The organism is Arthrobacter sp. L77 (assembly GCF_000816565.1).
In the GTDB taxonomy this organism is placed as follows: Bacteria; Actinomycetota; Actinomycetes; order Actinomycetales; family Micrococcaceae; genus Arthrobacter_D; species Arthrobacter_D antioxidans.
Genome location: NZ_JWSU01000005.1, coordinates 1 through 114198, shown reverse-complemented (window position 1 = coordinate 114198; position 114198 = coordinate 1). Strand labels below are relative to the sequence as shown.

Below are 114198 nucleotides of genomic sequence, written 5' to 3'. Positions count from 1 at the left end.
CGGACGCTGCTGCCGTGGTCGTCGAGGGGCGGCGAGTAGATGGCGAGGCCCACCTGGCCCGGCAGGACGGCGATCGTCCCGCCCGCCACGCCGCTCTTGGCGGGCATGCCCACCGTGCTGATCCAGGATCCGGCGTCGTCGTACATGCCGCACGTGGTCATGACGGACAGCACGCGTTCCACGGAGAGCAGATCCAGGGCCTCGACGCCCGTGATCGGGTTGCGGCCCGAGTTCGCGAGCGTGGCGGCCATGACGGAGAGGTCCATGCAGTTGACCATCACCGAGCACTGCCGGAAGTAGTCCTCGATGACGGGCGTCGGATCCGACTCGATGATGTCGAAGGACCGCAGCAGGTAGGCGAGCGCGCGGTTGCGGTGGCCGTGGTCGACCTCCGAGCGGAAGATCTCCTCGTCGACGCCCAGCTGGCGGCCCGCGAACTGCGAGTAGGTGCTGAGGATGCGCTTGAAGCGCGTGTTGCCGCCGCGCGACCGGACGAGGGACGTGGCCGTGAGCGCGCCCGCGTTGATCATGGCGTTGGAGGGCCGGCCGCTCCCGGGTGCGAGGGAGATCTCGTTGAACGTGTCCCCGGAGGGCTCGACGTCGACCTTCGCGTCCACGGCCTCCATACCGAGGTCGGCCAGCGCCAGCCCGTAGGTGAAGGGCTTCGAGATGGACTGGATGGTGAATTCCTCGCGGGTGTCGCCGACCTCGTACATGTAGCCGTCCACCGTCGTCAGGCAGATCCCGAAGTTGTCGGGATCCACGTTCGCCATCGCGGGGATGGAGCTGTAGGGCTTGCCGTCCCTGAGTTCGGAGATCTCCCGGTGGATGGTCTTCAGGTAGCTCTCGATCGGCGATTCCATGCCTTCCACACTACGGGTGCGGCGACCGGCAGCCGACCGGCATCCGACCGGCATCCGACCGGTGGCGGATCAGCGGCCGGTGAGCGTGTGCCGGACCGAGAGCACGAAGAGCTGGACGACGGCGGTGGCCACGCCGAGCATCAGCAGGATCGGGGCTGCCATGCTCACGTAGCTGAACCAGGGCGCGGCGTAGGGCCCCATCTGCACGGAGGTCATCGCCTCGGCGTACTGCTCCGCGTGGATCATCGGGGCCGCGAGGAGATAGGTGCCGAGTGCGACGAGGACACCGGCGACACCCCAGACCCAGGGGTCGTACGGATTGCGGGGATGCGCCGGCCCGGTGGCCCGGACACCCGGCTCCGGCCCCACCTCCCGGATCACGGAGGTGCCGGGGCCCGGCGGTTCGGCGACGGGCGCGACGGGGGCCGGGGAGCCCGTCCCCGCGGATGCATCGGTGACACCGCCACGCTGGTAGATGCCCTCGTAGCGTGGATCGGGCGTGGACTGCGGGCCACCACCGGTCATCGGTTGTCCTCCCCCTGGATCGACGAATGCCCCCAGTAAACCATGCCCGCCGCCGCAGGCCGCGGAGTCAGCGGACCTGCCCCGGGCGGGCGGCGAGCCGCTCGAGGAGCCGTTCCTCGGCGTCGTGCCCGGGCGCGATCCCGCGGGGGATCCGCAGCAGGAAGACGAGCCCCAGGACCCACCACAGGCCGAACAGGATCCACGGCGGGGGCGTCAGTGCCGCGGGCATGCCGGGCAGGTACAGGCTGAGCAGGCCGACGCAGAGGACGACGGCGATCCAGCCGATCACCGTGCCGCCGTTACCCGCCCCGCCGATGCGCAGCGGCCGCTCCATGGCCGGTTCGCGGCGGCGCAGGATCACGAAGACGAGCGAGACCAGGATGTAGGCGAGGACGATGCTGGGGGCTCCGGAGTCGACGAGCCAGCCGAGCATCTGCGTCCCGAAGAACGGGGCCGCGAAGGACAGCGCGCCGATGAAGACCAGGGCGTTCACCGGGGTCCGGTAGCGCGGGTGCAGCACGCCGAACCAGCGGGGGAGCATACCGGAGCGGGCCATGGAGTACATGAGGCGGGACGCGCCGAGGAGCAGCGAGTTCCAGGAGGTGAGGATGCCCGCGATGCCGCCGGCGATCAGCACGGTGGCCATGAGGTCCGAGCCGAACATCGCACCCATCGCGTCGGCCGTCGCGATGTCCGCCGTGGCGAGTTCACCCGCGGGCATGGCGGACGAGGTGGTCAGGATGGTCATCACGTACCAGATGGTCGCGAGGACGACGGCGACGACGACGAGGCGGCCGATCTGCCGTGCGGGGATGTCCACCTCCTCCGCGGACTGCGGGATGACGTCGAAGCCGACGAACAGGAACGGCACCACGACGAGGACGGCGAAGAACCCGGCCGAGCCGCCCGTGAAGAAGGGCTCCATGGTGGCTGCCGATCCGCCCGTGACACTGCCGAAGACCAGGATCAGTCCGATGACGAGGAGGAACAGGACCACGAAGGTCTGCGCGGCGCCGGCGATCTTCACGCCGCGGATGTTGATGACGGTGACGACCACGGCCGCGAGTGCGCCGACGAGCGCCCAGGTCAGGTGCACCTCGTCCCCCGCGATCGTCCACAGGGGGATCCGGCCGAGGTCGGGGAAGATGTACTCGGCGGTCCGCGGAAGGGCCACGGCCTCGAAGGCGACGATCGTGACGTAGCCCCCGGTGATGGCCCAGGAGCCCACGAAGGACCAGCGGGGGCCCATGCCGCGCAGGAGGAAGTTGTGCTCGCCGCCCGCCTTCGGCATGGCCGCCGTCAGCTCGGCGTACGTCAGGCCCACGACGCCCATGATGACGCCGCCCGTCACCATCGCGAGGACGGCTCCGCCGGTGCCCGCCGAGGCGATCCAGCCGCCGGTCAGCACCACCCAGCCGAAGCCGATCATCGCCCCGAACCCCAGGGCGAGGGCGTCCCAGTTGCCGAGGACCTTCAGGAGGGACGCGTCCTGCGCACCGCTCCCGGGTGTGCGGTCGAGGGTGCTGTCGGAGGTGCTGTCGGGCATCGGCATGGCGGCTCCAGATCGTTTCGGGTGGTCCAACCCTACGGAACCGGCCGGTCCGGACGAAGTGTTGCGTCGATGATTGGATGGAGGACCGGCCGCGGCCCGACCGGTCCGGACATGATGCGACGACGAACGGATCCAGCCATGCCACCACGCCCCACGCGCGGCACGACGAACGCGCCACGCCTGTCCCTGCAGCCGCCCACGGGCCTCACGCGCGTCGAGGCGCCGGAGCTGCTGGACGGCGATCATCGGGAGGGTGAGCACTACGGGAAGCTGGTGCTCGACGGCGAGGACCTGTCCGGGATCACCCTGCAGGAGTGCCTGCTCGAGGCCGTGTCCCTGAACGACGCCGACCTGCGGGGTGCCCGCGTCCTCGGCTGCTCCTTCGAGGACCTCTTCGCGCCGGTCCTCCGCGCGCCGCGCAGCACCTGGCGTGGGACCTCGCTGCGCGGCACCCGGTGGGGATCGGCGGAGCTGTACGACACCAGGCTCGACGGCGTCCACCTCGACGGCGGGAAGCTGGACTACGTGAACCTGCGCAGCGCCCGGCTGACGGACGTCCTCGTGAGCGGATGCATCATCGGCGAGCTCGACCTCACCGGTGCGCGGGCCACCCGCCTGGCCCTGCGGGACTGCACGATCGGCACCCTCACGCTCGACGGCGCCCGGCTGACGGACGTGGATCTGCGCACCAGCAGCTTCCGAGGCATCAACGGCCTCGACGGGCTGCGGGGCGCCACCATCGACGAGCACCAGCTGCTGATGCTGGCGCCCTTCCTCGCCGAGGGCATGGGGCTGCGGGTCGAGGCCTGAGACGGGCACTGCGCCGGGGCGTCCCTAGGCGCGGGGCTGCTCCCCGCCGGGCCGTTCCCAGACGGTCCGCTCCCGCTCGACGAAGGACCGGAAGGACAGCGGCTCCTGTCCCGTGACCCGCCGTACGTCGTCCGTGAGGTGCTTCGCGACGCCCAGCCGGGCGGTGGCGTGGATGACGGTGGTGGTGACGGCCTTGGCCGTGTCCATCCCGAGATCCGCCCGGGCGTGCCGGAAATACCCGACGATGCCGGGGTCGCGGTAGGTCACGGTGCGGCCGAGGACCTCCGACAGGGTCCGGGCCACCTCCGTGTAGGTGAGCGACTCCCGGCCCGTCGGGGACCACGACCGTCCGCGGTGGAGGCCGGGGTCCCCGAGTACCGCGGCGGCGACGGACGCGACGTCGAGGGCGTCCACGAACGCCGTCCGCCCTGTTCCCGCCGGGACGAGGATGCGGTCGTGGTCGCGGATGTCCGCCGCGAACACGGTGCTGAGGTTCTGGTCGAAGTAGGACGGCCGGAGGAACGTCCACGCCATGCCCGAAGCCCGGAGCCACCGCTCCAGCCGGGCATGCGGCAGGATCGGGACCCGGTCCGCGCCCTGCACGGAGAGCAGGACTACGTGCCGCACGCCGCGGCGGCGCGCCTCCTCGAGGGACGGCACCAGGTCCCGCGCGATATTCGCCAGGTGCGGCGGCCGGACGAGGAACATCGTGGCCACGCCGTCGAAGGCCGACGGCCAGGTCTCCGGAACGCCGAAGTCGAAGGCGATTCCCCCGGGGCCCGTCCCGCGGCGGCTCGCCGGGCGGACGGGCACGCCCATGGCACGCAGGGCCGTCACCAGCGGCCGGCCCACATTGCCGGTGGCTCCGGTGACGAGGACGGGGGAGGACACATCGGGGAGCATAGCCCCTCGAGCGGGCAGTGGGCAGGGGTCAGTGGTCAGGCGTCGGGCGCGAGGGGAGGGGCGGGCCCGGGAACGGGGTCGTCGGCTCCAGCACCGGCCGCAGGGCGACGGTCCGCGTCCGGGCGACACCGCGGCGGTCCGCCAGGCGGACGATGACGACGGCGGTGACGGCCATCGTCGCGGCGGACAGGACGAGCCCGCTCAGCGACCCCTCGGTGGAGTTCACATCCACGAGGCCGAAGGCTCCGAGGACGAAGATGGTCATGTTGTTGACCGCGTGCACCGCGATCGCCGCCTCCAGGCCGCCCGTGCGCCACGTGATCCAGCCCGCGAAGATCGCGAAGATCGCCACGTCGGCCTGTCCGAGCGGGTCGTAGCCGTGGCCGAGGACGAAGAGGGGCACGGGGAGGAGGATCGCGAAGGCGGGGTGGCGGAGCCAGCTGCCGATGGCCTGCATGAGGAAGCCGCGGAACACGTACTCCTCGGCGGCGGCCTGGAACGGGACGGCGAGGACGGAGAGGGCGAGCAGGATGAGCAGGGTGGACGTCTCCGGGGGGATGGGGGCGGGTTCCGCCTCCGCAGGGAAGAGCGCGCCGACCCCGAAGGAGACCGCGAGGTTCACGAGGAACACGGCCACGGAGACGCCCGCGCAGACCGCGAGCCACCGCCACCGGATCCGGCCTGCCACGGAGGAGAGCAGTCCGATCGGCCGGGGTCCCATGATCAGGGCGGCCAGGGCGAGCGCGGGGATCATCAGGATCAGGGAGACCAGGGTGAAGGCGAACATCACCGGGTTGCTGAGGTCCAGCACCGAGAGGGCATCGAAGTAGGGTCCCACGCCGGCGGGTGTGAGGCTGGCGAGTGCGATCCCCGTGACCAGGACCATGATGATGAAGACGACGTAGAACACGCCGCCGAGCAGTGCGGTGAGGAGCGGCTTCCACCAGCGGTGCTGCTGCCACGACCGTGCCAGCCGGTGGAATGCGAACTGCTCCTCGATCTGTTCCATGCTCCTACCGTAGTGCGGCTTCCCCGACGTTCTCCGTGTGCCCGCCGGACACGTCCTGCCGGTGACGGAGGTGGCCGAGGAGGGTGACCACGGCGGAGAGGAGCGCCGACACCGCGATGCCGAGCCAGAGGTCGACCCTCAGGGTCAGGGCGCCGACCACCGCGCCGGCCATGATCAGCGCGATCGCGGAGGCGCGCCGGGCCCAGAAGGGACTCTTCCCTCCGGCGAGGCGGGAGTCCGAGGCGAGGCCCGTGATGGTGGACGTGACGACGACGGTGGTGATCTCGGCGACCTTGAGGCGCTTGGCGGTCGCGGCCTGGACGCCCATCACGGTGGCGAGCACCGACGTCGTGATGCTGCCCAGGAGTTCGTCGGCGGCGACGTCGACCAGCGCGACGTAGACGGCGAGCGCGGTCAGGCCGACGGTCACCGTGAGGAACGTGCTCGAGGTGCGGCCGGACCATCCCTCGGGTCCCTTCCGCAGCACACGGCCGGCGAGCGCGGCACCCACCATGAAGAAGACCAGGGCCAGTGCCGGCCGGAGGATCGGCAGATCGGCGCCACCCGTGAAGGCCATGCCGAGGAGCACCACGTTGCCGGTCATGTTGCCCGTGAAGACGCGATCGAGCCCCAGGTAGCCGACGGCGTCGATCACCCCGGTGGAGAAGGTCAGGATGAGCATGAGCCACAGGTGAAGGCGGTCCGTGACCACCCGGTTCTTCGTCACGACGGTGTCCTCCGGTTACGACTGTGGGCGAATGTATACGAAGCTTATCCTTGGAGTGTCGATCGTATTCAATGCGGACAGTCCCGCGACTGCGGTCGCGCCGTCGATTCCCCTCCGAAAGTGATCCGATGACGTACACACTTCCTCCCTCCTTCACCACCCGTCCCACGCTGCAGGGCACGTTCGGGATGAGCGCCTCGACGCACTGGCTGGCCACCGCCTCCGCGCAGGCCGTCCTCGAGCGCGGGGGCAACGCCTTCGACGCGGCCGTGGCCGGAGCCTTCGTCCTGCACGTCGTCGAGCCCCACCTCAACGGGCCCGGCGGAGACATGACCGGCGTCTTCGCCACCGCCCAGGCGCCGGACCGGCCGGTCGTCCTCATGGGCCAGGGCCCCGCCCCGGCCGCCGCCACCCGGGAGCACTACCTCGCCGAGGGCCTCGAGCTCGTCCCCGGCGCCGGCGCTCTCGCCGCCGCCGTGCCCGCCGCCGTCGACGCCTGGCTCCTCCTGCTGCGCGACCACGGGACGTGGGAGCTCGGGGACGTCCTCGCCTTCGCGATCGGGTACGCCCGTGACGGCCACCCCGTCCTCGGCCGCGTGGGGGCGACGATCGCCGCCGTGGCGGATCTCTTCACCGACCACTGGCCCACCTCCGCCGCCCTGTGGATGCCCGAGGGCAGGCCGCCGCGGGAGGGCGAGGTCATCCGGAACGAGGCGTACGCCCGCGTGCTCGTCTCCCTCGTCGACGCCGGGGCCGATCCCGCGGCGTCGACACGCGCCGCGCGGATCGACGCCGCCCGGCGCGAGTGGCGCACCGGGCTCGTGGCGCAGGCCTCCGCCGCGTTCGTGGCGACACCGCACCGGCACTCCTCCGGGCTCGACCACGCCGGAGTCATCACCCTCGAGGACTTCGCAGGCTTCGAAGCGGGCTACGAGGAGGCCACCACCCTCGAGTTCCGCGGGCACACCATCGCGAAGACCGGGCCGTGGGGCCAGGGCCCGGCGCTGCTGCAGACCCTCGCGATCCTCGACGGGTTCGACGACGAGCGGCTCGACCCGTCCACGGCGCTCGGTGCGCACACCATCCTCGAGGCGCAGAAACTCGCCATCGCCGACCGCGAGGCCTACTACGGGGACGCCGACGTCCCGATGGAGTACCTGCTCTCCGCGGAGTACGCCGCCGAGCGGCGCGCGCTCATCGGGGACGAGGCCTCCCACGAGTTCCGACCCGGCGCCGTGCCGGGCCGCACCCCCTTCACGCCGCCGCTGCGCACCGGCTACACGCCGCCCGCCCTGGTCGGCGGCGGCGGCTTCGCCGGTGTGGGCGAACCCACGGTGTCCCGCAGCGGCGAGACGCGCGGCGACACGTGCCACATCGACGTCGTCGACGCGGCCGGCAACATGGTCTCCGCGACGCCGAGCGGAGGCTGGCTGCAGTCCTCACCGACCATCCCCGAACTCGGGTTCTGCCTCGGGTCGAGGCTCCAGATGACGTGGCTCGAGGAGGGTGCGCCGTCCACCCTGCAGCCGGGCAAGCGCCCCCGCACCACGCTCACGCCCACGCTGATCCTCAGGGACGGCACGCCCGTCGTCGCCCTCGGTTCGCCCGGCGGCGACCAGCAGGACCAGTGGCAGCTGCTCTACATCCTGCGCACCATCGTGGGCGGGTACACGCCGCAGCAGGCCATCGACGCACCGTCCCTGCACACCACGTCGATCCCCGGCTCCTTCTGGCCGCGCACCTGGGAGCCCGGCGGCGCCGTGGTCGAGGACCGGCTGGGCGAGGACGTCGTCGCCGACCTCGAACGCCGCGGCCACGTCGTCACGCAGGCGGGGGACTGGTCGCTCGGCCGGCTCTCCGCCGTCACCCGGGACCCCGGCACCGGCGTGCTCTCCGCCGCCGCCAACCCGCGGGGAGCGCAGGGCTATGCCGCGGGACGCTGAGGCCGTCCCGGACAGCACGCCGCAGGGTGGACCCGGTGCGGCCTGACCAGGATTCCGGGGCCCCGCAGCGCGTCCTCGACGCGGTCCGCCACGACATCATCTTCGGGGTGCTGGCACCCGGCACCCGTGTCACAGAGGCGGCGCTCGCCGCACGGTACGGCGTCTCCCGCGTGCCCGTGCGGGAGGCGCTGCGCGCGCTCGAGGCGGAGGGGTTCGTCGAGTCCCGCCCCTACGCCGGCTCCACGGTGGCGGCGATCCCGCTCGACGACGCGGAGGAGCTGTTCGCAGTGCGCGGGGTCATCGAGGCCACGATCGCGCGGCGCGCGGCCCGCCTGGCCGCCGCCCAGTTCGGCGCCGACGCGCCGGACGCCGCGTGGTGGGCCGCGCGGCGGGCGCTCACGGACATCCTCGACGACGGCGACCGCGCCGTGGCGGCGGACGCCCTCGCGGAGCTGCCGGAGCTGAACATCCGCTTCCACCTCGGGGTGGCGGAGCTCAGCGGCAGCATGTCCCTGGCCGCACTGCTCCGGCAGATCTCCGGCAAGATCGAGTGGCTGTACGCGGCGGACGTCGACCACCGGGGGAAGCAGTCCTGGGGCGAGCACCGCCTGATCATCGCGGCGATCGACGCCGGCAACGAGGCCGAGGCCGGGCGCCTGATGGCCGGCCACGTGGACTCCTCGCAGCGCGGCTACATGGAGCGCTTCGCGGGGCCCGGGCAGGCCCCGGGGCGGCCCGGGACGGGCCCCGGAGAGCCGTCCGGCGTCACAGGAACGGACGGAGCGGAGCGAGGATGATCTCGCTCGCACGGGCCACCAGATGGCGGCTGTCCCACTCCTCGCGGGTCAGTTCGCGGCTGTTGGAGGAGTCCACGGCGAAGATCTCCTCCATGGTCGCCGCGAGGTCGCGGTCGAAGATCTCGAGGTTGATCTCGTAGTTGCCCGTCAGGCTCAGGCGGTCGATGTTGGCCGTGCCGACCGTGCTCCACTCGCCGTCCACCGTGGCCGTCTTCGCGTGGATCATGGAGTTCTGGTAGAGCAGGATCCGCACGCCGGCGCTGATGAGGGAGGAGTAGAACCCGCGGGACAGCCAGTCGGAGATCACGTGGTTGGAGTCCTCGGGGAGGATCACCCGGACGTCCACGCCGCGGCGGCTCGCGCGCAGCAGCGCGTCGAGGATCTGCCGGTCGGGGATGAAGTACGCGGTGGTGATGAAGATGTGCTTGTGGGCGCGGTTGATCGCATCGAGGTAGACGCCGCGGATGGGGTACACCAGCAGGGCCGGGACGTTGTTGACGGCGCGGATCCGCGGTTCCCAGTAGGTGGCGCTGAGGTCCGGCAGCTCGGGGCGCCGGGGGTTGGCCCGGAGGTTCCAGAAGCTGACGAACGCCTCGCGGAGCTCCCACACGGCCGGGCCGCGGATCTCCAGGTGCGTGTCACGCCACTTCGTGGCGTACAGCGTCCCGATGTTGTAGCCGCCCACGAACCCCACCGCGCCGTCGACCACGAGGACCTTGCGGTGGTCCAGGCCCGTGCCCCGGATGTTCGTGAAGAAGATCGAGGGGCGGATGACGGGGAAGCGGTAGGCGTTGACGGCGGGGTGGAAGTCGTAGAAGAACGGGTTGACCACCAGGTTGGCGAAGCCGTCGTAGATGACGAAGACGTCCACGCCGCGATCCGCGGCCCGGTTCACGGCGTCCCGGAACCGCGCGCCGACCTCGTCGCCCTTCCAGATGTAGGTCTCCAGGAGCACCTGCTCCTTCGCGTCGTCGATCGCGGCGATCATCGCGTCGAAGAGGTCCTCGCCGTAGGTGAAGACGGTGGTCCCGGTCCCGGCGATCGTGGTGTGGAACGTGCCCGGCTGCGGGAATCCCGGGCGCTTGGTGCGCCGGCTCCTCTGGTACACGTCCACGGCGACGACCCCCACGATGACCACCGCCTGCGCCGTGATCATGGCGAGCACGCCGCGCTTCACCGTGCCGCGGGCGAAGCCCACCATCGTCTGACGCCTCAACCAGCCCATGCGGTCAGCGTATCGCGTCGCCCGGCCCGGCCCGGCGATCGCGGCCGGCCCGGGCTCAGTGTCCGCCGACCTCGAGTGCCTGCGCGACCGCCGACTCCACGCCCGCACCCCAGGGGAACCCGTGGCCCGGCAGCACCGTCCTCGCGGCCGTGGAGCGCAGCGCCTCGAGGGACCGCAGCGCCATCCCCATGTCGGCGGTGGCGGCGCGCGCGACGACCTGCGGGCCGGGGCGGCCGGTGTAGGGGTCGAGCGTCACGAGGGCGTCGCCGCTGATGACGGCGTCTCGGTCCGGGAGGTGCAGCGCGCAGTGGCCCTTCGTGTGCCCGGGCGTGGGGACCAGGAGGGGCGAGCCGGGCAGGGCCGCGGCGGCCTCGGGGGTGAGCGGCAGGGTGTCCTGCACGCCCCTGACCGCGACGGCGCCCGCGGCGGTCATGCGCAGCAGCCCCGGCACGGCCCGCGGGTAGCGCAGCGGGTACAGGAACGGAGACCGTTCCCTGTCGTAGCTGTAGGGGTGGGCGGCGATCCGCGCGTCGTCGGGGTGGCAGTAGACCGGGATGCCGTACCGCGAGCGGAGGTGCTCGGCGGTCCCCACGTGGTCGAAGTGCCCGTGGGTGAGCACGATGCCCCGGATGTCCTGCACGGTGCGCCCGATCCGGGCCAGTGCCGCCAGGAGGACGTTCTTCGAGCGGGGCAGCCCCGTATCGACCAGGAGGAGGCCGTCGTCGTCCTCCACGAGGTAGACGTTGGTCCTGGCATGCTCGAGGTAGTGGATCCCCGGGGCGATGTCCGTCCTGATCATGCGCCTGTTCCGTCCGTCGTCATCCTCCGACCCTAGGGGTTCGGCGGCGGCTCGGGGAGGGGCTCGATGAGGTCGGGCCCGTTGTTGCGTACCGAGCCCACACGCTGTCCGACCGGGCGCGGCACCAGGTGGGGGTCCGGGATGGCGTCCAGCAGTTCCTGCACCGCGGGCCGTGAGTCGTTGCGCGGATCCAGCCAGTCGCCGCGCAGCTCCGGGGGCAGGATCACCGGCGTGCGGTCGTGGATCTCGCCGAGGGCGTCGCTCGCCGGCCGGGTGATGATGGTGCAGCTGACCACCCATCCCCCCTGCGGGTGTTCGGGGGACGCGGTCGCCGGGTCCCGCCAGAACTCGTAGAGCCCGGCGAAGCCCAGGAGCGAGCCGTCCGGTCCGTGCAGGTAGATCGGGGTCTTGGAGCCGTCGCCGTTCTTCCGCCACTCGTAGTACCCGTCCGCGGGGACGATGGCCCGGCGCTTGAGCGCGGCGGCCCGGAAGGAGGGCTTCTCCAGGAGGGTCTCGCTGCGGGCGTTGATCATCCGCGATCCCACGGATGCCGATGTCGCCCACGAGGGGATGAGGCCCCAGCGTGCCGGTTCGAGCCGGCGCGTCAGCTCGCCCGTGTGCGGGTCCAGCCGCTCGACGACGAGCCGCACGGTGTCGGTCGGCGCCACGTTCCATGAGGGCCGCACCTCGTCCTCGGCGGCCTCGTCCACGTCGAAGGCGTCGATGAGGTCGGCCCTGGTGCCCGCGATGACGAAGCGTCCGCACATGCCCCGGTCTCCTGTCCTCGTGCGTCGTCGAGACTGCCGGGCTACTTCTTCCGGCGGTCCAGGATGAGGGCCAGGGCGATGCCCGCCATCCAGCTGTCCTTCGCGAGGGCCACGCCGTCCGGGCTCGGACGGACGCCGTCCTCCATCGTCATCTCGGGGGTCCTGAAGTACATGGTCAGCATCCCGGCCGAGAAGGCCAGCAGCGCCAGCCCGGCCAGCCTGCTGGGGATGAAGGGCGCCAGGAGCGCGGAGCCGATCGTGATCTCGGACGCCGCGAGGAACGTGCCGAACTGCTGCGCCTCGAACTGGCTGACCTGGGGGAAGGCCTTCGACGCCGCGGACTGCAGATACGCGGCGGTGCCCTCGTCCAGCGACGTCTTCCCGAGGCCCGCGTTGAGGATGAAGGCGCCCGTCGCGAGGCGGAGGGGGATGTGGGTGATGCGGATGCCCATGGTGGTGCCCTTCTGCGCGGATGATCGGTCGCCTGTGAGCCTACGGCGCGCGGTGCCGCCCCGCCAGTCTCCCGGGGCGGCGTCGGCGTCTGCGCGGCAGGTCCGCCCCGACGGCACATGTTTCCTGAATGTTTCGCGCCGAGCCGTCGGAAGTTCGCAGACAGGGGCCGGAGCTTCTGGTTGGATTGCAGACAAGCCAGCGTGCCCACCAGCTATCGGAGAAGGTCCCATGGTCCCCCGGACAGCAGAACATCCCCGGCCCCAGCACTTCGTCCTGCACATGAGCGACACCCACCTGCTCGGCGGGGACGCCCCGCTGTACGGGGCCGTGGACAGCGAGCGGAGGCTGCGGGAGGTGTTCGAGGACCTCGAGGCGTCCGGCGCGCGGCCGCACGCCATCGTCTTCACCGGTGACCTCGCGGACAAGGGGGAGCCGGGCGCCTACGCGAAGCTCCGCGCCATCGTGGACCCCGCGGCGGAACGCCTCGGGGCCCGGGTCATCTGGGCGATGGGCAACCACGACGACCGCGCGGCCTTCCGGGCGGGCCTCCTCGATGAGGTGCCGGCCGGACGCCAGGATGCCCCGGTGGACGCCGTGCACTTCGTCGACGGCCTGCGCATCATCACCCTGGACTCCACCGTGCCGGGGCGCCACCACGGCGAGCTCGCCGACGGGCAGCTGCGCTGGCTGGCCGCGCAGCTCGAGGTGCCCGCACCGCACGGGACCATCCTCGCCCTGCACCACCCGCCCGTCCCCAGCGTCCAGGACCTCGCGGTGCTCGTGGAGCTGCGCGACCAGCGCTCCCTCGCCGACGTCGTCCGCGGCTCGGACGTCCGGACGATCCTCGCCGGGCACCTGCACTACTCGACGACGGCGATGTTCGCCGGCGTCCCCGTCTCGGTGGCGAGTGCCACGTGCTACACGCAGGACCTGATGTTCGACGGCGGGGGTACGCGCGGCCGGGACGGAGCGCAGTCCTACAACCTCGTCCACGTCTACGAGGAGACGATCGTCCACTCGGTGGTGCCCGCGGGACGGCACACCACGGTGGGGGAGGTGGTCCCCCGCGAGGAGACCCGGCGCCGGCTCGAGGCCCACGGGGTGGTCATCCCCGAGGGCGGCCGCACGCGGCACCTCACCTCCGCCTGAGCCCTCGCCCCGGCCGGTCGTCTCGGGATCAGGCCTGCAGCGCGTCGGGCAGGTCCACGCCGAAGAGCGTCCGCGGGTCCTGCAGCAGGGCCGGCGGGTGGATGTCGGAGCGCTCCAGCCGGCCGTCCAGCCGGACAGTACGGACCAGGCCGTCCTCGTGCATGAAGACCCTGCCCATGCGGCCGGTCCGGAAGCGCCGGCCCTCCGGGTCGGCGATCGCGACGGCGTCGCCCTCCTCCACGGACTCCTCGAACGCGTGCAGCTGCCGCTCCCACTTCGGGGCGGCGTGCCCTCCCGGTGGTACCGGCGGCATCAGCAGCACGACGTCGTCGGGGTCGTCGGTGTCGGCGGGCGGGGCGCCGGGGAGCCGGTCGGCGCGCCAGATCCACAGGCGCCGTCCCGTGGGCTCGACGGGCAGGCGCTCGCGTTCCGGTGCGGGCCAGACGTAGGGGAGGTCGCCGGGGATGCCGGGGAACCGGTCCCGGTAGATCTCCGGTGCCTTCTGGACCAGGTTGGACTGGTGGCTCACGTGCAGGGCGGGGTCCCCGAACCACGGCGGCATCGGCACGTCCGGTTGGTCCAGCACATCCGGGGCGAACTCGAGGATCTGCCGGTACGTCGAATCGGCGTGGCCGCGCGAGACCCACTCGGCCACCATGGCCAGGCCGTAGACGGTCAGCGCCGGGACGTAGCCCATCCACATGCGGATGGCCGGGTGCTGCCGCCACCCGTAGTCGGGGATGACGAGGGCACGCAGCACCTGCAGGGTCTCGACGCGCTGCTTGCCGAGCCTCGCCTGGTCGAGCACCCGGGCGCTGGCCGCGACATCGGGATACGGCAGGAAGGTCTGCATCGCGCCAGTCTTGCACGCGCCCCGACACCGCGGCGCGGGTCCTAGATCTCCCAGGGGGCCTTGACCGGGAAGTACTTCTCGAGGAAGTCCGTCACGAGGTGGGCGCGCTCCTCGGCCGGGACCTCCGGGAAGCTGCCGTCGTTGAGGCAGAAGAAGTCCTGGTTGCGCTTGTCCAGCATCTTGTTCAGGCTCTTCAGCCCGGACCGCAGCGTCGTGTCCACGTACTTCACCTTCGCCATCTCCTGCGTGACGGCGCGGCCGGTCAGCAGCGCGTAGTAGTGGTACAGCGAGTTGGTGACCGAGATGTTGTCCTTCGCACGGAAGCGCGAGGCCGCCGTCGCCGCGAACTCCGCCGCGAACTCCGCCTCCATCTCCAGCAGGACGCTCTTCCGCAGGGGAGCGGCGGTGTGCTCGAGGTGCCGCGTGGTGATGCGGCCGAAGCGCTCGTGCAGGAGGCGCCGGTTGACGCGGGCGGCGTTCTCGAAGCCGCTGCGCTCGGCGTCGTTGTCGCCCAGGCCGATCCGCGTGTCCGCCTCGATGAACTTCGTGATCCCGCCGGGGGAGAAGAACATGTCAGGGGCCACGGGGCGGCCGAAGAACATGTCGTCGTTGGAGTAGAGGAAGTACTCGGAGAGGCCCGGGATGTGCTGGAGCTGCGCCTCGACGGCCTGCGAGTTGTGCGTGGGGAGGACGGAGGGGTCCTTGAAGTGCTCCTCGGAGCGCACGAGCGTGACCGACGGGTGGTCGGCGAGCCAGTCGGGGCGGTCCGAGTCCGTCGCGATGAAGATCCGGCGGACCCACGGCGCGAACATGTAGACGGAGCGCAGGGCGTACTTGAGCTCGTCGATCTGCCGGAAGCGCGCCTCGTGGTCGTCACCCTCGCCGACCACCACTCCCTTCATGCGTGCCGCACGCGCCGCCCGGTACTCGGGGCTGCTGCCATCCACCCAGGAGAAGACGAGGTCGATGTCGAAGTCGATGTCCGTGGCGTGATCGGCGAACATGTTGTCGATGGTCGGCCAGGAGAGGCCGTGGCGTTCCACCTCGCCGCGCACCACTTCGGCGGCGGGGAGGGTACGGCGGGTGAGGGAGTTCTCCACCGGCAGTTCGATGGCGCTGTCGCCGAGCGCCCACAGCTCGATCTGCACGCCGGCGGACGGCCCGTACGCGAGCCCGCCGAGGGGCTCGATGCGCGGACGGAACAGGCGGAAGATGCGGGCCTTGCCGCTGCTCGAGAGGTGGCCGTCACTCACCAGCAGGGTGGTGCGGCGCTTCGTGTCCACGGTGCGGGAGTAGAACGGTTCGTCCCGGCAGGCCTCCACGAGCGCGGCACGCAGCCTCTCGCGGTGGTCGAGGTCCACGGCGATCACGGGCCGCTCGTCGTTGCCGCGCACCAGCAGGAAGCCGATGCCGGCGTCGTCGAGCGCCCGGCGGATGAACAGCAGGTCCTCGACCATCGCCTGGTGCGGCGTGCGGTCCTGGTTGACCAGCGTGAAGCGCCGCTTGACGGTCGTGATGTCGGTACGGCCCTCGAGCCGTGCCACCGCCGCGCGCGACGCCGACTCCAGGATCTCGGCTTCGTTCTCCGGCTCGGGCGCGCCGAAGTAGATGTCGTGTTGGGCGGCCGTGTCTGTAATCGGAACCTCCGGAGAGTGGGTGGGTTGCTCCCATGATAGGGCCTGCGCGGACGTCGCGACTGCAACCGGGCACCCTACCCCCTTCGACGGGCCGAGTCCAGCCTTCCGGGGGTGCGGATCACTCGGGCCGGAACGCCCGCCGGGCCCTGTCCGCGCGCCTGTCCGCCCCGGTAGCGGCGCGATGGACCCGCCGCTGCTGCACTGCGACGGCCTTCCCGTAGTAGGTCACGAGCTGCTCGCAGAGCACGGGCCAGGTGCGCCCCTGGACCGAGGCGTGGGCCGCCCGGCCGAATGCGCGCCGCTTGGCGTCGTCGCCGATGAGGTCGACGACGGCGGCGCGCAGCCCCTGCAGGTCGCCGGGGGTGTACGTCCAGCCCGTGCGCGACGGATCCACGAGGTCCAGCGGGCCGCCCCGGCCGACGGCGACGACCGGGACGCCGCACGCCATGGCCTCCTGGATGGTCTGGCAGAACGTCTCGGACTCGCCGGGGTGGACGAAGAGATCGAAGGACGCGAGCCGGCGGGCGAGATCCGCTCCTCCCTGGAATCCTGCGAAGCGCGCCCTCGGCAGCCGGGCCCGGAGGCTCTCCTGCTGCGGGCCCGCGCCGACGATCACGAGCCGCGTGCCGGGCAGGGAGTCCAGCACCGCGAGATCCTCGACCTGCTTCTCCGCCGCGAGCCGGCCCACGTAGCCGATGATGCGCTCGTGCGGCTGCGCGACCGTCGCCCGCCAGGCGGCGTCGTACCGGGCGGGCGAGAACCGCTCGGTGTCGACGCCGCGCCGCCACAGGTTGAGCCGCTGCACGCCCCGGGACCGCAGCTGGTCCAGGGCGAACGTGGACGGCACGAGGGTGAGGGTGGAGGCGTCGTGGATGTTCTCGACGCGCTGCCACAGGAGCGGCTCGAGCCAGGGGACGCCGTACCGGGCGGCGTAGGCGGGCACCTCGGTCTGGTAGACGGACACCGTGGGGATGCCGAGCTGCGTACACGCCTGCACGGCACGCCAGCCGAGGACGAACGGGGAGGCGATGTGGACGACGTCGGGCGCGAACGCGGCGAGGATGCGGCGGACGCGGGCGACCGTCCCGGCGGCCACCCGGACGTCGGCGTACCCCGACAGGGCGACGGACGGGAGGACGTGGACGGGGAAGCCCTCCACCCGGGACGGCGCCGGCTCGTCGAGCCAGGACGATGCCGGCGCGATCACCAGCACGTCGTCGCCGCGCGCCCGCAGGTGGGCGAGCACCTTGAGCAGCGAGTGGGTGACCCCGTTCATGTGGGGCAGGAACGATTCTGCGACGATGGCTATCCTCACACCCCCACGGTCGCCCGCCCAGGCGGAGGGCGGGCCGCCGCAGGGTGACCCCGGGGTGAACGTCGGACGAAATGGGGCATCGTCCGGTGCCCGGGCTCAGTACTCCCGGTAGAGCTCGCCCACGGGGGCGTCGTCCACGAGCCGGTTGTCCGGGCCGGGCAGGGGGCACGCCCACGCCTCGTCGTAGGCGCAGGACGGGTTGTAGGCGAAGTTGAGGTCCACCACGAGGCGCCCGGGCCGCCCCTCGCCCAGGTGGGCGCCCTTGACGGTGTCCAGGACGTAGCGGCCTCCGCCGTACGTGCCGCCGGGCCTGCCCGACGTGCCGTCGCGCAGGGGCAGGAACAGCCCGCCGCCGTAGGAGCCGAGCTTCCACAGGGCGAGCTTCCCGAGCCCGGGCAGCACCACGCTGCCGAGGCGGCGGAACGGCACCACGCCGTCCGTACCGGTCGCGACGTCCATCGCCTGCCCCGCCCCGTCGTCGTCCACTTCCGCCTCGAACCGGAAGGCCGGGTCGTAGGGCGCCACCGCGAGCCCGGTGAAGGACTCCCGCGCGCCCTCCCGGAGGGCCGACGCCGGGTGGGTGCGGAACAGCGCGTCGCGGCCCTCCCGCCACGTGGCGTGGGCGGCCTCGGGCGATGCCGAGACGGCGCGCTCGCGGACGTCGTCGTAGAGGCGGAAGACGCGCCGGCGCCAGTCCGCGGTGGCCAGTGCGGTGGTGAGGGCCGTCATGGGCCCAGCGTACCGCCGGGGAACCCCGTCACGGAGGGCGGACTGATGGTTGCCTGGGCGTACTGTGGCTGGGTGACTCTCGGCATCTTCTGCATCGTGCTGGCCTCGATCCTCGTGGGGGCCATCGCCCAACGCATCGCCGGCCTGGGCTTCGCCCTGCTGATCGCCCCGTTCCTCGTGATCATCCTCGGGCCGCACGAGGGCGTGCTCCTCGTGAACCTCTGCGGCGTGGTGTCCTCGGCCATCATCGTGGGCCGGGTCTGGAAGGACATCGACTGGAGCATGTTCCGCTGGCTCGTCGTCCCCTCCCTGTTCGGCTCCATCCCGGGGTCGTTCCTCGCGGTGGCCCTCCCGTCCGCACCGCTGTCGGTCACGGTCGGCGCCGTGGTCCTCGTGGCGCTGACCGTCTCCCTGGTGCTCCAGCGGTCCGACGTCGTGGTGCGCGGCAACACGCCGAAGGCGGTGGCGGGCTTCGCCGCCGGCGTCACCAACTCGATGGCCGGGGTCGGGGGCCCGGCCGTCAGTGCGTACGCCCTCCTCGCGCGCTGGCCCCAGCGTCCCTTCGCCGCGACGCTCCAGCCCTTCTTCGTCTGCATCGGGTCGGTCACCCTCGTCACGAAGCTGCTCATCGACCCGGACCAGGCGCCCGTCCTCGCGCCGTGGATGTGGCTCGCGATCGGGCTGGCCATCGTGGCCGGCATCTTCGCCGGGGAGAAGCTCGGCCGCTTCGTCCGCGACGACCAGGCCCGCCTGTTCGTCATCGTGATCGCGTTCATCGGCGCGGGCCTCGCCGTCGTCAAGGGCCTCCTCGACATCTTCGGGTGACCGCGCGCCCCGTCCGCACGCCCGGTCCATCCCGCGTCGGTGGGTGGCGGGAGCCGACGGCGGTGGCACCATGGGAGGGATGAAAATCCCCACCAAGCCCCGTGCCCTTCCCATGCCCCTGTGGCTCCAGGGGGTGCTCGAACTCGGCCAGGCCGCCGTGATCTCGGCCCTGCTCGTGGTGCTCCCCGTCGCCGCCGTGTGGTTCACCGGGGGCTTCGCGGACCGGACGGCGGAGTCCGCCGCGCGCCTCGCGGGCCAGGGCTGGCTGGTCATGCACGGGGTGCCCCTCGTGCTGCACTTCCCCCCGGGGGTGGCCGGGGCCGAGGCGGTGTCGGGGCTGCTGCACGTGGTTCCCCTCGGCCTGATCCTCGTACCGCTTCTCCTCGCCTGGCGGGCGGGACGCCGGCTGGCCCGGGCGTCCTACACGGACCAGCTCTGGCAGGCGCTGCTCGGCGCCCTCCTCACCTATGCGGCGATCGGCGCGGGCATCGCGTACGTATCGGGCACCCCGGAGGCCTCCGTCCCGCTCGTGGCCGGCGCCCTGATCCCTCCCGTGTCCGCCGGGGTCGGGCTGATCACCGGCGCCTACCGTGAGGCGGGTGCCTGGAGCCGCCTGGTGGGCGTGGACTTCGCGGCCTGGGTGGGCCGCGCCAGTCAGCACTCCCGCTGGGCGGGGTCCTACGCCTGGTCGATCGTCCGCTCGGGGGTCATCGCCGTGCTGGTCGCCGCGTGCCTCTCGGCAGCCCTGCTCGCCGTCGCGATCGGGCTGAACTGGGCCGGCATCGCCGCGATCTACGAGCGCATCGACGGCGGCATCGCCGGAGCGTCGGTCATCACCCTGCTCCAGCTCGGGCTCCTGCCCAACCTCGCCCTCTGGACGATGTCCTGGTCCACGGGCGCCGGCTTCGCCCTCGGCACGGGCAGTTCCCTGACGCCGCTGGCCAGCACGGTCGGACCCCTGCCCGCCCTGCCCATCCTCGGCGCGCTCCCCGCGGGCACGCTCGAGTACGGGTACGCGGCGCTCGCCATCCCGGTGCTCGCCGGGCTCCTCGCGGGCTGGTGGTTCTTCCGTGAGGGCGAGAACCACTTCGACGAGTGGCTCGTGCTGCGCAGCAGCAGGCGGTGGCTTACCTCGACGGCGTCGACCCTCGCGCTCGCCGGACTCATCGGCGTCACCGCGGGACTGGGCGGCGCCGCCGTCGCCCTGCTCTCGCGCGCCTCGCTCGGCCTGGGCCGCTTCACCGACCTGGGGCCGGACCCGCTGGCGGTCGGCCTGTGGCTCGGCCTGGAGGTGGCCGTCGGCGCCCTGCTCGGGCATGCCCTCGGGCCGCTGCTGGAACGGGAGCCGCGGCGGCGCTGAGCCGCACGCACCCCGCCGGACCCCGGGCCCTGGGACCTACGAGCCGCCGAAACCGTCGAGGCTCCTCAGTCCGTCCTCGCAGTCGCCCTGCGCCTGCAGGGTCAGTGCGCGGGACATGCAGTCCTCGTACGTCTGCGTGATGGGCCAGAGGAGGATCGACGCGGCGGTGCCCGCCGTGAGGAACAGTGCGGCGGCCAGGCCCACGGACGTCGCGAGCACGACGAAGCGGGGGAGTTTCGCGCCGAGGGCCTTCACGAGGCCGACGACGCCGGCGGCGAGGGCGAACAGCGCCAGGGCGAGCGCGAGCACCTTCCACGGCAGCACCAGGCCACTGGTCAGCGACGCACCGAGGAGGGCCAGGAAGAACAGCCGCAGCCAGAACCTGGCGGACGAGGCGCGCGCGGTCGCGGGGTCGTCCGGTGCCGTCGGCCCGGTCCCGGGACCCCGCGGTCCGGCCTGGTCGGTGTCCTGCTGCCTGGTGGTTCCTCGCCTCGCCATGGTTCAACCCTAGGCGAGGCGAGACCCTAAGGTTGAGTCATGCGCATCGTTGTCCTCGTCTCCGGCTCCGGATCGAACCTCCAGGCCGTGATCGACGCCGTCGCGGAGGGCCGTCTGCCCGTGACCATCGCCGCCGTCGGGGCCGACCGTCCGGGCACCGGGGGCGTCCGGCGCGCGGCCCTGGCCGGGATCCCGACGTTCGAGGTGGACTTCCGGCAGTACGGGGAGCGGGCGGACTGGAACCGCGCCCTCACCGGGGCCGTCGCCGCGCACGCGCCCGACTACGTGGTGTCCTCGGGGTTCATGCGGATCGTCGACCAGCACTTCCTCGACGCGTTCCCGGACCGCTACCTCAATACCCACCCGGCACTCCTGCCGAGCTTCCCCGGCGCCCACGGCGTCCGCGACGCCCTGGCCTACGGCGTGAAGGTGACGGGCTGCACCGTCATGATCGCCGACGCGGGCGTGGACACGGGCCCCATCCTCGCCCAGGCCGCCGTCGCCGTCCTGCCCGGGGACACCGAGGAGACCCTCCACGAGCGGATCAAGGTGGAGGAGCGCCGGCTCCTGATCGAGACCCTCGCCGGGCTGGCCGGTGCTCCCGCGGGCTCCGACCGGGCCGGGGCCTGAGATGCCGCTGGTCGCGAACGCCGTCTACGTCGGCGGGAAGAAGCGCATCCACCCCGAGACCCTGGACCAGACGTTCGAGCTCATGCGGGACAGCGGCGGCATGGGGTGGATCGGCCTCTACCGCCCCGAGCGCGAGGAGATCCAGGCGGTCGAGGCCGAGTTCGGGCTGCACAACCTCGCCGTCGAGGACGCCACCAACGGACACCAGCGCGCCAAGCTCGAGCGCTACGGGGACACCCTGTTCGTGGTGCTGCGGCCCGCCCGCTACCTCGACGCCGAGGAGAAGGTGGAATTCGGCGAACTGCACATCTTCATCGGCGAGGACTTCGTGGTAACCGTCCGGCACGCCGAATCACCGGACCTCGGGATCGTGCGGCGCAGGCTCGAGGCCGACCCGGAGCTGCTCGGCACGGGCCCGCAGGCCGTCCTGTACGCGATGCTCGACCAAGTGGTGGACGAGTACGGACCCGTGGTGCAGGGACTCGAGAACGACATCGACGAGATCGAGAACGAACTGTTCGGGGGAGCGCCGGACGTCTCGCGGAGGATCTACGAACTGCACCGCGAGGTCATTGAGTTCCAGCGCGCCGCCCAGCCCCTGGAGGCCATGATGGACGCCCTGCTCCGGGGCTCCGAGAAGTACCGGATGGACGACGAGCTCGCGCGGAACCTCCGCGACGTGCAGGACCACGTGATCCGCATCGTCGAGCGCATCAACACGTTCCGCACGCTGCTGCAGAACGCCCTGACGGTCCACGCCACCCTCGTGGCCCAGCGGCAGAACGAGGAGATGACGCGCATGACGGAGACGTCGCTGCGGCAGGGCGAGGAGGTCAAGCGCATCTCGTCCTGGGCGGCGATCCTCTTCGCACCCACCCTGATCGCCTCGATCTACGGCATGAACTTCGATGTCATCCCCGAACTGCACTGGGGGCTCGGCTACCCGTTCGCGCTGCTGCTCATGGTCGCGATGGGCGGCGGCCTGTACTGGGCGTTCAAGCGCAACGACTGGCTCTAGCGAACCCCTCCACAGCCGGACATGACGACGGCCGGGACCTGGCGGTCCCGGCCGTCGGTGCGTGCTCCCGGAGAAGCTAGCGCGTGGTGATCACGTGCGTGCGGTGGTCGTACACGAAGGTCACGGGACCGCCCGCGTGCTGGAGCACGATGTTGCTGCCGTCACGGCCGCCGCCGGCACCGTAGTTCTCGGTCCAGCTGCGGTCGAGGGCCGCCTTGTACTCGTAGCTGCCGGCGGGCAGGTCCGCGACCTCGAGGACCCAGGTCCGCGAGGCGGCGTCGAAGGTCATCTGCGCCTGGTCGCACGCCGGGTCCCAGTCACCGCCGCAGCCCAGCTCGGAATCGAGGCTCCCGGCCACGGCCACGGTGCCCGGCTGCTCGATCACCGAGCCGGCCGTCACCGTCCTGATGTCGCTCACCGATGTCCCGAGCACGGCCCGGTACCGGACCTGGGTGCCTTCGGCGAGGTCGAGCGCCGCGAGATCGTCGACGGCGGTGTAGGTCGGCGACGAGTCGTCCGTGCCGATGGCCGTCCACGCCCCTCCGGCGATGCTGCGCTCGAGGGTCACGGCGTGCTCGGAGTCCTCCGGGCTCGCCGTGGCGGTGACCTCGACGTCACCCTGGACCTGCGTGCCCTCGGCGGGAAGGCCCATGGTCAGCCGCGGCTGCGGCACGGAGGCCGGTACCGCCGCGGACGTCCGCGTGTGGCGGGCGTTGTCGAGGACCACGGCGCGGTACTCGACGGCCGTTCCTGCGGGCAGGGCGCTCGTGTCGTGGTAGACGCTGAACGGTGCGTTGTCGTCCGTGCCGATGCTCGTCCACGGCGAGCCCGGGGTACGGGCCTCGAAGGTGACCTCGTAGAACGAGGAGCCCGCGACATCGGCGGCCACCCTCATGCGGCCGTTGTCCTCCGCGGCGGGTTTCGGCTGCTGCAGGCTGATCGCCGGCGCGGCCTTGGAGTGCGGGATCTTCCCCGACAGTTCGTAGACCACGGTGGACAGCGCGGGGACGGTGACGGTGAGGGTGCCGTCGGCTGCCGACTTCGCGCGCTTCGGGGCGTCACCGTGGACGAGGCCGAAGCTGCGCTTGCCGGCGTAGGTGGGGACGGCCGCGGTCTGCGGTTCGGTGCTGTTGTTCAGCGCCACCACGTACTCGCGCTGGTCCTTCGCATCGGTCCGTGAGAAGGCGTAGATGCCCTGGCCGTCCGCGGCGTACCGGTGCTGGTGGGCGCCGTTGCGCAGGGCGGGGTGCTCCGCGGTGACGTCGGCGAGTGTCCTGATGCCCTGGTACAGCGGGTGGGTGGTGTCGAACGTGTCCGTGGCGTGGGTCGCGTCGGTGCCCAGCAGGTCGTCGTCGAGGTACTCGGGGACCTGGCTCGCGAACAGCGTCTGCCGCGCGTCCTGGTCGCCGCCGGGACCCGTGAACCCCTGCTCGTCGCCGTAGTAGACCACCGGGTTGCCGCGCGAGAAGTACATCAGTTCGTGCGCGAGGGTGTCCCGTGCCACCAGTTCGTCGTCGGCCGCTCCGGGGTTGTCGGTCGCGATGAAGCCGCCGATCCGGCCCATGTCGTGGTTCCCCAGGAAGGTCGGCAGGCTGTAGGCGTTGGAATCCGCGTCCGTGTACCAGTCGTCGCCGGCGAAGAAGCGCTCGAGGTCCGTGGCCGGCGCGCCCTGCGAGGCGTAGCCGCGGGCGGCGGCCTGGAACGGGAAGTCGAGGACCGACTGCATGCGGTTGCGCGTGGTGAACTGCGAGGTGAAGGACTTCGTGGTGTCGAAGACCTCGCCGAACATGAAGAACTCGTCCTTGCCCTGCTCCTGCGCGTAGGAGAGCACCTCGGGGCCGAACTCCTGCCAGAACTCGTCGTCGACGTGCTTCATGGTGTCGATCCTGAAGCCGTCCACGCCGAAGTCGGCGATCCACGTCTTGTAGATGTCGATCATGCCGTCCACCACCACCGGGTGCTCGGTGGAGAGGTCGTCGAGGCCGAAGAAGTCCCCGTAGAAGGAGTCCTCCCCGGCGAAGGTCGCGTCGCCGCGGTTGTGGTAGAGCGTGGGATCGTTCAGCCACTCCGGGACCTTCAGGTCCCTGTCGGCCTCCGGCACCACCGGGACGTACGGGAAGGAGGTCTCGGCGTCGAGCTCGGGGAACGTGCCCGTGCCCGCGTAGTCGCGGTCGTCGAACGCGGTGCCTGCGGCGTCGCGGTAGGGCTCCTCGTCCTTGGAGATGTAGGGGGCGCGCTCCCCGGCGTCGTAGCCGATCACGTCCGCGGTGTGGTTGGTGATGATGTCGAAGTAGACCTTCATCCCCCGCGCGTGCGCGGCGTCGATGAGCGTCCTGAGGTCCTCGTTGGTGCCGAGGTGCGGGTCGATCTGCGTGAAGTCGGTGATCCAGTAGCCGTGGTAGCCGGCCGAGTTGTCCTCCGGCTGCACGGCACGGTTCTTGAAGCTCGGGGTGAGCCAGATGGAGGTGGTGCCCATGCCCTGGATGTAGTCGAGCTCCTGGAGCAGGCCCTCGAGGTCGCCGCCGTTGTAGTAGCCCTTCCGGGTGGGGTCGAAACCGGACACCGACGGATCGGGGCCGAGCCCGCCGTCGTCGTTGGCCGTGCTGCCGTTCTGGAAGCGGTCGGCCATGACGAAGTAGAAGTTCTCGTCCGTGACCGCGGAGCGCAGCGAGTGCTGGGCCGAGGCGGCGGAGGAGCCTCCGGGGTTCTTCGGGGCGGCGAGAGCGGGCGGTGCGGCGACGGAACCGGCCACAAGGGCGGTCAGCACGACGACGGTGGCGTGGCGTGGTTTCACGAGGTCTCCTTCGGGGGTCAGCCACCAGCGTGTCCGACGTCACACGGGGAGTCAATCCTCCGCGCGCAATTTACGCGAAAACTATTCCATCCGCGGTTAGGGTGGTAGTGGCCTCAGGCCACTACCGATCCGTCGAGCACCGTTGGGACCACCATGACCTTCCCCCGCCGCGCGGCCACCGCCGCCCTCACCCTGCTGGCCCTCACGGCCTGCGCCGGCACCTCCGCGACGGCGCCGGCCACCCCGGCCGACGCCTCGCCGTCGCCCGCCAGTTCCTCGGCCGCCGCCGTGGGCATCGAGGAGCCCGCCACCAACGAGCTGGTGGGGGAGGCGAGCGCCGACGGCGCACGGGCGTTCCTCTACTACTACTTCGACGTCAAGGCGTACGTCCTCCAGACCGGGGACGACGCCGCGCTGCTCGAGCACGTGGACGGGGCCGCGGGCGAGCAGGCGGAGGCGGAACGGCTGCATGCCGTCTACGAGGACGGCGGCTGGGTGCTGGGCGGACAGCCCAAGGTGGAGAACGTGTACCTCACCACGCCCGAGGAGGACGTCACGGAGGGCGCCGACGTCACCGCCCTGGTCCCCGTCAACCCTGACGCGTACACCGAGTTCGCGGACGACGGCTCGATTCTCACGCAGCGCCCGTTCTCCCCCGAGGGCACGGTCTACAGCGCGACCATCCGCTGCGCGGACGGCGCCTGGAAGGTCGTCTCCCTCGAGGAGACCCCTGACGCGGAGCTGCCCGAGTCCTAGCACGGGCTGTTCAGCGCAGCCGGGCGGCCTTCGTCTCCGGCGCGTTGAACGCCATGAACACGACGGCGAGGACCACGAGGCCGCCGATGAGCGCGAACGTCAGCGGCAGGCCGAGGACGGGCCACAGCAGGGTGCCGAAGATCAGCGGCACGAGGCCCGCGCCGATGCGGGAGATGGTCGACGCCCAGCCGAACCCGCTGCCCCGCAGTTCCGTGGGGTAGAGCTCGGAGACATAGGTGTACAGCACGGGGATCGCCACCTGCACCACGAAGCCGAAGGCCAGCAGCCAGGCCGTGGCGACGGCGGGCAGGTCGAGGGTCAGCGCGAAGACCACGAGGAGCGCGGCCGATCCCGGTCCGGTGATCGCCAGCAGCCATTTGCGGCCCACGCGTTCCACCAGCAGGGCCGCGGCGATCACGCCGAGGAAACCGACGCCGGTCATGAACGTGGTGGTGATGAAGGCGACGGACTGCGCGTAGCCGGAACTGATGAGGATGCGCGGCATCCACGTCAGAGCACCGTAGTAGACGAGCAGGATGGTCAGGAACAGGCTCCAGGCCGTCAGGGTGATGCGCCAGTCGTAGCGCCAGAGGCCCGTGAGCTGCCCGGAGATGCTGCCTAGCGAGAGCCGGGGCGTGTCCTCGGGCTCCGGTAGGCGCCACGGGCGCTGCTCGGCGCCGGTCCTCACCACGAGGTCGTCGATCACGGCCCGGGCCTCGTCGACCCTGCCGCGCTGCACGAGGTACAGCGGGGACTCGGGCACGCCGCGGCGCACCCAGAACACGAGGAGCGCCGGCAGCACCATGACCAGCATCGCGTGCCGCCAGTCGCCGGTCTGCGCCACGATCGCCGTCGTCACCACGCCGCAGAGGAACGCGCCGATCGGCCACCACGCGTCCATCGCCGTCAGGACCCGGCCGCGCTGGCGGCGCGGCGTGAACTCGCCGACGAGCGCGTAGTCCACGGGGATGCAGCCGCCGAGGCCGAAACCGGCCAGGAACCGGAACACGCAGAACCAGACGATGTCCGGGGAGAACGCCCCGAGCACCGTGAACAGGGCGAAGACGAGCAGGGTGAGGGTGAACGCCTTCTTGCGGCCGATGATGTCCGCGACGGATCCCCACGCGAAGGCGCCGACGGCCATGCCGATCAGGTTCGACGTCGCGATCCACGCGGCCTGGCCCGAGGTGAGCCCCCAGTCGCCGATCAGCAGCGGGATCAGGTAGGCGTTGAGGGTCACGTCCCAGGCGTCGAACATGAAGCCGAGGCCGCCGATGAGGAAGATCTTCCCCTGGACCTTCCAGCGCCACGGGAGGTCCTGTACCACCTGGTCGCCGGTGGGGAGTCGCGTATCGATGCTCATGGTGCCTTCGGGGAGGGTGCGGGTACTGCGAGAACTGTACGCCAGGGGCCGTCCCTGCCCGCTCGGCACCGTCCGTCATCCGGGGTGCCGCGGAAGGCGCCCCTATAGACTGGAGGGCGACCCAGCGAAGCGACCTACGGAGATCTGCGTGAGCCTGCCCCCCCTTGACCGTGTCCCCATCCGCCGAGCACTCATCTCGGTGTTCGACAAGACCGGCCTGGAGGAGCTGGCGCAGGGCCTGCACCGCGCGGGCGTCTCCATCGTCTCCACCGGCTCGACCGCGCAGCGCATCGCCGCCGCGGGCGTGCCCGTCACGGAGGTCTCCGAGGTGACCGGGTTCCAGGAGACCCTCGACGGCCGCGTGAAGACCCTCCACCCCAAGGTCCACGCCGGCATCCTCGCAGACCGCCGCCGCCAGGAGCACATCGACCAGCTCGCCGAGCTCGACATCGAGGCGTTCGACCTCGTGGTCGTGAACCTCTACCCCTTCGTGGAGACCGTGCGCTCGGGCGCGGAGCCCGACGCCGTCGTCGAGCAGATCGACATCGGCGGACCGGCGATGGTGCGGTCCGCGGCGAAGAACCACCCGTCGGTCGCCGTCGTCGTCGATCCCGCACGCTACGGCGACGTGGTCGCCGCCGCCGCGGAAGGCGGCTTCGACCTCCAGGCACGACGCCGGCTGGCCGCGCTCGCCTTCGCACACACCGCCGCGTACGACACCGCCGTCGCCTCCTGGACCGCGGAGCAGTTCGAGATCGACGACGAGGTCAGCTGGCCCGGCTACGCGGGCCTCGCCCTCGAGCGGTCCGAGGTGCTGCGCTACGGCGAGAACCCGCACCAGCAGGCCGCGCTGTACGTCGAGAAGGGTGCCACGCCGGGCATCGCGCAGGCGGACCAGCTGCACGGCAAGGCGATGAGCTACAACAACTTCGTCGACGCGGACGCGGCCCTGCGCGCGGCCTTCGACTTCGACGAGCCCGCCGTTGCGATCATCAAGCACGCCAATCCCTGCGGCGTCGCCGTCGGATCGGCCGAGGCGGAGGACCCGATCGCCGACGCCCATGCGAAGGCCCACGCCTGCGACCCGGTCTCCGCGTTCGGGGGCGTCATCGCCGCGAACCGCGAGGTCACCGCCGGCATGGCGAGGACCGTCAAGGAGATCTTCACGGAGGTCGTGATCGCCCCGGCGTTCTCCGCCGAGGCCGTCGAGATCCTCTCCCAGAAGAAGAACATCCGGCTGCTCACCCTGCCGGAGGGCTACGGGCGGCACCCGGTGGAGTTCCGCCAGGTCTCCGGCGGAGTGCTCATGCAGATCGCCGACACGCTCCACGCCGACGGCGACGACCCCGCGGGCTGGACCCTCGCCGCAGGTGACGCCGCCGACGACGCGACGCTCGCCGACCTCGCCTTCGTCTGGAAGGCGTGCCGCGCCGCGAAGTCGAACGCCATCCTGCTCGCCCACGAGGGCGCCTCCGTGGGCGTCGGCATGGGCCAGGTCAACCGCGTCGATTCGTGCAGGCTGGCCGTGGAACGCGCCAACACCCTCGGCGGCACCGAGCGCGCCCGCGGGTCGGTGGCGGCCTCGGACGCCTTCTTCCCGTTCGCCGACGGCCTCCAGATCCTGCTCGACGCCGGAGTCCGCGCGGTGGTGCAGCCGGGCGGGTCGGTGCGCGACCAGGAGGTCATCGACGCCGCGAACGCCGCCGGCGTCACGCTCTACCTGACCGGTGCGCGCCACTTCTTCCACTGACACCGCCTCGCATCCGCCGTTAGGCGGAGCCCGACGAAGCTCGGTAGGTTAGAGCCGATGGGCAACCCCCAACCACCCGCACAACACCTGAACACCAGGGAGACGCCAACCCATGGCCAAGATCATCTACACCCACACCGACGAAGCGCCGATGCTCGCCACCTACTCGTTCCTGCCGATCGTCGAGGCGTTCGCCTCCACGGCGGGCGTCGAGGTGGAGACCCGGGACATCTCGCTGTCGGGGCGCATCATCGCCCTCTTCGGTGACCGCCTCACCGAGGACCAGCGGATGGAGGATGCGCTCGCCGAGCTCGGCGCGCTGGCGAAGACGCCGGAAGCGAACATCATCAAGCTGCCGAACATCAGCGCGTCCGTCCCCCAGCTCAAGACGGTCATCGCCGAGCTCCAGGGCCAGGGCTACGCGCTGCCGGACTACCCCGACCACCCGTCGACGGACGAGGAGAAGGACGTCCGCGCCCGCTACGACAAGGTCAAGGGCAGCGCCGTGAACCCGGTCCTGCGCGAGGGCAACTCGGACCGGCGCGCCCCGGCGTCCGTCAAGAACTACGCCCGGCAGAACCCGCACAGCATGGGTGCCTGGACGCCGGAGTCCCGGACCAACGTGGCACACATGACGAGCGACGACTTCCGCTCCAACGAGAAGTCCGTGGTCATCCCGGCGGACGGCACCGTCTCGATCCGGCACGTCGCCGCCGACGGCACGGTCAGCGTGCTCAAGGACGCGTTCCCCGTGCTCGCCGGCGAGGTCGTGGACGGCACCGTGATGCGCGCCGCCGCCCTCAACGAGTTCCTGAAGGCGCAGGTCGCCCGGGCGAAGCAGGAGGGCGTGCTCTTCTCGGCGCACCTGAAGGCCACCATGATGAAGGTCTCCGACCCCATCATCTTCGGCCACGTGGTCCGCGCCTTCCTGCCCGAGCTCTTCGAGAAGTACGGCGCCCAGCTCACCGCCGCCGGCCTCAGCCCGAACAACGGCCTGGCCTCGATCCTCGGCGGCCTCGACAAGCTCCCTGAGGACGTCCGCGAGGGCGTCCAGCAGGCCGTCGCGCAGGGCATGGAGGACGGGCCCGCGATCGCCATGGTGGACTCGGACAAGGGCATCACCAACCTGCACGTGCCGAGCGACGTGATCGTGGACGCGTCCATGCCCGCCATGATCCGGAGCTCCGGCCACATGTGGGGGCTGGACGGCAAGGAAGCGGACACGCTCGCCGTCCTCCCGGACAGCAGCTACGCCGGCATCTACCAGGTGGTCCTCGACGACTGCCGCGCCCACGGCGCCTTCGACCCGACCACCATGGGCACCGTCCCGAACGTGGGCCTCATGGCGCAGGCCGCCGAGGAGTACGGCAGCCACGACAAGACCTTCGAGATCCAGGCCGCGGGCACGGTGCAGCTGGTCGACGGCGACGGCACGGTGCTGATCGAGCACGACGTCGAGCCCGGCGACATCTGGCGCGCCTGCCAGACCAAGGACGCCGCGATCCTCGACTGGGTGAAGCTCGCCGTGACGCGTGCGCGCGCCTCCGCGACGCCCGCCGTGTTCTGGCTCGACGAGGCCCGCGCCCACGATGCGAACCTCATCGCGAAGGTCAGGGAGTACCTGGCCGAGCACGGGACGGACGACGTCACGCTCGAGATCATGACGCCCGTCGACGCCACGGCGTTCACCCTCACGCGCATCCGCCGGGGCGAGGACACCATCTCCGTCACGGGCAACGTGCTCCGCGACTACCTGACGGACCTGTTCCCGATCCTCGAGCTGGGCACCAGCGCCAAGATGCTCTCCGTGGTCCCCCTCATGAACGGCGGCGGCCTCTTCGAGACCGGCGCCGGCGGATCGGCTCCCAAGCACGTGCAGCAGCTCGTGAAGGAGAACCACCTCCGCTGGGACAGCCTCGGCGAGTTCCTCGCCCTGGCCGTCAGCTTCGAACACCTGGCGACGACGACGGGGAACGCCCGCGCGCAGATCCTCGCCGACACGCTGGACCGGGCGACGGGCACCTTCCTGCTCGAGAACAAGTCGCCCAGCCGCCGCGTCGGCGAGATCGACAACCGCGGGAGTCACTACTTCCTCGCCCGCTACTGGGCCGAGGAGCTGGCCAGGCAGGAGCAGGACGCCGACCTCGCGGAGAGCTTCGCCCGGGTGGCCGAGGCGCTGACGGGCAACGAGGACACCATCGTGTCCGAGCTGCTCGCCGTCCAGGGCTCACCGGCGGACATCGGCGGGTACTACCACCCCGACGTCACGAAGGTGACCGAGGTGATGCGCCCGTCGGCGAAGCTGTCGGAGGTCCTGGCGATCCTCGCCCGGTAGGCACCGCCCTCGCACGGAAGCCGGTGTACCGCGGAGGCGGTCCACCGGCTTCTGCGTGTCCGGCTCGTGCGAGAACCGGTCAGGCCGCGTCGTTCGCGTAGCGGAGGCCGATCTGGGCGCGCACGCCGTCGAGCAGGCGCATCGTCCTCACGGTGTCGGTGATCGGCATCGTCGGGCTCTCCGTGAGGCCCTCCTGGATGCAGCGGGTCACCTCGCGCAGCTCGTACGTGTACCCGGCGCCGGCCTGCTCGAAATGCTCCACGCGGGCCTCGGCGTCGCCGGCCCTGATCGTCAGTTCCGTGGGGTTGTGCAGGTTCCCGCCGCCGGTCTTCAGCCAGCCCTTCGACCCGCACACGGTCGCCTGGCCGGGGCAGGAGGCGATGAACGACGACGACAGCTGGGCGTAGGCGCCGCTCCCGTAACCCAGGGTCACCGCGTTCTGCAGGTCGACGCCGTCGCTGTTCAGCGTTCCGACGGCGGACACCGAATCGGGGAAGCCGAGTGACCCCAGAGCCCAGGTGAGCGGGTAGACCGTGAGGTCCAGGAGTGCGCCGCCGCCGGCCGCCGGGTCCCAGAGCCTGCTGGCCGGGTCCTCCGGGGCGGTGAAGCCCAGGTCGGCCTGCACCCACCGGATCTCGCCCAGCTCCCCGGAGTGGATGATCTCCCAGGCGCGGTTCACGCTGGGCAGGAAACGTGTCCAGACCGCCTCCATGAGGAACAGCCCGCCCTCGGCGGCGAGGGCGGCGAGTTCCTCCGCCTCGGCGGCGTTGATGGTGAACGGCTTCTCGCACAGGACGTGCTTGCCCGCCGCGAGGGCGGCCCTGGCGACGTCGTAGTGCTGGCCGTGCGGTGTGGTGATGTAGACGACGTCGACCTCGGGGTCGTCCACGAGCCGCTGGTAGCCGGCCACGCCGCCGTCGTTGCCGTAGCTGGTGGCGAAGCCGAAGCGGTCGGCGAAGGCGGCGGCGCTGTCCGCGCTGCGGGAGCTGACCGCATGGAGCACGGCGTCCTCGAGCAGGGCGATGTCCTGCGTGACCGTGGAGGCGATACCGCCGGTGGCGATCACGCCCCACTTCAGGGGCCGACCGGTGGCGACGAGCGGGCTGGGGGCTCCTGCTTCCGCGCAGGGGGGAACATCGATGCGGTGCTGTGGGTTCATGGACCCATCCTTGCCGCTGGCCGGGGCTGCGTCCATCATCGCGCCGGAACGACGAAGCGCCCCGGCCGGAGCCGGGGCGCAACAGGTCCTGCTGCCGGAGGGGTCCGGCGGGTGCTACTGCTGGGTGAGGGGAGCCAGCGTCTCGTCGTTGGCGTACGCCTCGGCGGCGTTCTCCTTGGTGACGATCTGCGGTTCGAGGAGGTAGGCGGGAACCGTCTTCACGCCGTTGTCGTAGGAGTCGGGATCGTTGATCTCGAGCTCGTTGCCGGCCTGGAGGTCGTTGACCATCACGATGGCGTGTTCCACGAGGGCGCGGGTGTCCTTGTTGATCGTGGAGTACTGCTCGCCCGCCATGATCGACTTCACGGATTCCACCTCGGAGTCCTGGCCGGTGACCACCGGGATGGGCTTGCCGGCACCCTTGACCGAGGTCAGGATCGCACGGGCGAGTGTGTCGTTGGGGGACAGGACGCCGTCGAGCTCTTCCGAGCTGTAGCTGCCGGAGAGCAGGGTGTCCATGCGCTTCTGAGCGTTCTCCGCCTTCCAGCCCTGGGTGACGACCTGGTCGAAGGTCTCCTGGCCGGACACGACGACGAGGTTGCCGTTGTCGATCTCGGGCTGGAGGACACTCATGGCGCCGTCGAAGAAGACCTTCGCGTTGGCGTCGTCCGGCGAACCGGCGAACAGTTCGATGTTGTACGGGCCCTCGGGCTTCGCGGCCTTCATACCGTCCAGCAGGGCCTGGCCCTGGAGCTCGCCGACCTGGAAGTTGTCGTAGGCCACGTAGTAGTCCACGTTCTCCGTGTTGGTCAGGAGGCGGTCGTAGGCGATGATCGTGATGCCGGCGTCCTTGGCCTGCTGGAGCTGGGTGCCGAGCTGCGCGCCGTCGATGGCGCCGACGACCAGGACCTTCACACCGTTGGTGATCATGGAGCTGATCTGGTTCTGCTGCTCCGAGACGCCGCCGTTGGCGAACTGCACGTCGGGATCGTAGCCGGCCTCGGTCAGGCCCTCGTTGAAGAGTTCCTCGGCGAGGACCCAGTTCTCCGAGGTCTTCTGCGGGAGCGCGACCCCGATGGCCGATCCTGCCTCGAACCCTGCTGCGGCGGTCTCGCCGTCGGCGGAGGGTGCCGCTTCTTCGCGGCCGCACCCGGTCAGCGTCAGCGCTGATATGGCAGCGATCGCTGCGAGGGATTTTGCGAAAGTACGCATTCTCATTCTCTTTCTCTTGCTCTGGTGGACGGGGAAAGCTTCGGTGTCGGGAACCGGGGGAGCCGGGTCCTAGACGTCGTGGGAGATGACCTGCTTGGTTCCGACGGCCTGCTCGGTCGGGGAGGGGGTCGGAACCTCGGTGTCGACCTTCTTGCCACCGTCGCCTCCGCCGAACCGCCGGGTGATCAGGCCGATGATGGACGGCTTGCCCTGGCTCTTGCTGTAGACGTCGAAGGCGACGGCGATGAGCAGGACCAGGCCCTTGATGATCTGGGTGTCGTCGGCGCCGGCTCCGAGGAGCTGCAGCCCGTTGTTCAGGACGGCCATGACGAGGCCTCCGATGATGGATCCGACCACGGTCCCGACGCCGCCCGTGACGGCTGCGCCGCCGATGAACACGGCAGCGATCGCGTCGAGCTCCCAGCCGACGCCGTCCGACGGGCCGGAGGCGGTGGAGCGTCCGACGAAGATCATGCCCGCGAGGGCCGCGAGGATGGACATGTTCATCATGACCATGAAGTTCACGCGCTTGCCCTGCACGCCGGACAGCTCGGCCGCATGGCGGTTGCCGCCGACGGCGTACACGTGGCGGCCGGCGATCGTCTTGTTGGAGATGAACGCGTAGATGATGACGAGGACGCCGAGGATCAGGCCGGGGACCGGGAAGGACGTACCCGGGCGTCCGGTCGCGAAGAGGTAGGTCGCGTAGAGGATGACCGCGGAGAGCAGGGCCACCTTGGTGATGGGGACCCACATGGGGGGCACCTCGGCGTTGATCTTCTCCAGTTTCCGGCGGCCCCGGAACTCGTTGTAGATCACGAAGGCCACGAGGCCGAGGCCCATCAGCACGGTCAGGTTGTTGTAGCCGATGTTCGGGCCGACCTCGGGCAGGTATCCCGCGCCGAGCTCACGGAAGCCCTCGGGGACCGGGACGGTGAGGGAGTTGCCCACGGACTGGTTGGCGCCGCGGAAGATGAGCATCCCGGACAGGGTGACGATGAACGCGGGGATGCCGACGTAGGCCACCCAGAAGCCCTGCCACATCCCGATGAGTGCGCCGAGCGCCAGGCCGAGCACCACACCGAGGTACCAGGGGATGCCCCAGTCGCGCATCGCGATCGCGACGACGATGCCGACGAACGCGGCGACGGAGCCGACGGAGAGGTCGATGTGCCCGGCGATGATGACCAGCACCATCCCGATCGCGAGGATGAGGATGTACGAGTTGCCGTTGAACAGGTTCATCATGTTGACGGACGTGAGCATCTTGCCGCCCGTGCGCCACTGGAAGAACAGGACGAGCGCGACCAGGGCGAAGATCATCCCGAACTGGCGGGTGTTCCCGCCGAAGATTTGTTTGAGGGAATTCATGGTGTCTTTCCTTGGGTCAACGGGTCAGGCAGATTTCCTGCTGGCGGTCATGAGTTTCATCAGGGATTCCTGGTTGGCGTTCTCGCGGTCCACTTCCCCGGTGATGGCGCCCTCGAAGATCGTGTAGATCCGGTCCGAGAGGCCGAGCAGTTCGGGCAGTTCGGAGGAGATGACGATGACGCCCTTCCCCTGGTCCGCGAGTTTCTGGATGATGCCATAGATCTCGTACTTGGCGCCCACGTCGATGCCGCGGGTGGGCTCGTCGAGGATCAGCAGTTCGGGATCGGTGAACATCCACTTGGCGAGGACCACCTTCTGCTGGTTGCCTCCCGAGAGCTTCGCGACGCCCTCGTTGACGCTCGGCGTCTTGGTGCGCAGCGACTTCCGGTACTCCTCGGCGATCCTGAACTCCTCGTCCCTGTCCACGACGAGCCCGCGCGTGATCTTCTTCAGGTTCGCGGACACGGTGGTGGTCTTGATGTCGTCCAGCAGGTTGAGGCCGAGCGACTTGCGGTCCTCGGTGACGTAGGCGAGGCCGGCGTCGATCGCCTGCGGCACCGTGCGGAGCGTGATCTCCTTGCCGTCCATGACGATCTGGCCCGATTTGAAGGTGCCGTACGAGCGGCCGAAGACCGAGCGCGCGAGTTCGGTGCGCCCGGCGCCCATCAGCCCCGCGAACCCGACGATCTCGCCGCGCCGCACCTTGAAGCTCGAGTTCTTGCACACCAGGCGGTCGGGCACGGTGGGGTGGCCGACCGTCCAGTTGCGGACCTCGAAGAAGGTCTCACCGATCGTCGGGGTGTGGTCGGGGAAGCGGGATTCGAGCGAGCGGCCCACCATCCCGCGGATGATGCGGTCCTCGTCCACGCCGTCCTCCTTGACGTGCAGCGTCTCGATGGACTTGCCGTCGCGGATGATCGTGATCGAGTCGGCGATCTGCTCGATCTCGTTGAGTTTGTGGGAGATCATGATGCAGCTGATGCCCTTGGACCGCAGGCCGGCCATCAGGTCCAGGAGGTGCTGCGAGTCGGACTCGTTCAGGGCGGCGGTGGGCTCGTCGAGGATGAGCAGCTTCACCGACTTGCTGAGCGCCTTGGCGATCTCGACGAGCTGCTGCTTGCCGACGCCGATGTCCTTGATCTTGGTGGTGGGGTCCTCGCTCAGGCCCACACGGGCCATGAGCTCCAGCGTGCTCCGGTTGACGTGGTCCCAGTCGATGACACCGAAGCGGGTGGGCTCGTTGCCCAGGAAGATGTTCTCCGCGATCGAGAGCTCCGGGATCAGCGCGAGTTCCTGGTGGATGATGACGATCCCCGCGGCCTCGCTGGAGCGGATGTCCTTGAACCGGACCTCTTCGCCCTGGAAGATGATGTCGCCCGAGTAGTCGCCATACGGGTAGAGCCCCGAGAGGACCTTCATGAGGGTCGACTTCCCGGCGCCGTTCTCACCGCAGATCGCGTGGATCTCGCCTGCGCGCACCTCGATCGAGACGTCCGCGAGGGCCTTGACGCCGGGGAACTCCTTCGTGATGGAGCGCATCTCGAGGATGATGTGGTTCTTCATGGATTCTCCCGCAGTGACGGCGTTGTCTTGGTGCAGGTCCGATCACGACCCGAAAAGAATTGAACATGCCCCGGCCCTTGCAGTCAACTGTTGAACGCATGCCCCCGGGAAAACAGAGGAAATCTTTAGGTTGAACCCACGAGTGCGGGGGAGAGCCCCGACTGGGCGAGGACGACGGCGGCGCCTCCGAGCGCCTCGGCGCGGTCACCGAGCGAGGACATGCAGACGGCGGTCGTCTCACCGATGATGGGCACTGCGTGGCGGGACAGCCCGCGCCGGATCGGCCCGAGGAGGATCTCGCCGAGGTCGGTGAGCGGGCCGCCGACGACGATGGTCTCGGGGTTGATCAGGTTGGCCATGTGGGCGAGCGCCCGGCCGATGGCGACGCCGGCGTCGTCGATCACGCGCAGCGTCGCGGTGTCACCGGTGAGCGCGCGGTCGATGATGCGCCGGGTGTCCACGGGTTCGCTGCCCCCGCGGCTGAGCAGTTCGATCATGGTGGAGGTCGAGGCGACGGTCTCGAGGCAGCCGCGGTTGCCGCACCGGCAGATCAGGCCGTGTTCGTTGATGGTGGTGTGTCCCAGTTCCCCGGTGATCCCGACGTTGCCGTAGAACAGCGCTCCGTTGAGGACGAGTCCGGAGCCGATGCCGGACCCCACCTTGATGAACATCAGGTTGTCCACCGCACTGTGCGGCCCCCAGGTCACCTGCGCCAGGGCCCCCAGATTGGCGTCGTTGTCGATGAGGACGGGCACGCCGAGCCGTTCGCTGAACGTCTCGTGGATGTTGATGCCCACCCATTCGGGCAGGATGGCCCCCTGCACCACGGTCCCGCTGCGACGGTCGATGGGGCCCGGGATGCCGATCCCGGCGCCGAGGAGCGCGCCCCGGGAGATGCCGCCGTCCTCGAGCAGGGTGTCCAGGAGGCCCGCCGCGGCGGCCAGTCCGTCCTGGGCGCTGTGGCCGAGCGGGAGGGGGACGGAGGCCTCCTGCAGGACCCGGTAGTTGGGGCTCGCGAGGACGACGCGGAGGTGGCGGCGTCCGATGTCGATGCCCGCCGCGACCTGCCCGTTGTCGTTGAGGACCACGGACAGGGCCCGGCGCCCCGAGCTGGTGGTGGGCACGGTGCTGACGATCCCGGTCACGGCCATGGACTTCACGATGTTGGAGACCGTCGCCGTCGAGAGCCCGGTCTGCCGGGCGAGTTCCGCCTGGGTCCGGGGCCCGCCGCTCATGAGGGCCGCGATCACGCGATGCTGGTTCCGCTCGCGCAGGGCGGACTGGGATCCCGGTTTCGGAGGCGGGCCGCTCGGGCTCGACCTCGCCGTCGAGGGGGATTCTGCGGGCATGGGATCAAGGCTGCCGCACCCCGTGCCTGTCGTCAAGAAGTGAACGCTTCGCGGTGCTCCTGGGCGAGAGCCTTGTAGCGGTCCGCGTTGGCCTGCACGGCCCTTACCTCGTCGTCGTCGAGCTGCCTCCGCACCTTCGCCGGGACGCCGGCCACGAGCGACCGCGGCGGGACGACCGTTCCCTCGAGCACGACGGCGCCGGCGGCGACCAGCGACCCGGCGCCGATGACGGCACCGTTCATGACCGTGGCGCTCATCCCGATGAGGCAGTCGTCCCCGATCGTGCACCCGTGCACCACGGCGCTGTGCCCCACGCTGACGCGGTCCCCGATCGTGGCAGGGAAGCCCGGGTCGGCGTGGACCACCACGTTGTCCTGGAGGTTGCTCCCGTCCCCGATCGAGATCGGGGCGGTGTCGGCGCGGACGCTGGCACCGTAGAAGACGCTGGCGAACTCGCCGAGGGTCACCTCCCCGATGAGGGATGCGGTCGGCGCCGTGAAGGCCGAATCGCTGATGACGGGGGTCCTGCCGCGGAAGGGGATGAGATGTGCCATGGCGCCAGCCTAGGCGACACCCTCCCGGCGCGGCTGCTGCGTCAGTTGAAGACGATCGTGCGGCGGCCGTCGAGGAGGACGCGGTGCTCCGCATGCCACTGGACGGCCTGCACCAGCGCGCGTCCCTCCAGCTCCCGGCCGATCGACGTCAGCTGTTCGGCCGTGCGCGCATGATCCACGCGGATGACCTCCTGCTCGATGATCGGCCCCTCGTCGAGGGCCCCGGTGACGTAGTGGGCGGTCGCGCCGATCAGCTTCACCCCGCGCGCATGGGCCTGGTGGTAGGGGCGGGCACCCTTGAAGGACGGCAGGAACGAGTGGTGGATGTTGATGGCCCGGCCGAGCAGGTCCTCGCAGAGCCGGTCGCTGAGGATCTGCATGTACCGCGCGAGGACCACGAGTTCGATCCCGTGCTCGTCCATCAGCGCGCGCAGCCTGTCCTCGGCGTCGTCCTTGGTCCCGGGCGTCACCGGGATGTGGTGGAACTCGACGCCGTAGAACGCGGCGAGGCCCTCGAGGTCGCGGTGGTTGGACACGATCACGGGGATGTCGATGGCGAGCGTGCCGGAGCGGTGCTGGAAGAGGAGGTCGTTGAGGCAGTGCGCGGCCTTGGACACCATGATGAGCGTCCGCGTGCGGCGTGCGGCCGGGGTCAGCGACCAGTCCATCCCGAACTCCCCGGCCACGGGCCCGAGCGCCGCGCGGAGGTCCTCCTCCGGGGCGACGGTGTCGAGTGCCACGCGCATGAAGAAGGTGCCCGTGTCAGGGCTCCCGTACTGCTGCGACTCGGTGATGTTGGCGCCCACGCCGACCAGGGCGCCCGAGACGCCGTGGACGATCCCGGGCCGGTCGGGGCAGGACAGCGTCAGGGAGAAGGAGCTGGGAGCAGCGGGGGAGGTCACCTACGCCAGATTACCGGCGGCCGCCGATTGTGACGCGATCCCGCGCAGCCGGGCTGCGGCGGCCGCCGCAGCCGCCCGCCCTGCCCGTGACGCGCCGAGCGTCGACGCCGAGGCACCGTAGCCGACGAGCAGGAGCCGCGGTTCCTTCAGCACATGCACACCGTCCATGACGATGCCGCCGCCGGGCTCCCGGAGGCGCAGCGGTGCGAGGTGGTCCAGGGCGGCACGGAAGCCGGTGGCCCACAGTACGGCGTCGACGGGTTCCTCGGTGCCGTCCGTGAACACCGCCGACCGCTCGCGCAGTCCGGCCAGCGGGCCGCGCGACACGAGGATCCCGGCGTCGATGCCCGCCCGGTACTCGGCCGTGAGCGGCAGGCCCGTCGCCGACACCACGCTGGCCGGTGGGAGGCCAGCACCCGTCCGCGTATCGACCGCGGCCTCGACCTCGCGGCCCCATTCGGCGTCGAACGGCCGGCGGGTGAACGACGGCGGCCGGCGGGTCGACCAGAGGGGCGTGGCCCCGGCGGCGTGGAGCTGGAGGACGAACTGGACGGCGGAGGTCCCGCCGCCCACCACGAGGACGCGCCGGCCCGTGAACTCGCCGGCCGAGCGGTAGTCGTGCGTGTGCAGTTGGCGTCCCTCGAAGACGTCCCGGCCGGGGTAGTGGGGCCAGTAGGGGCGGTCCCAGGTGCCGGTGGCGCTGATGACGACGTCGGCCAGCCAGGTGCCGTCCGGGGTGGACACGCGGAGGGGGCCGCCGTCGTCGTCGGCCTCCACGCGGAGTACCCGGACCGGCCGGAGCACGGGCAGGGCGAAGGTCCGCTCGTAGTCGCCGTAGTACCGGGTGACCACCCGGGAGGCGGGCTCCTCCGGGTCCGGCGTCCCGAGGCGCAGGCCCGGGAGGTCGTGCAGGGCGTGGGCGGCGTCGAAGGTGAGGGCGGGCCAGCGGTGCAGCCACGCGCCGCCGGGAGCGGGGTTGGCGTCGAGGACCACGACGTCCCGGTGCGGGGTGAGCCCCCGGCGTGCCAGGTGGTAGGCGCTGCTGAGGCCCGCCTGGCCGGCACCGATCACGACGACCCGGACGCGTCGGAGGGGTGCATCCACTTCCCGTGCCTGACCGTGCATGGCGACGACCTTCCCGTTGCGGCGTCGGCCACCGCCGAGCTGATGTTCCCCTGATGCGGAACCTGTCCCGCCGTCCCCGTATTCCGGCTAGCATGGGAGCGTCGCGACTGGCGTAGGGTGGGCAACCACCAGGAAGCGGCGGGAGGCCGGGATCCCCTGCGGGGCGCCCGCGCTTCCAGTGCAGACCACGGATCGCACGCCTGGGCCGCGGGTCACGTTTCATGAGCGGCCGGGGCGCGGACTGCGGTCCCGACCCCCGCCCGCGATTCACGCTGACCCCTTGCGAGACCCAGAGAAGGATCGACCGATGACCACTTCGCCCATGGCTCCCTCCCACGCCGACTCCGTCACCAACGCCCCCCTGTCCGAGGTGGATCCGGAGATCGCCGCCGTCCTCCGGGACGAGCTCGCACGGCAGCGGGACACCCTCGAGATGATCGCCTCGGAGAACTTCGCACCGCGCGCCGTCCTCGAGGCCCAGGGCAGCGTGCTCACCAACAAGTACGCGGAGGGCTACCCCGGGCGCCGCTACTACGGCGGCTGCGAGCACGTCGACGTCGCCGAGAACCTGGCGATCGAGCGGGTCAAGGCGCTGTTCGGCGCCGAGTTCGCGAACGTCCAGCCGCACTCCGGTGCGCAGGCCAACGCGGCGGCGCTCTCGGCCATGATCAAGCCCGGCGACAGGATCATGGGGCTCTCCCTCGCGCACGGCGGCCACCTCACGCACGGCATGAAGCTGAACTTCTCGGGCAAGCTGTACGAGGTCGCGGCCTACGGCGTCGAGGAGGACACCCACCGCCTGGACATGGAGCGCGTGCGCGAGCAGGCGCTCGCCGCGAAGCCCCAGGTCATCATCGCCGGCTGGTCGGCCTACCCCCGCCAGCTCGACTTCGCGGCGTTCCGCGCGATCGCCGACGAGGTCGGCGCGCTGCTGTGGACCGACATGGCGCACTTCGCGGGCCTCGTCGCCGCCGGCGTCCACCCCAGCCCCGTGCCGTACTCCGACGTCGTCACCTCCACGGTCCACAAGACCCTCGCGGGTCCCCGCTCCGGCGTGATCCTCGCCAAGCAGGAATGGGCCAAGAAGATCAACTCGAACGTCTTCCCCGGCCAGCAGGGCGGCCCGCTCATGCACGTCATCGCGGGCAAGGCCACGGCTTTCAGGATCGCCGGGTCGGCCGAGTTCAGGGAGCGCCAGGAGCGCGTCCTCGAGGGTGCGCGCATCATCGCCGAGCGCCTCACGGCGTCGGACGTCACCGAGCACGGCGTCTCGGTGCTCACGGGTGGCACGGACGTCCACCTCGTCCTCGTGGACCTGCGGCACTCCTCGCTCGACGGCCAGCAGGCCGAGGACGTGCTGCATTCGGTCGGGATCACCGTCAACCGCAACGCGGTGCCGTTCGATCCCCGTCCGCCGATGGTCACCTCGGGCCTCCGGATCGGTACCCCCGCGCTCGCGACCCGCGGTTTCGGGGCCGTCGAGTTCACCGAGGTGGGCGAGATCATCGCCGCGGCCCTCAAGCCCTCACCCGACGTCCAGGCGCTCCGCGCCCGCGTGTCCGCGCTCGCCGCCGACTTCCCGCTGTACCCGGGCCAGGAGGAGTGGTAGCCGCGGTCCCGCCCGGCGCCCTCACCTCCGAGGCCGCCGCGTCGACCGGCTACGACATCCCCGCAGGGGAATGCTGCTTCACCGGCTGCTGCGACCGCGGCAAGGCATTCCTGCTCGAGCAACTGGACACCCCGAGAAGGACGATCCGCATGACGACGACAGCACGCATCCTCGACGGCAAGGCGACCGCAGCCCGGATCAAGGAGGAACTCGCCGAGCGTGTGGCAGTCCTCCGCGAGCGCGGTGTGACACCGGGCCTCGGCACGGTGCTCGTGGGGGACGACCCCGGCAGCCACTCCTACGTGGCGGGCAAGCACCGCGACTGCGCGCAGGTGGGCATCACCTCGATACGCCGCGACCTCCCGGCCACCGTCACGCAGGAGGAACTCGAGGCGGTCCTCGACGAGCTGAACGACGACGACGCCACCACCGGCTACATCGTGCAGCTCCCGCTGCCCGCGCACCTCGACACCAATGCGATCCTCGAGCGCATCGACCCGGCGAAGGACGCCGACGGCCTGCACCCGATGAACCTCGGCAGGCTCGTCCTCAACGTCAACGCCGCGATGGACTCGCCCCTGCCGTGCACCCCGCACGGGATCGTCGAGCTCCTCCTCCGGCACGGCGTCGCCCTCGAGGGACTGAACGTGCTGGTCGTGGGACGCGGCGTCACCGTGGGGCGGCCGCTCGGGCTGCTCCTGACGCGCAAGCAGATCAATGCGACCGTCACCCTGGCCCACACCGGGACCGTCGACCTCGCCGACCATCTCGGCCGCGCCGACGTGGTCGTGGCGGCCGCCGGCATCCCGCACATGATCACGGCGGACCAGCTCAAGCCCGGCGCGATCGTCCTCGACGTGGGCGTGAGCCGCGTCGAGGACCCGGAGACCGGGAAGGCGAAGCTCACGGGCGACGTCGACCCCGCCGCGGCGTCCGTGGCCGGCTGGCTGTCGCCGAACCCCGGGGGAGTGGGGCCCATGACCCGGGCGATGCTGCTCACGAACGTCGTCGAGGCCGCCGAGCGCAGGGCCGCTTAGGCCTAGACACGCGAGGCTTCCACCGGATCCTGCCCGGGGGCATCGCCTAGGCTGGGCGGGTGCCCACCCAGCCCTCCGGACCCCCGGTCATCGCCGCGCAGCAGCTCAGCAAGCACTACGGCGGGTTCAAGGCCGTCGACGGCATCTCCTTCGAGGTGCCGGCGGGGGAGTCCTTCGGCCTGCTGGGCCCGAACGGCGCGGGGAAGTCGACCACCATGCGCATGATCGGCGGGGTCTCGCAGCGGACCTCGGGCCGGCTCACTATCATGGGCCTGGACCCCGAGGACCACGGGCCCGAGGTGCGCGCCCACCTCGGGGTGGTACCGCAGCAGGACAACCTCGACGAGGAACTGAGGGTCCGCGACAACCTCATCGTCTACGGCCGCTACTTCGGGCTCCCGATGAGCTACCTCAGGCCGAAGGCCGACGAGCTGCTGGAGTTCGCCCAGCTCACCGACAAGGCCGGCGCGAAGGTCGACGCGCTGTCGGGCGGCATGAAGCGGCGCCTGACCATCGCACGCTCCCTCATCAACGAGCCGAAGATCCTCCTGCTGGACGAACCCACCACGGGCCTCGACCCGCAGGCACGGCACATCCTCTGGGACAGGCTGTTCCGCCTCAAGGAATCCGGGGTGACCCTGATCCTCACCACGCACTACATGGACGAGGCGGAGCAGCTCTGCGACCGGCTCGTGGTCGTGGACAAGGGGCGGATCATGGCCGAGGGCTCGCCCGCCCAGCTCATCCGGGAGCACTCCACCCGCGAGGTGCTCGAACTGCGGTTCGGTTCGGCGCGCAACACCACGGTGGCGGGTGAGCTGCAGGGGATCGGGGAGCGCCTCGAGCCGCTGCCGGACCGCGTGCTGATCTACGCCCAGGACGGCGAGGCGGCCCTGGAGCAGGTCACCTCCCGGGGGCTGAAGCCCATCACCTCCCTCGTACGGCGGTCCTCCCTCGAGGACGTCTTCCTGCGCCTGACCGGGAGGAGCCTCGTTGAGTGAGAGCGAGCCCGCCGTCCGGGACTCCACCACCGGCCCGCCCTACCGCCTCCACGCCCACGCGCCGGAGGTCTCCGCGCGCCGCGCCCGGTCGTTCGGGTCCTGGTACTACGCCGAGCACGTGCTCCGCTCCATGCAGGGCTACCGCTGGACGCTGCTCGCCTCCAGCGTCGGCACCCCGGTCATGTACCTCTTCGCGATGGGCGTGGGCCTGGCCTCGCTCGTGGACGCGAACGCGGCCGCAGCCTTCGGCGGCGTCGGCTACCTGGCCTTCATCGCGCCGGCCCTGCTGGCGTCCGCGACGATCATGACGGCGGCCACGGAGTTCACCTACCCCGTCATGGACGGTTTCAAGTGGCGGCGGGTCTACTACGGCCCGCACGCCTCGCCGCTCGGCACGGGCCAGATCGTCAACGGGCACGTGCTCGCGATCACCGTCCGGCTGACCGCGACCACCATCGTCTACTTCCTCATCGTCGCCGCCTTCGGTGCGTCGCCGTCCGCCACGGGGGCGGCCGTCATCCCCGTCGCCGTCCTCAGCGGCCTGGCGTTCGGCCTCCCGCTGATGGCCTACTCGGCGAGCGTCGAGGAGGACAAGGGCCAGTTCGCGCTCGTCATGCGCTTCATCGTGACCCCGCTGTTCCTGTTCTCCGGGACGTTCTTCCCGCTCGACACCCTGCCGGTCCTCCTGCAGTGGATCGGCTGGATCTCACCGCTGTGGCACGGCACGGAACTGGGCCGGAGCCTCACCTACGGGCAGGCCATCCCGCCCTGGCTCGCCGTGGTCCATGTGCTGTACCTGGTGGTCCTCGCCGTCGTCGGCCTGCGCCTGGCGCACTCCGTCTACGCGAGGAGGCTCGGCCGGTGAGCGCCCCGCTGACCCTGCAGGACTACGCGCTGGACGGCTCGAAGCGTCCCCTCGCCGCGCTGTACTCGCGCAACGCGAAGGCCGTCATCGCGCGCGGGCTCCTGGCGACCCGCAGCAGCAACTGGCTCATCATGGTGTCCGGCTTCTTCGAGCCGGTGCTCTACCTGGTCTCCATGGGCGTGGGCCTCGGCGCCCTCGTCGGGACGGTCGAGGGGCCCGACGGCCGGCCGATCAGCTACGCCGCCTACATCGCGCCGGCCCTGCTGGCGGTCTCCGCCATGAACGGGGCCGTCTACGACAGCACGTGGAACGTCTTCTTCAAGATGAACTTCGCCAAGCTGTACCAGGGGATGCTGTACACCTCGCTCGGGCCGCTCGACGTCGCGATCGGCGAGATCTTCCTGGCCCTGCTGCGCGGGGCCCTGTACGCGACGGGTTTCACCGCGGTGATGGCGCTCATGGGGCTCATCACGACGCCGGTGGCGCTGCTCGTGATCCCGGCGTCCGTGGTCATCGCGTTCGGGTTCGCGTCCTTCGGCATGGGGATCACCAGCTTCATGAAGACGTTCCAGCAGATGGAATGGGTCAACTTCGTGATGCTGCCGATGTTCCTGTTCTCGGCGACCTTCTACCCGCTCAGCGTGTACCCGCAGGGCATCCAGTGGTTCATCCAGGCGCTGCCCCTCTGGCACGGGGTGGAACTGCTGCGCCAGATCAGCGTCGCCTCGTTCACCCCGGCGACGGTCCTCCACCTCGGCTACTTCCTGGCCATGATCGTGGTGGGCATGCTGCTGACCACCCTGCGGCTGCGGAAGCTCTTCCTGCGGTAGCGCCCGCAGACCGGGTCCTAGGGGACGAGCGTCGCGTAGACGACGTAGTTGTCGTCGAATTCGCCCGTGTCGGGGTTGTAGCCGTCGCACGTGATGAGCCGCAGCTCCGACCCCGGGGTGTTCCCGTACACCTCGAGGGTGGGGAACTCGTCCTTCCCGTAGGCCTCGCCGCGCTGGAACTCGAACACCGCCGTCGTGCCGTCCTCCCGGGTGACGCTCATGCGGTCGCCGGCGGCCAGCGCACGGAGGTCGGCGAAGACGCCCTTGCCGCCGTCGGTGGCGTTCACGTGGCCGAGCAGGACGGCCGGGCCACGATCGCCGGGCGTGGGGGACTCGTCGTACCAGCTCGCGGGAGCCCCCGGGCCGTCGGGCGGCACCTCGAGGCTCCGGTTCTCGCGCAGGCCGAGCCTCAGCAGGTCGGTCCGGACGCCGATCGACCCGATCTCCAGCGTGACGGGTGCGGAGGCCGGGAGCACGGCGGGCAGGGGGGCGGGGGCACTCGACGACGGCGCGGTCGCCGTCGCGGACGGTGCGGCTGAGGGTGCGGCAGAGGGTGGGGCGGACGCCGGGGCGGAGGGAGCCGGCGCATCCGCGCTCGAGGAGATGCCCGGGGAGACGGCGGGCGCCGGGGCGGTCTCCGGTGTGTCGGCGGCCCCGCACCCGGTGAGGAGGAAAAGGGCGGCCACCGCCGGGGCCGTGAAGCCCCAGCGGTGGCCGATCACTCTATCGATCATCGTGGATGATCTGGATCACGCGTTGTCGGCCGTACGGCGACGGACCACGTAGGTGCCACCGGCTGCTGCGGCGAGGACCAGGCCGCCACCGAGGGCGATCATGCCCGCGGTGTTGGAGGAGGACTCCGTGGCGACACCGGTGTCGGCTCCGCCGGACGGCATTTCGCCCATCTGGGCTGCCACGAGGGTGCCGCACAGTGCGGGGGAGGTGGCGCCGAGGGGGAGCTCGGGATCGAGGTCGCTCGGGGAGGAGAAGACCTCGGTGGAGACGCCGGCGGTCGCGGGATCGAGACCGTGCACGACGACGACGGCGGTGCCGGCTTCGAGGGAGGCCTTGGTCGCGGCGTCGAGGGTGATCTCGCGCTGGACGTTGTAGGTGCCGCCCTGGCCGCCGAGCGCCAGGTTCAGGCCCTCAGCCGGCGTGGTGGCGCCGGAGGTGGTCAGCGTGGTCACGATGCCGCCGTAGAGGCCGGCACCTTCGGTGACGCTGACGATCCCGTCGCCATTGGCGTCGTCGGCCGCCGTGGGGCACGCACCCTTGGCGCCACCGTGGACGTGCTGGACGTGCGGGTAGGGTCCGTCCATGAACGTCTCGGCCAGGCCCGAGACCTGCAGGTTGACCATGGCCTTGTCGCCGGTGACATCGACGGTGATGCTGCCGGTACCGGTGGTGCCGTTGAGCTGGCCGAGGGTCGACGAGTAGCTCCCGTCGGCAGCCATTGCCGGGGAGCCCGCCATGGCGACGGCGCCGAGTGCGAGGGCCGGTACTGCCAGGAGACGCATCTTCTTGTTCATGGGTGTTCCTCCATAGTACGAGTGAAGCGCACCGAGTGGGCGCGCATGGGAGTACTTCGGGGTGAGCGCCATCACGGATGGGAGAACTGGAAGGAAACTTATCGAAGCCTGACAGTTCGCCCGCGGTGGAAGCACCGGGGGCGGGGCTGCCGATGCGGGAGAATGGTGGGATGCAGTCACTAGGGAGTAATGGGAGGCCTGCGGGCCGGGGTCCGAGCATGCGCATGGGAAGTGCCGGGATGGCCGTCATGCTGATCGTGTTCCTGGTCGCCGTGGTGTTCGCGGCGAACCAGAACGACGTCGTCGGCTGGCTGGTGGTGATCGTCTCCCTCGGCTGGCTCCTCATCTTCAGCTACGTGGTCCTCAGCCTCCGGGGAGCGGCGCGGAAGGCGACGGCGCGCCTGGAGGCCCAGGGGGTCTTCGGGCCCGGCCTGTCGGGGCAGGAGCAGGTGAAGCCTGCCGCCACGGACAGGGCCCGCGACCTGAAGCTCGACCACAGCTTCAAGATCGTCCAGGTGCAGGTCGGTGTGGTCAGGGACTACCTCGGCAAGGACGAGGGGATGGTGGAGCGTGCCCTCGAGACGATCGAGATCACCTCGCACAACGCCCGCTCCATGATGAAGGGCTCCACCGACGGCCCGGTCGAGGGCACCATTGTCGACTGAGGGACCCGAACGCCGGATGAATCGGAATACCCTGCCGGGTACAGTGGATCGAGTGAGTCCGGCCTCGAATCCCCCACAGAAAACCCTGCGCATCGCCTCGGTGAACGTCAACGGAATCCGCGCCGCCTACAAGCGCGGGATGCAGGAATGGCTGGACGGGCGGGACATCGACATCCTCTGCCTGCAGGAGGTCCGCGCCCCCGACGCCGTCGTCCGGACCCTGCTGGGTGAGGACTGGCACATCCTCCACACCGAGGCCGAGGCCAAGGGACGCGCCGGTGTGGCCGTCGCCTCCCGGCAGCCGCCGACGGCGACGCGGACCGCGATCGGTGACTCCTACTTCGACACGTCCGGCCGCTGGGTGGAGGCCGACTTCGACGTGGACGGCGCGAACCTGACCGTCGTGAGCGCGTACGTCCACTCCGGCGAGGTCGGCACGCAGAAGCAGGACGACAAGTACCGCTTCCTCGACGCCATGACCACCCGGCTGCCCCAGCTGCGCGACGGCGCCGACCACGCCGTGGTCATGGGGGACCTCAACGTGGGCCACACCCAGCGGGACATCAGGAACTGGAAGGGCAACGTCAGGAACGCGGGCTTCCTGCCCGAGGAGCGGGCGTACTTCGACCGTTTCCTCTCGGACGAATGCGGCTTCGTGGACGTCGCGCGTCTCCTCGCAGGAGAGGTCGACGGCCCCTACACGTGGTGGTCCTGGCGCGGCAAGGCGTTCGACAACGACACCGGCTGGCGCATCGACTACCAGCTGGCCACCCAGGCTCTCGCCAAGAGCGCCGTGAGTTCCGACGTCGACAGGGCACCGAGCTGGGACACGAGGTTCTCGGACCACGCGCCGCTCGTCGTCGACTACCAGATCTAGATTCAGGACAGCCTCCATGACACAGCCCACGTCCGCCGCCCTCCCGGCACGGCGGCAGCGCATCCTCTCGGGCATGCAGCCCTCGGCGGGTTCCCTCCACCTCGGCAACTACCTCGGCGCGCTCGTGCAGTGGGTCCGCCTGCAGGAGACCTACGACGCCGTCTTCTTCATCCCCGACCTGCACGCGATCACCGTGCCGCAGGACCCGCAGGAACTGGCGCACCGCACCCGGCTCACCGCGGCGCAGTACATCGCCGGCGGCGTCGACCCGGACCGGGCGACGCTCTTCGTGCAGTCGCACGTCCCGGAGCACGCCCAGCTCGCCTGGGTACTGAACTGCATCACCGGGTTCGGTGAGGCCTCACGCATGACGCAGTTCAAGGACAAGGCGTCGAAGCAGGGGACGGACGCCGCGAGCGTGGGCCTGTTCACCTACCCGGTCCTCCAGGCCGCGGACATCCTCCTCTACCAGCCCGACGGCGTCCCGGTGGGGGAGGACCAGCGCCAGCACGTGGAGCTCAGCCGTGACCTCGCGCAGCGCTTCAACACGCGGTTCGGTGAGACCTTCGTGGTGCCGGAGCCCTTCATCCAGAAGGACTCCGCGAAGATCTACGACCTGCAGAATCCGACGGCGAAGATGTCGAAGTCGGCGTCGTCCCCCGGCGGCCTGGTCAACCTCCTCGACGACCCGAAGGTCACCGCCAAGCGGATCCGGTCCGCCGTCACCGACGCCGGGACGGAGATCCGCTTCGACAGGGCGGAGAAGCCCGGGATCTCCAACCTCCTCGCGATCCATGCCGGCCTGTCCGGGCGGACCGTCGCCGACCTCGAGGCCGAGTACGAGGGGCGCATGTACGGCCACCTGAAGGTGGATCTCGCGGAGCTGGTGGTGGAGTCGCTCGCGCCCATCCGCAGCCGGGCGGAGGACCTGCTGTCCGATCCCGCCGAACTCGACCGGCTCCTGGCCAAGGGCGCCGCGAAGGCACGCAGCCTCGCCGCTCCCACCCTCGCCGAGGTCTATGCGCGCGTCGGTTTCCTCCCGGCCGCGGGGTCCCTCTGACCGATGTGCGCCTCGACCATCCCATCCCGCGGGGCGGCGGACGCCGTGTCCCTCCCCAGCGTGACCGGCAGCTCCGTGGGGGTCACCATCCCGATCCCGGAGCCCCTCGCCGGCACCCTCGAGCTGTGGCGGGCATCCTTCGGTGATCCGATGGCGGCGGTCGTCCCGCCGCACATCACCCTCATCACGACGACGCCGGCCACGGACTGGGACGAGACCATCGACCACGTGCGGGCGGTGGCCCGCGACCAGGCTCCGTTCACCGTGCGGCTCCGCGGCACCGGGTCCTTCCGTCCGGTCTCCCCGGTGATCTTCCTCCGGCTCGTGGAGGGCTTCGACGCGTGCGTGGACCTCCATGCCAGGCTGCAGGCCGGGCCGCTCGAGCGTGAGCTCGCCTTCCCCTTCCACCCGCACGTCACCGTGGCCCACGACGTGTCGGACGCCGCCATGGATGCCGCCGTCGAGGAGCTGCAGACCTTCGAGGCCTCGTTCGAGGTGCGATCCATGGGACTCTATGAGCACGTGCCGTCGGGGCTCTGGAAGCTGAGGGAGGAGCTGCATTTTGGCCAGGACGTCGACGGCTCCCACACCGCCGCAGGATGAGCCGCCCTCCCCGGCCGATCTGCCGGGGCTGCACCGCAGGGTCGCCGAGGCCCGCATCCGGCTGGGTCGGCTGACCCGCTCCGGCAGTAGCGGGATGGGACTCGTCGCCGCACGGGTGGACCTCGCCCTGTCACGCATCAATACCGTCCGCGCGGTGCGGGTCTTCCAGCTGTACCTCCGGAGGCGTGGCCCGCTCATGGCTGCGGGCCTCGCCTACCGCCTCTTCTTCGCCATCGCGGCGCTGCTCGTGGTCGTGTTCGCCGCCCTGGGCATCGTCATCGCCGGGAACGAGGCCCTGCAGGACATCGCCGTGGACGTGCTCGACCAGGCCGTCCCCGGCCTGATCGACCAAGGGGAGGGGCAGGCCGGACTCGTGACGCCCGATGCCCTCTTCGAGGCCACGAGTGGTCTCGGCTGGACCATCGTCATCTCCGCGGGCGTGATGGTGGTGACCTCCCTCGGCTGGATCGGGGGCATGCGCCAGGCGATGCGGGGCATCTTCGGCCTGCGCCCGGTCGCCGTGATCCCGCTGGTGCTCTGGGCCAAGGACCTCCTCACCCTGGCCCTGCTCGGCATCGTGATGCTCGTGACGACGGCGCTCGGCGTGATCGCCACCAACACCCTGGGAGCGCTGCTCACCTTCCTCGACCTGGGCGGTGCCACGCAGGGGCTGACCCGGGCCGCGGGTTTCGCGGTCATGATCCTCCTGGACACCTTCGTGGTCGTGGTCCTGCTCCGGTCCTCCTCCGCGATCACCATGCCGAAGCCGATCCTCCTGCAGGGGGCACTCATCGCGGGCCTCGGGACCTCCGTGCTCCGCTTCTTCTCGACGCAGATCGTCGGCCTGTTCGGCAACAGCGTGGTCCTGCTGTCCGTCGCGGTGGTCGTCGCCCTGTTCGTCTGGTTCTACCTGCTCAGCCAGGTGTACCTGCTCGCGACGGCGTGGTGCGCGGTGGGGACGGCCGATGCGGCCGCGGAGTCCGCGCGCCTCCACCATGCGAAGGCCGGATCGCTGCGGCAGCGGAGCCGGCGGGGGAAGCACACCTAGCCCTGCGCCGGCGACGTCCGGCTCAGGAGCCGTGGCCACGCCGACGCAGGAAAGGGCGGTCCGTCGGGACGGACCGCCCTTCCACGGGCCCTGCAGCGCCGGATCGTATCCGGCGGCGCCGGATCAGATCTTGCGGGTCAGGATCGCCTGCTTGACCTCGGAGATGGCCTTCGTGACCTGGATGCCGCGGGGGCACGCCTCGGAGCAGTTGAAGGTGGTCCGGCAGCGCCAGACGCCTTCCTTGTCGTTGAGGATCTCCAGGCGCATGTCCCCGGCGTCGTCCCGCGAGTCGAAGATGAACCGGTGGGCGTTCACGATCGCGGCGGGGCCGAAGTACTGGCCGTCGGTCCAGAACACGGGGCACGACGACGTGCACGCGGCGCACAGGATGCACTTGGTGGTGTCGTCGTAGCGGTCGCGCTCCTCGGCGGACTGCAGGCGTTCCTTGCTGGGCTCGTGGCCCTTGCTGACCAGGAACGGCATGATCTCGCGGTAGGACTGGAAGAAGGGTTCCATGTCCACGATCAGGTCCTTCTCCACGGGGAGGCCCTTGATGGGTTCCACGAGGATGGGCTTGGAGGTGTCCAGGTCCTTCAGCAGCGTCTTGCAGGCGAGGCGGTTGCGGCCGTTGATGCGCATCGCGTCCGAGCCGCACACGCCATGGGCGCAGGAGCGGCGGAAGGACACGGAGCCGTCGTGCTCCCACTTGACCTTGTGCAGGGCGTCCAGCACGCGGTCCGTGCCGTACATGGTGAGCTGCCATTCGTCCCAGTGCGCCTCGTCGGACACCTCGGGATTGTAGCGGCGGACCTTCAGGGTGATGTCGAACGTGGGGATCTCTCCTCCACCGCCGACGCCGGGTGCCAGCTCGATCTTGGAGGCCGGCTCCTTCTCCATTGTTTCGGTGCTCATCAGTACTTACGCTCCATGGGCTGGTATCGGGTGAAGATCACCGGTTTGGTCTCAAGGCGGACGCCACTGGTCTCGGTGGCGCTGGGATCCTTGTAGGCCATGGAATGGGTCATGAAGTTCTCGTCGTCACGCTCCGGGAAATCCTCCCGGAAGTGGCCCCCGCGGGACTCCCTGCGGTGCAGGGCCGCGGCGGTCATGACCTTCGCCATGTCCAGGAGGAACCCGAGTTCCACGGCTTCCAGCAGGTCCAGGTTGAATCGCTTGCCCTTGTCCTGCACCGTGATCCGCGTGTAGCGCTCCTCCAGCGTGTCGATGACGCGCAGGGCCTCGAGGAGGGTCTCCTCGGTGCGGAACACCTGGACGTTGGCGTCCATGATGTCCTGCAGTTCCTTGCGGATCAGTGCGACGCGCTCCCCGCCCTCCGAGCTGCGCGCCCGGTTGAGGAGTTCCTCGGTCTCGGCCGTGGGGTTCTCGGGGATGTCGACGAAGTCGGCGGTGAGGGCGTACTCGGCGGCGGCCAGGCCGGCCCGCTTCCCGAACACGTTGATGTCGAGCAGCGAGTTCGTGCCGAGGCGGTTGGAGCCGTGGACGGAGACGCAGGCCACCTCGCCGGCGGCGTACAGGCCGGGCACCACGGTGTCGTTGTCCGCGAGGACCTCGGCCTTGATGTTGGTCGGGATGCCGCCCATCGCGTAGTGCGCCGTCGGGAAGACCGGGACCGGCTCCGTGTAGGGCTCCACCCCGAGGTAGGTGCGGGCGAACTCGGTGATGTCGGGCAGCTTCGCGTCGATGTGCGCCGGCTCCAGGTGCGTCAGGTCGAGCAGGACGTAGTCCTTGTTCGGACCGGCACCGCGGCCCTCGCGGACCTCGTTCGCCATGGACCGCGCCACGATGTCACGGGGCGCGAGGTCCTTGATGGTGGGTGCGTACCGTTCCATGAAGCGCTCGCCCTCCGAGTTGCGGAGGATGGCGCCCTCGCCGCGGGCGGCCTCCGAGAGGAGGATGCCCAGGCCTGCGAGGCCGGTCGGGTGGAACTGGAAGAACTCCATGTCCTCGAGGGGGATGCCGCGGCGGAACGCGATGCCCATGCCGTCACCGGTCAGGGTGTGGGCGTTCGAGGTGGTCTTGTAGACCTTGCCGACGCCGCCCGAGGCGAAGACGACGGACTTCGCCTGGAAGATGTGCAGCTCTCCCGAGGCGAGATCGTAGGAGACGACGCCGGCGACGCGCTTCTCGATGCGCGTCACGCCGTCCACCGTGACCTCCTGGTCCACCATCAGGAGGTCCAGGACGTAGTACTCGTTGTAGAACTCGACGTTGTGCTTGACGCAGTTCTGGTAGAGCGTCTGGAGGATCATGTGTCCCGTGCGGTCGGCCGCATAGCAGGATCGTCGGACGGGCGCCTTGCCGTGGTCGCGCGTGTGGCCGCCGAAGCGCCTCTGGTCGATGCGCCCCTCGGGCGTCCGGTTGAACGGCAGGCCCATTTTCTCGAGGTCGAGGACGGCCTCGATGGCCTCCTTCGCCATGACCTCGGCGGCGTCCTGGTCGACCAGGTAGTCGCCGCCCTTGACGGTGTCGAACGTGTGCCACTCCCAGTTGTCCTCTTCGACGTTGGCGAGGGCCGCACACATGCCGCCCTGCGCGGCTCCGGTGTGGGATCGGGTGGGGTAGAGCTTCGTCAGGACGGCGGTGCGGGCGCGCTGGCCGGACTCGATGGCCGCGCGCATTCCTGCGCCGCCCGCGCCGACGATGACGACGTCGTACTTGTGGACCTGCATGCTGGTCGCTCTTTCTGTTGAAACCGTTGTGGCTGCATGAGTGCGGCCCGGTGGGCCCGTCATGCGGGAGGTGCCGGCCTGCGGCAGGTGTTACGGGGCGGGGCAGTAGTCCGCGACGTGGGCGACCCCGTTGATGACGGGGCAGGGATCGAAGGTGAAGATCACGAGCGTGCCGAGGACCACGATGACGACGGTCGACGTGTACAGGACACCCTTCAGCCACATACGCGTGCTGTTCTTCTCCGCGTAGTCGTTGATGATCACCCGGATGCCGTTGGTGCCGTGGAGCATGGCCAGCCACAGCATGGTCAGGTCCCAGATCTGCCAGAGGGGGCTGGCCCACTTCCCGGCGACGAAACCGAAGTCGATGCCGCTGATGCCGTCACCCGCGACGAGGTTCACGTAGAGGTGCACGAAGATCAGCACCACCAGGATGGCCCCCGAGATGCGCATGAACAGCCAGGCGATCATCTCGAAGTTGCCGCGCGAGCCGGGGGTGCGGGAGTAGCCCGGGGACACCCGACCGGAGCGGGGGGTTTCAATGGTTGGCGTAGCCATGGGGTCCTAACCTCCGAAGACGTGCGAGAGATGGCGGATCGAGAAGGCGATCATGACGACCGCCCAGAGGCCGACGACGCTCCAGAGCATCTGGCGGTGGTACTTGGGACCCTTCTTCCAGAAGTCCACGAGGATGACGCGGATGCCGTTGAAGGCGTGGAAGACGATCGCGGCGACGAGGCCGAGCTCTCCGAGACCCATGATCGGGTTCTTGTAGGAGGCGATGACGGCGTCGTACGCCTCGGGGGAGACCCGCACGAGCGAGGTGTCCAGGACGTGGACGAGGAGGAAGAAGAAAATCACGACCCCGGTGATGCGGTGGGCCACCCAGGACCATTGGCCTTCCCGGCCACGGTAGAGGGTGCCTGTTGGTGACAGTGTCTTCGGCATTGAATTGACCTCCCTGCATCGCGAGGGCGTTAGCGCGATATACGCAGGGATTACGCCGGTGCGACAGCACTCTTCAGATAAGAATAATCTAGGCCGGTGACATTCCCGGTTCAATTTAGGGGCCCCTCACCTGTGACCTCCGTAACACCGGGGCCGGCGGGGACCCGCTGCCGGTCCCGGACGGAGGGAGCCCGGCCCGGCATGCGTCGGTTACCGTGGAACGGATGAGTACCGAGAGGGCGGTTGCCCACACCCCTGATACCGAGCCCGCGGACGATGCTCTCGCGCGCTTCCACGGCGTGATCCCCGCGGGAGGCACCGGCACGCGGCTGTGGCCGCTCTCGCGGGCGGCCGCACCCAAGTTCCTGCACGACCTCACCGGGTCCGGCAGCACGCTGATCCGTGCCACCTACGACCGCCTCCGTCCGCTCTGCGACGGGCGGATCATGGTCGTCACCGGCATCGCCCACCGGCGCGCGGTCCTCGAGCAGTTGCCGGAGATCGAGGACCTGAACCTCGTCCTCGAATCGGAGCCCAAGGATTCCGGGGCGGCGATCGGGCTCGCCGCCGCCATCCTCCACCGGAGGGACCCGCGCATCATCATGGGGTCCTTCGCCGCCGACCAGGTGATCTCGCCGGTCGACGTCTTCCAGGACGCCGTCCGCGAGGCCATCCAGACGGCCGCCCGCGGCTTCATCGTCACCATCGGCATCAAGCCGACCCACGCGTCGACAGGCTTCGGGTACATCCGCGCCGGCGAGCCCCTCGCCGTGGACGGGGCGCCGAGCGCCCACGCCGTCATCGAGTTCGTGGAGAAGCCGTCGCAGGACGTCGCCGACGGCTACATCGAGAGCGGCAACTACTCCTGGAACGCCGGCATGTTCGTGGCGCCGGTGGACCTCATGCTCAAGCACTTGTCCGCCAACGAGCCCGAGCTCTACGCAGGCCTCACCGAGATCGCGGAGGCCTGGGACACCCCCCGCCGCGTCGAGGTGGCCCGCCGTATCTGGCCGACGCTGCCGAAGATCGCCATCGACTACGCCGTCGCGGAGCCCGCCGCCGCCGCCGGCGACGTCGCCATGATCCCGGGCGAGTTCAGCTGGGACGACGTCGGCGACTTCGCGGCCATCGGCCGGCTGAACCCGGCCGAGGAGAACAGCGAGCTCACGGTGATGGGGGAGGGCGCGCGCGTCTTCTCGGAGAACGCCTCGGGCATCGTCGTCTCGGACACGAAGCGGGTCATCGCGCTCATCGGGATCGACGACGTCGTCATCGTGGACACCCCCGACGCCCTGCTCGTCACCACGAAGGAGCACGCCCAGGAGGTCAAGACCGCCGTCGAGAGGCTCCGCGCCAGCGGCGACACCGACGTGCTCTAGGAGGGCAAGCACCCGGGGGACGAGGCGCGGGAGCAATGAAATGCCGCCTGCGGGCCGCCGGTCGGTAGGCTGAGGGCGTGGAAACGTTCAGCGCCCAGAGCCCTCCTGCCTCACGGGCGGGTGCATCCCTCGCCCTGTTGCTCGATGAGCTGACCGGTATCCGGCGTGACATCCACCGCAACCCCGAGCTCTCCTTCAAGGAACACCGCACCACGGACCTGCTCGTCGCGCGGCTCCGGCAGGCGGGGCTCGTCCCGCAGCGGCTGGTGGGCACCGGCGTCTTCGTCGACGTCGGCCGGGGCCCGCTCCGCCTCGGGCTGCGGGCGGACATCGACGCCCTGCCGATCATCGAGGAGACGGGCCTGACCTACGCCTCGGCCTCCACCGGGGTGACGCATGCCTGCGGCCACGACATCCACACGACGGTGATGCTCGGCGTCGCCCTCGTCCTCGCCGACCTCGACCGCGAGGAGCCCCTGCCCGGCACTGTGCGGATCATCTTCCAGCCCGCCGAGGAGATGATGCCCGGCGGCGCCCTCGACGTCATCGACCAGGGGGTGCTCACCGGTTTGCCGCGGATCCTCGCCCTGCACTGCGACCCGAGGATCGACGTCGGCCTGGTCGGCACGCGCATCGGTGCCATCACCTCGGCGTCCGACACCATCCGCGTCGAACTCAGCGGCCGCGGCGGCCACACCTCGCGCCCGCACCTCACCGAGGACCTCGTGTTCGCGCTGGCGTCCATCGCCGTGAACGTCCCGGCCGTGCTCTCCCGCCGGATCGACGTGCGCAGCTCGGTCTCCCTCGTCTGGGGACAGATCCACGCCGGGTCCGCCCCCAACGCGATCCCGGCGCACGGCTACATGTCGGGTACGCTGCGCTGCCTCGACGCCGATGCCTGGAAGTCCGCCGGTGAGCTGCTCGACCGGGCCGTCCGCGAGGTCGCGGCGCCGTTCGGGGTGACCGTGAAGCTGGAGCACACCCGCGGCGTGCCGCCCGTGGTGAACCAGGAGGCGGAGACCGGCCTGCTCGAGGCCGCCGCCCGCGCCGAACTCGGCCCGGGCGCCGTCGTCCTGACGCCGCAGTCCATGGGCGGCGAGGACTTCGCCTGGATGACCCAGGAGGTGCCGGGTGCCATGATGCGGCTCGGGACACGCACGCCCGGCGGGGAGACCTACGACCTGCACCGCGGCGACTACAGGCCGGACGAGCGGGCTATCGGCTACGGCATCCGTGTCATGGCCGCCGCCGCCCTCCGGGCCGTGGCCGACGCCGACGCCTAGCTGTCCTGCGGGCGGCCGGGCGCTGCCGGGACGTGTGCTCAGCCCCCTGTGCATAACGAAACCCGAACGATCGGCACCCGCGGTGTGCCCATGTAGTGTTCCCCGTCACTTGGCCCTTAGGATGTTCGCATACGTGCTGCACCGACGGTGTCGCGGCGCCACGGTCTTCCAGTGACAACAGAGCCCCGGATCAATCGTGACCGGGATGGACACTCGCTGGCATTCCTTCCCGTGGCGCATTTCTCTCCTGGAGGCATTTTGAAGAACTCACTGCGCAAAATTTCGCGCGGCACCGGCCTGTCCGCGGCCGTCCTCGGCGTATCGGCCCTCGTCCTCTCCGGCTGCGGGGCACCGCCGGCCGAGGAGTCGTCGGCCGGCGGCTCGAGCGCCGAGGCGAACTCCGACTACCTCGGCTGCATCGTCTCCGACTCCGGTGGATTCGACGACCGCTCGTTCAACCAGTCCAGCTACGAGGGTCTGAAGAAGGCCGAAGCGGACCTCGGCATCCAGATCAACCAGGCGGAGTCGCAGGCGGAGACCGATTTCGGTCCCAACGTCGACAGCATGGTCCAGGCCGGCTGCAACCTCACCGTCACCGTGGGCTTCCTGCTCGCCGACACCACCAAGGCCGCCGCCGAGCAGAACACCGAGGCGAACTTCGCGATCGTCGACGACAACTCGATCGACCTGCCGAACGTCAAGCCGATCATCTACGACACGGCGCAGGCCGCGTTCCTGGCCGGCTACGCGGCGGCCGCGACGAGCGAGACCGGCAAGGTGGCCACCTTCGGCGGCATCAACATCCCGACCGTGACCATCTTCATGGACGGTTTCGCCGACGGCGTCACCTACTTCAACGAGGAGACCGGCGGCGACGTCCAGCTCCTCGGCTGGGACAAGGAGAGCCAGAACGGCACCTTCGTGGGCAACTTCGAGGACCAGGCCGCGGGCAAGACCAACACCCAGAACTTCATCAACGAAGGCGCGGACATCATCATGCCCGTCGCCGGTCCGGTCGGTTCGGGCACGCTCGACGCCGTCATCGAGGCGAACGCGGGCGGCAAGGACGTCAAGGCCATCTGGGTCGACTCCGACGGCTACGAGACCGCGGGCAAGGGCGAGGAGTTCATCCTCACCTCGGTCATGAAGCTCATGGGCGACGCCGTCGAGGACGTCATCAGCACCGACGTCGAGGGCACCTTCGACAACACCCCGTACGTGGGCACCCTGGAGAACGGTGGCGTGGCTCTGGCGCCGTTCCACGACCAGGAGGCCAACGTCCCCGCCGACCTGCAGGCGACGCTCGACGGGCTGAAGGAGCAGATCGTCTCGGGCGAGATCACGGTCGATTCGGCCGCCAGCCCGAAGTAGCACGGCAGCGCACCAGGACCGCCTTCCTCCCGCGGGTAACGCCGGGAGGAAGGCGGTTTGCGTTCGACGCCGGTCGGTGCGCCGATGCCCCGCCCGGTATCCTTCACGTGGCTTCCGCTCGATCCAGCGACGAGCCAGGACACGACAAGAGAACAGAACAGGTTGGATGAGTTGTGAAACTCGAACTGATCGGCATCACGAAGCGATTCGGATCGCTCGTCGCCAACGACTCCATCGACCTCGTCGTCGAACCGGGACAGGTGCACAGCCTGCTCGGTGAGAACGGGGCCGGGAAGTCGACGCTCATGAACGTGCTGTACGGACTGTACGACCCGTCCGAGGGCGAGATCGTCGTCGACGACGAGCCGGTGACCTTCAAGGGGCCCGGGGACGCCATGGCCGCCGGGATCGGCATGGTGCACCAGCACTTCATGCTCGTGCCGGTCTTCACCGTGGCGGAGAACGTGGCGCTCGGCAACGAGGCCACGAAGGCGGGCGGCATGCTCGACCTGCAGAAGACGCGCACGCGCATCCGGCAGATCTCCGACCAGTACGGGTTCGACGTCGATCCCGACGCCGTGGTCGAGGATCTTCCGGTCGGTGTGCAGCAGCGCGTCGAGATCATCAAGGCCCTCGTGCGCGACGCCGAAGTGCTGATCCTCGACGAGCCCACCGCCGTGCTGACGCCCAAGGAGACCGACGAGCTGCTCGGCATCATGGGCCAGCTCAAGGCCGACGGGAAGTCCATCGTCTTCATCTCGCACAAGCTCCGCGAGGTCAAGGCCGTCTCCGACGTCATCACCGTCATCCGCCGCGGCAAGGTCGTCGGCACCGCCGACCCGAGCGCGTCGACCACCGAACTCGCGTCCCTCATGGTGGGGCGATCGGTCAGCCTCACGCTCGACAAGAAGCCTGCGACCCCCGGCGAGGTGACCTTCAGGGTCCGCGACCTCACGGTCCAGGCCGCCAACGGCCAGCGCGTCGTGGACGGCCTGAGCTTCGAGGTGGCGAAGGGGGAGATCCTCGCCATCGCCGGCGTCCAGGGCAACGGGCAGACCGAACTCACCGAGGCCATCATGGGGCTCCAGCACCACGTCACGGGCTCGATCACGCTCGGCGGCGAGGAACTCCTGGGCCGCAGCGTCAAGGACGTCATCCGCGCCGGCGTCGGGTTCGTCCCCGAGGACCGCAGCGTGGACGGGCTCGTCGGCACGTTCTCGGTCGCCGAGAACCTCGTCCTCAACCGGTACGACGACGCCCCGTTCGCCCGGGGCCTGTCCATGTCACCCGCGGTCATCGAGAAGAACGCCGAGGAGAAGATCGCCGAGTACGACATCCGTACCCAGTCGGCGTCCGCCGCGGCGGGAACGCTGTCCGGCGGGAACCAGCAGAAGGTCGTCATGGCCCGGGAGTTCTCGCGGCCGCTCGAACTGTTCATCGCCTCGCAGCCCACCCGCGGCGTCGACGTCGGATCCATCGAGTTCCTGCACCGGCGCATCGTCGCGGAGCGCGACGGCGGCACCCCCGTCATCATCGTCTCGACCGAGCTCGACGAGGTCCTGGAGCTCGCCGACCGGATCGCCGTGCTGTACCGCGGACGCCTCATGGGCATCGTGCCCGGCACCGCGTCGCGCGATGTCCTCGGCCTGATGATGGCCGGCATGGCGGGCGACGAAGCACTGGCCCAGGTACACGACGTTCAAGGAGGAAACCTGTGAGCCCGCAGGACGACAGGCCGGCCACCCCGGCGACCGACGGCGACGCTCCGCTGAGCCGTCGGGAAGCGAAGGAGGCCGCGCGCAAGGACGAGGTGCGGCTCGAGAACGCGGCCGAGACGGCGGGCGGGGAACTGCCCCCGCCCGCCGTGCCCGCCACCGGTCTCGGCGGCGGACCCGCGCCGGAATCGACGCTCCTGCAGCGCATCATGACCGGGAACGCGCTCGTCGCCTTCCTGTCCGTGGTCCTCTCCCTGGTTCTCGGCGGCCTGCTCATCGCCGTCACGGACGAGAACGTGGCCCGGGCGTCGTCGTACTTCTTCAGCCGGCCCCAGGACACCCTGGCGGCGGCCTGGACGGCGGCGTCGGGCGCGTACATCGCCCTCTTCCAGGGCGCGGTGTTCAACGTCCAGGGGGAGACCTTCGCCCGGATGATCTACCCCCTGACGCAGACGCTGACGGTCGCCACGCCGCTCATCTGCGCCGGCCTGGGTGTGGCGCTCGCGTTCCGCGCGGGCCTGTTCAACATCGGCGCGCAGGGCCAGATCCTCATCGGTGCGACCTTCGCGGGCTGGGTCGGCTTCACGCTCCACCTCCCGGCCGGCATCCACCTGCTCCTCGTGGTCCTCGCCGGCATGATCGGCGGTGCGATCTGGGCGGGGATCGTCGGCGTCCTCAAGGCACGCACGGGCGCCCACGAGGTCATCCTGACCATCATGTTCAACTACATCGCCGTCAACCTGGTCCTCTACTTCCTGAGCACCCCGGCGTTCCAGCGGCCGGGCTCCACGAATCCCATCAGCCCCCAGCTGGACGCGACGGCGCTCTACCCGCCGCTGCTCGGCGCGGGATTCCGCCTGCACTGGGGCTTCGTCGTCGCCGTGCTGGCGACGTTCTTCGTGGCGTGGCTGCTCAACCGCTCGACGGTCGGCTTCGAGCTGCGCGCCATCGGGGCGAACCCCAGCGCCGCCCGCACCGCGGGCATCAGCGTCAGCAAGGGCTACATCCTGGCGATGGCCATCGCCGGAGCCCTCGCGGGACTCGCGGGCGTGGCGCAGGTGTCCGGCACCGAGAAGGTGCTGACCTCGGGCGTCGCGGCGAGCTTCGGCTTCGACGCGATCACCGTCGCCCTGCTCGGGCGTTCCACCCCGTGGGGCACCTTCGCGGCGGGCATCCTGTTCGGCGCGTTCCGCGCCGGAGGCGTGACCATGCAGGCGTCGACCGGCACCAGCATCGACATCGTCCTCGTGGTGCAGTCGCTCATCGTCCTCTTCATCGCAGCGCCGCCGCTCGTCCGCGCGCTGTTCCGCCTCCCCGCACCCGGTGCCTCCCGCACCGGCAAGGGCGGTTCCACGACCCGTACGCCAGCCTCGACCGGAGCAGCAGCATGAGCACAGCAACCACCGAAGCGCCCGCCCGCGGCGCCCGCGACGGCGGCGACGCCGGCGTGCGCAGCTGGAAGACACCGATCATCCTCGCCGTCGTCGCGCTCTTCTCCCTCCTGGTCTTCGCGATCGGGGCCCCGGACAACGACGTCACGTTCCGCCTCTCGGAGGACGGCGACGCGATCGTCCTGCCCGCGATCGTGGTGTCGGCGCCCGTCGTCGGCTGGATCACCGCCCTCGGGATGACCGCCCTCGCCGTCGTCGCGTTCCTGCGGACGCGTTCCGGCCGGACCGTGCCCGCCTGGGTGCCGGCCGTGTTCGCCGTCCTGTTCCTCATCGCCTTCCTGACGTGGGTGGTGGGCAGCGCCCGCACACCGAACGTCGCCCTCTACGGCCTGCTCGCCGGGTCGGTGACCCTCGCCGTCCCGCTCATCTTCGGTTCGCTCTCGGGCATCCTGTGCGAGCGCTCCGGCGTCGTCAACATCGCCATCGAGGGGCAGCTGCTGTTCGGCGCCTTCGCCGCGGCCGTCGCCGCGTCGCTGTCCGGGAACGCGTTCGTCGGTCTCTTCGCGGCGGCCGTCGCCGGTGTCCTCGTATCGCTCGTGCTCGCCGTCTTCAGCATCCGCTACGTCGTCAACCAGGTGATCGTCGGCGTCGTGCTCAACGTGCTGGTCTCCGGGCTCACCGGGTTCCTGTTCTCCGCCGTCCTCACCGAGGACCCGGAGCGGTGGAACTCGCCGCCGCGCCTGCCCATCGTCGAGATCCCGCTGCTCTCGGACCTGCCCGTGATCGGGCCGATCCTCTTCGAGCAGACCATCGTGGGCTACCTGATGTACGTGGCGGTGGCCGTCATCTACGTGGCACTCTTCCACTCCCGCTGGGGCCTGCGGACCCGCGCGGTCGGGGAGCACCCGAAGGCCGCCGACACCCTGGGCGTCAACGTCAACCGGATGCGCTTCACCAACGTGCTGCTCGCCGGTGTCGTCGCGGGTATCGGCGGGTCCTTCTTCACGCTCGTCGCCGTCTCGGGCTTCGGGCGCGACATGACGGCGGGCGCGGGCTACATCGCCCTGGCGGCCATGATCTTCGGCCGGTGGAACCCGATCGGAGCGTTCTTCGCGGCGCTGCTGTTCGGCTTCGCGACGAACCTGTCCAACGTGCTCAGCCTGCTCGGCACCCCGGTGCCGGACCAGTTCCTGCGCATGCTGCCCTACGTGGTGACGGTCTTCGCCGTCGCGGGCCTCGTGGGCCGCTCCAGGGCACCGGGAGCCAGCGGCATCCCGTACATCAAGGGCTAGGAGTACCCGTCATGACCGAGACCACGACCCCGGCCGGGATCCCCTGGGACACCCTCACCGCCGCCGCGACGGAGGCGATGGGGAACGCCTACGTCCCCTACTCGAAGTTCCCCGTCGGAGCGGCGGCACTCCTCGACGACGGCCGGATCATCTCCGGCTGCAACGTGGAGAACGCGTCCTACGGGCTGACCCTGTGCGCCGAATGCGCGCTCGTGAGCGCGCTGGCCATGAGCGGCGGCGGGCGCATCCGGGCCTTCAGCTGCGTGGACGGCGAGGGCAACACCCTCATGCCGTGCGGGCGCTGCCGCCAGCTGCTGTACGAGTTCCGGGCACCCGACATGGTGCTCCTGACCGTCAGCGGCATCCGCACCATGGACGAGGTCCTGCCGGACGCCTTCGGGCCCCAGCACCTCGCCTGAGCACCACCTGCCCGAGCACCACCTTGCCTGGGCACCACATCCCACCCCCGAACAGATCCGAGGATCCTCCATGACCGAAGTCTTCGACGCCGTCGACATCATCCGCATCAAGCGCGACCGCGGCACCCTCTCGCCCGCGCAGATCGACTGGACCATCGACGCCTACACGCGCGGCGCCATCGCCGACGAGCAGATGGCCGCCCTCAACATGGCGATCCTCCTCAACGGCATGGACCGCGCGGAGATCTCCCGCTGGACGGCGGCGATGATCGCCTCGGGCGAGCGCATGGACTTCTCCTCGCTCGGCCGCCCGACGAGCGACAAGCACTCCACCGGCGGCGTGGGGGACAAGATCACCCTGCCGCTCGCGCCCCTGGTCGCCGTGTTCGGCGTCGCCGTGCCGCAGCTCTCCGGCCGGGGCCTCGGCCACACCGGCGGAACCCTGGACAAGCTCGAGTCCATCCCCGGCTGGCAGGCGCGCCTCAGCAACGAGGACATGCTGCGCCAGCTCGCCGAGGTCGGCGCGGTCATCTGCGCGGCCGGTACGGGCCTGGCGCCCGCCGACAAGAAGCTGTACGCGCTCCGCGACGTGACCGGCACCGTCGAGGCCATCCCCCTGATCGCCTCCTCGATCATGAGCAAGAAGATCGCGGAGGGCACCGGCTCGCTCGTCCTCGACGTCAAGGTGGGCAGCGGCGCGTTCATGAAGGACGAGGCCCGTGCCCGCGAGCTGGCCGAGACCATGGTGGCGCTCGGCAAGGACGCCGGCGTGAACACCGTCGCGCTCCTCACCGACATGAGCACCCCGCTCGGGCTGACCGCCGGCAACGCGATCGAGGTCGAGGAGTCCGTCGAGGTCCTCGCGGGCGGGGGCCCGTCCGACGTCGTCGAACTCACCGTCCGCCTCGCCGAGGAGATGCTCGCGTGTGCCGGCGTGCACGACGCCGATCCCGCCGCCGCCCTGAAGGACGGCCGCGCCATGGACGTGTGGAACAGGATGATCGAGGCGCAGGGTGGCGATCCGCGCGCAGCACTGCCGGTCGCGAAGGAGTCCGAGGTCGTGCTCGCCCCGGCCGACGGCGTGCTCGTGGGCCTGGACGCCCTCGCGGTCGGCGTCGCCGCGTGGCGCCTCGGCGCCGGTCGCGCCCGCAAGGAGGACCAGGTGCAGGCGGGCGCCGGCGTGCGGATGCACGCCAAGCCCGGTGCCACGGTGCGTGCGGGGGAGCCGCTGATGACGCTGCTCACCGACACCCCCGAGCGGTTCGAGCGTGCACGCGAGGCGCTGGCGGACGCGGTCGTGATCGCGCCCGAGGGATCGCGCCCGGCGCAGCGGCTCATCATCGACCGCATCGCCTAGGCCCACGCCCGGCAGGGTGAACCCCGGGGGAGGGGCGGCCGGTCTCATCCGTGGGAATGAGGCCGGCCGCCGCATATCTCGCCCGGAAGGCCGACGACCCGGCCCGCGGTGCGCCGGTAGCGTCGGAGCCGGACGCGGGAACGGAGGACGCGGCCCCGGGGGTGTCCGCGGGACCGCGGTCCGTGAGGCGTCAGGTCCCCGACCGGGCCGCCCACCCGGGCGGCCCGAGGCGCGGGGGCGACGGCGACAGGAACCCACGATGGATGCGATCACCACCGCCCTGGACGGCATCAGCGACGGCGTCCTCGCGGCGGCCGGACAGCCCTGGGTGTACCTCCTCGTCCTCGCCTGCTGCCTCGTCGACGGCTTCTTCCCGCCCGTGCCCAGCGAATCCGTGGTCGTCGGCCTGGCGTCCCTGATCATCACGCAGGGTGTGCCCGATCCCTGGCTCCTGATCCTGGCCGCAGCGCTCGGAGCCTTCCTCGGCGACAACATCGCCTTCCTCCTCGGCCGATGGATCGGCACCACGCGCTTCCGGTGGATGCGGCGGCCGCGGATGCAGCGCTCCTTCACGTGGGCGGGCAGGGAGCTCGCCCGGCGCGCGGCCTCGCTCATCCTCGTGGCGCGCTTCATCCCGATCGGCCGGGTCGCGGTGAATCTCACCGCGGGTGCGACCGGCTGTTCCCGCCGCCGCTTCGTGGCCCTCACGGCCCTGTCCGGGGTGGTGTGGGCCGGGTACTCGGTCGGGATCGGCGCCGTCGCGGGCACCTGGTTCCAGCACAACCACCTGCTCGGGGTCGCCGTGGCCGTCGGGATCGCCGTCGTCATCGGTCTGGTGATGGACCGCGTGATCGCGCTCGTCCGTGGCTCCACCCCGCTGCAGGCCCCGCTCGGGGAGCCCGCCGGGGAGTCCGCCGGCGAGCGGCGGGACCAGCCCGAACCGGCCCGCGGGACGAGCCCGCGCTGATGGGCATCGCGTAGGCTGGGCAGCGTGACCCAGACCCAGAACGACGCCGTCCCCGACGCCGCCATCGACATCCGGACCCTCCCCAAGGTCTCCCTCCACGACCACCTCGACGGCGGGCTGCGGCCGGCCACCATCCTGGAGCTCGCCGCCTCGATCGGCCACGAGCTGCCGGCCTCCAACGCAGAGTCGCTCGGTGCCTGGTTCCGCGAATCCGCCGACTCGGGATCCCTCGAGCGGTACCTCGAGACGTTCGACCACACCATCGCCGTCATGCAGACCAGGGACGGGCTCATCCGGGTGGCACGCGAGTTCGTCGAGGACCTCGCGCTCGACGGCGTCGTCTACGGCGAGGTCCGCTGGGCCCCCGAACAGCACACGCAGCAGGGCCTGAGCCTGGACGAGGCCGTCGAGGCCGTGCAGGAGGGGCTCGAGGCGGGCGCCGCCGCGGCGATCGCCGCCGGCCGCGTCATCCAGGTGGGCCAGCTCATCACCGCGATGCGGCACGCCGACCGCGCCCAGGAGATCGCCGAACTCGCCCTCCGCCACCGCGACCGCGGCGCCGTCGGCTTCGACATCGCCGGTGCGGAGAACGGCTTCCCCGCCTCCCGCTTCGCCGACGCCTTCACCTTCCTCGCCTCCGAGCAGTTCCCCGTGACCGTCCACGCCGGCGAGGCAGCGGGCCTGGACAGCATCCGGGACGCGCTCGTCTCCGGCCGCGCGCTGCGCCTCGGCCACGGCGTCCGCATCGCCGAGGACATCGAGATCGAGGAATCCGCGGACGAGCAGGCCGCCGACGGCGAGGAGATCGGCATCGCGAACCTCGGTCCGATCGCGTCGTGGGTCCGGGACCGGGGGATCGCCCTCGAGCTGTGCCCGTCCTCGAACCTGCAGACCGGGGCTATCGAGGCCTTCGGCACCACGATCGACGCCCACCCCTTCGACCTCCTCTACCAGCTGGGCTTCAAGGTCACCGTCAACACCGACAACCGCCTCATGAGCGGGGTCACGCTGACCGGTGAGTTCGAGCTGCTCGTCGACACCTTCGGCTACGACCTCGGCGACCTCCTCGCCCTCACCCTGAACGCCGTCGACGCCGCGTTCCTGCCGCTCGAGGACCGCGAGGCCCTGGCCGAGTACGTCGCACAGCGGTTCGACGCCGCCGCCGGGCTGGCGTCCGCCTGAGCCACCCCGTGCAGCACGCGGCAGCACCACGCGACGCCGTGCCCGGGAACCCGCCGGGCGCGGCGGTGGAGCGCCTCGTGGAGGTGGTCGACCTGCTGCGCCGCCACTGCCCGTGGACGGCCGCCCTGGACCACGCGGCGCTGCTCGAATACCTCGTGGAGGAGACGTACGAGCTCTACGAGGCGGTCGACGACGTCGCGCGCGCCGAGGCGCCGGAGCAGGAACTCCTCGACGAGCTCCGGGGCGAGCTCGGCGACGTCCTGTTCCAGGTGGTCCTCCATGCACAGCTCCGCGCCGAGGCCGGGTCCTTCGGGTTCGCCGCGGTGGCCGAGGGGCTCACCGACAAGCTGGTGCGCCGGAACCCGCACGTGTTCGCGGCGGACGGGAGCCTGCACGCCGCGGACGGGGGGACCGGGACACCGCCGTCGGTCGACGGCATCGTCGCGACGTGGCGGGCCGTGAAGGCGCAGGAGCGGCCGGCCCGCACCTCGCCGTTCGACGGCATCCCGCACCGCCTCCCCGCGCTGGCCCTCGCGGCGAAGACCCTCGGGCGCGCCGGGGACGGGCGCGCAGGGGAGGGCCGGCAGGAGCAGGGGAGCGAGGCCGAGCTCGGGCTGGAGCTGCTCGCCGTGGTCCGCCGGGCGCTCGGTGCGGGCCTCGACCCGGAGCGCGCCCTGCGCCGCGCCGTCCTGGACTACCAGCGGGATGCCCTCGACGGGGCATGAGCCCGGCCGGGCCCGCCCGTCCATGTCACAACCGCGTGACCCACGGCACCGCCGGGACGCACGTGAACTAGGCTGGGAGCAACACCTCCGTTGCTTATGACAAAGACGTCCCAACAAGATGTTGACCCCTACACTCCAACGAAGAGGAGCTATTCCATGGCCATTATCGATGCCATCCACGCGAGGGAGATCCTCGACTCCCGCGGAAACCCCACGGTCGAGGTCGAGGTACTGCTCGACGACGACACCTTCGGCCGCGCGGCCGTCCCCTCCGGCGCGTCCACCGGTGCGTTCGAAGCGAACGAACGCCGTGACGGCGAGAAGGACCGCTACCTCGGGAAGGGCGTCCTGCAGGCCGTCGAAGCCGTGATCGAGCAGATCCAGCCGGCCCTCCTCGGGTTCGACGCCGCCGACCAGCGCGCGATCGACCAGGCGATGATCGACCTGGACGGCACCGAGAACAAGTCCAACCTGGGCGCCAACGCGATGCTCGGCGTCTCCCTCGCCATCGCCCGCGCCGCCGCGGAGTCCTCGACCCTCCCGCTGTACCGCTACCTCGGCGGCCCGAACGCGCACGTACTGCCCGTCCCCCTCATGAACATCCTCAACGGCGGATCCCACGCCGACTCCGACGTCGACATCCAGGAGTTCATGATCGTGCCGCTCGGCGCGCAGACCTACTCCGAGGGGCTCCGCTGGGGCGTCGAGGTGTACCACGAGCTCAAGTCCGTGCTGAAGGAGAAGGGCCTGGCCACGGGCCTCGGCGACGAGGGCGGCTTCGCCCCGAACCTGCCGTCCAACCGCGACGCCCTGGACCTCATCACCACCGCCATCGAGCGCGCCGGCTACACGCCCGGCACCGACATCGCCTTCGCCCTGGACGTCGCCGCGTCCGAGTTCTACAAGGACGGCGCCTACCAGTTCGAGGGCAGGTCCCTCAGCACCCAGGAGATGAGCGCCTACTACGAGGAGCTCGTCCGCGACTACCCGCTCGTCTCCATCGAGGATCCGCTCGACGAGGACGACTGGGAAGGCTGGAAGCACCTCACCGACGTGCTCGGCGACAAGGTGCAGATCGTCGGCGACGACCTCTTCGTCACGAACCCCACGCGCCTCGCCAAGGGCATCTCCACCGGGACGGCGAACTCGCTGCTGGTCAAGGTCAACCAGATCGGCACCCTGACCGAGACGCTCGACGCCATCTCGATGGCCCAGCGTGCCGGCTACACGACGATCACCTCGCACCGTTCCGGCGAGACCGAGGACACCACGATCGCCGACATCTGCGTGGCCACGAATGCCGGCCAGATCAAGACCGGCGCACCCGCCCGGAGCGAGCGGGTCGCGAAGTACAACCAGCTGCTCCGCATCGAGGAGGAGCTCGACGACGCCGCACGCTACGCCGGTCGCAGCGCCTTCCCGCGTTTCACGGCCTAGGTGATCCGCAGTTGATCGAGAGGGCGGCTACCCTCGTTAGACGGGCTCCGTGAGGAACCCGCGCGACCACACGCGACAGCATCGACGAGGAGCTCCATGACCGTCCGCCGCCCTAACGTGCCGCGAGCCGGCCGCCCGACGCCTGCGGCGGAGGAGCGGCCGGCCCCGGCGGCGTCCAAGGGCCAGCCCCCCGCCCACGGCTCCCGGTCCGCCGGGGCACCGGCACAACCCGGATCCGGTGCCGGCGCACGGGGTGCCGGCCATGCTCCGGCGCCGGCCAGGAGCNGGCCAGGGCGGCGGAACGGTCCCAGCTCGCCGGCAGCATCCGGCGCGGGCGGCTCGGCTCCAGGCGGGCGGAGTCGGTGATCGAGCCGGCCGAGGAAGCCACACCCATCCCGGCGAAGGCGTTCTCGGGGCGCCTGCTGGCCCTCGCCGTCGTCCTCGTCGCGGTGATCGTGCTGCTGGCGCCGTCGGTGAGCCGCTACCTGCAGCAGCAGACCGAACTCGACGCCCTCCGCGCGGACATCGCCGCGCAGCAGCAGCAGCAGGCCGACTACACGTCGGAACTCGCGCGCTGGGACGATCCCGCCTTCGTGAAGCAGCAGGCCCGCGAACGGATCTTCCTCGTGATGCCGGGGGAGACCCGCTACCTCGTCAAGGGCGGCGACGGCATCGAGGAGGGCACGGGCGAGGGATCGGCCGCCGAGCCCGCCGACCTGCCCTGGGTGGACTCCCTGTGGAACTCGGTCGCCCGCGCGGCGACGGACTGAGCGACGGCGCCCCGCCCCCGGGGCGAGGCCCCGTCGGATCGGGTGCTGCGGCGGACCGCACGCCCGCCGCGCACCAGGAAAGGAACAGCGTGACCCAGCACCGCCACCACGACGCCCCCGAGGACCGACGGGCGACGGATCCCAGGACCCCCAGCGCACGCGACCTCGACGTCCTCAGCCGCCAGCTGGGGCGTCCCGTCCGCGACGTCGTCGAGATCGGTGCCCGGTGCGTCTGCGGGAACCCGCTCGTCGCCACCACGGCTCCGCGCCTGTCCAACGGCATCCCCTTCCCCACCACCTACTACCTGGCGCACCCCGTCATCACGGCGGCGGTCTCCCGCCTCGAGGCCGACGGCGTGATGACCGCGATGAGCGACAGGCTCACCCGGGACCCCGACCTCGCGGACCGCTACCGGGCGGCGCACCTCGCGTACCTGGCGGCGCGCGACGCCGTCGGGGAGCGCGCCGGCACGGGCCCCGTCCCGGAGATCGACGGCGTCTCCGCCGGCGGGATGCCGACGCGCGTCAAATGCCTCCACGTGCTGGTGGGCCACTCCCTCGCGGCCGGTCCCGGCGTGAATCCGCTCGGTGACGAGGCGATCAGCGCCATCGCCCCCTGGTGGACGCCGGACCGCTGCTCCTGCGACGGAGCGTGGGACACCACGGGCCAGGCACCCCACGCGGACCTGAGCCGACACACCAGGACGCAGGGGCTCAGCCCCGAGGAGCTCGAGGCGAAGCGGGCTGCACGCCGGCGCGGCGCCGCCGGCGCGACCACCACCCCACCCCCGCGAGGAGACGCCATGCGCACCGCTGCCATCGACTGCGGCACCAACTCGATCCGCCTGCTCATCGCCGACATCCAGGACGACGTCCTGACCGACGTCGTGCGCCTCATGCGCGTGGTGCGCCTCGGTGAGGGCGTCGACGCGACCGGGCGCCTGTCCGAGGCCGCCCTCGCGCGCACCTTCGCCGCGACCGAGGAGTACGCGGCGCTGATCGCGCAGCACGGGAACCCGCCGGTGCGCTTCGTGGCGACGTCGGCATCGAGGGACGCCGAGAACCGGCAGGACTTCGTGGACGGCATCCGGGCACGCCTCGGCGTCGAGCCCGAGGTCGTCTCCGGCGACGAGGAGGCGCGGCTGTCCTTCGACGGCGCCGTCAGCGTGCTGGCGACGGACGCCCACGAGACCGTCCTCGTGATCGATCTCGGCGGCGGCAGCACGGAGTTCGTGGCGGGCACGACCGAGGGGCTGGTCGGAGCGCTGAGCACGGACATGGGCTGCGTGCGCTTCACGGAGCGTTTCCTCCGGGACGATCCGCCGTCCGAGGAGCAGATCACGGCGATGGAGGCCGAGGTCCGGCGACTCATCGACCAGGCGGCCGCCCGGGTGCCGCTGGACCGTGTCACGAAGATCGTCGGCGTGGCGGGCAGCATCACCACGGTGACCGCGCACGCACTCGACCTCCCCGCCTACGAGGCCGAGCGCATCCACGGCGCCGAACTGCCCATCCCGGCGATCTCCGGGGCGGCGTCGGACCTCCTCCACAGGCCGCGCGCGGAGCGCGCGGCGCTGCCCTACATGCACCCCGGCCGGGTGGACGTCATCGGCGCCGGCGCCCTGATCTGGCGCACGATCCTGGAGCGCGTGGCGGTCCTGACCGACGGGCGGGTCGCCACCGCCATCACGAGCGAGCACGACATCCTCGACGGCATAGCGTTGAGCGTCGCCCGGCAGGGCTCGTGAGCTGATGCCCACGCCACGCCGCGCGGCCGCCCGGACGGGGACAGCCGTCGTCGTCGCCCTCACCGTCCTGCTGCAGGCGGCCCTGCCGGCCGCCGCCGACCAGGTGCGCGCCAAGGAGTACTGGCTCGAGGACTACGGCATCGCCGAGGCATGGGAGAGCACGCAGGGCGAGGGTGTCACCGTCGCCGTGATCGACAGCGGCGTCGACGCGACGCACCCGGACCTCGCCGGAGCCGTGGTCGGCGGGACGGACGCCTCGGGGGCCGGGGACCCGGGTGGGCTGCGCGGCATCGGTGAGGTCCCGAGCCACGGGACCCTGGTCAGCACGCTCCTGGCGGGCCGAGGACACACCGACGCACCGGCGCCCGCACCTGCGCCAGGGCCCTCCGGCACGAGCAGCGCCACGGCGACACCCTCGGCGGAGACGGCGCCGTTCGCCCGGTACGGGGAAGGTCCGGACGGCATCGTCGGCGTCGCGCCGAAGGCCGACCTGCTCGCGGTGTCCGTCTGGATCGAGGGGCCCAACGGCGGCCCCAACCCGGGCGGCATCTCCGTCGACGAGCAGGTGCCCGACGCCGTCCGCTGGGCCGTGGACAACGGCGCGGACGTCATCAACATGTCCCTCGGCAGCACCAGCACGGCCTGGCCCGAGAGCTGGGACGACGCCTTCCTCCACGCCGAACAGAACGACGTCGTGATCGTCGCCGCGGCCGGCAACCGTGCCGGCGGACTGACGCAGGTCGGCGCCCCCGCCACGATCCCCGGCGTCCTCGCCGTCGCGGGCCTCGACCGGTCGGGCCTGGCCAGCGACGAGGCGTCCAGCGAAGGCATCAGCATCGCGGTCGCGGCTCCCTCCGAGAACCTCGTGGGCGGACTCCCCGGCGGGTTCTACGCCGAGTGGTCCGGGACGTCCGGCGCGGCGCCGCTCGTCGCCGGTGTGGCAGCCCTGATCCGGTCGCGCTACCCGGAGCTCTCGGCCGCGCAGGTCGTCAACCGCATCGTGGGTACGGCGAAGGACGCCGGGGCGCCCGGGTTCGACACCCTGTACGGCTACGGGGTCCTGGACGTGGCAGCAGCCGTGAACAGCGACCTCCAGGTGCCCGAGCAGAACCGGCTGGGCAGCATGGCCCAGTGGATCGAGCTGTACCGGCGGGGCGGCCAGAGCCCGGCGCCGGCACCGGTCCCGCCCGGCGAGCAGGCAGCGGAGGTCATCCCTGCACCGCCCGCCCCGCAGGCGGAGGACCCCCTCGTCTCGGTCCACAACATCCCGGCCGTCGTGGTGCTCGGGTTCGCGAGCCTGGTACTCGCCATGCTCGTGGGAGGCGCCCTGCATGTGGCTCGCGTCCGGCGGCGGGAGGCGGCCGCGGGAGCGCGGACGGGCGACGACGAGCGGCCGGCCGGGGACGACGAGCCGGGCCGCGGAGAGGTCGTGGGGTCCTCGCCGAGCTAGTGAAGATTTTCACAAAGTCCGGTAGCATCGAGGAATGGCATCGAACCCACACTTCTCTGATCGCCCGCGCATCCTCGTCGTCGGCGGCGGCTACGTCGGCCTGTACGTGGCGCACAGGCTCCAGAAAAAGGTCAAGGACCACGGCGGCATCGTGACGCTGGTGGATCCCCTGCCCTACATGACGTACCAGCCGTTCCTCCCCGAGGTCGCGGCCGGGAGCATCGAGCCGCGCCACGCGATCGTGTCCCACCGCAAGCACCTGAAGAAGACGGAGCTCATCTCGGGCAAGGTCACGTCGATCGACCACGCGGGCCGCACCGCGACGATCGCCCCCTCGGGCGGCGGGGAGTCCTTCCAGCTCGGCTACACGGACGTCGTCGTCGCCGCGGGCTCCATCACGCGCACCTTCCCGATCGACGGCCTGAAGGACCAGGGCATCGGCCTGAAGACGATCGAGGAGGCCGTCGCCCTGCGCGACCGCATGCTCGAGCGCATCGAGACCGGCTCCGTCCTCCCCGAGGGCCCCGAGCGTGACCGCGCGCTCACCTTCGTGGTCGTCGGCGGCGGTTTCGCCGGCATCGAGACCATCACGGAGATGGAGGACGCCGCACGCGACGCCGTGAAGGCCAACCCGCGCCTCAGCCGCGACGACCTGCGTTTCGTCCTGGTCGAGGCCATGGGGCGCATCATGCCCGAGGTCACCGCCGAGCAGGCCGAGTGGGTCGTGGAGCACCTCCGCTCACGCCGGATCGAGGTCCTGCTGAACACCTCGCTCTCCAGCGCCGTGGACGGCACCCTGAAGCTCATCAACATGCCGGACAAGACCCCGGCCGACGAGTTCGAGACCGACACCCTCATCTGGACCGCCGGTGTCCAGGCGAACCCCGTGGTCCGCTCCACGGACTTCCCCGTGGACGAGCGCGGCCGCGTCCGTGCCTCCGCGGAACTGCGGATCACCGGCGACGACGGGCCCATCGAGCACGCGTGGACCGCCGGCGACGTCGCCGCCGTCCCCGATCTCACCGGTGGGGGAGTGGGAGGCTTCTGCGTCCCCAACGCCCAGCACGCCGTCCGCCAGGCCAAGCTGCTGGCCGCCAACATCCTCGCCGCGAACTACGGCGTGGACGAGGTCAAGGAGTACCGCCACACCAACCTCGGCGCCGTCGCCGGCTTCGGCCAGTTCAAGGGCGTCGCGAACATCATGGGCTTCGGCATGAAGGGCTTCCCGGCCTGGCTCGCGCACCGCGGCTACCACGGCTTCGCGATGCCCATGTACGAGCGCAAGGCGCGCGTCATCGTGAACTGGAGCATGAGCTTCCTCTTCGGCCGGGACCTCGCCCCGATCTCCGACCTGCAGACCCCCCAGCGCCAGTTCCGCGAAGCGGCCACCCCGCCGCCGAGGAAGGACACCGCCCTGCAGAGCCAGCCGCCCACGCCGGCAGGCACGGCGGCCTCCGCGAAGGCTACCGCCTGAGCATCCCGCAGCACGCGTAAGGAGAACGACGGCGACCCGCAGCGGGTCGCCGTCGTTCTGCGTCTCCCGCCGCATCCGACGCCCGTGGGCCGGGCCGCCTCCGCGGTAGGCTGGAGCGTCCGATCGGCCCCAGTAGCCCAATGGCAGAGGCAGCAGACTTAAAATCTGTTCAGTCAGGGTTCGAGTCCCTGCTGGGGCACCCCTCCCCGCGGCGCGAGGCCACCCGGGACGGCCCGCCGGAGGTCCGCGGAACGATTCGTCGGGACGAGATAGGCAGAATACTGATCAGTGCCGGCTGTCAAGAGGCCGATCGTCCGGCTGTGACGAGCGTTACAAGGATGTAACCCGATTCCCTTATCTCGGACACGAAATTGGATTAGCTTTTCCCATAAGCCAGGAACACCTGGCAACACGTATCAAAGGCAGCAAGAGCCTTTCGGTCGAGGAGACTAATTCATGACTGCAACACGCAACCCCGCGCGTTTCGGCATTGGGGAGAACGGCCCGCGCGCGGCGAAGATCGCCGCCCTGAGCCTGGGCGTCGCGCTCTTCGCCTCCGGCTGCGGCGGCGGAGGGACCACCGGTTCCGAGGGCGACGGTGGCGACAGCGGCAGCACGGAGACCACGGCGGCAGCAGGCGCCTCCACGCTGGCATGCCCCGAGAGCGAGGGTGGGGCCGGCGAGGAGCAGGGCGAGAAGGGTGATCCCGCAGCCGTACCCGCCAGCGAGACCACGAGCCCTGAGCCGTTGAAGCTCGGATCCATCCTGCCGACCACCGGGACGCTCGCGTTCCTCGGCCCGCCGGAGATCGCGGGCGTCAACCTCGCCGTCGAGGAGGTCAACGCGGCAGGCGGTGTGCTGGGCCAGGACATCTCGATCACGCACCGCGATTCCGGTGACACCACCACCGACATCGCGACGCAGTCCGTGACCGACCTGCTGTCCCAGGATGTCAGCGCCATCATCGGTGCCGCGTCCTCGGGTGTCTCGAAGACCGTGATCAACCAGATCACGGGCGCCGGCGTGGTGCAGTTCTCGCCCGCCAACACCTCACCGGAGTTCACCACCTGGGACGACCAGGGACTGTACTTCCGCACCGCTCCCTCGGACGTGCTCCAGGGACGCACGCTCGGCAACTACATCATGGAGTGCGGTGCGCAGACGGTCGGCATGATCACGCTCAACGACTCCTACGGCACCGGCCTGCAGAGCAACATCCAGGAAGTCATCGAAGGCGCAGGCGGCCAGGTCGTCGGCAACGAGATGTTCAACACCGGCGACTCCCAGTTCTCGAGCCAGGTGGACGCCATCGCCGCGGCGAAGCCCGATGCGATCGTCCTGATCAGCTTCGACGAGGCCAAGAGCATCGTCCCGCTGCTGGTCGCCAAGGGCATCGATGCCGGCTCGATCTTCATGGTCGACGGCAACACCACCGACTACAGCAAGGATCTCGACCCGGGCACCCTCGAAGGAGCCCAGGGCACCATCCCCGGCCCCTTCACCGGGACCGGCTTCCAGGAATCGCTCGCCACGATCGATCCGAACCTGGACAGCTTCGCCTACGCGGGCGAGAGCTACGACGCCGTGAACCTCATCGCGCTCGCCTCCGAGGCGGCGGGAAGCGTCGAGGGGACGGCGATCTCCGAGCAGCTGGCGGCAGTGTCGAAGGACGGCACCAAGTGCTTCGACTTCGCGGGCTGCGTCACGCTGCTGCGTGAGGGCGAGGACATCGACTACGACGGCATCTCCGGACCTGTCTCCTTCGACGAGAACGGTGATCCCACCGAGGCCGCCATCGGCATCTACAAGTACGACGCCGACAACAAGCCCCAGCCGAGCCGTTCCGAGGTCGGCAAGCTCTAGGGACTGTCCCTAGCGTCACCCCGACAGGTGACACGACCGACGAGGCCCCGGCCGCCCTTCTCCGGAAGGTGCGACCGGGGCCTTGTGCTGCCCGTGCACGTCCCGGGACGAGGGCGCGGCCTCCGGGGTCAGCCGTCGCCGGGCTCGCGCCGGGAGAGGGCGTAGGAGGGCTCACGGAGGCGGCGGGCCCAGTCGTACGTCGCGGCCCCTGCGAGCGGGTGGAGGACGGCGTCGAAGCGGAGATCCCTCTCCTCCGCCTCCGGGCTCAGGACGAGGGTGAGGGTGCCGAAGTGCTGCCACCGACCCAGGGGCGTCGCGAAGAACAGGCCGAGCTGCCAGGCCGAGGAGCCGAGGGCACGCTCCAGCCCACTCAGTGATGCGGGGAGGCCGGCGGGACCGACCGTGCGCGCACCGAGCAGCACGGGGCCGTCGTCGCCCCGATAGGGCATCATCGTGCTCAACGGGGCACGCGAGACCCCGAGCCGCGGCACGAGGACGAAGCGGCCGGGGAAGGACCAGCCGGTCGAGGACAGCAGGATGTCGGAGAACGTCGAGGGTGCGGGTCCGTTCGCGGGGTGATGGAACCGCGCCGCGAGTCCCACGACGTCCGGCATCCCGTCCCGGGTGCCCACCGAGCGCGAGACGCGCGCCGTCGCGGGGGACCGGCTCGGCCGATCGATCCACGCGATACCGCTCGAGAGGCCGTGCCCGTGGACCACGACCGTCCCGTCGAGCCGCAGCCCGCGCGGGTGGATGGGGCGGTGCCGCCGGACGTGCTTGATGCCGCGGAACACCGCCTCGAAGCCCGCGCCGAGCGTGCCGCTGATCCGTCCCGCCATGAGTCGTCCTTCCCGGGCGCACGCCGTCGTCCTGCCAACGTAGCGGGCCGGACACAGCGATGGGCGGAACCATTGCAGGCTCCGCCCATCCCTTGCGCTTCACGCCTCCTTGAGGTGCGGGCCTCAGGCGGTGTCGGCCAGGGTGCCGAGGTACAGCTGGATGACCTTCGGGTCCTTCATCAGCTCGCGGCCGGTGCCCGTGTAGGCATCCTTGCCCTGGTCCAGCACGTAGGCGCGGTCGCAGATCTGCAGGCAGCGGCGCGCGTTCTGCTCCACCATGATCACCGAGACCCCGGCCCTGTTGATCTCGTGCACGCGGAGGAACGTCTCGTCCTGCTTCACCGGGGAGAGGCCGGCCGACGGCTCGTCCAGCAGCAGCACCGCCGGGTCCATCATCAGGGCCCGGCCCATCGCGACCATCTGGCGCTCGCCGCCGGAGAGCGATCCTGCCCGCTGCGCCCGCCGTTTCGCGAGTTCCGGGAAGAGGCTCGCCACGAAGTCGAAGCGCTCCTTGAAGTCCTTCGGCCTCTGGTACATGCCCATCTGGAGGTTCTCCTCGATGGTCAGGGTGGAGAAGACGTTGTTGTTCTGCGGCACGAAGCCGACGCCCAGGCTGACGAGCTTGTTCGCCTTCAGGCCCGTGAGGTCCTGCCCGCGGACGATGACGGTGCCGGAATGCACCTTCACGAGCCCGAACATCGCCTTCAGGAGCGTCGACTTGCCGGCACCGTTCGGGCCGATGATCCCGATGAGCTCACCGCGGCGGGCCTCGATGCTGCACCCGTTGAGGATGTTCACGCCGGGCAGGTAGCCCGCGACGAGATCCGTGACCTTGACGACGGAGTCGCCCTCGAATTCAGCCATTACTTCGTCTCCTCATCCTTGGGCGCGGGGGCCGCCGCGTTCGGCTCGCCTCCGAGCTCGACGACCCCGCGGCCGAGGATCCCCTCGTCCTCGGTGCCGATGACCGACTCCTGGTCGTGGGCCAGCTCCGCCTCGAGGCGCTCGATGCCCTCCGAATCGCCGAGGTCCACGTCGTGGTGGGCGCCCAGGTAGGCGTCGATCACGGCCTGGTCCTTCATGACGATGGCGGGCGGACCCTCCGCGACCACCTTGCCCTCGGCCATGACCACGACCCAGTCGGCGATGTGGCGGACCATCTGCATGTCGTGCTCGACGAACAGGACGGTCATGCCGTCCGCCTTCAGGTTCTTGATGTGTTCCAGCAGCGACTGTGTGAGCGCAGGATTGACGCCTGCCATCGGCTCGTCGAGCATCACGAGCCGCGGCCGGACCATGAGCGCCCGTGCCATCTCCAGGAGCTTGCGCTGCCCGCCGGAGAGCGACGCCGCGTAGTCGTCGCGTTTGGTGTCGAGCTTGAACTTCTCCAGCAACACCTCGGCCTGCTTCGTGATGTCGCGTTCACGGCCACCCCACATGCCCTTGAACAGGGCCCGCGCGAGGCTCTCACCGGGCTGGTCCGCGGCACCCAGACGCATGTTCTCCATGACCGTGAGCTTGCCCATGACCTTGGTGAGCTGGAACGTGCGCACCATGCCCATCCGGGCCACCTTGTGCGAGGCGACCTTGGCGAGCGGCTTGCCGTCGAACTCCCAGTCACCGCTGTTCGGTGTGTCGAACCCGGTGAGCAGGTTGAACAGGGTCGTCTTACCGGCGCCGTTGGGGCCGATCAGGGCGGTGATCTTGTGCCGGGGGATCTCGAGGTGCTCGACGTCGACGGCGTTGATGCCGCCGAAGCTGCGGGTCACCTTCCGGGCGACGACGATGGGGTCGCGCTTGCTGCACCCCGGCTTCGCCTCCCCGGTGGCGATGGGCTCGGAGTCCGTCATGTAGTCCTGGCCCGGCGGGGCGGCGCCGGCAGCGGAGCCGCCTTCCGCGGCGCCCGCCGCGGCATGCGCGCCGGACGCGACCGGAGCGGCGTCGCCGGAGGCGACCTCCGGCCCGTTCCCGCTGTCGTGACTGTTGTCGTGAGTGTTCCCACTGTGGTTGCCGGTCATGCGAACGCCAGCTCCTTCTTGTTGCCCAGGACGCCTTGCGGCCTGAAGATCATGAGCAGCATCAGGGCCACACCCACGAGGATGTAGCGCAGCTGACCCGCCTGGGAATTGTCGAGGAACGTGATGGCGCCGATCTCGATCAGGCCGTACAGGATCCCCTGCGTCAGCGAGAGCACCACCCAGAAGATCATCGCCCCGATGACCGGTCCGAGGACCGTGGCCATGCCGCCGAGGAGGAGGCACGTGTAGAGGAAGAACGTCAGTTCCGTCGCGTAGTTCGCGGGCTGGACGGCGCCGCGCGGCAGGGTGAAGATGATGCCCGCGATCGATCCGAGGACACCGCCGATGATCAGGGCCTGCATCTTGTAGGCGTACACGTTCTTGCCGAGCGAGCGCACGGCGTTCTCGTCCTCGCGGATGCCCTTCAGCACGCGGCCCCAGGGGCTGCGCATGAGGAGCCAGACGAGGAGGCACGCGATGGCGACGATGGTCCAGGCGACCAGGCGGATCCACAGGTCGCGCTCGTTCATCCCGAGCGGGCCGATACTGTAGCCGCCCTCGCGGGCAGGGAACGGGTTGAGCCCGAAGAACCCGCCTTCGAACGCCGCGAGCCCGTTGGCCGAGCCCGTGACCTCCGTGAGCCCGTTGGTGGTCACGATGTAGCGGACGATCTCCGCGGCCGCGATGGTCACGATCGCCAGGTAGTCCGCCCGCAGGCGGAGGGTCGGTATGCCGAGGATGATCGCGAAGATCACGGAGGCCACGACGGCCACCAGGACGGCCACCGGGAGGGGTGCGCCGAAGCTGAGGGTCGCGATGGCGTAGCCGTAGGCGCCGATGGCCATGAAGCCCGCCTGCCCGAAGTTCAGGAGGCCCGAGTAGCCGAAGTGCACCGCGAGACCGAGGGCCGCGAGGGCGTACGCCGCCGTGGTGGGGCTGATCATCTCGCCGAAGGCGTTGATGAGGATGTTTCCGAAGTCCATGAAGAGCCCCTAACCTATGCGCTCACGGCGGCCGAGGATGCCCTGTGGCCGGACGAGGAGCACGAGAATCAGAATGAGCAGCGCCCCGACGTACTTGAGGTCCGCTTCCAGCCAGATCGTGGAGATCTCCACGAACAGGCCGACGATGATGGAACCGACGAGGGCGCCGAAGACCGTGCCCAGACCACCGAGCGTGACCCCGGCGAAGATCAGCAGCAGGATCTGCTGGCCCATGTTGTAGGAGACGCCGGGACGATAGTAGGCCCACAGGATCCCGCCGAGGGCGGCGAGCATGCCGCCGATGACCCAGACGATCCTGATGACGCGGTCCACGTCGATGCCCGACGCCGCGGCGAGGGCGGGGTTGTCGGCGACCGCGCGGGTGGCCTTGCCGATGCGCGTGCGCAGGAGCAGGAAGGCGACCAGCAGGATGACCACGAGGCTCACGATCAGCGAGATCAGGTTGTTGCGGGAGATGGACACCGAACCGAGGTCGATGATCTCGCTCTGCGACCCCGGCAGCTGCTGGGTGGCTCCGCCGAAGAAGAACTGGATGGTGTAGCGCAGCGCGAGCGCGAGGCCGATGCTCACGATCATCATGGGGACGAGGCCCGTCCCGCGGCGCCGGAGGGGTTTCCAGAGACCGGCGTCCTGCACGTAGCCGAGCAGGCCGCCACCGATGACCGCGAGGACGATCGCGACGCCGATCGGCAGCCCGGCGGCCGAGAAGGCGAAGGCGAGGACCGCGCCGATGGTCACCATCTCGCCGTGGGCGAAGTTGGTGAGGCCCGTGGTGCCGAAGATCAGGGAGAGTCCGACGGCGCTCAGTGCCAGGAGGAGGCCGAAGCTGAACCCTGCCAGCGCGCGCTCGGCGAGGGTGTCCATGAAGGAGGCCTGCTGCGACACGATGCCCTCGCCGAACAGGAAGAGGGTGGTGGCGCTCGAGGTGTTGGCGAAGGTCACCTCACGGGGGTTCTCCTGGCCCTCCGCGAGGGCGACCCCCTCCGGCAGCGTCTCCTCGTCGACCTCCACCTCGTAGGTGCCCTGCTCGGGCACGCCGATGCTCCAGGCACCGTTGGGGCCGGAGGTGGCTTCGCCTTCGAAGCCGTTGCCCGTGGCGGTGACCGTCACACCGGCGATGGGTCCGTCGACACCGCGGAGGACGCCGCCGATCCGATTGTCGAACTGCTGGGCCTGGATGGTGGCGGCGGCCTGCGTCTGATGCACCGCCGGGACGGACGACTGCTGGGACGCCTGCGCCGCGGGGGCGCCGAGCAGCACGATCATCAGGAGGCCGAGCACCAGGAGCAGCGACCTCCTGATCCGTGCAGGCGTGGACATGGTGATCAAGATGGGAACCTCCACGGTGGGGGCAAGCCCGGCGGCGGACCGCCGGGATCAGTAGGTGTGACGAGTGTCACGGACGTGGGGATCACTTTACTAGGGGCATGTTTCACCTCTTCGCAAAAGCATCCGGCGAAGGTAGCAATTCGGTAACGAAAGTTTTACCAAGGCTCCTTGGTATTGAAATTCCGGCCGGGTGTGACCACGGTCGCTGCAGGGAACAAACCCCGGGCCGAACCGTTGCACTTGATAGGGTTCGTACGACACTCAGCCCCCTATTGGAGGACTACAGAAAATGGCACTTGGCGGTAATCCGGTATTCAACGGGAAGACCTTCCGTTCCGCTACCCGGGGCGGCAACCAGGCGGCGGGGGTCGGCACCACGATGTACGCCGGCCAGACCATGGCGAACCAGCAGCAGCTGGAGCACATGTACAACCAGCCGTCCGCCGGACCCGCGCAGACGGGGCGCATGACCTTCGACGACGTGATCGTGAAGACGCTGCTCTGCATCGGCGTCGTGCTCGTCGGCGCGGCGATCCCCGCCTTCGTCCTGCCGGGCCTCGCACTGCCCCTCATGGTCATCGGTGCCCTCGGCGGCTTCGTGCTCGGCCTCGTCAACGCGTTCCGGCGTGAGCCGTCGCCGGCGCTGATCCTCGCCTACGCGGCGCTGGAGGGTCTGTTCGTCGGTGGTATCACCATGTTCCTGGAGGCCATGTACCCGGGCATCGCGGTCCAGGCCGTCCTCGGTACGCTCGTGGTCTTCGGCGTCACGCTGGCGCTGTTCAGGAGCGGCAAGGTGCGTGCGACACCCAAGGCGATGAAGTTCTTCATGATCGCGATCATCAGCTACGCGGCGTTCTCGCTGGTGAACCTGGGGCTCATGCTCTTCGGCGTGACCGAGGGCGCGTTCGGCCTCCGCAGCAGCGGGATCCCGGGCACGGAGGGCATGTTCGGCTTCGAACAGGGCATCCCGTTCGGCCTCGTCATCGGCCTCTTCGCCATCTGCCTCGCGGCCTTCTCCCTGATCATCGACTTCACCTCGATCAGCGAGGGCGTCCGCAACGGCGCACCCCAGAAGTACTCGTGGACCGCGGCCTTCGGCCTGACCGTCACGCTGATCTGGCTGTACGTCGAGATCCTGCGCCTGCTCGCCATCCTTCGCGGCAGCGACTAGCAGCACCGGGGCGCACTCCGGCGCCCTGCCCGGTCACGCAGAAGAGACCCGCAACCTCCCGGTTGCGGGTCTCTTTCGCGTCGTGCCGCTCCTGCGCTCGCCGGCGGCCGCTGCCGACCTCAGGCGACGCGCGCCGCGCCCGCCCCGGGCAGGACGCCGAAGATGACCGGAGCCCGGAAGCCCGCGGACGAGAACGCCTCCTCCACGGCGGTGCGGATGGCGGGGACGTCGTCGACGCGTGCGAGGGCGATCGCGGCGCCGCCGAACCCGCCGCCGGTCATCCGGGCGCCGAGCGCCCCGGCGTCCAGTGCTGCGTCCACCGCGGTGTCGAGTTCGGGGCAGGAGATCTCGAAGTCGTCGCGCATCGAGGCATGGCTGGCCACGAGGAGGGAGCCCAGATCGGCGGGGCCCTTCCGGGTGAGGACGTCCACGGCGTCCTCGACCCGCGCGTTCTCGGTGACGATGTGGCGGACGCGCCGGAACGTCTCCTCGTCGAGGACACCCGCCGCCTCGGCGAGGTCCTTGACCGAGAGGTCCCGCAGCGCGGGGACCCCCATGAGCTCCGCACCGAGTTCGCAGGAGCGACGGCGGGCCGCGTAGCCCCCCGTGGAGTGCGAGTGGCTGACGCGGGTGTCGATGACCACGAGTTCGAGCCCCGCACCCTCGAGGTCGAGGGGTACCAGCCGGGACTCCCCGGACCGGCAGTCGAGGAAGACGGCATGCCCCACCTCGCCGAACAGCGACGCGGACTGGTCCATGATGCCGGTCGGCGCCCCGACCATGCGGTTCTCGGCGAACTGCCCGATCGCGGCCAGTTCCCGCCGGGACGCGCCGGCCTCCGAGAGATCGTTCGCGGCGACGGCGACGGCGCACTCGAGCGCGGCGGAGGAGGAGAGCCCGGCGCCGACGGGGACCGACGAGTCCACCAGGATGTCCATGCCGGGGCAGCGGTAGCCGGACTGCTCCATGGCCCACAGCACGCCGAGGGGATACGCCGCCCAGCCCTCCACGCCACCTTCCTCGAGGGTGTCGAGATCCGCGGTCACAGGGGCCTCGTCCGCGGCGAAGGTCGAGGCGACCCGCACCATCCGGTCCGGGCGCACCGCCACGGCGACCGTCGTCGAGTGCCTGATCGCGAAGGGCAGGACGAAGCCGTCGTTGTAGTCGGTGTGCTCGCCGATGACGTTGACGCGACCGGGGGCGGCCCACAGGCCGTCCGGTTCGCGGCCGAAGCGGTCGGTGAAGGCGGCCGCGAGCTCGTGGGGGGTGGTGTTCATGCCTGGTCCTTCCGGGCTGTGGCGGGAGAGGCGCTGCGGAGGGCCTCCGCCACCTTCTCCGGGGTGGTGTCGTTGATGAAGGCGCCCATGGCCGCCTCGGAACCCGCCAGGAACTTCAGCTTGTCGGCGGCACGGCGCGGGGAGGTGAGCTGGAGGTGGAGGTAGCTCGCCGGCCGCAGTGCGGCGTCGACGGGCGCCTGCTGCCACGCCGCGATGTACGGCGTGGGCGTGGGGTAGAGGGCGTCGAGCCGGCCGAGGAGCTCGAGGTAGACCGTCGTGAGCTCGTCGCGCTCCTCGCCCGTGAGGCCCGCGATGTCCGCGACCTGCCGGTGGGGGACCAGATGGACCTCGATCGGCCAGCGGGCGGCGAAGGGCACGAAGGCGCTGAAGTGCTCGCCCTCGATGACCATGCGCTCGCCGGACTGCCGTTCGGCGGCGAGGGCGTGCCCCATGAGCGTCTGCCGTCCGCCGGAGGCCTCGAAGAACCCGGCGGCCTTCGCGGCGAGGGTCGCGGCGCGGGGCGGGATGAACGGGTAGGCGTAGATCTGACCGTGCGGGTGCAGGAGCGTCACGCCGATGTCCGCTCCGCGGTTCTCGAAGCAGAAGACCTGCTTGATGCCGGGCATCGCGGACAGCGCCTCGGTGCGCTGGGCCCAGGCGTCGACCACGGTCCGCGCGCGCTCCGGCGGCAGGGACCCGAAGGAGCCCTCGTGGGCGGAGTCGAACGCGACGACCTCGCACCGGCCGTACGCCGTCGACGTCGTACCCCAGGCGGGGTCGGCCGGCAGGTCGCCGAGGTCGGGGCCGAAGGAGGAGAAGCGGTTCTCGAACACCACGACCTCGTAGTCGGAGGCCGGGATCTCCGAGAGGTTCGACGGCGTCGTCGGGCACAGCGGGCACTGGTCCGCGGGCGGCAGGTGGGTCCGTGACTGGCGGTGGGCGGCCACCGCGATCCACTCGCCGGTCAGGGCGTCGTACCGGGCGGTCCCTGCCGGTCCACGCGCGGGCAGCTCGCGCGCGTCACGCACGGCGTCCACGTCGCGGTGTCGTGCGGCACTGGACTCGTGCGCGTCGAAGTAGATCAGCTCGCGCCCGTCGGACAGGCGGGTGGGGGTGATGAGGGTCATGGGCGCTCCAGGTGGGGGTCGGTGACGGGGTCGCAGAGGATACGGGTGTGTGCGGCGTAGTCGGCGCCGGGGTGTCGGTCGGTGACGAGGATGGCCGCGGCGTCGAGCGCCGCGACACGGGCGAGGCTCACGACGCCGATCTTGGTGGCGTCCGCGAGTACGACGAGCCGGCCGCAGGTGCGGGCGAACGCCTGGTTGGTGTCCGCCTCGGCGAGGTTGGGCGTGGTGATGCCCGCGGCGGCGTCCACGCCGTGGGCGCCCATGAAGCACAGGTCCGCCCGGAGGGAGGAGATGGTGGCGGTCGCGAGCGGGCCCACGAGGGCCTTCGACGGGGTGAGCTCGCCGCCGGAGAGCAGCACCCGGGGGGTGCCGTCGGAGAGCGCGGCGGCGCTCAGCCTGAACAGCTCGTCCGCGAGGGGGAGCGAGTTGGTGATCACCGTCAGCCCCTGGATCCGGCCGAGGAGGGGGGCGAGGGCGAAGGTGGTGGTGCCGCCCGTCACGGAGACCGTCATGCCGGGGGCCAGGAGGGACACCGCCGTGGCCGCGATCTGCTGCTTCGCCGCGCCGCCCCGTGTCCGGTTCGCGTCGAAGCCGGCCTCGACCGAGCTGAGGCTGCCCGGGCGCACGGCTCCTCCGTGGACGCGGACCAGCGCCCCGCGGGCCTCCAGGGTGTCGATGTCCCGGCGGACCGTCATCTCCGAGACGCCGAGCGCGATCGCCAGTCCGCTCACCCGCACGGCCGGCTGCCCGGAGAGGCGCTCGAGGATCGCCGCATGGCGCTCTGCTGCAAGCATGACCCTCCTGCCGGGGACGAGACGGAAATCGAACGAGTCCGCACTGAAACGAACAAAACCTATCATAGGGGTCCCTGCCACTCCGCCGCAGGAAGAGTTCGCGCACGACCGGCGCGGGTAGCATCGCTGCATGGCGACTCCACGGCCGGCGAGCGGCATCAACCACACCCTGCGGGCGGGCACCTCGACGGTCGTCGTCGCCAGCCTCGCGGCGGCCCTGCGCTCCTACGAGTGCGCCGGCGTCGCACTCACCGAGACCTGGGGCGACGGCGACATCCCCGCGGGCGGGGGCGGGATCCTCCTCGCCCCCTGGCCCAACCGCGTGGCCGGGGGCCGCTGGTCGCTGCACGGCAAGGACCAGCGCCTCGACATCACGGAGCCGTCCAAGGGCAACGCCATCCACGGACTCCTCCGCAACACCGGCTACCGGACGGTCGACGCCGGGTCCGCCCATGCCGTCCTCGAGGCCGAGATCTTCCCCCAGCACGGCTATCCCTTCCACCTCCTCCACCGCGCCACCTACGAGCTCACCGAGGAGCAGCTCACCGTCACGCAGGAGCTGACGAACCTCTCCCCGGACGCCGCGCCCTTCGCCCTCGGCGCCCACCCCTACCTGAAGATCTCCGACGTGCCCACGGAGGAGCTGACGCTGACACTGCTGGCGGATCGGATGATCGAGACCGACGACCGGTCGATCCCCACCGGCACGGTGGACGTCACGGGCCAGCACGACCTGCGGAACGGCCGGAGGATCGGTGACCTCCGGTTCGACACGGCGTTCACGGACCTCCGCACCGTCGGGGGGCGCCACGAGCACGTCCTCGCCGCCCCGGACGGACGAAGCGTCACCCTCTGGGCCGACGCCTCCTTCGCCTACGCCCACGTGTACGTGAGCACCATCTACCCCGGCGTGGACAAGGCCGTGGCCGTCGAGCCCATGACCGCCCCGGCGGACGCGTTCAACTCGGGGGAGGGCCTGCGGTGGCTCGATCCGGGCGCCTCGTTCTCGGCCCGGTGGGGGATCCTGCCGGCTCTCGGGTAGCGGGCGCGCGGGGGTTCTATGGAAAGATTGGGCCATGCAGCGTCTCCGCGGAGCGAAACCCCAGCGCGCCTTGCAGCGCGCCGTGAGCCGCGGTGCTGTGACCCTTCCCGGACCGCCCACGGACCGAGCCGCGTCGCCCCGTCCCCTCCGGACCGACGAGCGGTCCGACGTCCCCTATGCCCTGCGCGTCGCCGCGTCCTGGGCGTGGCGGCTGGGACTCGTCATCGTCGTGGGGGGCGTGCTGGTCTACCTCCTCACCTGGATCTCGGTGCTCGTCATCCCGCTCATGGTCGCGGGCCTGTTCGCCGCGCTGCTCCTGCCGCTGAAGGTCGCGCTGCACCGCCGGCGCGTCCCGAACGGGCTGGCCGTCGCGATCACGCTCGTCGGGTTCTTCGGCGTCATCGCGGGTGCCCTCCTGCTCGTCGGCCAGCAGCTCACCGTCGGGATGGCGAGCCTGTGGGGCGAAGCCGTCGCGGGGGTGCAGCAACTGCTGGACTGGCTGTCCCAGGGGCCCCTGCAGCTCACCGCGACGCAGATCGACTCCTACCTCCAGGACCTCGGGGGCGCGATCCAGAACAACAGCGCCTCCATCCTCAGCGGCGCCCTCTCCTTCGGGTCCACCGCGGGGCACATCGCCGCGGGGATCTTCCTCACGGTGTTCTCGCTGATCTTCTTCATGCTCGACGGCCCCGGGATCTGGCGGTTCGTCGTCGGACTCGCGCCGGTCCGCGCACGGGCAGCGATCGACGGCGCGGGCCGCACGGGGTGGCTGTCCATGGCACGCTACGTGCGCGTCCAGATCCTCGTCGCGGGCGTGGACGCCATCGGCATCGCCGTGGGAGCCGCGATCATCGGGGTGCCTCTGGCGCTGCCGCTCGGCGTCCTCGTGTTCCTCGGCTCGTTCATCCCCGTCGTGGGCGCACTGGCCACCGGCTCCGTGGCCGTCCTGCTCGCGCTCGTCGCCAACGGATGGGTCAACGCCCTGATCATGCTCGCGATCGTCCTCTTCGTGCAGCAGGTCGAGGGACACGTGCTCCAGCCGCTCGTCATGGGGCCGGCCGTCTCCCTCCACCCGCTCGCGGTGGTCCTCGCCGTCGCCGGCGGCACGATCGTTGCCGGGATCCCCGGCGCCCTGTTCTCCGTCCCGATCCTCGCGGTCCTGAACGCATCCGTACGCTACATCTCGCACAGGGCCTGGGAGCACGACGACGCCGTGCTCCGGCAGGGCTGGCCCCAGGAGGGAGGGTCCGGCATTAGAGGGCCGGTCACGGCGGGCCACGAGCCTTCGTCGTCACCGGCCAGCACCCCGGACCCTCCCGCCGCCGCGCCAGCCCCCCAGGAAGAGACCTCCCCGTGACCGAGCAGACAGCACTGACCACCGGCTTCGCCACCGACCCCGCCACCGATCTCGCCGTGACCCTCGCCGACGTCGAAGCGGCACACCGGACACTCGACGGGGTCATCGCCCGCACCCCGATCGAGCAGTCGCGGGCCCTCGGCCGACTCACCGGCTCCACCGTGTCCTTCAAGTGCGAGAACCTGCAGCGCGCGGGTTCCTTCAAGGTGCGCGGGGCCTACAACAGGATGGCGAAGCTGACCGACACCGAACGCGCCCGCGGCGTCGTCGCGGCGTCCGCCGGCAACCATGCGCAGGGCGTGGCGGTGGCGGCGGCGCGGCTGGGCATCTCGGCCCGCATCTACATGCCCCTCGGCGTCGCCCTGCCGAAGCTCGCCGCGACGCGCGGGCACGGAGCCGAGGTGGTGCTGCACGGCCACAACGTCGACGAGGCGCTCACCGAGGCCCGGAGGTACGCCGACGAGACCGGTGCCGTGTTCGTGCATCCGTTCGACGACGTGGACGTGGTGGCCGGACAGGGCACCGTCGGCCTCGAGATCCTCGAGCAGGTGCCCGACGTCGACACGATCCTCATCGGCGTGGGCGGCGGCGGGCTCCTCGCCGGGGTGGCCGTCGCGGTCAAGGCACGCGCGAAGGAGCTCGGGCGGGACATCCGCATCATCGGCGTGCAGGCGGAGAACGCCGCCGCCTATCCTCCCTCCCTCGCCGCGGACGCCCTCGTGCCCCTCACCAAGGTCTCGACCATGGCGGACGGCATCGCCGTCGGCCGGCCGGGCCAGCTGCCCTTCTCGATCATCCGGGAGCTCGTGGACGACGTCGTGACGGTGAGCGAGGACTCCCTCGCGCGGGCGCTCATCTTCCTGCTGGAACGCTCGAAGATGGTGGTCGAACCGGCCGGCGCCGTCGGTGTGGCGGCCCTCCTCGACGGCAAGCTGACGGAGGACGGCGCCGACCCGGGCAACACCGTGGTGGTGCTCTCCGGCGGCAACATCGACCCGATGCTCATGCTGAAGGTCATCCAGCGCGGCCTCGCCGCGGCGGGACGCTACCTCGTGGTGCGCATGCTCCTCGACGACCGTCCGGGCTCGCTCGCGACCATCTCGCGGATCATCGCGGAGTCGGATGCGAACGTGACGGGCGTCGACCACACGCGGGTGGGCGGGTCGATCAGCATGGGCGACGTCGCGATCACCATCAACATGGAGACCAAGGGCGACGAGCACTGCGAGCAGGTCCTCAGCAACCTGCGCGCCGAGGGCTTCCAGCCCGTGGTCGTGCAGGGGTGAGGTCCGAGGCCGTGCACCCCCTCGCCCGGCGGGCGCAGACCGGACTGGTCACCGTCGTCGGCCTCGTCGCCGCGATGTGGGCGGTGTTCCTGCTCGACGCCGTGCTCGGGAACATGCTCGTGAGGACCCTCGGGATCGCCCCCCGCAGCGTGGACGGGCTCGACGGCGTGGTCTTCGCGCCCCTGCTGCACGGCGGGGTCCAGCACCTGGCCAGCAACACCCTGCCCCTGCTGGTCCTCGGGTTCCTCGCCTTCCTGGAGGGTGCGCGGCGGTTCGCAGCGGCGATCGGCATCTGCTGGCTCGCCTCCGGCATCGGCACCTGGCTGTTCGGGGGCGGACTCACCATCGGCGCCTCGGGCGTGGTGTTCGGCCTCTTCACCTACCTGATCACGCGCGGCTTCTACAACCGGGACTGGAAGCAGATCCTGCTCGCCGTCGTCCTGTTCGTCGCCTACGGGTCCATCCTGTGGGGCGTCCTGCCCACGGTCGGCACGAACATCTCCTGGCAGGCGCACCTCTTCGGGGCGCTCGGGGGGATCCTCGCCGCGTTCGTGCTCAAACGGAAGCGGCCCGCCCCCGGGAGGGCGGACCGCTTCGGGACCGGCGCGTAGCCGGCGGGTGTGCTGACGGGTCAGCCCACGTACGGGGTGGCCGAGATGATCTCGACGGTGATCTCCTTGCCGTTCGGCGCCACGTAGGTGACGGTGTCGCCGGCCTTCGTCCCCTGGATGGCGGCGCCCAGGGGCGACTTCTCGCTGTAGACGTCGATGTCCGTGTCGCCGGCCACCTCACGGCTGCCCAGGAGGAAGTTCTCGACGTCGCCCGCGATCTTCGCGGACACCATCATGCCCGGCTCGACGACGCCGTCGTCCGCCGGGGACTCGCCGACATGTGCATTCTCCAGCAGGTGCGTGAGCTGGCGGATCCGGGCCTCGGCCTTGCCCTGCTCCTCCTTGGCGGCGTGGTAGCCGCCGTTCTCCTTGAGGTCGCCCTCGGAGCGGGCCTGCTCGATGCGGGCGACGATCTCGGTGCGACCCGGACCGGACAGGTGGTCCAGTTCGGTCTTGAGCCGGTTGTAGGACTCCTGCGTGAGCCAGGCGGCGATGGGAACGCTGTTCGTGGACACGGGATAACTCCTTCAGTACGGCCGCCACCAGGACGGCGGGGCTCATGGTCACTCGACGGGCCGGCAGTGCAGCCGTGTGTCACCGGCAAGCAAACACCCCGCCTCGTGGGACCGGGTGGCCGGTACGCCGGTGAAGCGGGGCGATACGTATCCCCTCATTCTAGAGGGGGGAGGGCCAGAACCCAAGCAGTCCGACCGGCCGGCTCAGTCCTCCACGATCCAGCAGGCGTTGACGCCGCCGGACACACCGGGCGAATCGAGGCGGACGTCGGTCCGGTGGGCCGTGGTGCCGCCGTCGTTGGCGCCCTCCTCGTCGCTGTTCGGGCCGATGGTCACGACCCTCCACCCGACCACCGCATAGTTCTCGCTGAGCACCTGCACGGCGCACTGCGCGGTCGCCGAGCGGTCCTTCGTCACCTCGAAATCGACGCTCGCCAGCTCGTCCGAGGAGAGGGCGAAGCCGACGTCCTTCGAGGAGACGGGAGGGCTGCCGGTGGTGAGGGCGACGGCGGCGATCGCCGCCACGGCGGCGAGGACCACTGCGACGACCAGCAACCGCACCCGGCCCATCGGCTTCCTCGGCTTGGGGGTGCCGTAGCGATTGGCTAGTCTGGGTGTTGGCGTTTCGGCGGAGCTCACGCTCCCATTTTACCGTCCGTCGACGGCGGCCCCCTCCGGCCGCTCCCACTTTAACCTCCCCCGACCAGCCAGGAGCGCGTGTTGCCACCCCAGGATCAGCCCGGCGAGTCCCGCGAGGGCCTCCGCCTCCTCGCCGTCCACGCCCACCCGGACGACGAGTCGAGCAAGGGCGCGGCCACCATGGCCGGCTACGTGGCGGCCGGAGCCGAGGTGATGGTCGCGACGTGCACCGGGGGTGAGCGCGGCGACATCCTCAACGCGGCGATGAACGACGACCCGCACGGCAGGCGCGACCTCCCGGGCCTCCGCCGGCTCGAGATGGCCCGCGCCGCCGCCGAGCTCGGCGTCAGGCACCGGTGGCTCGGCTTCGAGGACTCCGGGCTGCCCGAGGGCGACCCCCTGCCCGACCTCCCGGCGGGGTGCTTCGCCCTGCAGCCGCTCGAGCGGGCTGCCGCGCCGCTCGTGAAGCTCGTGCGCGAGTTCCGCCCCCACGTGATCATCAGCTACGACGAGAACGGCGGCTACCCGCACCCCGACCACATCATGGCCCACCGCGTGGCCGTCGAGGCGTTCGAGGCCGCAGCCGACCCCGGGCGCTACGCCGGGACGGGCGAGGCGTGGAGCGCGTCGAAGCTCTACTACGACCGCGCGTTCAACCCCGAGCGCTTCCGCGCCCTGCACTTCGCCCTCGAGGAGGCCGGCCTGCAGTCCCCGTATGCCGAGCGCCTCGCGCAGTGGCTCGAGTCGGACGCCGAGGGGCACCAGCCGCCCGCCCCCACCCATGCGACGACCACGCAGATCCACTGCGCGGACTTCTTCGGGCACCGTGAGCGGGCGCTCCTCGCGCATCGCACGCAGGTGGACCCCGAGGGGTTCTTCTTCGCCGTGTCGATCGAGATGCAGCAGAAGGTGTGGCCGTGGGAGGACTACTCCCTCATCACCTCGAGGGTGGACTCGGAGCTGCCCGAGCACGACTTCTTCGCCGGCATCACCGCCGACGCGTAGGACCCCTCCCGGTCCATGGGCCAGTTCTATCCCGCGTAGAATTGCTCGCGGCGGTCACCGTGATCCGCTGCGAGCTTCGAAAGTGGTGCCTTCGTGTTCCTTGACCTCAGCCTGGCTGCAACGACGATGACGCCGTCGGGCGATCCGACGCTGAAACCAGGGCTGGATCCGGCGTCCGTGACGCCCGGCACCCTCGGGTTCCTGGCGACGCTCTTCATCGTCGTGCTGGTGATCCTCCTCATCCGCGACATGACCAGGCGCATCCGCCGCGTCCGCTACACCGCGGAGGTGGACCAGGCGCGCGCCCAGCGCGAGGCCGACGCCGATCCGGACGCTGCCGATCCGGACTCTGCCGATCCGGATGGGGAGGCCGACGTCCCCCGACCGGGTGCGCAAGGCCCGGACGACGCCGGGCGGCCCATGCCCGGCGGCAGGCACGGTCCGGACAACCGCTAGGTCGCGACGGCCGGGTCGCGACGGCCGGGTCGCGACGGCCGGGTCGCGACGGCTAGGCCTGGACGGGGTCCAGGACGGCCAGCATGATCGCGATGAAGTGCGCGGCGAAGGCCGCCACGGTGAAGGCGTGGAAGAGCTCGTGGAAGCCGAACACGCGCAGCGAGAAGTTGGGACGCTTGATCCCGTAGAACACGGCACCCGCGATGTAGAGCGCGCCGCCCACGCAGATGAGGACGGCCGCGGCGACGTCGGCCCGGAAGAAGTCGGGCAGGTAGAACACCGAGGCGAGGCCCAGCGCCACGTAGATCGGGACGTACAGCCACCGCGGGGCATCGACCCAGACGTTGCGGAACAGCACGCCGGCGATCGCGCCACCCCAGATGATCCACAGCAGGGTCTCGGCCTTCCCGCGCTCCAGCAGTGCCCAGGCGAGCGGTGTGTAGGACCCGGCGATGACCAGCATGATGTTGGTGTGGTCGAGGCGTTTCAGCACCACCTTCACCCGGGGGCTCCAGTTCCCGCGGTGGTAGACGGCGCTCACGCCGAAGAGCAGGACGCCGGTGAAGGCGTAGATGGCGGAGGTGATCTTCAGCGCCGGCGTGGGCGCGAGCGCCACGAGGACGATCCCGGCCGCGACCGCCAGAGGGGTCGCGACGGCATGGATCCAGCCCCGCCACAGCGGCTTGGCAGCCATGGCGTCCGCGAGGGGTCCCGCCATCGAACCGACCGTGTCCTCGAACGCCGCGACGCGGCTGCCGGCGGAGTCCGAAGGGCGGGAGCGGGGGGCCTGGTCGCGCGGGGTCATAGCCCGGATTCTAGCCCACGGCGACACCCGCGGACGGCGGCCGGCGACGCGTCCGCAACACCTCGACGGCGGCCGTGCAGCCCTTTATAAGGCGACTGCCGGTACGGTAGGACGAGGTATGCGCACAGCGCCGGGTGGTCCGGTGCGACGGAGTTCCGGACCGCCGGAGCGTGGATCCAGGAGGTGTTGCCCGGCGTGACGTGGAAGTTCCCCGAAGTCGGCTACAGCGTCTACGAGCGCAGGCTGCAACGCAACCTCGCGCCCGAGCGCATCCCCCACCACATCGGTGTCATGGTCGACGGGAACCGTCGCTGGGCGAAGCTCGCGGGCGCCCCCACGAGCCACGGCCACCAGGCCGGCGCGGACAAGATCCACGAGTTCCTCGGCTGGTGCGAGGAACTCGGCGTGGATGTGGTCACGCTCTACATGCTCTCGACCGACAACATGGGCCGGCCCCAGGAGGAGATCGACCAGCTCCTCGACATCATCGCCAACACCCTGGACCGGCTGGGCGAGAGCAACCGGGTACGGGTGCAGCCCGTCGGAGCCCTCGACCTGCTGCCGGAGGACCTCAGCGGCAAGCTCGTGGACCTCGCCGCCTCCACGGAGAAGATCGACGGGATCCACGTCAACGTCGCGGTCGGCTACGGGGGGCGCCGTGAGATCGTCGACGCCGTCAAGGAGCTCATGCGGGACGCCGCAGCCCGCGGGACGTCACTGGAGACGCTCGCCGAGGAGCTCACGGACGAGCACATCTCCTCCCGCCTCTACACGCGCGGCCAGCAGGACCCGGACCTCGTCATCCGCACCTCCGGCGAGCAGCGGCTCTCCGGCTTCCTCATGTGGCAGAGCGCGTACAGCGAGTTCTACTTCTGCGAGGCCCTGTGGCCCGATTTCCGCCGCGTGGACTTCCTGCGGGCCCTGCGCGACTTCGGCCGACGCCAGCGCCGTTTCGGTTCCTGAGGGTTAACCGTCCGTTCACCACGGACACGGCGGCTCCGGCGCGCGCCGTGCGGACGGGAGGCGTAGGGTCGAGCCATCGACCCGGGTCCGTGCCCGCGTCAACCCTACGACGTCGGGGTGGGTCCACCCCGGAGCGGAGTCCACATGGCCACCAGCACCACCGCACCATCGCCTGATGCAACGCCCCACCGTCGCAGCTACGTCGTCGACACCTCGGTCCTGCTGTCGGACCCCCGCGCCATCCTGCGGTTCGACGAGCACGAGGTGGTCCTGCCGGTCGTCGTGATCTCCGAACTCGAGGGCAAGCGGCACGATCCCGAGCTCGGGTACTTCGCACGGAAGGCGCTCGGGCTGCTGGACGACCTGAGGGTGGCCCACGGCGGCCTCGACCGGGACGTCCCCCTCGGGGACGAGGGCGGTACGCTGCGCGTCGAGCTGAACCACGTCTCCCCGGACGTGCTCCCGGTCGGATTCCGGAGCGGTGACAACGATGCGCGCATCCTCGCGGTCGCGAAGTCCCTCGCCGTCGGCGGGCGGGATGTCACGGTGGTCTCGAAGGACCTGCCGCTGCGCCTCAAGGCCTCCGCGATGGGCCTGAAGGCCGAGGAGTACCGCAGCGAGTTCGTCCGGGACTCCGGCTGGACGGGCGTGGTGGAACTCGACGCCACCGTCGAGGAGGTCGACACGCTCTACCGCCACGAGGCCGTGTTCACGCAGGCCGCGGCCGAGCAGCCGGTCAACACCGGCGTCATCCTGCTCTCGCCGCGCGGTTCCGCGCTGGGGCGGGTGGGGGCGGACAAGCACGTCCGGCTGGTGCGGGGCGACCGCGACGTCTTCGGGCTGCACGGCCGCTCCGCCGAGCAGCGCCTGGCCATCGACCTCCTGCTCGATCCCGAGGTGGGGATCGTCTCGCTCGGCGGACGCGCCGGCACCGGCAAGTCCGCCCTCGCCCTGTGCGCGGGACTCGAGGCCGTGCTCGAACGCCGGGAGCACCGCAAGGTGGTGGTCTTCCGGCCGCTCTACGCCGTGGGCGGCCAGGAACTCGGCTACCTGCCCGGCGGCGAGAACGAGAAGATGAACCCCTGGGCGCAGGCGGTCTTCGACACCCTCGGTGCGATCGTGTCGCAGGAGGTCGTCGAGGAGGTCCTGGACCGCGGCATGCTGGAGGTCCTGCCGCTCACCCACATCCGCGGCCGGAGCCTGCACGACTCCTTCGTCATCGTCGACGAGGCGCAGTCCCTCGAGAAGAACGTGCTCCTGACGGTCATGAGCCGCATCGGGCAGAATTCCAGGATCGTCCTCACGCACGATGTCGCCCAGCGCGACAACCTGCGCGTGGGACGCCACGACGGCATCGCGGCCGTCGTCGAGATCCTCAAGGGGCACCCCCTGTTCGGGCATGTGACCCTCACGCGGTCCGAGCGCTCGCCCATCGCGGCCCTCGTGACGGACCTGCTGGAGAGCGCGGAGATCTAGGTCATTCCACGATCCACGGCACGTGCCGGCTCACGTCGCTCAGTTCGGGCGGTGCCGCCCGGAAGTAGTCGTCCGTCAGGTACTCGTCCACGCCGAGGATCTGCAGGTCGTGGCCGGCACCGCCCGACGGGCCGTCGAGCGCCGTCGTCGACACGCAGACCGCCGTGCCGACGTCGATGAGCACGCGCGTCCGCCCGTCGCCGATGAGGGGGTGGCCCGGCGCGGTCGCGGTGTAGCCGGCGTTGGGGGTGAGCGTCGCCGCGAGCACCGGTCGGCCCGCGAACACCTCCTCGGCGAGATCCTCGATCTCCACCCGCTCGGCCCCCGGGTAGACCATCGCAACGGGTGCGTTCCCGGCGAGCTCCACGGGGTCCAGCATCGAGGACCAGCGCGGATCGCCGAAGACCGCCTCGCCGTACGCGGCTTCGGGCCGGCGCCGCACGAACCCGGCGTCGTCGTAGACGGGGGTCACGAGACGCGGTGCGAGGAGCCAGGACTTCCGGGTGGCGCTCACGTACATGGCGTCGCGGGAGGTCTCATTGCCGGTGGTCGAATGGAGGAGCGTGCCGTCCGCGGCCTCGACGCGCAGCGCCGCGGGCCGGCGCAGCCAGGCCGTGAGCGGAGGCGCGGTGTCGCGGCCCGCCTCCGACGGCGCACGCCAGGTGATGGTGAAGCGCAGGGTCTCCCAGCGCCAGGGGGAGGAGCGGCAGAGCGAGCGGAACGTCTCCTCGGGGCTGGAACTGTGCTGGGCCGACATTTCCACAGTGTAACCGTGGATGCGCCGCCGGATCAGGGCCGTCGCGTAGGTTGGAGCCGTGATCCCCGTGCTCGCCGACTACCTGGGCAGGGAGCCCGTCGCCTTCGTGCTCCTCGCCGCCGCGCTCGCGGGGTTCGTCGTCGTCGGTGCACGGCTGGGCGTCATCGACTGGCGGACGCACCGGCTCCCGGACCGCATCGTCCTGCCGTCCTATCCCGCGGCGGTGCTGCTCCTGGGGACGGCCGCCGGGACGGCGGGGGACTGGCAGCGCATCCCGGGGATGCTGGGCGGGGGAGCGGTCCTGCTGGTGGCCTTCGCGGCGCTGCACCTGCTCCATCCGCAGGGGCTGGGCTTCGGGGACGTCAAGCTCGCGGGACTCCTCGGCCTGTACCTGGGGTTCGCCGGGTGGGACGAACTCTGGCGGGGTCCGGTCCTCGCCGTCGTCCTCGGCGGAGGGTGGAGCCTGGCACTGCTGGCCGCCCGCAGGGTCACGCTGCGCTCCGCGGTGGCCTTCGGGCCGTTCCTCGTCGCGGGAGCAGCACTCGGCCTCGCCGGACTACCCTGAAACGCATGCCTACCCCGGACTTCGTCCTCGCCCTGCGCCGTTCGATCGGCCATGCTCCCCTCTGGCTCCCGGGCGTGGGTGGCGTGGTGCTCGACGACGCCGGGCGGGTGCTCCTCGGCCGGCGGGCCGACAATGGCGCGTGGGCCATCATCACCGGCATGGTGGAACCCGGCGAGGAACCGGCGGTGGCCCTGCGCCGCGAGGTCGAGGAGGAGACCGGCGTGATCGTCGAGGTCGAGTGCCTGCTCGGGACGAACGTCGTGGGGCCGATCACCTTTCCCAACGGCGACGTGGTGACGTTCCTGAACCTCGACTTCCGGTGCCGCCTGGTCAGCGGCACCGCCCGGGTCAACGACGACGAGTCGACCGACGTCCGCTGGTTCACCCGGGACGCCCTGCCCGATCTCGACCCCCGGCACCTCGCCCTGGTGCAGGGGGCGGCCTCGTTCGACGGCGTGGCCCGCTTCGTGTCCTGACCCCCGGGAAGCGCGGGTCGGGCGCCCGCGCGGCTGTCAGAGGCCGGATCGCTCCGGCGACCCGGCGGCCTCCCGCTCGCGCTCCCGCTCGAGGCGGACGGCTTCCTCCCCGCCGATCGCCTCACCCCGCGCCACCATGCCCGACGTCGTCGAGAGCGGGATCTCGCGCAGCAGGAGGGCGAGGACGAGGGCGATCGCCAGGAACGGCACGAGGTAGAGGAACACGGGAGCCAGTGACTCGGCGTAGTCGCTCACGACGGCGTCGCGCACCTGGTCCGGCAGGGCGTTCAGCGCGGCGGGATCAAGCGTGGACGTCGCCTGGCCGGCGGCCTCGGGGCTGGCACCGAACGAGGCGAAGGTCCCGTTGAGGCGCTCCGAGAGGCGGCTCGTGAAGATGGCGCCGAAGACGGCGACACCGAGCGACGCACCGACCTCGCGGAAGTAGTTGTTGGTGCTCGTGGCGACGCCCACCATGGTCGGGGCCACCGCGTTCTGCACCACGAGGACGATCACCTGCATGATGAGGCCGAGCCCTGCGCCGAAGAAGAACAGCATGGTGCAGATGACCCAGATCGGCGTGGTCGCCGTGAGCGTCGACATCCAGACCAGGGTCAGGAGGGTGATCGAGACGCCGGCGATCGGGTACTTGCGGTACCGGCCGGAGCGGGAGATCGCGATACCGGACCAGATCGACGTGCCCATGAGGCCCACGATCATCGGGACGAGGAGCAGTCCTGACACGGCGGCGGACGTCCCGGAGGCCATCTGCAGGAAGGTCGGCATGAAGGCGAGCGCCGCGAACATGCCGAGGCCGAGCGTCAGGCCGATGCCGGTGCTGGTGACGAACGTGCGGTTGCGGAAGAGGTGCAGGGGGATGATCGGGTCCTCTGCGCGGCGTTCCACGAGGATGAACGCGACCGTGGCCAGGACCATGCCGGCACCGAAGGCCCAGGTGAGCGGCGAGGTCCAGCCCTCCGCCGCGTCCCCGCCGAAGTCGGTGAAGAAGATCAGGCACGTCGTGGCGACGGACAGCAGGACGACGCCGGGGATGTCGATGCGCTTCGTGGCCTTCCTGGACGGCAGCCGCAGCGTGAACCAGGCGATGGCGAAGGCGGCGATCCCGATGGGGATGTTGATGTAGAACGCCCAGTTCCAGGTGAGGTGGTCCACGAAGTAACCGCCGAGCAGGGGACCGGCGACGGCACTGAGACCGAAGATGCCGCCGAGGGGGCCCATGTACTTGCCGCGCTCGTTGGCCGGGACGATGTCGGCGATGATCGCCTGCGAGAGGATCATCAGCCCGCCGCCGCCGAGGCCCTGGACGGCCCGGAAGATCACGAACACCCAGAAGTCCGTGGCGAAGGCGCAGCCGATCGACGCGACCGTGAAGAGCGCGATGGCGAAGAGGAAGAGGTTGCGGCGCCCGAGGACGTCGCCGAACTTGCCGTAGATGGGCATCACGATCGTGGTGGCGAGGAGATACGCCGTCGTGATCCACACCTGGTGCTCCACGCCGCCGAGCTGGCCCACGATCGTGGGCATGGCGGTGGAGACGATGGTCTGGTCGAGGCTCGAGAGCAGCATCCCGGCGATGAGCGCCGAGAAGATGATCCAGATGCGTTTCTGGGTCAGGAGGAGCGGGCCGTCCTGTGCCGTCGGGGTACTCATGTCGTGTCCTGGTCCTGGGTCTGGGTCTGGGTCTGGGGGGCGGAAGGGGAGGGGAAGAGGTAGCGCAGGGCGTCGATGTTCCGCCGCAGGACCTCCGGATAGGACAGGGTGTTGCCCTCCGCGAAGTACTCGTCGAAGGACCGGCGGGCGAGGCCGCCCAGCACGAGAGTGGCGATGCGCGCTTCCGGGGAGTCCGCCGGGAGTCCCTCGCGGTCGACGATGAGCTCGGTCAGGAGCTGGGACTTCGACTCCGCCCGGGCAGCCATCTTCGCCAGGAGGTGCGGTTCGCGGTGCAGGACGGCGGACATCGTCGCGTACTCCTCCCGCGAGATCGGCATCCTGCTCCCGAACTCGGCGAACAGGTCGGTGAGCGCGTCGAGGAGCGGCAGGGGCGGGGTGCTCCGGCCGGAGGCGACGAAGGCGTCGAGGATCGCCGGCGGGAGGCCCTCGTCGGGGTGCCCGAGGACGGCATCCTCCTTCGACGGGAAGTAGTTGAAGAACGTGCGGCGGGAGATGCCCACCTCGTCGCACAGCTGCTCGACGGTGAAGCCGGCGAGGCCGTGCTCGAGGGTGAGCTGCCGGGCCACCGCCACGACGGAGGCCCTCGTCCGGCGGCGCTTGCGCTCCCGGAGTCCGGGTGCCTCGTCCGTTGCACTTTCGTTCATGGAGTACATATTTGCACTACGGACCCCTCAGTGCAAAATACCGCGGCCCGGACACGGAGGAGGGGCGCACCCACCGGATGCGCCCCTCCTCCGTGTCCGGGGTCCCGCGGCGGATCAGGCCTGCGGGGGCCGCGTCATCGAGAGCACGTCCAGCGCCGCATCCAGCTGCTCCTCGGTCAGCTCGCCGCGCTCCACGAACCCGAGGGCGACGACGGCCTCGCGCACCGTGAGGCCCTCGGCGACGGCCTTCTTGGCGATCTTCGCCGCGTTCTCGTACCCGATGTGCTTGTTGAGGGGCGTCACGATCGAGGGGGAGGCCTCGGCCAGGAAGCGCGCACGCTCCACGTTCGCCGTGATGCCGTCGATCATGCGGTCCGCGGACACGCGCGTCGAGTTGCTCAGCAGGCGGATGGACTCCAGGACGTTCCGGGCGATCACGGGGATGCCGACGTTGAGCTCGAACGCACCGTTCGTGCCGGACCAGGCCACGGTGGCGTCGTTGCCCACCACCTGGGCGCAGACCATGATCACGGCCTCCGCGATCACGGGATTCACCTTGCCGGGCATGATCGACGAGCCGGGCTGCAGGTCGGGGAGGGCGATCTCGCCGAGGCCGGTGTTCGGGCCGGAGCCGAGCCAGCGCAGGTCGTTGTGGATCTTCGTGAGCGACACCGCGATGGTGCGCAGCATGCCCGAGACCTCGACGAGGGAGTCGCGGTTGGCCTGCGCCTCGAAGTGGTCCCGTGCCTCGGTGAGGGGGAGGCCGGTGTCCTGGGCGAGCAGTTCGATGACGCGCGCCGAGAACCCCGCCGGGGTGTTGATGCCGGTGCCCACGGCGGTGCCGCCCAGCGGCACCTCGGCCACCCGGGGCAGGGAGGCCTCGATGCGCTCGATGCCGTAGCGCACCTGGGCCGCGTAGCCGCCGAACTCCTGCCCCAGCGTGACCGGGGTGGCGTCCATGAGGTGCGTGCGCCCCGACTTGACGACGGTCCTGAACTCCTCCGCCTTGCGCTCGAGGGCCTCGGCGAGGTGCGCCAGCGCCGGGATGAGGTCCTTGACGAGTGCTGACGTCGCGGCGACGTGGACGGACGTGGGGAAGACGTCGTTCGAGGACTGCGACGCGTTGACGTGGTCGTTGGGGTGCACCGAGGTGGAGCTCCCCGCGGCTTCGAGCGCGCGGCTCGCGAGGGTCGCGATGACCTCGTTGGCGTTCATGTTCGACGACGTCCCGGAGCCCGTCTGGTAGATGTCCACGGGGAAGTCGCCGTCGTACCGGCCCGACGCCACGTCCTCCGCGGCCGCCTCGATGGCCCGCGCGCGCTCCTCGTCGAGCACGCCGAGTTCGGCGTTGGCCGTCGCGGCGGCCTTCTTGATGCGGGCGAGCGCCTCGATGTGTGCGCGCTCGAGGGTGGTGCCGGAGATCGGGAAGTTCTCGACGGCCCGCTGCGTCTGCGCCCGGTACAGGGCGTCGACGGGGACGCGCACCTCGCCCATGGTGTCGTGTTCGATGCGGTATTCGGTACTCTCCGCGCCGGGCGTGGTGCCCGTCGTCGGGGTGGATTCAGGGCCGGCTGCAGGCGTTGGAGTCATGCCGCAATTCTTACCGCTGCTCTACAGTGCGCCAAATCCTGACACCAGCGCCGCGTTGCCGTCGTCCAGGCGGTAGGAGACGCCGATGACGGCGACCTTCCCGTCCTCGACGGCGTCGGAGATGACGCGGGAGCTGTCGACCAGCCGCTGGGCGGTCTGCTTCGTGTGCTCGATGACCGTCGTGTTGACGTCGGTGACGCCCGCCCGCCGCGCGGTCAGGACGGACGGCGTGATCCGTTCGACGAGGTCGCGGAGGAAGCCCGTGGGCATGTCTCCGGTCTCGACCGCGTTCATGGTCGCCGTGACGGCGCCGCAGCTGTCATGGCCGAGGATCACGATCAGGGGGACGCCGAGCACGCTCACGCTGTACTCGAGCGAGCCGAGGACGGCGTCGTCGATCACCTGCCCGGCCGTGCGGACCACGAAGACGTCGCCGAGGCCGAGGTCGAAGATGATCTCGGCGGCCAGCCGCGAGTCCGAGCAGCCGAAGATGACGGCGAACGGGTGCTGGTCGTTCACGAGTGCGGTGCGGCGGGAGGCGTCCTGGTTGGGGTGCGAGACGTCGGAGGCCACGAAGCGCGCGTTGCCCTCCTGCAGTCGCTGCCAGGCGGCGGCGGGAGTCAGTTGCTGGGTCACGCCGCCCACTGTACTGTCTCCGCCCGTCACGAGCCGTCCGTGTCCGAAGATGACAGGCGCTCGGCCTCGTCGACGGCGTTCTGCCGCACGTCCTCGACGACGGCCTCGCCCACGGTGTCGAACTCGGTGAGGGAGGCCTCCCCGTTGAGGATCACCGTGGCGCCGTCGACCTCCGACGTCAGCACGGTGTCCCCGTTCTGCGCGTCGAGGAGCTCCCATTCGAGCCCGCCGATGGTCCGCGTCCCGGAGACCTGCGCGTCGCCGACGCGCTGCGCGGTCCAGGTGGGGTTCGCGTCGTCGGTCTGGGTGAGCTGGATGAACCCGGTGTCCGCGGTGAGGAACCCGACCTCCCAGTAGTCGACCGCGTCGCTGCGGCCGCTGACCCAGCGTGCGTAGTTGGAGGTCCACCCCTCGGGGAGGGCCGGGGATGCCGGGAGGTAGCCGGCGTCACCCGCCGCCTGGCGTGCGACGGTCTCGACGTCGATGTCACGCTGGTACGTCTCCGCGGTATAGCTCGGATTCAGGAAGTAGACGGGGAGGACGACGGCGATCGTCGCGCCGGTGGCGATCAGCATGCCGCGCGCCGTCGAGCTGGCGCGCTTGGCCTGGTTCGGGGTGAGCGTGATGGGCGGGGCGTCGGCGTCCGCTTCCGCCGTGCGTCGGGCGTCGTCGTCCGGTCGCCGTGCCTCCTGTACGGCCGGGTGGACGGCCGGGACCTGCCCGTCCCCGGATGCAGGTCGTGTCCCGGGGGTCGTCCGCTCGTCACCTTGATCGCTCACCCCTCCATTTTCGCTGATGGCGGCCGCGGCGCCTAACGAGGGGCGTCCGGGGCGCCGCACGGATGCGCCGCCGGCGGGCACGGCGCCGTCGACGCGCCTATGATGACAGCACCGGACAGGTGCGCCCGCGTGCTGCCCGATGACCTTCGACGATGAGGATAGACGTGTCCCAGAACGCTACGAATGCCCAGTACTCGACACTCTCACCGGCCCTGGCCGTCGGGGACAAGGAACCGGACCGGAACCTCGCCCTCGAACTCGTCCGCGTCACGGAGGCCGCGGCCATCGCCGGCGGCCACTGGGTGGGCTTCGGCGACAAGAACCTCGCCGACGGCGCCGCGGTGGACGCCATGCGCTCGCTCCTGCAGACCGTGCACTTCAACGGCATCGTGGTGATCGGGGAGGGCGAGAAGGACGAGGCCCCCATGCTGTTCAACGGCGAACGCGTGGGCGACGGCAGCGGACCGGAGTGCGACGTCGCCGTCGACCCGATCGACGGCACCCGCCTGACGGCGCTGGGCATCAACAACGCGCTCGCCGTCCTCGCGGTCGCGGAGCGGGGCTCGATGTTCGACCCCTCGGCCGTCTTCTACATGGAGAAGCTCGTGACCGGGCCGGAGGCCGCCGACATGGTGGACCTGCGCCTGCCGGTCAAGCAGAACCTGCATCTCATCGCGAAGGCCAACAACAAGAAGGTCAGCCAGCTCAACGTCATGATCCTGGACCGCGACCGGCACAAGCCGCTCGTGGAGGAGATCCGCGCGGCCGGTGCGCGCACCAAGTTCATCATGGACGGCGACGTCGCCGGGGCCATCGCCGCGGCCCGCGAGGGCACGGACGTCGACGCCCTCATGGGCATCGGCGGGACCCCCGAGGGGATCGTGGCGGCCTGCGCCATCAAGTCCCTCGGCGGCGTCATCCAGGGCAGGCTCTGGCCCACGAGCGACGAGGAGAAGCAGAAGGCGCTCGACGCCGGGCACGACCTCGACCGCGTCCTGTCGACCAACGACCTCGTCACGAGCGACAACTGCTACTTCGCCGCCACGGGCATCACCGACGGCGACCTCCTGCGCGGCGTGCGGTACAGCAAGGACAAGGTGCTCACGCAGTCGATCGTCATGCGCTCGAAGTCCGGCACCATCCGCGTGGTCGACGGCGAGCACCAGGCCCACAAGTGGGAGACCTACGCGCGCGTCCGCGACTAGCGGGCCGCCCCGCACGGGCGCCCGGGTCAGCGTCGGAGCGCGCCGCGCAGGCGGGCCGGCAGTGTCCGGGCCACCCGGATGCCCCGACGGGCGGACTGAGCCCCGGTCCGGGCCGCCCGGTACCCGCGGTAGCGCAGCTTCCTCACCGGCAGGTCCCAGGTCCCGGGGTAGCCGACCTCGCGGCCGCCGAAGGACTTCTTGAACGCCGTGAAACCGGCCCAGGTGTGGTCCGGCTGGTCCGCGGGGGCGATGCCCCAGAGGTCCACCTGCGTCAGGCCCTTGTCCCTGGCATCGGCCATGAGGGTGACCAGCAGGGGGATCCCGGCGCTGAGCTTCCGGTGGGCGTCGTCCAGCGCGGCGTGGGCGTAGGTCCGCGTGTCCGCCGAGTCGTAGGCGAGGGCGGCCGCGATCGGCGCGCCGTCGAGTTCCGCGATGAAGAGGGTCGCAGCTCCTGCGGGCATGAGGGACCGGGCCACCTGGGTCAGGTAGCCGTCGCTCTGCGGTGTGAAGCCGTTGCGCGCCGCCGTCAGGTGCAGGAACGTCAGCAGCACCGCGATCTCCGCGGGGTCCTGGCTGGACCGGAACGTCACGCCCTTCTTGTGGATGTTCCGGTACAGATTGCGGTTCACCGGCTTCATGTCCGCGAGGACGGCCTTGAAGTCCCGGTCCAGATCCACCAGCCAGGTGAGCTCCGGCTGCTGGTTGGCCGGCGCCGGTCGGAGGCCTCGCGCGCGCAGGACCCTCGGGGCGTCGTCCACCGGGAAGCCGGCATCCACCGGCTCGATCCGGACGAACACGGCACCGCAGCGGCGGGCCAGGTCCGTCAGCGCCGCCAGGGCGGCGTCGAACGCGACCAGGGAGGTGGCGATCGGCCCGTAGGGGGCGTAGAGCAGCGTGCCGGCGGGGTTGCTCTCCTCGACGGCCAGGAAGCGCCAGCCGGGGCCCGAGCGCTCATGGACGGTGCGTCCGAGGTCGCGCTGGAGGGCGCCCCACGGCGGGCTCTGCAGGAAATGGTCCACGGTCTCAGCGCCCCGGGGCGGTGGTGACGGCGAAGGCCAGGGCGGTGCCGGTAGCGCCGGACACCACGTGCGCGTTGACGGGAGCATCCACGGCGGGGAGGAAGGCGCTGTCGCCGCGTTCCAGCAGCAGCTCGCCCTTCGGCGAGTCGAGCAGCACGGAGCCGGACACCACGAGGACGACGGCGGGGCCCTCCTGCGCCAGCGGGACGGGTGCGGCGCCGGGCCCGAGCTCGACGCGCTGGAGCTGGAACTCCCGGAACGGCGGCCGGAAGACCTCCTGTCCCAGCAGGGTGGTCTCAGGGTCGATCATCGGCACCCCGACGGCCTCGAAGGAGACCGTGCGGAGCAGCTCCGGCACGTCCACGAACTTCGGCGTGAGCCCGCCGCGCAGGACGTTGTCCGAGGAGGCCATGACTTCGATGCCGAGTCCGCGCAGATACGCGTGGACGTTGCCCGCCGGGAGGTAGGCGGCCTCTCCGGGTGCCAGCGAGACGCGGTTGAGCAGCAGCGAGATCAAGACACCCGGATCGCCGGGGTACCGGGCATCGAGCATCGTGACCGTGGAGAGCTCCGCCTCGTACGGTGCGGTCGGGGCGCCGGAGGCGAGGGCGGCCACGATGGCGGCCGTCGCCTCGGTGACGTCCGTGCCGCCGGCGATCAGTCGTTCGAACGCGGACCGCAGGGCGATGGGCTCCTCCCGCCGGGCGAGGTCCTCGAGCAGCAGCGGGAGAAGGGGAGGGAGATCGAGGCCGGCGCGGTCGAAGTGTTCCACCAGCAGGTGGAGGACGGCGCGCGCCTGCTCCGGGGGCCGGAAGCCGCACAGCACCTCGAACGGCGTCAGCGCGAGGAGCATCTCCGGCTTGTGGTTGTCGTCCTTGTAGTTGCGTCCTGCCGCGGCGCGGTCGGTCCCGGCGGCCTCCTCGCGGGCGAAGCCCTCCCGGGCCTGGTCGAGGGTCGGATGCACCTGGAGCGAGAGCGGACTGTCGGCGGCGAGGACCTTGAGCAGGAAGGGGAGCCGTCCGAACTCGGCTGCGACCCCGGCGCCCAGGTGGTGCTCCGGGTCCTCCGCGATCAGCGAGTCCAGGGCGCGGCCACCCGCACCGTCCGCGGCGTCGGCCGGTCCTGCCGGGCCGCGCGCCACCGAGGGCGAGTCCGGGTGCGCGCCGATCCACAGCTCCGCCTCGGGCCCGCCCGACGGCACCCTGCCCAGCAGGTCGGCGATCGCGTGGTCCGATCCCCAGGCGTAGGGGCGGAGGGTGTTGTCGAGGAGATACATCGTCAGGTCCTTGGGATGGTCGGGAGGTTGTCGGCGGCCGGTGCCGGTCAGGCGGGGGAGCACTCCCCGTTGTCGGCGAGCAGCTCGCCGAGCGTCACGTCGTCGCCGATCGTCGCGAGTTCCTGCAGGTACTCCTCGGTGATCCAGTCGTCGGTGGTCTGGGCCGGCACCGCGGCGAGAAGGCCCGCGCGCTCGAGCGGCAGGACTCCGCCCGCGGCGGGGTCGCCGTCCGCGAGCATCTCCTGCACCCGGGCATGGACGAGGTCGAAGTCCGGGTAGGTGACGAAGTTCTCCGCGGGCGTCCCGAAGTCCGGCGGGCCGATGGTCAGGCGGCGGGTCTCCTGGCCCTGGGCCTTCAGCCCGAGGTCCACGAAGCCGGCCAGCTGGTCCTGCGGGATGTCCGTCTCGACGATCTGCGTGCCGGCTGCGGCGATCGACTGGAACCGCGTCAGGAGGGTGGCCGGGTCCAGCTGCGCGATCATGGCCTGCTGGACGCACTGCTGGCGCGCGATGCGGTCGTAGTCCGTGACGAACTCACGGCTCCTGGCGTACCAGAGGGCGTGGTAGCCGTCGAGGGTCTGCACGCCCGGCTTGATCCAGCCGTCCGGCGGGTAGTGGCGGATGGGGTCGGTCCCGGGGATCTCGGCGGCCGTGATGGGGACCCAGCCGCCGGCGTCGATCCGGATGCCGCCCATGGCGTCGACCAGCTGCTCGAAGCCGTTCATGTCGACGAGGACGTAGGACTGCACCTCGATCCCGAGGACACCGCTCGCGGCGTCCATCATCGCCTCGGCGCCGGGATCCTGGTCGTCGGGGTACAGGTCCGGGTAGTTCTGCGTCACGTCCGTGTACAGGCTGTTGATGATGCACGGGTCGCCGCAGTTGTAGCCGTCGGGGTAGACCTCCCAGAGGGGGGAGTCCTCGGAGAACGGGGCGTTCTGGAAGTTGCGCGGGATGCTGAACGTGACGGTGGCGCCCGTCTCCGCGTCGACGCTGATCACCGAGATGCTGTCCGGCCTGCGACCGGTGCGATCCTCGCCGGCGTCGCCGCCCATGAGGAGGAAGTTGTAGCGGCCGTCCACGGGGTCGAAGGCGGGTCCGGACTGGAAGATGGAGCCGACCGTCGACCGGCCCACGCCGAGGACGTAGGCGCCGTAGGCGAGGGATCCGCTGGTGAGCACCATGAGCACCGCGAGCGCCCCGGCCACGAGGGGGCGCACGCCGCGGTCGAGCAGGGGCATGCGGATGAGGCGCAGGGTGTTCAGGAAGAGCAGCGCCCACCCGACGGCGATCCCGAGCATCGCGGCGATCAGCAGCAGGGACCACCAGCGGTGGGTGACGATGCCGACGATGAGGCTCCGGTCCGTGACGGCGAGGACGAGCCCCAGGAGCAGGAGCCCCCAGCAGGCGAACGTGGTGCGCAGCGCCCTGCGCCCGAGACGCCGGTCCCCGGCGACGGTCTGCGCGGAGCCCGGGAGGACGAGCGTCAGGGCGAGGAGGACGGCGGCGCGCTTGGTGCGGACCGCGGGCGGAGCGGTCTCCGGGTACCGCACGGGATCGGTGAAGGTGCCGCGCGCTCCGTGGCCGTCGATGCGGGAGGCCGTCATCACGCGTCGTCCGCCGTCGACTCCGCGATGCGGGAGCGGAGTGCGCTGCCCTTCTCCTCCGCGGTCCGCCGGAGCGCCCCGGCGAACTCGGTGAGCTGCCGGCGCAGGGTGGCCGCCTGCTCGTCCGTGCCGGAGGCGAGCATCCTGACGGCGAGCAGTCCTGCGTTGCGGGCGCCGCCGATGGACACGGTCGCCACCGGGACCCCCGCGGGCATCTGCACGATCGACAGGAGCGAGTCCATGCCGTCGAGGTAGCGCAGCGGGACCGGTACGCCGATCACGGGCAGCGGCGTCACGGAGGCGAGCATGCCCGGAAGGTGCGCGGCACCGCCTGCCCCGGCGATGATGACCCGGAGTCCGCGCTCGTGGGCGCTCCTGCCGTACTCGATCATCGCGTGGGGCATGCGGTGCGCGGAGACGACGTCGGCCTCGTAGGGGATGGAGAACTCGGCCAGTGCAGCCGCTGCGGCTTCCATGACGGGCCAATCGGAGTCCGAGCCCATCACGAGGCCTACCTGGGCGTTCGTCACTGCATTCCCTTCGGTCATTCCTGAGTGGTGGAGGGTGTCTCTGCGCCGTCGCGGAGTGTCGCGGCTACCCTCGTGGCCCTCGCGCGGACGTCGGCCAGCGGTTCCCCGGGGGCCGCCAGCGCGTTCACGTGGCCGATCTTCCGGCCGGGACGCACGTCCTTGCCGTAGAAGTGCACTTTAGCCGACGGTCCTGAGGAGAGCGCCGACGGGTACGCCGCGTAGATGTCCGTGTTCGCCCCGCCGAGGATGTTCTTCATGACGGTGTGCTGCGCCAGCGGGGCGGTCGATCCCAGGGGGAGGTCGAGCACGGCGCGCAGGTGCTGTTCGAACTGGCCGGTCACGGAGCCGTCCATGGTCCAGTGGCCCGAGTTGTGCGGCCGCATGGCGAGCTCGTTGATGAGGTAGCCCGCTCCCGACCCCGGGGTCTCGAAGAGCTCGACCGCCATGACGCCGGTGACGTCGAGGCATTCGGCGAGATGCAGTGCGGCCGCGGTGACGGCACGGGCGACGTCGTCGGCCAGGGCCGGGGCGGGGGCGATCACCTCGTTGCACACGCTGTCCACCTGGATCGACTCGACCACCGGCCACGCCACGGCCTCGCCGGACGGCCGCCGGGCCACGAGGACCGACAGTTCGCGGCTGAACGGGACGAACTGCTCGACGAGCAGCTCACCGCCGGTGAACCAGTCGCGGGCCGCCTCGAGCGCCTCGGCATCGCGGAGCACGAGGACCCCCTTGCCGTCGTAGCCGCCGCGGGGTGTCTTGAGGACCACCGGCCAGCCGGTCGACGCCGCGAAGGACTCGACGCCGGCCGCGTCCGTCACGGCCCGCCACGACGGGTTGGGCAACCCGAGGCCGTCCACGGCGCGCCGCATCACGAGTTTGTCCTGGGCGTGGCGGAGCGCCGCCGGCGAGGGGTGGAGGGCCACGCCGTCGTCCGCCAGTCCGGCGAGGAGCTCACCGGGGACGTGCTCGTGGTCGAAGGTGACGACGTCGACCCCCTCGGCGAACGCGCGCAGCGTCTCGCGGTCGCGGTAGTCGCCCACCCGGGACCAGGCGACGGCGGCCACCGCGGACACGTCGGGGCCCTCTGCGAGGACGCGGAGTTCGATGCCGAGTTCGACGGCGGGGCCGGCCATCATGCGGGCGAGCTGGCCGCCGCCGATGACGCCTATCACGGGAAAAGTCACCACTACAGGGTAACCACGGGGCAGCCGGACCCGGCCATCCGGCGGACAGGACCGCGGCGGTCGACGGGCGTTTCACAGGACACTGTCAGGCTTCCACCGGGTGTTTCCGGGGCCCCTGGCGACAGCCGGCCCCGGGGAGGCCGTAAAATGGTCCGAAACGCGCCATGCAAAGGTCGGCCTGGGTTGCCCGCTCTGCCGGCCCCGTCGCGGTTCGTCCTGCAGGTCCGCCGGGAGCATGCCCTGCGGTGCCGGCGTTCGTATCGGACCACGGAGGTTGACAGTGGCAGGACTCATGGACCGGATCAGGGGCCTCGCCTCCCTTTTCTGGCGCGAGGTGGCGAAGTTCGGGGCGGTCGGCGGTGTGGCCTTCGTCATCGACAACGGCCTCTACTGGTATCTGATCCACGGCCCCATGAGCGGCAGCGAGGTCAAGGCGCGCTTCGTCTCGGCCGGCGTGGCCACGATGTTCGCGTGGGTCGCCAACCGCTACTGGACCTTCCGCCGCCGCCGCCAGCCCAACCCGGCCCGCGAGCTGGTGATGTTCCTCTTCATCAACGTGATCGGCATGGGGATCGCCGCCGGCTGCGTCGCCGTCGCGAAATACGGCTTCGCGGTCACGGATCCGAGCGTCCTGTTCATCGTCGGGGTCTTCGGCACCGTGCTCGCGACCTTCGTCCGCTTCGTCGCCTACCGGTTCTGGGTGTTCAACGTGGAACTCGACGAGGACCCGGCGTTCAGCCACGACCAGGAGCTCGTCCACCCGGAGGGCGGGCAGGCGGGCACGGGATCCCATGCCGCGCCGGCGCCCGCGGTCGAGAAGGTCAGGCAGTCCCCAGCCGGTCAGTGACCTTCTCGCCTTCCAGCATCCGATCGGTGACCGGTACGCCCTCCTCCACGAGGACGAGCGCCCCGTCCCGCTCCCACACCGCGAACGCGGCAGCCAGGGCCCGCAGCAGATCCACGCCGGATCCCAGCAGCAGCGTGGGGGAGTCGGCGGCCACGCCGGGCTCGTGGCCGGGCGGCACCGCCACGAGGCCCGCGAGGTCCGCCGCCGTCAGTGTCCGCCCCTGGGCGCGGACCAGGGGAGCGGACGTCGCCACACCGGGACCGTCCATGGCGTCGGGGAACACGTCGCCGTGGGACCGTACCTCGGCGGCGAAGTCCACCGCTCCCCGCGGCAGCGGCCCGTCCCATCGGAGCGCCAGCGAGCCGAGGGCCACGCAGGCCAGCAGGCGGGGCGGGGCCACCTCCAGGCCGGCCCGCGAGGAGAGCACGATGTCGGCGTCGGCGAAGGTCGCAGGCTCGCTGTCGATGTCGGCCGGCACGACGACGGCGCCCACCTGCCAGCAGGCGAAGACGAGGGCGAGGGTCTTCCAGTGGACCGGCAGGTCGACGGCGACGATCGTCCCGCCGGTGGCGTCGAGTTCATCGACGAGGAGGTTCGAGCTCTTGGCGACCCAGTTGTCGAAGACGCGCCCCGACAGCTCGATGCGGCCTTCCCGCCCGTGCCAGACGAGGCGGGGGGACGTGGGGCTGACGGACCGCATCCTTGTCAGGAGCTGCGCGGGTGTCTGTGGCATGATGGGGCCTCTTCCGGCTCGAGGGTCGGTGTTCGCCGACGTGATACGTAGGACTACTTGCTTACGCGTCGGCGAAAACAGGTAGTTTTGATGGCGTGGCACTCGTGATTGTCAAGCCCCGACTCTATAAGGTTCCGCCCGCCGCTTGACGAAAATCGTGTTACACCCGTGTAATTAGGGCAACGGATCTGTTCCAGCAGGCGGGCGCGAGGGTCGACCCATGCTGATGCTGGAACAGCGACACCGGGAAGGCTGATCATGGGGCAGGCAGAACGCACGCAGGACCGACCAGATATCGCAGCGCAGGCCTCGGCCCGCTACGGCTCACGGGGCGTTCCCGCCGACTGGTTCCTCGATCCCGCCGATCCGCTGGGGGGCGAGCGGTACCGCGAGGACACGCGTTCCATGCTGGAGGACCAGGCCACCGGCTTCCTCAGCGCCCACCAGACCCTCACGCTCCTTCCCGACGTCGAAGGCCCCAGCAGCCTCCTCGTCCTTCCGGGCCTCGCCCCCGAGGTCCAGGAGGACGCCCGTCCGCAGTCGGCGCCGGCCGGCCGGCCGGCGTGGATCGGGCAGCCGCTCGTGCCGGGCAACGTCGACGACGACGGCGAGCTCTCCTGGCAGGCGGACGCCCTGTGCGCGCAGACCGACCCCGAGGCCTTCTTCCCGGAGAAGGGCGGGTCCACCCGTGACGCCAAGAAGGTGTGCGGCTCCTGCATCGTGAAGTCCGAGTGCCTCGAGTACGCGCTGGAGAACGACGAGCGCTTCGGCATCTGGGGTGGTCTGTCCGAGCGGGAGCGCCGCAGGTTGCGGAAGCGAGCAGTCTGATCCGGCAGCACCTCCGCGTCACCGCCGTTGTCGTAGCCCACAACGGTGCCGCGTACCTCCCGGCAACCCTGGAAGCCCTCGGACGCCAGAGGCGTGCCGCCGATCTCTGCGTGGGCGTGGACACGGGGTCGACGGACGATTCGGCGTCCCTCCTCCAGCTCGGGCTGCCCGCCGGCAGCCCCGTGGTCGGTGCTCCCGCGCGCGCCGGGTTCGGCACGGCCGTGCGGACCGCCGTCGCCGAGATCCCGCCGTACGGGGGGTCCGGGGAGGACGACAGCCATGACTGGCTGTGGCTCCTCCATGACGACTCCGCCCCCGAACCCGGGGCGCTCGCCGAGCTGCTCCTCGCGGTGGAGCGTGCCCCCTCGGTCACGGTGGCCGGCGCGAAGCAGGTCGCCTGGGACGATCGCCGCGCCCTCGTGGACGTGGGACTGTCCGTCAGCCGATGGGCGGAACGGCTCACGCTGATCGATGTCGACGAGCACGACCAGGGGCAGTACGACGCGCGGAGCGATGTCTTCGCCGTCAATTCCGCGGGCATGCTGGTCCGCCGGGACGTCTGGGACGCCCTCGGCGGCTTCGACCCGGCACTCCACGGCGTGGGCGACGACGTCGACCTGTCCTGGCGGAACCGCCTCGCCGGCCACCGCGTGGTGGTGGTGCCGAGGGCGGTGCTGCGCCACGCACGGGCCAGGCCGCACCCGGTGTCCACGCCGCACGGCGCGCGGGCCGCCGAGGTGTACCTCCGCCTCAAGCACGCCGCCGCGCCGACGGTGCCCTTCCTCGCCGTCGGGGCCGTCCTCGGAGGCCTGGCCCGGCTGCTCCTCGGCCTCCTGGCGAAGGACCCGGCCCACGGTGCGGGCCAGCTGCTCGGCAGCCTCGCCGGCGTCGGCCGGCCGTTCCACCTC

107 protein-coding genes and 1 tRNA gene (1 of these 108 only partly in view) are annotated in these 114198 nt (G+C 70.7%); 54 read left to right on the top strand and 54 right to left on the bottom strand.

The window, feature by feature from the left end; translation table 11 throughout:
- The 3 genes from glsA to RY94_RS08655 all read right to left on the bottom strand — a co-directional run.
- Window positions 1-863 carry the start of a glutaminase A gene (glsA, locus tag RY94_RS08665; protein ID WP_043444184.1) on the bottom strand. Its footprint begins 952 nt before the window's first position, so only the first 863 of its 1815 coding nucleotides appear in the window; it begins with the start codon at window positions 861-863; its stop codon lies beyond the left edge, outside the window.
- Between the two features lie 69 nt (window positions 864-932).
- Window positions 933-1388, bottom strand: a complete 456-nt coding sequence (locus tag RY94_RS08660; protein WP_043444183.1) for a hypothetical protein — start codon at window positions 1386-1388, stop codon at window positions 933-935.
- Window positions 1389-1455: 67 nt separating this feature from the next.
- Window positions 1456-2934 carry an APC family permease gene (locus RY94_RS08655; RefSeq protein WP_082046248.1) on the bottom strand — a complete coding sequence of 493 codons (1479 nt, stop codon included), beginning with the start codon at window positions 2932-2934 and terminating at the stop codon, window positions 1456-1458.
- A gap of 144 nt (window positions 2935-3078) precedes the next feature.
- On the opposite strand from RY94_RS08655, the gene RY94_RS08650 reads away from it, so the two are divergent.
- A complete protein-coding gene (locus RY94_RS08650; RefSeq protein ID WP_043444181.1) occupies window positions 3079-3750 on the top strand; it encodes a pentapeptide repeat-containing protein in 672 nt (223 codons plus the stop codon).
- Between the two features lie 24 nt (window positions 3751-3774).
- Here RY94_RS08650 and RY94_RS08645 read toward each other — a convergent pair whose 3' ends face one another.
- From RY94_RS08645 to RY94_RS08635, 3 genes are read right to left on the bottom strand one after another with little or no spacing between them, the layout of a single operon-like run.
- Entirely contained in the window at window positions 3775-4641 is an 867-nt protein-coding gene (locus tag RY94_RS08645; protein WP_197060625.1) for an NmrA family NAD(P)-binding protein, read from the bottom strand.
- A gap of 40 nt (window positions 4642-4681) precedes the next feature.
- Window positions 4682-5662, bottom strand: coding sequence for a CPBP family intramembrane glutamic endopeptidase (locus RY94_RS08640; protein WP_052274156.1), 981 nt, complete (start codon window positions 5660-5662; stop codon window positions 4682-4684).
- Window positions 5663-5666: 4 nt separating this feature from the next.
- Window positions 5667-6389: a YoaK family protein gene (locus RY94_RS08635; RefSeq protein ID WP_043444179.1), complete on the bottom strand. Its 723-nt coding sequence runs from the start codon at window positions 6387-6389 to the stop codon at window positions 5667-5669.
- Window positions 6390-6517: 128 nt separating this feature from the next.
- Here RY94_RS08635 and RY94_RS08630 point away from each other — a divergent pair, with 128 nt between their 5' ends.
- Both RY94_RS08630 and RY94_RS08625 read left to right on the top strand, forming a co-directional pair.
- Window positions 6518-8332: a gamma-glutamyltransferase family protein gene (locus RY94_RS08630; RefSeq protein ID WP_043444177.1), complete on the top strand. Its 1815-nt coding sequence runs from the start codon at window positions 6518-6520 to the stop codon at window positions 8330-8332.
- A gap of 35 nt (window positions 8333-8367) precedes the next feature.
- Window positions 8368-9129 carry a GntR family transcriptional regulator gene (locus tag RY94_RS08625; RefSeq protein WP_082046247.1) on the top strand — a complete coding sequence of 254 codons (762 nt, stop codon included), beginning with the start codon at window positions 8368-8370 and terminating at the stop codon, window positions 9127-9129.
- Here the strand turns inward: RY94_RS08625 and RY94_RS08620 are convergent.
- The 4 genes from RY94_RS08620 to RY94_RS08605 are packed head-to-tail and all read right to left on the bottom strand — an operon-like array spanning window position 9098 to window position 12372.
- A complete protein-coding gene (locus RY94_RS08620) occupies window positions 9098-10354 on the bottom strand; it encodes a phospholipase D-like domain-containing protein (protein ID WP_043444175.1) in 1257 nt (418 codons plus the stop codon). The two genes, RY94_RS08625 and RY94_RS08620, sit on opposite strands and share 32 nt — an antisense overlap.
- 55 nt (window positions 10355-10409) lie before the next feature.
- Window positions 10410-11153, bottom strand: coding sequence for an MBL fold metallo-hydrolase (locus RY94_RS08615; protein WP_043444173.1), 744 nt, complete (start codon window positions 11151-11153; stop codon window positions 10410-10412).
- Window positions 11154-11185: 32 nt separating this feature from the next.
- Complete coding sequence (locus RY94_RS08610) at window positions 11186-11920, bottom strand: SOS response-associated peptidase (protein WP_043444171.1); 735 nt, start codon at window positions 11918-11920, stop codon at window positions 11186-11188.
- 41 nt (window positions 11921-11961) lie between these two features.
- Window positions 11962-12372 (bottom strand): hypothetical protein, encoded by a 411-nt coding sequence (locus RY94_RS08605; protein ID WP_043444621.1) that lies wholly within the window; start codon window positions 12370-12372, stop codon window positions 11962-11964.
- A gap of 280 nt (window positions 12373-12652) precedes the next feature.
- Between RY94_RS08605 and RY94_RS08600 the strand changes: the two genes are divergently transcribed.
- Window positions 12653-13522 (top strand): phosphodiesterase, encoded by an 870-nt coding sequence (locus RY94_RS08600; protein ID WP_269429735.1) that lies wholly within the window; start codon window positions 12653-12655, stop codon window positions 13520-13522.
- Between the two features lie 28 nt (window positions 13523-13550).
- Here RY94_RS08600 and RY94_RS08595 read toward each other — a convergent pair whose 3' ends face one another.
- From RY94_RS08595 to RY94_RS08580, 4 genes are all read right to left on the bottom strand, one after another.
- Window positions 13551-14375, bottom strand: coding sequence for an MSMEG_6728 family protein (locus tag RY94_RS08595; protein WP_043444168.1), 825 nt, complete (start codon window positions 14373-14375; stop codon window positions 13551-13553).
- Between the two features lie 41 nt (window positions 14376-14416).
- Window positions 14417-15832 carry a stealth family protein gene (locus RY94_RS08590; RefSeq protein ID WP_043444619.1) on the bottom strand — a complete coding sequence of 472 codons (1416 nt, stop codon included), beginning with the start codon at window positions 15830-15832 and terminating at the stop codon, window positions 14417-14419.
- A gap of 298 nt (window positions 15833-16130) precedes the next feature.
- The gene (locus RY94_RS08585) at window positions 16131-17327 is read right to left on the bottom strand and encodes a glycosyltransferase family 4 protein (RefSeq protein ID WP_052274155.1); all 1197 of its coding nucleotides are present in this window, start codon (window positions 17325-17327) and stop codon (window positions 16131-16133) included.
- Between the two features lie 96 nt (window positions 17328-17423).
- Window positions 17424-18056 (bottom strand): DUF1684 domain-containing protein, encoded by a 633-nt coding sequence (locus RY94_RS08580; RefSeq protein ID WP_043444166.1) that lies wholly within the window; start codon window positions 18054-18056, stop codon window positions 17424-17426.
- 72 nt (window positions 18057-18128) lie between these two features.
- Here RY94_RS08580 and RY94_RS08575 point away from each other — a divergent pair, with 72 nt between their 5' ends.
- Window positions 18129-18881 carry a sulfite exporter TauE/SafE family protein gene (locus RY94_RS08575; protein ID WP_043444164.1) on the top strand — a complete coding sequence of 251 codons (753 nt, stop codon included), beginning with the start codon at window positions 18129-18131 and terminating at the stop codon, window positions 18879-18881.
- Between the two features lie 79 nt (window positions 18882-18960).
- On the top strand, window positions 18961-20241 hold the full coding sequence (locus RY94_RS08570; protein WP_043444162.1) for a cell division protein PerM: 1281 nt from the start codon (window positions 18961-18963) through the stop codon (window positions 20239-20241).
- Window positions 20242-20277: 36 nt separating this feature from the next.
- Here the strand turns inward: RY94_RS08570 and RY94_RS18125 are convergent, their stop codons facing one another.
- The gene (locus RY94_RS18125; RefSeq protein WP_043444160.1) at window positions 20278-20739 is read right to left on the bottom strand and encodes a hypothetical protein; all 462 of its coding nucleotides are present in this window, start codon (window positions 20737-20739) and stop codon (window positions 20278-20280) included.
- 39 nt (window positions 20740-20778) lie between these two features.
- Here RY94_RS18125 and purN point away from each other — a divergent pair, with 39 nt between their 5' ends.
- Window positions 20779-21369, top strand: coding sequence for a phosphoribosylglycinamide formyltransferase (gene purN, locus RY94_RS08560; protein WP_043444158.1), 591 nt, complete (start codon window positions 20779-20781; stop codon window positions 21367-21369).
- A 1-nt stretch (window position 21370) separates the two neighbouring features.
- Window positions 21371-22387 (top strand): magnesium and cobalt transport protein CorA, encoded by a 1017-nt coding sequence (locus RY94_RS08555; protein ID WP_043444156.1) that lies wholly within the window; start codon window positions 21371-21373, stop codon window positions 22385-22387.
- Between the two features lie 76 nt (window positions 22388-22463).
- On the opposite strand, the gene RY94_RS08550 is transcribed toward RY94_RS08555, so the two are convergent.
- Window positions 22464-25181, bottom strand: a complete 2718-nt coding sequence (locus RY94_RS08550) for an alpha-amylase family glycosyl hydrolase (RefSeq protein ID WP_231554471.1) — start codon at window positions 25179-25181, stop codon at window positions 22464-22466.
- Window positions 25182-25334: 153 nt separating this feature from the next.
- Between RY94_RS08550 and RY94_RS08545 the strand changes: the two genes are divergently transcribed.
- Window positions 25335-25937: a DUF6318 family protein gene (locus RY94_RS08545; RefSeq protein ID WP_043444153.1), complete on the top strand. Its 603-nt coding sequence runs from the start codon at window positions 25335-25337 to the stop codon at window positions 25935-25937.
- A gap of 10 nt (window positions 25938-25947) precedes the next feature.
- Here the strand turns inward: RY94_RS08545 and RY94_RS08540 are convergent, their stop codons facing one another.
- Window positions 25948-27300, bottom strand: coding sequence for an MFS transporter (locus RY94_RS08540; RefSeq protein ID WP_043444151.1), 1353 nt, complete (start codon window positions 27298-27300; stop codon window positions 25948-25950).
- 148 nt (window positions 27301-27448) lie between these two features.
- On the opposite strand from RY94_RS08540, the gene purH reads away from it, so the two are divergent.
- Complete coding sequence (gene purH, locus RY94_RS08535; RefSeq protein ID WP_043444149.1) at window positions 27449-29050, top strand: bifunctional phosphoribosylaminoimidazolecarboxamide formyltransferase/IMP cyclohydrolase; 1602 nt, start codon at window positions 27449-27451, stop codon at window positions 29048-29050.
- 112 nt (window positions 29051-29162) lie between these two features.
- The gene (locus tag RY94_RS08530; protein WP_043444146.1) at window positions 29163-31385 is read left to right on the top strand and encodes an NADP-dependent isocitrate dehydrogenase; all 2223 of its coding nucleotides are present in this window, start codon (window positions 29163-29165) and stop codon (window positions 31383-31385) included.
- A 79-nt stretch (window positions 31386-31464) separates the two neighbouring features.
- Here the strand turns inward: RY94_RS08530 and RY94_RS08525 are convergent, their stop codons facing one another.
- The 8 genes from RY94_RS08525 to RY94_RS08490 all read right to left on the bottom strand — a co-directional run bounded on the left by RY94_RS08525 (window position 31465) and on the right by RY94_RS08490 (window position 40620).
- On the bottom strand, window positions 31465-32544 hold the full coding sequence (locus RY94_RS08525) for a Gfo/Idh/MocA family protein (RefSeq protein ID WP_043444145.1): 1080 nt from the start codon (window positions 32542-32544) through the stop codon (window positions 31465-31467).
- 114 nt (window positions 32545-32658) lie between these two features.
- Window positions 32659-33756 (bottom strand): substrate-binding domain-containing protein, encoded by a 1098-nt coding sequence (locus RY94_RS08520; protein ID WP_442853443.1) that lies wholly within the window; start codon window positions 33754-33756, stop codon window positions 32659-32661.
- A gap of 69 nt (window positions 33757-33825) precedes the next feature.
- Complete coding sequence (mmsB, locus tag RY94_RS08515) at window positions 33826-35127, bottom strand: multiple monosaccharide ABC transporter permease (RefSeq protein WP_043444140.1); 1302 nt, start codon at window positions 35125-35127, stop codon at window positions 33826-33828.
- A gap of 24 nt (window positions 35128-35151) precedes the next feature.
- The gene (gene mmsA / locus RY94_RS08510) at window positions 35152-36690 is read right to left on the bottom strand and encodes a multiple monosaccharide ABC transporter ATP-binding protein (RefSeq protein WP_043444138.1); all 1539 of its coding nucleotides are present in this window, start codon (window positions 36688-36690) and stop codon (window positions 35152-35154) included.
- Window positions 36691-36815: 125 nt separating this feature from the next.
- Window positions 36816-38039, bottom strand: coding sequence for an ROK family transcriptional regulator (locus RY94_RS08505; RefSeq protein WP_043444136.1), 1224 nt, complete (start codon window positions 38037-38039; stop codon window positions 36816-36818).
- A gap of 32 nt (window positions 38040-38071) precedes the next feature.
- Window positions 38072-38593 carry a gamma carbonic anhydrase family protein gene (locus tag RY94_RS08500; protein ID WP_043444134.1) on the bottom strand — a complete coding sequence of 174 codons (522 nt, stop codon included), beginning with the start codon at window positions 38591-38593 and terminating at the stop codon, window positions 38072-38074.
- Between the two features lie 41 nt (window positions 38594-38634).
- Window positions 38635-39495: a formyltetrahydrofolate deformylase gene (gene purU / locus RY94_RS08495; protein WP_043444132.1), complete on the bottom strand. Its 861-nt coding sequence runs from the start codon at window positions 39493-39495 to the stop codon at window positions 38635-38637.
- On the bottom strand, window positions 39496-40620 hold the full coding sequence (locus tag RY94_RS08490) for an FAD-dependent oxidoreductase (protein ID WP_052274154.1): 1125 nt from the start codon (window positions 40618-40620) through the stop codon (window positions 39496-39498). It lies immediately after the preceding gene.
- A 307-nt stretch (window positions 40621-40927) separates the two neighbouring features.
- On the opposite strand from RY94_RS08490, the gene glyA reads away from it, so the two are divergent.
- From glyA to RY94_RS08465, 5 genes are all read left to right on the top strand, one after another.
- On the top strand, window positions 40928-42229 hold the full coding sequence (glyA, locus tag RY94_RS08485; RefSeq protein ID WP_043444129.1) for a serine hydroxymethyltransferase: 1302 nt from the start codon (window positions 40928-40930) through the stop codon (window positions 42227-42229).
- 149 nt (window positions 42230-42378) lie between these two features.
- On the top strand, window positions 42379-43266 hold the full coding sequence (locus RY94_RS08480; protein WP_043444613.1) for a bifunctional methylenetetrahydrofolate dehydrogenase/methenyltetrahydrofolate cyclohydrolase: 888 nt from the start codon (window positions 42379-42381) through the stop codon (window positions 43264-43266).
- Between the two features lie 59 nt (window positions 43267-43325).
- A complete protein-coding gene (locus tag RY94_RS08475) occupies window positions 43326-44267 on the top strand; it encodes an ABC transporter ATP-binding protein (RefSeq protein WP_043444127.1) in 942 nt (313 codons plus the stop codon).
- Entirely contained in the window at window positions 44260-45132 is an 873-nt protein-coding gene (locus RY94_RS08470) for an ABC transporter permease (protein ID WP_052274153.1), read from the top strand. Before RY94_RS08475 ends, RY94_RS08470 begins: the two co-directional genes overlap by 8 nt.
- Window positions 45129-45962, top strand: a complete 834-nt coding sequence (locus RY94_RS08465) for an ABC transporter permease (RefSeq protein ID WP_082046186.1) — start codon at window positions 45129-45131, stop codon at window positions 45960-45962. Before RY94_RS08470 ends, RY94_RS08465 begins: the two co-directional genes overlap by 4 nt.
- A gap of 17 nt (window positions 45963-45979) precedes the next feature.
- On the opposite strand, the gene RY94_RS08460 is transcribed toward RY94_RS08465, so the two are convergent.
- Together RY94_RS08460 and RY94_RS08455 are read right to left on the bottom strand one after the other, a co-directional pair.
- Complete coding sequence (locus RY94_RS08460; RefSeq protein ID WP_043444125.1) at window positions 45980-46696, bottom strand: sortase domain-containing protein; 717 nt, start codon at window positions 46694-46696, stop codon at window positions 45980-45982.
- 15 nt (window positions 46697-46711) lie between these two features.
- Window positions 46712-47491, bottom strand: a complete 780-nt coding sequence (locus RY94_RS08455) for a CHRD domain-containing protein (protein ID WP_043444123.1) — start codon at window positions 47489-47491, stop codon at window positions 46712-46714.
- A gap of 170 nt (window positions 47492-47661) precedes the next feature.
- Here RY94_RS08455 and RY94_RS08450 point away from each other — a divergent pair, with 170 nt between their 5' ends.
- Genes RY94_RS08450 through RY94_RS08430 form a run of 5 tightly spaced genes read left to right on the top strand, consistent with a single transcriptional unit; the run spans window position 47662 to window position 51744 of the window.
- Complete coding sequence (locus tag RY94_RS08450; protein ID WP_043444121.1) at window positions 47662-48156, top strand: hypothetical protein; 495 nt, start codon at window positions 47662-47664, stop codon at window positions 48154-48156.
- A 16-nt stretch (window positions 48157-48172) separates the two neighbouring features.
- On the top strand, window positions 48173-49033 hold the full coding sequence (locus RY94_RS08445) for an exodeoxyribonuclease III (protein ID WP_082046185.1): 861 nt from the start codon (window positions 48173-48175) through the stop codon (window positions 49031-49033).
- A 16-nt stretch (window positions 49034-49049) separates the two neighbouring features.
- The gene (gene trpS / locus RY94_RS08440; protein ID WP_043444117.1) at window positions 49050-50093 is read left to right on the top strand and encodes a tryptophan--tRNA ligase; all 1044 of its coding nucleotides are present in this window, start codon (window positions 49050-49052) and stop codon (window positions 50091-50093) included.
- A 45-nt stretch (window positions 50094-50138) separates the two neighbouring features.
- Window positions 50139-50696 (top strand): 2'-5' RNA ligase family protein, encoded by a 558-nt coding sequence (locus RY94_RS08435; protein WP_231554470.1) that lies wholly within the window; start codon window positions 50139-50141, stop codon window positions 50694-50696.
- A complete protein-coding gene (locus tag RY94_RS08430) occupies window positions 50656-51744 on the top strand; it encodes a YihY/virulence factor BrkB family protein (RefSeq protein ID WP_043444113.1) in 1089 nt (362 codons plus the stop codon). Before RY94_RS08435 ends, RY94_RS08430 begins: the two co-directional genes overlap by 41 nt.
- Before the next feature lie 123 nt (window positions 51745-51867).
- Here the strand turns inward: RY94_RS08430 and RY94_RS08425 are convergent, their stop codons facing one another.
- From RY94_RS08425 to sdhC, 4 genes are all read right to left on the bottom strand, one after another.
- The gene (locus RY94_RS08425; protein ID WP_043444111.1) at window positions 51868-52656 is read right to left on the bottom strand and encodes a succinate dehydrogenase iron-sulfur subunit; all 789 of its coding nucleotides are present in this window, start codon (window positions 52654-52656) and stop codon (window positions 51868-51870) included.
- On the bottom strand, window positions 52656-54434 hold the full coding sequence (gene sdhA, locus RY94_RS08420) for a succinate dehydrogenase flavoprotein subunit (RefSeq protein ID WP_043444109.1): 1779 nt from the start codon (window positions 54432-54434) through the stop codon (window positions 52656-52658). The genes RY94_RS08425 and sdhA overlap by 1 nt, the downstream gene beginning before the upstream one ends.
- 90 nt (window positions 54435-54524) lie before the next feature.
- Window positions 54525-54992, bottom strand: coding sequence for a succinate dehydrogenase hydrophobic membrane anchor subunit (locus RY94_RS08415; RefSeq protein WP_043444107.1), 468 nt, complete (start codon window positions 54990-54992; stop codon window positions 54525-54527).
- A 6-nt stretch (window positions 54993-54998) separates the two neighbouring features.
- A complete protein-coding gene (gene sdhC, locus RY94_RS08410; RefSeq protein WP_052274151.1) occupies window positions 54999-55382 on the bottom strand; it encodes a succinate dehydrogenase, cytochrome b556 subunit in 384 nt (127 codons plus the stop codon).
- A 224-nt stretch (window positions 55383-55606) separates the two neighbouring features.
- Here sdhC and RY94_RS08405 point away from each other — a divergent pair, with 224 nt between their 5' ends.
- The 18 genes from RY94_RS08405 to RY94_RS08320 all read left to right on the top strand — a co-directional run bounded on the left by RY94_RS08405 (window position 55607) and on the right by RY94_RS08320 (window position 77205).
- Window positions 55607-56761, top strand: coding sequence for a mannose-1-phosphate guanylyltransferase (locus tag RY94_RS08405; RefSeq protein ID WP_043444103.1), 1155 nt, complete (start codon window positions 55607-55609; stop codon window positions 56759-56761).
- Window positions 56762-56895: 134 nt separating this feature from the next.
- Window positions 56896-58044, top strand: a complete 1149-nt coding sequence (locus RY94_RS08400; protein ID WP_231554491.1) for an amidohydrolase — start codon at window positions 56896-56898, stop codon at window positions 58042-58044.
- 258 nt (window positions 58045-58302) lie between these two features.
- Window positions 58303-59415 (top strand): BMP family lipoprotein, encoded by a 1113-nt coding sequence (locus RY94_RS08395; protein ID WP_043444100.1) that lies wholly within the window; start codon window positions 58303-58305, stop codon window positions 59413-59415.
- Window positions 59416-59588: 173 nt separating this feature from the next.
- Window positions 59589-61133: an ABC transporter ATP-binding protein gene (locus tag RY94_RS08390; protein ID WP_043444098.1), complete on the top strand. Its 1545-nt coding sequence runs from the start codon at window positions 59589-59591 to the stop codon at window positions 61131-61133.
- Window positions 61130-62521 carry an ABC transporter permease gene (locus tag RY94_RS08385; protein ID WP_052274150.1) on the top strand — a complete coding sequence of 464 codons (1392 nt, stop codon included), beginning with the start codon at window positions 61130-61132 and terminating at the stop codon, window positions 62519-62521. Before RY94_RS08390 ends, RY94_RS08385 begins: the two co-directional genes overlap by 4 nt.
- Window positions 62518-63813: an ABC transporter permease gene (locus RY94_RS08380; RefSeq protein WP_043444096.1), complete on the top strand. Its 1296-nt coding sequence runs from the start codon at window positions 62518-62520 to the stop codon at window positions 63811-63813. Before RY94_RS08385 ends, RY94_RS08380 begins: the two co-directional genes overlap by 4 nt.
- 11 nt (window positions 63814-63824) lie before the next feature.
- Window positions 63825-64232 carry a cytidine deaminase gene (locus RY94_RS08375; protein ID WP_043444094.1) on the top strand — a complete coding sequence of 136 codons (408 nt, stop codon included), beginning with the start codon at window positions 63825-63827 and terminating at the stop codon, window positions 64230-64232.
- A 70-nt stretch (window positions 64233-64302) separates the two neighbouring features.
- Window positions 64303-65589, top strand: a complete 1287-nt coding sequence (locus RY94_RS08370; protein ID WP_043444092.1) for a thymidine phosphorylase — start codon at window positions 64303-64305, stop codon at window positions 65587-65589.
- A 280-nt stretch (window positions 65590-65869) separates the two neighbouring features.
- Window positions 65870-66556 carry a DedA family protein gene (locus RY94_RS08365; protein ID WP_156135125.1) on the top strand — a complete coding sequence of 229 codons (687 nt, stop codon included), beginning with the start codon at window positions 65870-65872 and terminating at the stop codon, window positions 66554-66556.
- 24 nt (window positions 66557-66580) lie between these two features.
- Window positions 66581-67738: an adenosine deaminase gene (locus RY94_RS08360; RefSeq protein WP_043444090.1), complete on the top strand. Its 1158-nt coding sequence runs from the start codon at window positions 66581-66583 to the stop codon at window positions 67736-67738.
- 8 nt (window positions 67739-67746) lie between these two features.
- Complete coding sequence (locus RY94_RS08355; protein WP_231554469.1) at window positions 67747-68463, top strand: MazG nucleotide pyrophosphohydrolase domain-containing protein; 717 nt, start codon at window positions 67747-67749, stop codon at window positions 68461-68463.
- Between the two features lie 156 nt (window positions 68464-68619).
- Window positions 68620-69900 carry a phosphopyruvate hydratase gene (gene eno / locus RY94_RS08350; RefSeq protein ID WP_043444088.1) on the top strand — a complete coding sequence of 427 codons (1281 nt, stop codon included), beginning with the start codon at window positions 68620-68622 and terminating at the stop codon, window positions 69898-69900.
- A gap of 362 nt (window positions 69901-70262) precedes the next feature.
- Window positions 70263-70670, top strand: a complete 408-nt coding sequence (locus RY94_RS16810) for an FtsB family cell division protein (RefSeq protein WP_231554468.1) — start codon at window positions 70263-70265, stop codon at window positions 70668-70670.
- 89 nt (window positions 70671-70759) lie between these two features.
- Window positions 70760-72418, top strand: a complete 1659-nt coding sequence (locus tag RY94_RS18625) for a DUF501 domain-containing protein (protein WP_082046184.1) — start codon at window positions 70760-70762, stop codon at window positions 72416-72418.
- Between the two features lie 4 nt (window positions 72419-72422).
- Window positions 72423-73868: a S8 family serine peptidase gene (locus RY94_RS08335; RefSeq protein WP_052274148.1), complete on the top strand. Its 1446-nt coding sequence runs from the start codon at window positions 72423-72425 to the stop codon at window positions 73866-73868.
- Window positions 73869-73902: 34 nt separating this feature from the next.
- The gene (locus tag RY94_RS08330) at window positions 73903-75342 is read left to right on the top strand and encodes an NAD(P)/FAD-dependent oxidoreductase (RefSeq protein ID WP_043444086.1); all 1440 of its coding nucleotides are present in this window, start codon (window positions 73903-73905) and stop codon (window positions 75340-75342) included.
- A 126-nt stretch (window positions 75343-75468) separates the two neighbouring features.
- Window positions 75469-75541: transfer RNA gene (locus RY94_RS08325), tRNA-Leu, on the top strand.
- Window positions 75542-75798: 257 nt separating this feature from the next.
- Window positions 75799-77205 (top strand): ABC transporter substrate-binding protein, encoded by a 1407-nt coding sequence (locus tag RY94_RS08320; protein ID WP_052274147.1) that lies wholly within the window; start codon window positions 75799-75801, stop codon window positions 77203-77205.
- 128 nt (window positions 77206-77333) lie between these two features.
- On the opposite strand, the gene RY94_RS08315 is transcribed toward RY94_RS08320, so the two are convergent.
- From RY94_RS08315 to RY94_RS08295, 5 genes are all read right to left on the bottom strand, one after another.
- Window positions 77334-78044 carry a hypothetical protein gene (locus tag RY94_RS08315; RefSeq protein ID WP_043444084.1) on the bottom strand — a complete coding sequence of 237 codons (711 nt, stop codon included), beginning with the start codon at window positions 78042-78044 and terminating at the stop codon, window positions 77334-77336.
- A gap of 123 nt (window positions 78045-78167) precedes the next feature.
- Window positions 78168-78908 carry an ABC transporter ATP-binding protein gene (locus RY94_RS08310; protein WP_043444082.1) on the bottom strand — a complete coding sequence of 247 codons (741 nt, stop codon included), beginning with the start codon at window positions 78906-78908 and terminating at the stop codon, window positions 78168-78170.
- Window positions 78908-79894: an ABC transporter ATP-binding protein gene (locus RY94_RS08305; RefSeq protein ID WP_052274228.1), complete on the bottom strand. Its 987-nt coding sequence runs from the start codon at window positions 79892-79894 to the stop codon at window positions 78908-78910. The genes RY94_RS08310 and RY94_RS08305 overlap by 1 nt, the downstream gene beginning before the upstream one ends.
- Window positions 79895-80058: 164 nt before the next feature.
- Window positions 80059-81045, bottom strand: a complete 987-nt coding sequence (locus tag RY94_RS08300; RefSeq protein ID WP_043444080.1) for a branched-chain amino acid ABC transporter permease — start codon at window positions 81043-81045, stop codon at window positions 80059-80061.
- Between the two features lie 9 nt (window positions 81046-81054).
- On the bottom strand, window positions 81055-82386 hold the full coding sequence (locus tag RY94_RS08295) for a branched-chain amino acid ABC transporter permease (protein ID WP_082046243.1): 1332 nt from the start codon (window positions 82384-82386) through the stop codon (window positions 81055-81057).
- A 298-nt stretch (window positions 82387-82684) separates the two neighbouring features.
- Here RY94_RS08295 and RY94_RS08290 point away from each other — a divergent pair, with 298 nt between their 5' ends.
- Window positions 82685-83566 carry a Bax inhibitor-1/YccA family protein gene (locus RY94_RS08290; RefSeq protein ID WP_043444078.1) on the top strand — a complete coding sequence of 294 codons (882 nt, stop codon included), beginning with the start codon at window positions 82685-82687 and terminating at the stop codon, window positions 83564-83566.
- Window positions 83567-83685: 119 nt separating this feature from the next.
- Here RY94_RS08290 and galK read toward each other — a convergent pair whose 3' ends face one another.
- The 3 genes from galK to RY94_RS08275 are packed head-to-tail and all read right to left on the bottom strand — an operon-like array spanning window position 83686 to window position 86764.
- Window positions 83686-84843, bottom strand: coding sequence for a galactokinase (gene galK / locus RY94_RS08285; RefSeq protein WP_043444076.1), 1158 nt, complete (start codon window positions 84841-84843; stop codon window positions 83686-83688).
- A complete protein-coding gene (gene galT / locus RY94_RS08280; RefSeq protein WP_043444074.1) occupies window positions 84840-85970 on the bottom strand; it encodes a galactose-1-phosphate uridylyltransferase in 1131 nt (376 codons plus the stop codon). Before galT ends, galK begins: the two co-directional genes overlap by 4 nt.
- A complete protein-coding gene (locus tag RY94_RS08275) occupies window positions 85967-86764 on the bottom strand; it encodes a DeoR/GlpR family DNA-binding transcription regulator (protein ID WP_043444072.1) in 798 nt (265 codons plus the stop codon). The genes galT and RY94_RS08275 overlap by 4 nt, the downstream gene beginning before the upstream one ends.
- 130 nt (window positions 86765-86894) lie before the next feature.
- On the opposite strand from RY94_RS08275, the gene RY94_RS08270 reads away from it, so the two are divergent.
- Genes RY94_RS08270 through RY94_RS08255 form a run of 4 tightly spaced genes read left to right on the top strand, consistent with a single transcriptional unit; the run spans window position 86895 to window position 91060 of the window.
- Complete coding sequence (locus tag RY94_RS08270) at window positions 86895-87806, top strand: aldose 1-epimerase family protein (protein ID WP_043444070.1); 912 nt, start codon at window positions 86895-86897, stop codon at window positions 87804-87806.
- 34 nt (window positions 87807-87840) lie between these two features.
- Window positions 87841-89163 (top strand): AI-2E family transporter, encoded by a 1323-nt coding sequence (locus RY94_RS08265; RefSeq protein ID WP_052274145.1) that lies wholly within the window; start codon window positions 87841-87843, stop codon window positions 89161-89163.
- Window positions 89160-90449: a threonine ammonia-lyase gene (ilvA, locus tag RY94_RS08260; RefSeq protein WP_231554467.1), complete on the top strand. Its 1290-nt coding sequence runs from the start codon at window positions 89160-89162 to the stop codon at window positions 90447-90449. The genes RY94_RS08265 and ilvA overlap by 4 nt, the downstream gene beginning before the upstream one ends.
- A gap of 11 nt (window positions 90450-90460) precedes the next feature.
- Window positions 90461-91060 carry a rhomboid family intramembrane serine protease gene (locus RY94_RS08255; protein ID WP_231554466.1) on the top strand — a complete coding sequence of 200 codons (600 nt, stop codon included), beginning with the start codon at window positions 90461-90463 and terminating at the stop codon, window positions 91058-91060.
- Window positions 91061-91080: 20 nt separating this feature from the next.
- On the opposite strand, the gene greA is transcribed toward RY94_RS08255, so the two are convergent.
- Together greA and RY94_RS08245 are read right to left on the bottom strand one after the other, a co-directional pair.
- Window positions 91081-91575 carry a transcription elongation factor GreA gene (gene greA, locus RY94_RS08250; protein WP_043444067.1) on the bottom strand — a complete coding sequence of 165 codons (495 nt, stop codon included), beginning with the start codon at window positions 91573-91575 and terminating at the stop codon, window positions 91081-91083.
- Between the two features lie 204 nt (window positions 91576-91779).
- A complete protein-coding gene (locus tag RY94_RS08245; protein WP_231554465.1) occupies window positions 91780-92214 on the bottom strand; it encodes a DUF4307 domain-containing protein in 435 nt (144 codons plus the stop codon).
- A gap of 78 nt (window positions 92215-92292) precedes the next feature.
- Between RY94_RS08245 and mca the strand changes: the two genes are divergently transcribed.
- Both mca and RY94_RS08235 read left to right on the top strand, forming a co-directional pair.
- The gene (gene mca, locus RY94_RS08240) at window positions 92293-93219 is read left to right on the top strand and encodes a mycothiol conjugate amidase Mca (RefSeq protein ID WP_442853442.1); all 927 of its coding nucleotides are present in this window, start codon (window positions 92293-92295) and stop codon (window positions 93217-93219) included.
- Window positions 93220-93312: 93 nt separating this feature from the next.
- A complete protein-coding gene (locus RY94_RS08235) occupies window positions 93313-93675 on the top strand; it encodes a hypothetical protein (protein ID WP_156135088.1) in 363 nt (120 codons plus the stop codon).
- A gap of 52 nt (window positions 93676-93727) precedes the next feature.
- On the opposite strand, the gene trhA is transcribed toward RY94_RS08235, so the two are convergent.
- Window positions 93728-94393, bottom strand: a complete 666-nt coding sequence (gene trhA / locus RY94_RS08230) for a PAQR family membrane homeostasis protein TrhA (protein ID WP_043444583.1) — start codon at window positions 94391-94393, stop codon at window positions 93728-93730.
- A 282-nt stretch (window positions 94394-94675) separates the two neighbouring features.
- Between trhA and RY94_RS08225 the strand changes: the two genes are divergently transcribed.
- Window positions 94676-95443: an isoprenyl transferase gene (locus tag RY94_RS08225; RefSeq protein WP_043444061.1), complete on the top strand. Its 768-nt coding sequence runs from the start codon at window positions 94676-94678 to the stop codon at window positions 95441-95443.
- 144 nt (window positions 95444-95587) lie between these two features.
- Entirely contained in the window at window positions 95588-96919 is a 1332-nt protein-coding gene (locus RY94_RS08220; protein WP_052274143.1) for a PhoH family protein, read from the top strand.
- Between the two features lies 1 nt (window position 96920).
- Here RY94_RS08220 and RY94_RS08215 read toward each other — a convergent pair whose 3' ends face one another.
- Window positions 96921-97676, bottom strand: a complete 756-nt coding sequence (locus RY94_RS08215) for a hypothetical protein (protein WP_043444059.1) — start codon at window positions 97674-97676, stop codon at window positions 96921-96923.
- A 58-nt stretch (window positions 97677-97734) separates the two neighbouring features.
- On the opposite strand from RY94_RS08215, the gene RY94_RS08210 reads away from it, so the two are divergent.
- Together RY94_RS08210 and RY94_RS08205 are read left to right on the top strand one after the other, a co-directional pair.
- On the top strand, window positions 97735-98241 hold the full coding sequence (locus RY94_RS08210) for a prepilin peptidase (RefSeq protein ID WP_052274142.1): 507 nt from the start codon (window positions 97735-97737) through the stop codon (window positions 98239-98241).
- A 5-nt stretch (window positions 98242-98246) separates the two neighbouring features.
- On the top strand, window positions 98247-98717 hold the full coding sequence (locus RY94_RS08205; protein ID WP_043444057.1) for an NUDIX hydrolase: 471 nt from the start codon (window positions 98247-98249) through the stop codon (window positions 98715-98717).
- Between the two features lie 36 nt (window positions 98718-98753).
- Here the strand turns inward: RY94_RS08205 and RY94_RS08200 are convergent, their stop codons facing one another.
- The 5 genes from RY94_RS08200 to RY94_RS08180 all read right to left on the bottom strand — a co-directional run bounded on the left by RY94_RS08200 (window position 98754) and on the right by RY94_RS08180 (window position 104055).
- Window positions 98754-100385 (bottom strand): MDR family MFS transporter, encoded by a 1632-nt coding sequence (locus tag RY94_RS08200; RefSeq protein ID WP_043444055.1) that lies wholly within the window; start codon window positions 100383-100385, stop codon window positions 98754-98756.
- Window positions 100382-101050 (bottom strand): TetR family transcriptional regulator, encoded by a 669-nt coding sequence (locus RY94_RS08195; RefSeq protein WP_043444577.1) that lies wholly within the window; start codon window positions 101048-101050, stop codon window positions 100382-100384. The genes RY94_RS08200 and RY94_RS08195 overlap by 4 nt, the downstream gene beginning before the upstream one ends.
- Window positions 101051-101164: 114 nt before the next feature.
- Window positions 101165-102640: a class II fumarate hydratase gene (locus RY94_RS08190; RefSeq protein WP_082046182.1), complete on the bottom strand. Its 1476-nt coding sequence runs from the start codon at window positions 102638-102640 to the stop codon at window positions 101165-101167.
- A gap of 21 nt (window positions 102641-102661) precedes the next feature.
- Window positions 102662-103276 carry a carbonic anhydrase gene (locus tag RY94_RS08185; RefSeq protein ID WP_043444573.1) on the bottom strand — a complete coding sequence of 205 codons (615 nt, stop codon included), beginning with the start codon at window positions 103274-103276 and terminating at the stop codon, window positions 102662-102664.
- Between the two features lie 26 nt (window positions 103277-103302).
- A complete protein-coding gene (locus RY94_RS08180; protein ID WP_231554464.1) occupies window positions 103303-104055 on the bottom strand; it encodes a DUF4245 domain-containing protein in 753 nt (250 codons plus the stop codon).
- A 152-nt stretch (window positions 104056-104207) separates the two neighbouring features.
- Between RY94_RS08180 and glpX the strand changes: the two genes are divergently transcribed.
- Window positions 104208-105260, top strand: coding sequence for a class II fructose-bisphosphatase (gene glpX, locus RY94_RS08175; RefSeq protein ID WP_052274139.1), 1053 nt, complete (start codon window positions 104208-104210; stop codon window positions 105258-105260).
- A 26-nt stretch (window positions 105261-105286) separates the two neighbouring features.
- Here the strand turns inward: glpX and RY94_RS08170 are convergent, their stop codons facing one another.
- From RY94_RS08170 to RY94_RS08150, 5 genes are read right to left on the bottom strand one after another with little or no spacing between them, the layout of a single operon-like run.
- Window positions 105287-106279: a lipid II:glycine glycyltransferase FemX gene (locus tag RY94_RS08170; protein WP_043444052.1), complete on the bottom strand. Its 993-nt coding sequence runs from the start codon at window positions 106277-106279 to the stop codon at window positions 105287-105289.
- A 4-nt stretch (window positions 106280-106283) separates the two neighbouring features.
- Window positions 106284-107555 carry a mannose-6-phosphate isomerase, class I gene (gene manA, locus RY94_RS08165; protein WP_043444050.1) on the bottom strand — a complete coding sequence of 424 codons (1272 nt, stop codon included), beginning with the start codon at window positions 107553-107555 and terminating at the stop codon, window positions 106284-106286.
- 47 nt (window positions 107556-107602) lie between these two features.
- Window positions 107603-109162 (bottom strand): LCP family glycopolymer transferase, encoded by a 1560-nt coding sequence (locus tag RY94_RS08160; RefSeq protein WP_052274138.1) that lies wholly within the window; start codon window positions 109160-109162, stop codon window positions 107603-107605.
- On the bottom strand, window positions 109162-109665 hold the full coding sequence (purE, locus tag RY94_RS08155) for a 5-(carboxyamino)imidazole ribonucleotide mutase (protein ID WP_442853447.1): 504 nt from the start codon (window positions 109663-109665) through the stop codon (window positions 109162-109164). Before purE ends, RY94_RS08160 begins: the two co-directional genes overlap by 1 nt.
- A 41-nt stretch (window positions 109666-109706) precedes the next feature.
- Window positions 109707-110882, bottom strand: coding sequence for a 5-(carboxyamino)imidazole ribonucleotide synthase (locus RY94_RS08150; RefSeq protein WP_043444566.1), 1176 nt, complete (start codon window positions 110880-110882; stop codon window positions 109707-109709).
- A 292-nt stretch (window positions 110883-111174) separates the two neighbouring features.
- On the opposite strand from RY94_RS08150, the gene RY94_RS08145 reads away from it, so the two are divergent.
- Window positions 111175-111729: a GtrA family protein gene (locus RY94_RS08145; protein ID WP_043444046.1), complete on the top strand. Its 555-nt coding sequence runs from the start codon at window positions 111175-111177 to the stop codon at window positions 111727-111729.
- On the opposite strand, the gene RY94_RS08140 is transcribed toward RY94_RS08145, so the two are convergent.
- Window positions 111704-112462, bottom strand: coding sequence for a TIGR03089 family protein (locus RY94_RS08140; RefSeq protein ID WP_043444044.1), 759 nt, complete (start codon window positions 112460-112462; stop codon window positions 111704-111706). The genes RY94_RS08145 and RY94_RS08140 overlap by 26 nt on opposite strands.
- 258 nt (window positions 112463-112720) lie before the next feature.
- Here RY94_RS08140 and RY94_RS17245 point away from each other — a divergent pair, with 258 nt between their 5' ends.
- Both RY94_RS17245 and RY94_RS08130 read left to right on the top strand, forming a co-directional pair.
- Window positions 112721-113290, top strand: coding sequence for a WhiB family transcriptional regulator (locus RY94_RS17245; RefSeq protein WP_082046181.1), 570 nt, complete (start codon window positions 112721-112723; stop codon window positions 113288-113290).
- The coding region (locus RY94_RS08130) for a glycosyltransferase family 2 protein (protein WP_331375589.1) at window positions 113287-114198 on the top strand (912 nt) is incomplete at its 3' end. The genes RY94_RS17245 and RY94_RS08130, both read left to right, overlap by 4 nt.

Coding starts and splice junctions, on each gene's coding strand:
- RY94_RS08415 (WP_043444107.1), bottom strand. CDS start 54,992: ATGGCTACGCCAACCATTGAAACCCCCCGCTCCGGTCGGGTGTCCCCG.
- RY94_RS08570 (WP_043444162.1), top strand. CDS start 18,961: ATGAAAATCCCCACCAAGCCCCGTGCCCTTCCCATGCCCCTGTGGCTC.
- RY94_RS08375 (WP_043444094.1), top strand. CDS start 63,825: ATGACCGAGACCACGACCCCGGCCGGGATCCCCTGGGACACCCTCACC.
- mmsB (WP_043444140.1), bottom strand. CDS start 35,127: ATGAATTCCCTCAAACAAATCTTCGGCGGGAACACCCGCCAGTTCGGG.
- galK (WP_043444076.1), bottom strand. CDS start 84,843: ATGAACACCACCCCCCACGAGCTCGCGGCCGCCTTCACCGACCGCTTC.
- RY94_RS08305 (WP_052274228.1), bottom strand. CDS start 79,894: ATGACGGACTCCGAGCCCATCGCCACCGGGGAGGCGAAGCCGGGGTGC.
- RY94_RS08620 (WP_043444175.1), bottom strand. CDS start 10,354: ATGGGCTGGTTGAGGCGTCAGACGATGGTGGGCTTCGCCCGCGGCACG.
- RY94_RS08145 (WP_043444046.1), top strand. CDS start 111,175: ATGGACCGGATCAGGGGCCTCGCCTCCCTTTTCTGGCGCGAGGTGGCG.
- manA (WP_043444050.1), bottom strand. CDS start 107,555: ATGTATCTCCTCGACAACACCCTCCGCCCCTACGCCTGGGGATCGGAC.
- RY94_RS08265 (WP_052274145.1), top strand. CDS start 87,841: ATGCAGCGTCTCCGCGGAGCGAAACCCCAGCGCGCCTTGCAGCGCGCC.
- RY94_RS08540 (WP_043444151.1), bottom strand. CDS start 27,300: ATGAGCATCGATACGCGACTCCCCACCGGCGACCAGGTGGTACAGGAC.
- RY94_RS08615 (WP_043444173.1), bottom strand. CDS start 11,153: ATGATCAGGACGGACATCGCCCCGGGGATCCACTACCTCGAGCATGCC.
- galT (WP_043444074.1), bottom strand. CDS start 85,970: ATGACCCTCATCACCCCCACCCGCCTGTCCGACGGGCGCGAGCTGATC.
- RY94_RS08270 (WP_043444070.1), top strand. CDS start 86,895: ATGGCGACTCCACGGCCGGCGAGCGGCATCAACCACACCCTGCGGGCG.
- RY94_RS08650 (WP_043444181.1), top strand. CDS start 3,079: ATGCCACCACGCCCCACGCGCGGCACGACGAACGCGCCACGCCTGTCC.
- RY94_RS08530 (WP_043444146.1), top strand. CDS start 29,163: ATGGCCAAGATCATCTACACCCACACCGACGAAGCGCCGATGCTCGCC.
- RY94_RS08140 (WP_043444044.1), bottom strand. CDS start 112,462: ATGCCACAGACACCCGCGCAGCTCCTGACAAGGATGCGGTCCGTCAGC.
- RY94_RS08335 (WP_052274148.1), top strand. CDS start 72,423: ATGCCCACGCCACGCCGCGCGGCCGCCCGGACGGGGACAGCCGTCGTC.
- trhA (WP_043444583.1), bottom strand. CDS start 94,393: ATGGCGGGACCCCTCGCGGACGCCATGGCTGCCAAGCCGCTGTGGCGG.
- RY94_RS08160 (WP_052274138.1), bottom strand. CDS start 109,162: ATGACGGCCTCCCGCATCGACGGCCACGGAGCGCGCGGCACCTTCACC.
- RY94_RS08455 (WP_043444123.1), bottom strand. CDS start 47,491: ATGAACAAGAAGATGCGTCTCCTGGCAGTACCGGCCCTCGCACTCGGC.
- RY94_RS08605 (WP_043444621.1), bottom strand. CDS start 12,372: ATGGGCATCCGCATCACCCACATCCCCCTCCGCCTCGCGACGGGCGCC.
- RY94_RS08660 (WP_043444183.1), bottom strand. CDS start 1,388: ATGACCGGTGGTGGCCCGCAGTCCACGCCCGATCCACGCTACGAGGGC.
- RY94_RS08290 (WP_043444078.1), top strand. CDS start 82,685: ATGGCACTTGGCGGTAATCCGGTATTCAACGGGAAGACCTTCCGTTCC.
- glyA (WP_043444129.1), top strand. CDS start 40,928: ATGACCACTTCGCCCATGGCTCCCTCCCACGCCGACTCCGTCACCAAC.
- glpX (WP_052274139.1), top strand. CDS start 104,208: ATGAGGATAGACGTGTCCCAGAACGCTACGAATGCCCAGTACTCGACA.
- sdhC (WP_052274151.1), bottom strand. CDS start 55,382: ATGCCGAAGACACTGTCACCAACAGGCACCCTCTACCGTGGCCGGGAA.
- eno (WP_043444088.1), top strand. CDS start 68,620: ATGGCCATTATCGATGCCATCCACGCGAGGGAGATCCTCGACTCCCGC.
- RY94_RS08300 (WP_043444080.1), bottom strand. CDS start 81,045: ATGGACTTCGGAAACATCCTCATCAACGCCTTCGGCGAGATGATCAGC.
- purE (WP_442853447.1), bottom strand. CDS start 109,665: ATGGGCTCGGACTCCGATTGGCCCGTCATGGAAGCCGCAGCGGCTGCA.
- RY94_RS08195 (WP_043444577.1), bottom strand. CDS start 101,050: ATGAACGAAAGTGCAACGGACGAGGCACCCGGACTCCGGGAGCGCAAG.
- RY94_RS08545 (WP_043444153.1), top strand. CDS start 25,335: ATGACCTTCCCCCGCCGCGCGGCCACCGCCGCCCTCACCCTGCTGGCC.
- trpS (WP_043444117.1), top strand. CDS start 49,050: ATGACACAGCCCACGTCCGCCGCCCTCCCGGCACGGCGGCAGCGCATC.
- RY94_RS08425 (WP_043444111.1), bottom strand. CDS start 52,656: ATGAGCACCGAAACAATGGAGAAGGAGCCGGCCTCCAAGATCGAGCTG.
- RY94_RS08295 (WP_082046243.1), bottom strand. CDS start 82,386: ATGTCCACGCCTGCACGGATCAGGAGGTCGCTGCTCCTGGTGCTCGGC.
- RY94_RS08220 (WP_052274143.1), top strand. CDS start 95,588: ATGGCCACCAGCACCACCGCACCATCGCCTGATGCAACGCCCCACCGT.
- RY94_RS08580 (WP_043444166.1), bottom strand. CDS start 18,056: ATGACGGCCCTCACCACCGCACTGGCCACCGCGGACTGGCGCCGGCGC.
- RY94_RS08205 (WP_043444057.1), top strand. CDS start 98,247: ATGCCTACCCCGGACTTCGTCCTCGCCCTGCGCCGTTCGATCGGCCAT.
- RY94_RS08490 (WP_052274154.1), bottom strand. CDS start 40,620: ATGCACGGTCAGGCACGGGAAGTGGATGCACCCCTCCGACGCGTCCGG.
- RY94_RS08520 (WP_442853443.1), bottom strand. CDS start 33,756: ATGCGTACTTTCGCAAAATCCCTCGCAGCGATCGCTGCCATATCAGCG.
- mmsA (WP_043444138.1), bottom strand. CDS start 36,690: ATGAAGAACCACATCATCCTCGAGATGCGCTCCATCACGAAGGAGTTC.
- RY94_RS08330 (WP_043444086.1), top strand. CDS start 73,903: ATGGCATCGAACCCACACTTCTCTGATCGCCCGCGCATCCTCGTCGTC.
- RY94_RS08380 (WP_043444096.1), top strand. CDS start 62,518: ATGAGCACAGCAACCACCGAAGCGCCCGCCCGCGGCGCCCGCGACGGC.
- RY94_RS08600 (WP_269429735.1), top strand. CDS start 12,653: ATGAGCGACACCCACCTGCTCGGCGGGGACGCCCCGCTGTACGGGGCC.
- RY94_RS08320 (WP_052274147.1), top strand. CDS start 75,799: ATGACTGCAACACGCAACCCCGCGCGTTTCGGCATTGGGGAGAACGGC.
- RY94_RS08190 (WP_082046182.1), bottom strand. CDS start 102,640: ATGACTCCAACGCCTGCAGCCGGCCCTGAATCCACCCCGACGACGGGC.
- RY94_RS08595 (WP_043444168.1), bottom strand. CDS start 14,375: ATGCAGACCTTCCTGCCGTATCCCGATGTCGCGGCCAGCGCCCGGGTG.
- RY94_RS08655 (WP_082046248.1), bottom strand. CDS start 2,934: ATGCCCGACAGCACCTCCGACAGCACCCTCGACCGCACACCCGGGAGC.
- RY94_RS17245 (WP_082046181.1), top strand. CDS start 112,721: ATGGGGCAGGCAGAACGCACGCAGGACCGACCAGATATCGCAGCGCAG.
- RY94_RS08630 (WP_043444177.1), top strand. CDS start 6,518: ATGACGTACACACTTCCTCCCTCCTTCACCACCCGTCCCACGCTGCAG.
- RY94_RS08525 (WP_043444145.1), bottom strand. CDS start 32,544: ATGAACCCACAGCACCGCATCGATGTTCCCCCCTGCGCGGAAGCAGGA.
- RY94_RS08315 (WP_043444084.1), bottom strand. CDS start 78,044: ATGGCGGGACGGATCAGCGGCACGCTCGGCGCGGGCTTCGAGGCGGTG.
- RY94_RS08500 (WP_043444134.1), bottom strand. CDS start 38,593: ATGGCACATCTCATCCCCTTCCGCGGCAGGACCCCCGTCATCAGCGAT.
- RY94_RS08215 (WP_043444059.1), bottom strand. CDS start 97,676: ATGTCGGCCCAGCACAGTTCCAGCCCCGAGGAGACGTTCCGCTCGCTC.
- RY94_RS08275 (WP_043444072.1), bottom strand. CDS start 86,764: ATGCTTGCAGCAGAGCGCCATGCGGCGATCCTCGAGCGCCTCTCCGGG.
- RY94_RS08640 (WP_052274156.1), bottom strand. CDS start 5,662: ATGGAACAGATCGAGGAGCAGTTCGCATTCCACCGGCTGGCACGGTCG.
- RY94_RS08370 (WP_043444092.1), top strand. CDS start 64,303: ATGACCGAAGTCTTCGACGCCGTCGACATCATCCGCATCAAGCGCGAC.
- RY94_RS08405 (WP_043444103.1), top strand. CDS start 55,607: ATGAGTACCGAGAGGGCGGTTGCCCACACCCCTGATACCGAGCCCGCG.
- RY94_RS08445 (WP_082046185.1), top strand. CDS start 48,173: ATGAATCGGAATACCCTGCCGGGTACAGTGGATCGAGTGAGTCCGGCC.
- RY94_RS08555 (WP_043444156.1), top strand. CDS start 21,371: ATGCCGCTGGTCGCGAACGCCGTCTACGTCGGCGGGAAGAAGCGCATC.
- sdhA (WP_043444109.1), bottom strand. CDS start 54,434: ATGCAGGTCCACAAGTACGACGTCGTCATCGTCGGCGCGGGCGGCGCA.
- purN (WP_043444158.1), top strand. CDS start 20,779: ATGCGCATCGTTGTCCTCGTCTCCGGCTCCGGATCGAACCTCCAGGCC.
- RY94_RS08460 (WP_043444125.1), bottom strand. CDS start 46,696: ATGATCGATAGAGTGATCGGCCACCGCTGGGGCTTCACGGCCCCGGCG.
- RY94_RS08590 (WP_043444619.1), bottom strand. CDS start 15,832: ATGGTCGAGGACCTGCTGTTCATCCGCCGGGCGCTCGACGACGCCGGC.
- RY94_RS08200 (WP_043444055.1), bottom strand. CDS start 100,385: ATGAGTACCCCGACGGCACAGGACGGCCCGCTCCTCCTGACCCAGAAA.
- RY94_RS18125 (WP_043444160.1), bottom strand. CDS start 20,739: ATGGCGAGGCGAGGAACCACCAGGCAGCAGGACACCGACCAGGCCGGA.
- RY94_RS08610 (WP_043444171.1), bottom strand. CDS start 11,920: ATGTGCGGACGCTTCGTCATCGCGGGCACCAGGGCCGACCTCATCGAC.
- RY94_RS08480 (WP_043444613.1), top strand. CDS start 42,379: ATGACGACGACAGCACGCATCCTCGACGGCAAGGCGACCGCAGCCCGG.
- RY94_RS08505 (WP_043444136.1), bottom strand. CDS start 38,039: ATGCCCGCAGAATCCCCCTCGACGGCGAGGTCGAGCCCGAGCGGCCCG.
- RY94_RS08310 (WP_043444082.1), bottom strand. CDS start 78,908: ATGGCTGAATTCGAGGGCGACTCCGTCGTCAAGGTCACGGATCTCGTC.
- RY94_RS08450 (WP_043444121.1), top strand. CDS start 47,662: ATGCAGTCACTAGGGAGTAATGGGAGGCCTGCGGGCCGGGGTCCGAGC.